The 115,343-nt window shown below is 37.7% G+C and carries 96 protein-coding genes and 1 tRNA gene (2 of these 97 cut by a window edge); 34 read left to right on the top strand and 63 right to left on the bottom strand.

All coding sequences use genetic code 11. The features are described from left to right. The 13 genes from BUA72_RS07765 to BUA72_RS07705 all read right to left on the bottom strand — a co-directional run. Positions 1–3,560, bottom strand: the 5' portion of a protein-coding gene (locus BUA72_RS07765; RefSeq protein WP_072922423.1) for a hypothetical protein. Its footprint begins 3,109 nt before the window's first position; the window shows 3,560 of its 6,669 coding nt (coding positions 1–3,560); its start codon is at positions 3,558–3,560; its stop codon lies beyond the left edge, outside the window. A 26-nt stretch (positions 3,561–3,586) separates the two neighbouring features. After that, positions 3,587–4,591: a M23 family metallopeptidase gene (locus tag BUA72_RS07760; RefSeq protein ID WP_083544141.1), complete on the bottom strand. Its 1,005-nt coding sequence runs from the start codon at positions 4,589–4,591 to the stop codon at positions 3,587–3,589. A 393-nt stretch (positions 4,592–4,984) separates the two neighbouring features. Continuing rightward, the gene (locus BUA72_RS07755; protein ID WP_072922421.1) at positions 4,985–5,638 is read right to left on the bottom strand and encodes an N-acetylmuramoyl-L-alanine amidase; all 654 of its coding nucleotides are present in this window, start codon (positions 5,636–5,638) and stop codon (positions 4,985–4,987) included. 365 nt (positions 5,639–6,003) lie between these two features. Further along, positions 6,004–7,866: an amidohydrolase gene (locus tag BUA72_RS07750; RefSeq protein WP_072922420.1), complete on the bottom strand. Its 1,863-nt coding sequence runs from the start codon at positions 7,864–7,866 to the stop codon at positions 6,004–6,006. Between the two features lie 511 nt (positions 7,867–8,377). Next, positions 8,378–10,180 (bottom strand): POTRA domain-containing protein, encoded by a 1,803-nt coding sequence (locus tag BUA72_RS07745; RefSeq protein WP_072922419.1) that lies wholly within the window; start codon positions 10,178–10,180, stop codon positions 8,378–8,380. A gap of 262 nt (positions 10,181–10,442) precedes the next feature. After that, positions 10,443–11,324, bottom strand: a complete 882-nt coding sequence (locus tag BUA72_RS07740) for a glycerophosphodiester phosphodiesterase family protein (protein ID WP_072922418.1) — start codon at positions 11,322–11,324, stop codon at positions 10,443–10,445. After that, positions 11,314–12,249, bottom strand: a complete 936-nt coding sequence (locus BUA72_RS07735; protein WP_072922417.1) for a glycerophosphodiester phosphodiesterase family protein — start codon at positions 12,247–12,249, stop codon at positions 11,314–11,316. The genes BUA72_RS07740 and BUA72_RS07735 overlap by 11 nt, the downstream gene beginning before the upstream one ends. 17 nt (positions 12,250–12,266) lie before the next feature. After that, on the bottom strand, positions 12,267–13,667 hold the full coding sequence (locus tag BUA72_RS07730; RefSeq protein WP_072922526.1) for a RagB/SusD family nutrient uptake outer membrane protein: 1,401 nt from the start codon (positions 13,665–13,667) through the stop codon (positions 12,267–12,269). Between the two features lie 29 nt (positions 13,668–13,696). Continuing rightward, positions 13,697–16,912: a SusC/RagA family TonB-linked outer membrane protein gene (locus BUA72_RS07725; protein WP_072922416.1), complete on the bottom strand. Its 3,216-nt coding sequence runs from the start codon at positions 16,910–16,912 to the stop codon at positions 13,697–13,699. An 82-nt stretch (positions 16,913–16,994) separates the two neighbouring features. Then, positions 16,995–17,819, bottom strand: coding sequence for a FecR family protein (locus tag BUA72_RS07720; RefSeq protein WP_072922415.1), 825 nt, complete (start codon positions 17,817–17,819; stop codon positions 16,995–16,997). A 111-nt stretch (positions 17,820–17,930) separates the two neighbouring features. Further along, positions 17,931–18,410: an RNA polymerase sigma factor gene (locus BUA72_RS07715; RefSeq protein WP_072922414.1), complete on the bottom strand. Its 480-nt coding sequence runs from the start codon at positions 18,408–18,410 to the stop codon at positions 17,931–17,933. A gap of 118 nt (positions 18,411–18,528) precedes the next feature. Continuing rightward, positions 18,529–19,455, bottom strand: a complete 927-nt coding sequence (locus tag BUA72_RS07710) for an alpha/beta hydrolase family protein (protein WP_083544139.1) — start codon at positions 19,453–19,455, stop codon at positions 18,529–18,531. A 326-nt stretch (positions 19,456–19,781) separates the two neighbouring features. Then, a tRNA-Arg gene (locus tag BUA72_RS07705) sits at positions 19,782–19,855 on the bottom strand. 291 nt (positions 19,856–20,146) lie between these two features. Here BUA72_RS07705 and BUA72_RS07700 point away from each other — a divergent pair. Next, positions 20,147–21,244 (top strand): alpha/beta hydrolase, encoded by a 1,098-nt coding sequence (locus BUA72_RS07700; protein ID WP_072922413.1) that lies wholly within the window; start codon positions 20,147–20,149, stop codon positions 21,242–21,244. 76 nt (positions 21,245–21,320) lie between these two features. On the opposite strand, the gene BUA72_RS07695 is transcribed toward BUA72_RS07700, so the two are convergent. Both BUA72_RS07695 and BUA72_RS07690 read right to left on the bottom strand, forming a co-directional pair. Continuing rightward, entirely contained in the window at positions 21,321–23,090 is a 1,770-nt protein-coding gene (locus BUA72_RS07695; RefSeq protein ID WP_047451467.1) for a TonB-dependent receptor, read from the bottom strand. A gap of 97 nt (positions 23,091–23,187) precedes the next feature. Continuing rightward, entirely contained in the window at positions 23,188–26,151 is a 2,964-nt protein-coding gene (locus tag BUA72_RS07690; protein WP_047451470.1) for a tetratricopeptide repeat protein, read from the bottom strand. Positions 26,152–26,387: 236 nt separating this feature from the next. Here BUA72_RS07690 and BUA72_RS07685 point away from each other — a divergent pair, with 236 nt between their 5' ends. From BUA72_RS07685 to BUA72_RS07650, 8 genes are all read left to right on the top strand, one after another. Continuing rightward, complete coding sequence (locus BUA72_RS07685; protein WP_072922524.1) at positions 26,388–28,628, top strand: CocE/NonD family hydrolase; 2,241 nt, start codon at positions 26,388–26,390, stop codon at positions 28,626–28,628. Positions 28,629–28,742: 114 nt separating this feature from the next. After that, entirely contained in the window at positions 28,743–30,419 is a 1,677-nt protein-coding gene (locus BUA72_RS07680; RefSeq protein ID WP_072922412.1) for an APC family permease, read from the top strand. A gap of 142 nt (positions 30,420–30,561) precedes the next feature. After that, positions 30,562–30,918, top strand: coding sequence for an Mpo1-like protein (locus BUA72_RS07675; RefSeq protein WP_072922411.1), 357 nt, complete (start codon positions 30,562–30,564; stop codon positions 30,916–30,918). Between the two features lie 874 nt (positions 30,919–31,792). Further along, complete coding sequence (locus BUA72_RS07670) at positions 31,793–32,140, top strand: DUF4377 domain-containing protein (protein WP_047451477.1); 348 nt, start codon at positions 31,793–31,795, stop codon at positions 32,138–32,140. A gap of 463 nt (positions 32,141–32,603) precedes the next feature. Next, positions 32,604–34,823, top strand: coding sequence for a peptidase domain-containing ABC transporter (locus tag BUA72_RS07665; protein ID WP_072922523.1), 2,220 nt, complete (start codon positions 32,604–32,606; stop codon positions 34,821–34,823). A 9-nt stretch (positions 34,824–34,832) separates the two neighbouring features. Beyond that, positions 34,833–37,484: a lantibiotic dehydratase gene (locus tag BUA72_RS07660; RefSeq protein WP_072922410.1), complete on the top strand. Its 2,652-nt coding sequence runs from the start codon at positions 34,833–34,835 to the stop codon at positions 37,482–37,484. A gap of 1 nt (position 37,485) precedes the next feature. Beyond that, a complete protein-coding gene (locus BUA72_RS07655; RefSeq protein ID WP_072922409.1) occupies positions 37,486–38,361 on the top strand; it encodes a thiopeptide-type bacteriocin biosynthesis protein in 876 nt (291 codons plus the stop codon). Beyond that, entirely contained in the window at positions 38,339–40,249 is a 1,911-nt protein-coding gene (locus BUA72_RS07650; RefSeq protein ID WP_072922408.1) for a lanthionine synthetase LanC family protein, read from the top strand. The genes BUA72_RS07655 and BUA72_RS07650 overlap by 23 nt, the downstream gene beginning before the upstream one ends. A gap of 709 nt (positions 40,250–40,958) precedes the next feature. Here BUA72_RS07650 and BUA72_RS07640 read toward each other — a convergent pair. From BUA72_RS07640 to BUA72_RS07620, 5 genes are all read right to left on the bottom strand, one after another. Further along, complete coding sequence (locus tag BUA72_RS07640) at positions 40,959–41,153, bottom strand: pinensin family lanthipeptide (RefSeq protein ID WP_034725104.1); 195 nt, start codon at positions 41,151–41,153, stop codon at positions 40,959–40,961. 98 nt (positions 41,154–41,251) lie between these two features. Further along, positions 41,252–43,441, bottom strand: a complete 2,190-nt coding sequence (locus BUA72_RS07635; protein WP_072922406.1) for a TonB-dependent siderophore receptor — start codon at positions 43,439–43,441, stop codon at positions 41,252–41,254. An 11-nt stretch (positions 43,442–43,452) separates the two neighbouring features. Further along, entirely contained in the window at positions 43,453–44,901 is a 1,449-nt protein-coding gene (locus tag BUA72_RS07630; RefSeq protein WP_072922405.1) for an ABC transporter permease, read from the bottom strand. After that, complete coding sequence (locus BUA72_RS07625) at positions 44,891–46,324, bottom strand: DUF3526 domain-containing protein (protein WP_072922404.1); 1,434 nt, start codon at positions 46,322–46,324, stop codon at positions 44,891–44,893. Before BUA72_RS07625 ends, BUA72_RS07630 begins: the two co-directional genes overlap by 11 nt. Positions 46,325–46,575: 251 nt before the next feature. After that, on the bottom strand, positions 46,576–47,277 hold the full coding sequence (locus tag BUA72_RS07620; RefSeq protein WP_072922403.1) for an ABC transporter ATP-binding protein: 702 nt from the start codon (positions 47,275–47,277) through the stop codon (positions 46,576–46,578). A 126-nt stretch (positions 47,278–47,403) separates the two neighbouring features. On the opposite strand from BUA72_RS07620, the gene BUA72_RS07615 reads away from it, so the two are divergent. After that, a complete protein-coding gene (locus BUA72_RS07615) occupies positions 47,404–47,784 on the top strand; it encodes a Fur family transcriptional regulator (RefSeq protein WP_034725096.1) in 381 nt (126 codons plus the stop codon). 402 nt (positions 47,785–48,186) lie between these two features. Here BUA72_RS07615 and BUA72_RS07610 read toward each other — a convergent pair whose 3' ends face one another. Further along, a complete protein-coding gene (locus tag BUA72_RS07610; RefSeq protein WP_047451501.1) occupies positions 48,187–49,542 on the bottom strand; it encodes a deoxyguanosinetriphosphate triphosphohydrolase in 1,356 nt (451 codons plus the stop codon). A gap of 70 nt (positions 49,543–49,612) precedes the next feature. Here BUA72_RS07610 and BUA72_RS07605 point away from each other — a divergent pair, with 70 nt between their 5' ends. Beyond that, positions 49,613–50,347 (top strand): DNA-formamidopyrimidine glycosylase family protein, encoded by a 735-nt coding sequence (locus BUA72_RS07605; protein WP_072922522.1) that lies wholly within the window; start codon positions 49,613–49,615, stop codon positions 50,345–50,347. A 262-nt stretch (positions 50,348–50,609) separates the two neighbouring features. Continuing rightward, the gene (locus BUA72_RS07600) at positions 50,610–51,236 is read left to right on the top strand and encodes a class I SAM-dependent methyltransferase (RefSeq protein ID WP_072922402.1); all 627 of its coding nucleotides are present in this window, start codon (positions 50,610–50,612) and stop codon (positions 51,234–51,236) included. Positions 51,237–51,238: 2 nt separating this feature from the next. On the opposite strand, the gene BUA72_RS07595 is transcribed toward BUA72_RS07600, so the two are convergent. Together BUA72_RS07595 and BUA72_RS07590 are read right to left on the bottom strand one after the other, a co-directional pair. After that, positions 51,239–51,964: a LytR/AlgR family response regulator transcription factor gene (locus BUA72_RS07595; protein WP_072922401.1), complete on the bottom strand. Its 726-nt coding sequence runs from the start codon at positions 51,962–51,964 to the stop codon at positions 51,239–51,241. After that, the gene (locus BUA72_RS07590; protein WP_047451508.1) at positions 51,961–53,037 is read right to left on the bottom strand and encodes a sensor histidine kinase; all 1,077 of its coding nucleotides are present in this window, start codon (positions 53,035–53,037) and stop codon (positions 51,961–51,963) included. The genes BUA72_RS07595 and BUA72_RS07590 overlap by 4 nt, the downstream gene beginning before the upstream one ends. A gap of 197 nt (positions 53,038–53,234) precedes the next feature. Between BUA72_RS07590 and BUA72_RS07585 the strand changes: the two genes are divergently transcribed. Both BUA72_RS07585 and BUA72_RS07580 read left to right on the top strand, forming a co-directional pair. After that, entirely contained in the window at positions 53,235–53,663 is a 429-nt protein-coding gene (locus BUA72_RS07585; protein ID WP_047451510.1) for a hypothetical protein, read from the top strand. A 4-nt stretch (positions 53,664–53,667) separates the two neighbouring features. Continuing rightward, positions 53,668–54,639, top strand: a complete 972-nt coding sequence (locus tag BUA72_RS07580) for a DUF6268 family outer membrane beta-barrel protein (RefSeq protein WP_072922400.1) — start codon at positions 53,668–53,670, stop codon at positions 54,637–54,639. Between the two features lie 354 nt (positions 54,640–54,993). Here BUA72_RS07580 and BUA72_RS07575 read toward each other — a convergent pair whose 3' ends face one another. Beyond that, on the bottom strand, positions 54,994–55,329 hold the full coding sequence (locus tag BUA72_RS07575; protein ID WP_034725086.1) for a DMT family transporter: 336 nt from the start codon (positions 55,327–55,329) through the stop codon (positions 54,994–54,996). Positions 55,330–56,838: 1,509 nt separating this feature from the next. Here BUA72_RS07575 and BUA72_RS07570 point away from each other — a divergent pair. The 5 genes from BUA72_RS07570 (at position 56,839) to BUA72_RS07550 (ending at position 63,187) form a co-directional block, all read left to right on the top strand. Next, positions 56,839–57,558, top strand: coding sequence for an AAA family ATPase (locus tag BUA72_RS07570; RefSeq protein ID WP_072922399.1), 720 nt, complete (start codon positions 56,839–56,841; stop codon positions 57,556–57,558). After that, positions 57,555–58,286, top strand: a complete 732-nt coding sequence (locus tag BUA72_RS07565) for a YggS family pyridoxal phosphate-dependent enzyme (RefSeq protein ID WP_072922398.1) — start codon at positions 57,555–57,557, stop codon at positions 58,284–58,286. The genes BUA72_RS07570 and BUA72_RS07565 overlap by 4 nt, the downstream gene beginning before the upstream one ends. 854 nt (positions 58,287–59,140) lie before the next feature. Next, on the top strand, positions 59,141–60,604 hold the full coding sequence (locus tag BUA72_RS07560; protein ID WP_072922397.1) for a S41 family peptidase: 1,464 nt from the start codon (positions 59,141–59,143) through the stop codon (positions 60,602–60,604). A 325-nt stretch (positions 60,605–60,929) separates the two neighbouring features. Continuing rightward, a complete protein-coding gene (locus tag BUA72_RS07555; RefSeq protein WP_072922396.1) occupies positions 60,930–62,333 on the top strand; it encodes a DUF3696 domain-containing protein in 1,404 nt (467 codons plus the stop codon). Next, entirely contained in the window at positions 62,333–63,187 is an 855-nt protein-coding gene (locus tag BUA72_RS07550) for a hypothetical protein (RefSeq protein ID WP_072922395.1), read from the top strand. Before BUA72_RS07555 ends, BUA72_RS07550 begins: the two co-directional genes overlap by 1 nt. 496 nt (positions 63,188–63,683) lie before the next feature. Here BUA72_RS07550 and gcvP read toward each other — a convergent pair whose 3' ends face one another. The 24 genes from gcvP to tpx (BUA72_RS07425) all read right to left on the bottom strand — a co-directional run bounded on the left by gcvP (position 63,684) and on the right by tpx (BUA72_RS07425) (position 83,350). Further along, complete coding sequence (gene gcvP / locus BUA72_RS07540; protein WP_047451527.1) at positions 63,684–66,542, bottom strand: aminomethyl-transferring glycine dehydrogenase; 2,859 nt, start codon at positions 66,540–66,542, stop codon at positions 63,684–63,686. A gap of 630 nt (positions 66,543–67,172) precedes the next feature. Beyond that, positions 67,173–67,820 (bottom strand): J domain-containing protein, encoded by a 648-nt coding sequence (locus BUA72_RS07535; protein WP_072922393.1) that lies wholly within the window; start codon positions 67,818–67,820, stop codon positions 67,173–67,175. Between the two features lie 286 nt (positions 67,821–68,106). Further along, positions 68,107–68,373, bottom strand: coding sequence for a hypothetical protein (locus BUA72_RS07530; RefSeq protein WP_047451531.1), 267 nt, complete (start codon positions 68,371–68,373; stop codon positions 68,107–68,109). Between the two features lie 90 nt (positions 68,374–68,463). After that, the gene (locus tag BUA72_RS07525) at positions 68,464–68,796 is read right to left on the bottom strand and encodes a hypothetical protein (protein ID WP_047451534.1); all 333 of its coding nucleotides are present in this window, start codon (positions 68,794–68,796) and stop codon (positions 68,464–68,466) included. 13 nt (positions 68,797–68,809) lie between these two features. After that, positions 68,810–69,388 (bottom strand): RNA polymerase sigma factor, encoded by a 579-nt coding sequence (locus BUA72_RS07520; protein ID WP_072922392.1) that lies wholly within the window; start codon positions 69,386–69,388, stop codon positions 68,810–68,812. Positions 69,389–69,731: 343 nt separating this feature from the next. Then, the gene (locus BUA72_RS07515; protein ID WP_072922391.1) at positions 69,732–71,738 is read right to left on the bottom strand and encodes a S9 family peptidase; all 2,007 of its coding nucleotides are present in this window, start codon (positions 71,736–71,738) and stop codon (positions 69,732–69,734) included. Between the two features lie 181 nt (positions 71,739–71,919). Beyond that, positions 71,920–72,378: a DoxX family protein gene (locus tag BUA72_RS07510; protein WP_072922390.1), complete on the bottom strand. Its 459-nt coding sequence runs from the start codon at positions 72,376–72,378 to the stop codon at positions 71,920–71,922. 115 nt (positions 72,379–72,493) lie between these two features. Next, positions 72,494–72,937 (bottom strand): SRPBCC family protein, encoded by a 444-nt coding sequence (locus tag BUA72_RS07505; protein WP_072922389.1) that lies wholly within the window; start codon positions 72,935–72,937, stop codon positions 72,494–72,496. Between the two features lie 33 nt (positions 72,938–72,970). Then, a complete protein-coding gene (locus BUA72_RS07500) occupies positions 72,971–73,399 on the bottom strand; it encodes an SRPBCC family protein (RefSeq protein ID WP_034725065.1) in 429 nt (142 codons plus the stop codon). Positions 73,400–73,578: 179 nt separating this feature from the next. Beyond that, positions 73,579–74,412 carry an SDR family oxidoreductase gene (locus tag BUA72_RS07495; RefSeq protein ID WP_139259567.1) on the bottom strand — a complete coding sequence of 278 codons (834 nt, stop codon included), beginning with the start codon at positions 74,410–74,412 and terminating at the stop codon, positions 73,579–73,581. Between the two features lie 108 nt (positions 74,413–74,520). Next, on the bottom strand, positions 74,521–75,387 hold the full coding sequence (locus BUA72_RS07490) for a VOC family protein (RefSeq protein ID WP_072922387.1): 867 nt from the start codon (positions 75,385–75,387) through the stop codon (positions 74,521–74,523). Between the two features lie 91 nt (positions 75,388–75,478). Continuing rightward, on the bottom strand, positions 75,479–75,718 hold the full coding sequence (locus BUA72_RS07485) for a helix-hairpin-helix domain-containing protein (protein WP_228384005.1): 240 nt from the start codon (positions 75,716–75,718) through the stop codon (positions 75,479–75,481). A gap of 35 nt (positions 75,719–75,753) precedes the next feature. After that, positions 75,754–76,167, bottom strand: coding sequence for an SRPBCC family protein (locus BUA72_RS07480; protein WP_034725058.1), 414 nt, complete (start codon positions 76,165–76,167; stop codon positions 75,754–75,756). Between the two features lie 75 nt (positions 76,168–76,242). Next, positions 76,243–76,674, bottom strand: coding sequence for a VOC family protein (locus tag BUA72_RS07475; protein WP_047451557.1), 432 nt, complete (start codon positions 76,672–76,674; stop codon positions 76,243–76,245). A 282-nt stretch (positions 76,675–76,956) separates the two neighbouring features. Next, complete coding sequence (locus tag BUA72_RS07470; RefSeq protein WP_072922386.1) at positions 76,957–77,733, bottom strand: alpha/beta fold hydrolase; 777 nt, start codon at positions 77,731–77,733, stop codon at positions 76,957–76,959. 3 nt (positions 77,734–77,736) lie between these two features. Continuing rightward, positions 77,737–78,261, bottom strand: coding sequence for a hypothetical protein (locus tag BUA72_RS07465; protein ID WP_072922385.1), 525 nt, complete (start codon positions 78,259–78,261; stop codon positions 77,737–77,739). A gap of 20 nt (positions 78,262–78,281) precedes the next feature. After that, entirely contained in the window at positions 78,282–78,722 is a 441-nt protein-coding gene (locus tag BUA72_RS07460; protein ID WP_072922384.1) for an SRPBCC family protein, read from the bottom strand. Between the two features lie 26 nt (positions 78,723–78,748). Then, entirely contained in the window at positions 78,749–79,210 is a 462-nt protein-coding gene (locus BUA72_RS07455) for a DinB family protein (RefSeq protein WP_072922383.1), read from the bottom strand. A gap of 47 nt (positions 79,211–79,257) precedes the next feature. Beyond that, positions 79,258–79,671 carry a VOC family protein gene (locus BUA72_RS07450; protein ID WP_034725047.1) on the bottom strand — a complete coding sequence of 138 codons (414 nt, stop codon included), beginning with the start codon at positions 79,669–79,671 and terminating at the stop codon, positions 79,258–79,260. 78 nt (positions 79,672–79,749) lie between these two features. Then, positions 79,750–80,340, bottom strand: coding sequence for a Crp/Fnr family transcriptional regulator (locus BUA72_RS07445; protein WP_052202361.1), 591 nt, complete (start codon positions 80,338–80,340; stop codon positions 79,750–79,752). Between the two features lie 194 nt (positions 80,341–80,534). Next, on the bottom strand, positions 80,535–81,746 hold the full coding sequence (locus BUA72_RS07440; protein WP_072922382.1) for a DUF763 domain-containing protein: 1,212 nt from the start codon (positions 81,744–81,746) through the stop codon (positions 80,535–80,537). Between the two features lie 178 nt (positions 81,747–81,924). Next, entirely contained in the window at positions 81,925–82,329 is a 405-nt protein-coding gene (locus BUA72_RS07435) for a glyoxalase superfamily protein (RefSeq protein WP_072922381.1), read from the bottom strand. An 84-nt stretch (positions 82,330–82,413) separates the two neighbouring features. Next, positions 82,414–82,761: a VOC family protein gene (locus BUA72_RS07430; RefSeq protein ID WP_072922380.1), complete on the bottom strand. Its 348-nt coding sequence runs from the start codon at positions 82,759–82,761 to the stop codon at positions 82,414–82,416. Between the two features lie 91 nt (positions 82,762–82,852). Next, on the bottom strand, positions 82,853–83,350 hold the full coding sequence (tpx, locus tag BUA72_RS07425; RefSeq protein WP_072922379.1) for a thiol peroxidase: 498 nt from the start codon (positions 83,348–83,350) through the stop codon (positions 82,853–82,855). A gap of 163 nt (positions 83,351–83,513) precedes the next feature. Between tpx (BUA72_RS07425) and BUA72_RS07420 the strand changes: the two genes are divergently transcribed. From BUA72_RS07420 to BUA72_RS07410, 3 genes are all read left to right on the top strand, one after another. Further along, on the top strand, positions 83,514–83,966 hold the full coding sequence (locus BUA72_RS07420) for a T9SS type A sorting domain-containing protein (RefSeq protein WP_072922378.1): 453 nt from the start codon (positions 83,514–83,516) through the stop codon (positions 83,964–83,966). 12 nt (positions 83,967–83,978) lie between these two features. Beyond that, entirely contained in the window at positions 83,979–85,088 is a 1,110-nt protein-coding gene (locus BUA72_RS07415) for a cadherin repeat domain-containing protein (protein WP_072922377.1), read from the top strand. Positions 85,089–85,195: 107 nt separating this feature from the next. Next, positions 85,196–87,415, top strand: a complete 2,220-nt coding sequence (locus BUA72_RS07410) for an NADP-dependent isocitrate dehydrogenase (protein ID WP_072922376.1) — start codon at positions 85,196–85,198, stop codon at positions 87,413–87,415. 253 nt (positions 87,416–87,668) lie between these two features. Here the strand turns inward: BUA72_RS07410 and BUA72_RS07405 are convergent, their stop codons facing one another. Next, positions 87,669–88,001: a winged helix-turn-helix transcriptional regulator gene (locus tag BUA72_RS07405; RefSeq protein ID WP_047451583.1), complete on the bottom strand. Its 333-nt coding sequence runs from the start codon at positions 87,999–88,001 to the stop codon at positions 87,669–87,671. Between the two features lie 101 nt (positions 88,002–88,102). On the opposite strand from BUA72_RS07405, the gene BUA72_RS07400 reads away from it, so the two are divergent. From BUA72_RS07400 to BUA72_RS07370, 7 genes are all read left to right on the top strand, one after another. Further along, complete coding sequence (locus BUA72_RS07400) at positions 88,103–88,849, top strand: SDR family oxidoreductase (protein WP_072922375.1); 747 nt, start codon at positions 88,103–88,105, stop codon at positions 88,847–88,849. A gap of 172 nt (positions 88,850–89,021) precedes the next feature. Then, positions 89,022–90,002: a heme-binding domain-containing protein gene (locus BUA72_RS07395; RefSeq protein WP_072922374.1), complete on the top strand. Its 981-nt coding sequence runs from the start codon at positions 89,022–89,024 to the stop codon at positions 90,000–90,002. Next, the gene (locus BUA72_RS07390) at positions 90,002–90,442 is read left to right on the top strand and encodes a hypothetical protein (protein ID WP_072922373.1); all 441 of its coding nucleotides are present in this window, start codon (positions 90,002–90,004) and stop codon (positions 90,440–90,442) included. Before BUA72_RS07395 ends, BUA72_RS07390 begins: the two co-directional genes overlap by 1 nt. Before the next feature lie 627 nt (positions 90,443–91,069). Further along, complete coding sequence (locus BUA72_RS07385; protein WP_072922372.1) at positions 91,070–92,086, top strand: sensor histidine kinase; 1,017 nt, start codon at positions 91,070–91,072, stop codon at positions 92,084–92,086. Beyond that, positions 92,067–92,828 carry a LytR/AlgR family response regulator transcription factor gene (locus tag BUA72_RS07380; RefSeq protein ID WP_047451598.1) on the top strand — a complete coding sequence of 254 codons (762 nt, stop codon included), beginning with the start codon at positions 92,067–92,069 and terminating at the stop codon, positions 92,826–92,828. Before BUA72_RS07385 ends, BUA72_RS07380 begins: the two co-directional genes overlap by 20 nt. Before the next feature lie 118 nt (positions 92,829–92,946). Then, positions 92,947–93,723 (top strand): DUF1223 domain-containing protein, encoded by a 777-nt coding sequence (locus BUA72_RS07375; protein WP_072922371.1) that lies wholly within the window; start codon positions 92,947–92,949, stop codon positions 93,721–93,723. 394 nt (positions 93,724–94,117) lie between these two features. Next, a complete protein-coding gene (locus BUA72_RS07370; RefSeq protein WP_072922370.1) occupies positions 94,118–94,510 on the top strand; it encodes a DoxX family protein in 393 nt (130 codons plus the stop codon). Between the two features lie 314 nt (positions 94,511–94,824). Here BUA72_RS07370 and BUA72_RS07365 read toward each other — a convergent pair whose 3' ends face one another. From BUA72_RS07365 to BUA72_RS07350, 4 genes are all read right to left on the bottom strand, one after another. After that, positions 94,825–95,817 carry an MBL fold metallo-hydrolase gene (locus BUA72_RS07365; protein ID WP_072922369.1) on the bottom strand — a complete coding sequence of 331 codons (993 nt, stop codon included), beginning with the start codon at positions 95,815–95,817 and terminating at the stop codon, positions 94,825–94,827. A 67-nt stretch (positions 95,818–95,884) separates the two neighbouring features. Next, the gene (locus tag BUA72_RS07360; protein WP_072922368.1) at positions 95,885–96,886 is read right to left on the bottom strand and encodes an aldo/keto reductase; all 1,002 of its coding nucleotides are present in this window, start codon (positions 96,884–96,886) and stop codon (positions 95,885–95,887) included. Positions 96,887–96,974: 88 nt separating this feature from the next. Continuing rightward, a complete protein-coding gene (locus BUA72_RS07355) occupies positions 96,975–97,880 on the bottom strand; it encodes a helix-turn-helix domain-containing protein (protein ID WP_034725037.1) in 906 nt (301 codons plus the stop codon). Between the two features lie 121 nt (positions 97,881–98,001). Next, positions 98,002–98,421, bottom strand: coding sequence for a hypothetical protein (locus tag BUA72_RS07350; RefSeq protein WP_072922521.1), 420 nt, complete (start codon positions 98,419–98,421; stop codon positions 98,002–98,004). 405 nt (positions 98,422–98,826) lie between these two features. Between BUA72_RS07350 and BUA72_RS07345 the strand changes: the two genes are divergently transcribed. Further along, on the top strand, positions 98,827–99,114 hold the full coding sequence (locus BUA72_RS07345; protein WP_034725627.1) for a GNAT family N-acetyltransferase: 288 nt from the start codon (positions 98,827–98,829) through the stop codon (positions 99,112–99,114). A 1-nt stretch (position 99,115) separates the two neighbouring features. Here BUA72_RS07345 and BUA72_RS07340 read toward each other — a convergent pair whose 3' ends face one another. Further along, complete coding sequence (locus tag BUA72_RS07340) at positions 99,116–100,210, bottom strand: MBL fold metallo-hydrolase (protein ID WP_072922520.1); 1,095 nt, start codon at positions 100,208–100,210, stop codon at positions 99,116–99,118. Between the two features lie 165 nt (positions 100,211–100,375). On the opposite strand from BUA72_RS07340, the gene BUA72_RS07335 reads away from it, so the two are divergent. Next, positions 100,376–101,908 (top strand): S41 family peptidase, encoded by a 1,533-nt coding sequence (locus tag BUA72_RS07335; protein ID WP_047451614.1) that lies wholly within the window; start codon positions 100,376–100,378, stop codon positions 101,906–101,908. A gap of 463 nt (positions 101,909–102,371) precedes the next feature. Here the strand turns inward: BUA72_RS07335 and BUA72_RS07330 are convergent, their stop codons facing one another. The 4 genes from BUA72_RS07330 to BUA72_RS07315 form a co-directional block, all read right to left on the bottom strand. After that, positions 102,372–104,366: a M4 family metallopeptidase gene (locus tag BUA72_RS07330; protein WP_072922367.1), complete on the bottom strand. Its 1,995-nt coding sequence runs from the start codon at positions 104,364–104,366 to the stop codon at positions 102,372–102,374. 630 nt (positions 104,367–104,996) lie between these two features. Further along, positions 104,997–105,812 carry a hypothetical protein gene (locus tag BUA72_RS07325; protein ID WP_072922366.1) on the bottom strand — a complete coding sequence of 272 codons (816 nt, stop codon included), beginning with the start codon at positions 105,810–105,812 and terminating at the stop codon, positions 104,997–104,999. Positions 105,813–105,822: 10 nt separating this feature from the next. Beyond that, positions 105,823–106,332, bottom strand: coding sequence for an RNA polymerase sigma factor (locus BUA72_RS07320; RefSeq protein ID WP_047451620.1), 510 nt, complete (start codon positions 106,330–106,332; stop codon positions 105,823–105,825). A 155-nt stretch (positions 106,333–106,487) separates the two neighbouring features. Next, the gene (locus tag BUA72_RS07315; protein ID WP_072922365.1) at positions 106,488–108,116 is read right to left on the bottom strand and encodes an NADP-dependent glyceraldehyde-3-phosphate dehydrogenase; all 1,629 of its coding nucleotides are present in this window, start codon (positions 108,114–108,116) and stop codon (positions 106,488–106,490) included. Positions 108,117–108,292: 176 nt separating this feature from the next. On the opposite strand from BUA72_RS07315, the gene tpx (BUA72_RS07310) reads away from it, so the two are divergent. Beyond that, complete coding sequence (gene tpx, locus BUA72_RS07310; protein ID WP_175548863.1) at positions 108,293–108,865, top strand: thiol peroxidase; 573 nt, start codon at positions 108,293–108,295, stop codon at positions 108,863–108,865. A 59-nt stretch (positions 108,866–108,924) separates the two neighbouring features. On the opposite strand, the gene BUA72_RS07305 is transcribed toward tpx (BUA72_RS07310), so the two are convergent. The 4 genes from BUA72_RS07305 to BUA72_RS07290 all read right to left on the bottom strand — a co-directional run bounded on the left by BUA72_RS07305 (position 108,925) and on the right by BUA72_RS07290 (position 112,055). Next, entirely contained in the window at positions 108,925–109,656 is a 732-nt protein-coding gene (locus BUA72_RS07305) for a TonB-dependent receptor plug domain-containing protein (protein ID WP_072922364.1), read from the bottom strand. Positions 109,657–110,241: 585 nt separating this feature from the next. Continuing rightward, positions 110,242–110,700 carry a hypothetical protein gene (locus BUA72_RS07300; protein ID WP_072922363.1) on the bottom strand — a complete coding sequence of 153 codons (459 nt, stop codon included), beginning with the start codon at positions 110,698–110,700 and terminating at the stop codon, positions 110,242–110,244. A 7-nt stretch (positions 110,701–110,707) separates the two neighbouring features. After that, on the bottom strand, positions 110,708–111,646 hold the full coding sequence (locus BUA72_RS07295; RefSeq protein WP_072922362.1) for a tetratricopeptide repeat protein: 939 nt from the start codon (positions 111,644–111,646) through the stop codon (positions 110,708–110,710). Positions 111,647–111,746: 100 nt separating this feature from the next. Further along, positions 111,747–112,055, bottom strand: coding sequence for an RNA-binding protein (locus tag BUA72_RS07290; protein ID WP_072922361.1), 309 nt, complete (start codon positions 112,053–112,055; stop codon positions 111,747–111,749). 414 nt (positions 112,056–112,469) lie between these two features. On the opposite strand from BUA72_RS07290, the gene BUA72_RS07285 reads away from it, so the two are divergent. Both BUA72_RS07285 and BUA72_RS07280 read left to right on the top strand, forming a co-directional pair. Next, the gene (locus BUA72_RS07285; RefSeq protein ID WP_072922360.1) at positions 112,470–114,146 is read left to right on the top strand and encodes an AAA family ATPase; all 1,677 of its coding nucleotides are present in this window, start codon (positions 112,470–112,472) and stop codon (positions 114,144–114,146) included. Between the two features lie 26 nt (positions 114,147–114,172). Then, positions 114,173–114,724 carry a hypothetical protein gene (locus BUA72_RS07280; RefSeq protein ID WP_139259566.1) on the top strand — a complete coding sequence of 184 codons (552 nt, stop codon included), beginning with the start codon at positions 114,173–114,175 and terminating at the stop codon, positions 114,722–114,724. A gap of 65 nt (positions 114,725–114,789) precedes the next feature. Here BUA72_RS07280 and BUA72_RS07275 read toward each other — a convergent pair whose 3' ends face one another. Continuing rightward, on the bottom strand, positions 114,790–115,343 hold the final stretch of the coding sequence (locus BUA72_RS07275; protein WP_072922358.1) for a urocanate hydratase. It continues 1,432 nt past the right edge of the window; the window shows 554 of its 1,986 coding nt (coding positions 1,433–1,986); its start codon lies beyond the right edge, outside the window; its stop codon occupies positions 114,790–114,792.

The raw sequence follows: 115,343 nt of genomic DNA, 5'->3' as shown, positions 1-115,343 counted from the left end.
TCCATAAGCTCCGGTGTATTTCCCAAAGCAGGTCTGGCATTTCTGTGTATATCCACCATAGGCAGATCGGTATAGTCTACATATTTTATCAGGGGCCAACGATCTGTATCGGCTTCTATTTTAACAGGTACCGGCAGGTTATTTTTATCAATAAATACTACTTCTGAGCGAACATCCGTATAAAAGTAGAGGTCTTCCACATTCTCCATCTGAGAAAGAACATTTTTTATTTCAGCACCTTTAGGAGCTAACAATTCCAGCAGGATTTGGGGAAAGGGATAGATTTCAGGATCGGCATGTTTGTTCCATAGAGGAATTTCCCAGCCAATGATCCCCTTGCCACCCGCCTTCACATTTCTTCCCCAAGAGGAAGACACAGGTATTTTTATACTTTTAAATTGACAGCCTGTTATAGAACCTGAACCGTCCGGGCTCATACCATCCAGGTCCGGATATTTCCTGACAGGTTCCAGGATTTCGATATACTCTCTTACTTTTCTTACGATAGGTCGTCCCAGAAGTTCGGGCTGCTCTTTTTTAAACTGAACCGGAGGAATTACAGTACGTTCATATTCAATCACATGTTTGGCTCTGTTCCATAAAACGCCTATTCTTCCGATACGCTCTACAGCATGAAAATGAGTTCTTCCCAAAGAAGTGGTTGATTTTATAACGGTTTTATCACTGGCAAATCTGGCCGTTTGCCTGCCATAACCTCCCAGAGAGGTAAAAGCCAGCTGCTCAATTTCTCCGGAAGACGAGCCTTTGCTGATCCCTTCCCGCCACAACTCTTCATAAACACCTAATGATTCAAACGGATATAATGCGCCACCCGCCAAACCTTCAGGATTATGGTATAGCTGATCATTCTGAGCCGGAGAAACCTGCCGGCCTATTGGCCATCTAAACTGAGCTCCTTTACCATATTCTTTAACCGAACCATCCTCATTCAGCAGATTTTTCTCCCTGCGGATAAAATAGCTGATCCCATCGGTAAATTTGCCCGGCCGAAACGGTTCGGAAGAAGACACTTCAAGGATAGACAGCCTGCTCTGCCAGGATCTGTATAAATCCCGGTATTTCATATACAGCGTTTTAAATGCTTCTTCCTGTACTTTTGATTCTTTCCAGACAATATTGTTTTGTGGAGGATTGGGTATAGCGCCTAATTTGAGGGCCAGTTCTGCAATAAATGCATTTTTATTCTCTAACTGGGCACCTAAACCATAAAGTAACTCAAATTTTGCATTAATAAGCTGTAATCCCGGGTTGCTGTCTCCTACTTCACCCCAGATATTTTTAAGATTCCAGGCTGGTGTTACATATTGGCGGTTGAGCTGTTCACTGGCGATCTGTAATACTGCGGATGGAGAAAATTTGTAGTCAATGGCTTCGCCATCTTTCGGTTCTCCTCCGTTGTTGGTTATACTTTTTATATAAGCCTCACCAACCGCCTGTGCAGGAAGACTAAGCTCGAATCCTTTTTCAAGGGCGTTGTCTGTATAAATTTCCCAGGTACCGCTGTCGATGGAAAAATTTGATTTTCTCGCCAAAATATAAATTCCGTCGTCTGTAGAGGGTGAGCGTAAAAGTTGTGTTTTAATTTTAGCGATTTGCTGAGGTGCGGCATTGAGTACTACTGCTTCCACGGTGGCCGTACTGTCTATTCCGCCCATCTGGTCTTTTTCTTCCAGCTGCATTTCCAGTCTGTAGTTCTGAGCCACATTCGAGCTTTCAGACATCATCAGATAATATGCATTTTGAAGACCTTCGGTACTTTTTTCTGTTTTTTCGAGTAAGGGAATCACCAATGCAGGCTCACTTCTCTCCCCGAAGCCTTCCGATAGCGTTCCTAACGATGAGGGCGCTACCAGTTTTTCTTTACCGATGAGATCGTTTCCAAACGCTTTCACTTCCTGAACGGGAATCCTGAATTTATTGATGGAATAACAGTACCGGATAGAATCTTCCTTATCTATATCTTTATACCATTGCCATAAAAAGAGTGGTCTCTGTGCTTTTTGAAGCTGGAAACTGACCTGCAGTTTATCGATAAGTTCGTCTCCTTTGGAATAATTTTTCAGCTTAAAAGAAAATGAACCGTCAAGCAATATAACGTTATTGAGATCAGGAGATGTCTCGCCTGCCTTTACATTCAGAATAATGACACTTCCGTTGTCTGCTACATTCCCTTTTGAAGGTTCAAACACCACTTCATTAAGGTGTATTAAAGGGTTTTCAGTATCATCTAAAGAAGCATTTTTTGCATAAAGCTCTTTATCCCGTATTAATGGAAATGATATATCCGGTTTTCCGTGCCCGGAAAAGTATACACTGGAAAAATTGGCATTGATCCCATCAACATTATCATATATAACCGTAACGGAATTCAAAACTGTGTTTTCAATTTTCGGAACAATACCTATGGGCTGCGCTCCTTCAGTATCAAGAATCGATACGGCTTTATTTTCTGTTTTTTCGTTCCAGGTATTAATAAGGTTTGTGGTATCCTTTATTTTACAGAGAATAGTCCGGTTTTCTTTCGAATCTTCGTTGTGCCGGTACAGCAAATAATTAATCACAGTACTTGATCCAGTTCTTGACAGATAAGAGCCTGCTACCCCTGAAACTGTCTTTCTATCGGTAATAAGGAGTGATAAACTGTTGTGAACGGCATCTTTTCCGAACCATGCAATTTGAGATTTATCGTCGGTATTCTCGTCTCTTATTTTGGTTGATACAAAGTCGGGATCATTGAAATCAGTAGTGATTTTAACGGGTATTTTCGAAAAATCAAACGTTACAATATCATCGGTACGACCGTTTTTTTTCCAGTGAACGGGCACATCATTGCCATTAGCATTGGCTTTATTTTTAGGATCAACCGTGAAAAACGGAGCATGTGGGCTATCTTGAGGCTGCCTAACGCCAAACCATGTTTCCAGTTCATTGAACTTCTTATGGGTGTCAATAATTTCACTAATAACTCCACCCATACGGAATAGTTTTTTATCATAAAGGGGAAGTGAGACATTTTTATCAGTGATCCAGATTCCAATTCCTTCATCTGTATTATTTTCAATTATATAATGAACGGTTCCATAAGCTGGATTAAAGTCAAAATAGGTACATGAAGTGATCAATTCCTGGTATTCAGCGTCTTTCCCGGGAAGAAAGCTGTAATCTTTCCAGCTATTTATTTTTCCGTCTTTTCCGTTATACAGCTTAACAACCGCCTTCCTGCACGGATAACTGTTCTTTACAGGATCTTTAGAATAATTAAGTTCATAGGCATAAGGCCCTTCTGTACTTACTTTTAGCGGAATACACCAAAGCGGCATCTCTGTCTGCCATTTAGGTTTTACTCCAGAAATTCCGTCCCATTTCAACTGCAGGGAATTAAAATCACTGTCCGCAGTTTTGCTTCCCTTACATCCTGCGAAAACACCAAAGCAATTTTTTTCACCGTGGTTGGCTTCCTGAAGTTCAACAATAGCCAGCAACCGAAGATGCGGCTTAGCGTCTGAACCTTTGAGATAATTTTGTATTAATTGGCTCATAGAAAATGTGTTTTTTGGAGTGAAAACTAAATGTAATGATTCGGGTTTAATGATGCTTTGGACCGCTCCTCAATGGATGAATAGGTCAGCCATTTGGTCTTATGAATTTCCAGGTGCAAATGAGGAGTATCACTGCCCACATTGCCGCTTTTTCCTGTTTTACCAATAAACTGTCCGGAGGTTACTGTATCGCCTTTTTTTACACTTATTTCACTCAAATGGCAATACCCTGCTCCATATAAAACCTCTCCGCTTTTAAATTGCAGCGCAATATAACTGCCCAGTTCCGCACCATATCCAATATCGCTGATGGTTCCTTCTGCCAGTGCATAGCATTCTGTTCCTACCGCTGCTTCCAGGTCTATTCCTCCATGGAATTTATTACCGCTATCCCGGGTGCAGCCAAACTGATCTTTGGGCAAATCATTGGCCCATCCCATACTTTTAAGCGGGGCTGAAGTATAACCGGGAGCTTTCGCCCATCCAGCTGCATTAGGGCATACGGCGGCAGTTGGTGATAGTAAAGATTGTAATTGCTGTTGTTGTTGTTGTTGTTGTTGTTGTTGTTGTTGTTGTTCAGCCAATTGTGCTCCTAGATTTGCAGCCCTCTGTTGTTCAAACAATTTCGCCTTGGCAGCTGTACTAGCCTGTTGTTCAGCTACTAATCCTCCAATCTTTTTCAGAATACTGTCTGATATACCTGAAAGTATCTGATTCGAGGAAAATCCGAACACCAGAGCATAGCCAAAGGCTACCAAACGGTTTCTATCAAAAGCAATGTCCCCGATAATTCCTTTTAATTCAACGGCGGCATGCACTAAAGGAGTAAGCAGTGCTCCGGCGATTCCAATAATAATATAGCCAGCTAAGGCTAATTGCCAGGTTCGTTCGGGCAAAGTCCAGGGCTGTTCTGTCCCGTCAAATGCACGGGCGGTTTCTTTTGGTTTGGTCGGTAAGGACAGGTAGGATAAAAAGAAATTAACAAGTCCTGCTATTGTTCCGGCAACAGCAAATAGAAGCATTAGATTCATGGTATTAGTTTTTAGTTATTTAAAAAATTGTTTACAGTATTTTAAGCTATTATTTTGATTTAAAAAGCTTAAAACAGTTACAACGGTCTCTCCTTTCCCAATACCTTTGTTTATTTCGTCTCGTTCTATCAGTTTTTGGTATGATCTCCTTCAGCCGTTTCCTATTATCAGGAATGTATACTTTCCTATTTCTGGTCTAATTTTTTGAAAAACTTTACCCGAAATTGTACGATTCCATATCTGCTGATCTATTGATCAGTAAGAAATGTACTTATTGAATTACAAATTTTAGAATTATATGGTCACTAATCAATTACCCTTTTGTGTACTATTTTAATTAGAAGGTAGATAAAATGTTTTTTTAAGCAGATGTTCTCCGTTTTAGGCTGAATTCTAAATATCGGAATCCTCCATTTTCAATATACTGCTGCTATTCACAGGCAACGCTTTTATTTTCTTTATACTGCTTTGTTTATTGATAAAATCATCAATCGCTACAGCCAGGGATTTTGCGAGAGATTTTTTATAGTCCGCATCCCGCAGCCGCTGTGCGTCTTTTGTTTCTGTAATGAAACTGATTTCAGCCAAAGCACGGGCTGTCTTAGGAAAATGATAGGCAGGATTGAGTACACCCAGCTGCAGTTCTTTCACTCCCCTGTTTTTGTATTTTGTGGTCTGTACCAGTCTTTGCTGTACGGAAGAGGCCAGCAATGAAGAATTACTGTCAGCACCGGGATAGATGAACGTTTCCGTGCCCTGTGTGGTGGTATCTGTCCAGCCGTTAAAATGCAGGGAAAGGAAAACGTCTGCTTTCATGGTCAGGGCGAGATTTGCTCTGTCTTTAAGGGATAAATTCCGGTCTGTGTCTCTGGTGAGATAAACTTGGTGAGATTTTGATTTCAATTCAGTATTGAGGAGAAGACCAATCTCAAGAGTTAAGTTTTTTTCAAGGTCTCCCAGTGCGGAAACCGCGTGATTACCATCGGAGCCGCCAACATTTCCCATGCCGCCATGCCCCGGATCTATTACAATGATTCCGGTTTTCATGTTATTAAGTTTTTCATAAAGTTAATGAAATCACTCAGCATTATATGCATAAATTATATCAAATATTCTTTTACAAAAAGAAAGACACGGTTTATTTTCATACCGGATACCCGAAATTCTGATCAGGCAAAGGAATTGTTTTAAATATCAGTGTTATTTACCGCAACACTTCCCTGCTCATTTTCCAAAAGGTATTTATCTCATCGAAATCACCTTCGATACCAAAGAAAAAATCACCAGGAGAATTATTAAAAAGTAACTGTTTTTTACTCCAAATGAATACGAAGAATCCGTCTCACAACCAGGTAAGACGGATTTTTCATTTATTTAAAGGTAATTTTAGGCTAAAACTAATGTTTCCTTTATTATGATCCTGCCACATACACCGGCGCACCTCCCAGCCAGGTTTCCAGAACCGGGATATTTCTCATCTTCATATATTGTGAGGATTGAGTTGTTAATGACAGCGGATCTTTTTCCAATATTACAAAATCAGCAAAGTATCCTGCATCTAACGAACCTGCCCATTCATCTGCATAGCACTGCCACGCAGCATCATAGGTAACTGCAATTAATGCCTGTTCCGGGGTAATACATTCCGGAGCATTCAATACTTCAATACTTCCAGTATTCTCTTCCATAATTCTGGTAATAGACTGTTCCATCATTCTCAAAGGACCCAGCGGACTTACCTCATTGTCGCTGTGAAGGGTAATCCTCATGCCTGCTGCCAGAGATGAACCGCAAAGATCGAGCATTTGAGCCTTATCCTTAAATATCACTTCATTAAAAGCATAACCCCAATATCCCACGTGTCCGATAAGAAAACTTGGGGAAACACCCATTTGCAGCATGGATGTAATCTGATCCGGTGTCAGAAGAGAACAGTGTTCTATACGGTTTCGAAGCTCAGGGCCTCTGTATTGGGCAAGTGCGCTTTGATAAGCCTCTATGGCAAACGTGACCGCCTGATCACCGTTGGCATGGATCATCAGAGGCCAGCCTTTACCGGCCACGACTGTATTGATTAGTGTATCATACAATGGCGGAATTGTGTCTGCGGGAATTCCTTTTTCCGGAAAATTAAAGATTCCTGTATTATTGGCAGGATCACAACAGTAAGGGGCACTCTGATAACCGGTCAGTCCCTGGTTTGAGCCATCCGACACCACTTTAACATGTCCGTAATAGACCGGTTTGTAAGTGGTTGGCAGCGGATACGTACCTAGACCATCAACAGCAGCCTGATCTGCACAAAGCAGTGCTCCTCCGATGCGCACCAATTCCGGATTTCCCTGTACATAGGAAGTCAATACTGTTTCAAAGTTATCGTTCAGTCCGGCATCGTACATAAAAGTGACTCCTCTTGAATTAGCCAGTTTAAAAAGACTCGTGAGATAAGCATCCATATTTTTGGCCATAGCAACGACCTGTGCCTGGATCACTTCCAGTGCCGGTGTCATTTGTTTGCTTTCCTGAAGCTGCCCCTGTGTCTGCTTTACATATTCATCCGGTGTTACATAATGATCCTGTACATATTTGCTATTCTTAAATACATATTGTAAAGCACTGGTGTTTAAATAAAGCGTATGCATAGAGGCACTTAGCAGCATCATCGGATCTTTATTAATTTGATCGAGCACCGTATTGGTAATGGTCTGCAGTTCGTTTACGCCACTATCAGGGACAAAAGGCATCAGCGAAGGATCTAATCCTTTCCCTAAAATAACATATCCGGGAGTTGTGGGAAGGTTACCGTTTATGGTTGTTCCGATAGACTCCAAATCATATTTTGCCAGCAAATCCTGACCATTAAAAGGACTTACATCTATCCATTCAGCCATCATAGCTGCGGGAACGATATGAACGTGTGGCTCGATCAGGCCTGGGAGCAAGGTTTGTCCGTCAGTTAATTCTTTGGTTTGATAACCCGGATAATTATCATTCATAAAAGCAGTAACTGTTTCTTTTTCACCGGCTATAACAACATTTCCATCAGCTATGCCGATAGCTTCAACCTTTTCCGTTGATCCGCCGATCATAGGACGGATAATACCACCGCTGATCATAAGCGTTTGTGGTGATGGCTGAGTGGTGGTTTGACCCGGCGCGGGTTTCATTCTGTCCAGATTTTCGGAACTAAAAAGTTCTTCTTTCAGAATTTCTAAAATTGGGTTGTTGCAGCCGCACTGCGTACAGCCGTGAACATGAGTGTGTGGTTTTTCCATGGTATTAGTTTTGGTTTGGTATTTATTTGTTGGTGGTGATTGTACAGGTATAACAAAGCACGCCTGATAGAGGTGAGGCTTAGGTTAACATTGAAATCAGCTGGATTATGGGTAAGGCATTCCCACTATGTACATATTGGAATATATATAGTTTTCATTGGATTTTCAGGTATTAGTTTATGTACTAAAAATATGAAAAAAAGTATTATGTTTTAATTTTTATCACATAATGTTGATTATTAATTTTAATTAAAATATTAATTCACAATATGTTTACATTTAAAATAATAATTTATTGTTTTTGATCACTTAAAATATCCCACTACTACGGGATTTTTTCATTCTCTTCTGAAAAGATTTCAAAAGAGAATGAAAAATTTGATTAACGAATAAAATCCAGGAGATTAAGAGGATCTAACAATAACTTCGAGTTCTCGTCTTTATTTTAACTCTATTTCATACTTTTCTTCATCTGAAGTCAGATTAAATACAACTGTAAAGAGTTTCATCATCAGTTTCCAAAGTTCACAAAATGAGGAATATCTGTTGCGAAGCTGTTCATTGGTAAAATATTATTCCGGTTGCTGTTAAAATCAAAAACTGAATTATTATCAAAAGGAACTCTTGGATAATACGTGAACGAAATTTGAATCCTGTTGAAAACCAAAAACGGATTATTGATCAAAACACCCACTCCTATTTTTGTGTTCGCCGTGGTTTTAAGCAATCTTTCATCAGGCATTCCCAACCAGCCAACTGCGGCAGTTAAGTACGGACTGAAGTGGAAATTCTTCCATGTTTTATTGACAAAAAGCTGAAGCTGATATCTTAAAACCAATTTTTTGGTTCCGATAAAATCTGAATTGTAAACCGGGAATTCGTCTGCAGCGGAAAGATTAATCCTGTCTTTGTAAGAATAATTATGCTGAGGATTTCCCAGTGCTAAAGTTGGGGAAAAGAAATGTCTTGCTTTGGCAAATTTCCAGTCCATGAGATTGGTAAAATACGTTCCATCCAAACGGAAAGACTCCCGATTTTGGCTGTCTTCATTAAAAAACCGTCCAAACTCAGCTTTCACATTGAAATAACCGATCTTTATAAACTTACCATACGATGCAGAAACTCCCGCATAAGGCCTTACGTTATTACTTCTTGATAAAGCTCCGGCGGTCAGATTTACGGTATTTCCATATGCAACATCCTCAGGCAAATCATATTGAAAAATATTCTTCTGAACCGAGAAATTTCTGCGGATAAATCCTACAGACATCAAAAAACTGCTGTATGAACTAAAATACTGATACTGGTCGATACCGGGACTGTCTTTGTACTGATAATTCTGGACTCTTCCTATCAGGGCAATATTACTGTTGACTCTTTCCTTAGAATCAGAGGAGACAGGAATCTGATAACCACCCCATAAATCCTGGCTGTATACCTTGATTTGCACTTCCGGAAATTTGGTATCTGTAGCGGTCGGAAGGGCTACATTTCGCATGAAATATTCAAAAGTAAAGCCTCCAGCCCATTTCGTCAGCGGTGAGAAAAAATCTCTTCTGACATTGAAATTGATTCTTTCATTTCTCAAAAAATCCCTTTCTCCCAGGATCTGAGCATTGATGAAAGAACCCCAGAGGTTGTATGCGGTGTAGCTTCCTAACAGATAATCCTGCTTTTCTTTGGAATCGTTTCTGTACAATACATTCAATTCGTGCCCTAAACCCAACATATTTTCTTCGGTAACGCCCAAACCAATTTTACTTCCTGAATAACTGACTCTTGGCTTTAGACTCCAGGAATCAAGAACTTTGACCACAACATCAATAGAATCTTTGCTTGATGTACTATCGGAAACACTGATATTAACCCTGTTGATAAAAGGCATTGTTCTAAGCAAACGCTCAGATTCATAGAGTTTCTGGGCATTATATTCTTCACCTTCCTTAAAAAGCAAATAATTATTAACCGTATTATCTCTTGTATTGGCATGAAGATGATTGGTAAACCAGTCATACCACTTGGTTTTTTCTTTTTTCTCTTTCGAACCGTATCCAAAAGGGTCAATGGTTTCTATCCGGATATTTCTGATGTGTTTTCCGTTATGAGTCTCCTGCAATAATTTCTCCGTGGTTGTTCTAACCGATGCCGAATCCGCCTGCCTTCTAAATATAAAACGGTGAATGAATTTGGTGACTTTCGTTTTATCTGAAAAGTTCTCTATTTTATAATAAAGCGAATCCTTTTTCTCCTGCGCATTCAGAAGGGAAAAGCCACATAAAAGGAAAATTGAAACTGCAAGTAGTTTATTCGTCATAATCAAAGAATTCGATAAAGCTTGTGATATCAATTTACAAGCCAATAGAAGCAAAAAACGAGGTTTTAACGTAAAAAATAAACGAGGTACCACACGGGAAATGATATTTTACACACCTGCATTGCAATAAAATGGCTAAGTTAAATATCAAACCCTGTTATAAAAGAGCAATATAAACAACAAAACCCCTATAAAAAGGGGTTTAAGTGAGCAAAAGTTTTTAAATTCGATACAAAAACTTCATTCCTCAAAAGATCGTGGCTTATTTTACCCGAGCATAAAGCTTTTTTCTTTTCAGAAAATCAATCAGTTCTTTAGGGCGGTCGGTCTGAATCGTATTGATATTATTTTTTACAAACCATTCGTAAGCATCAGGGTTTTCAAGGACGAGATCATCATTGTGTCCTGCACTTTGCTGTGCCCATAGAGAATTCACCCAAATTCGGGCTCCGCTTTTCTGAATGTCCTTAAAATTGATCATATGGCTTTCATCCATACCTAAAGTCAGTTCAAAACCATAGACTTTATAATGGTTCAGATAGTCATTTATTTTTGGCCAGCCTTCATTGTTAGCCAGTCGGACAATCGGCATATAATGGATTTCATTTTTAATAGCCCCGTATTTCCTGTTGAATTCTTCGTAGGTTGCGGTCCCTTTAAAAAGAACTTCATCAAAAAGGTTTCTTTTCTTTAAAACAGGATAAACGAGATTAAAATAATCAAACGCTTTATCCAGATTGATGAATACTTTTCCCTGTGTTGTATCCAATATTTCTTCAAGGGTAGGAATCCGCATTTGTGTAGGAACGCCCAACCCATCTCTCAGGTAGAATTTTTTAATTTCTTCCAGTGTATAATCGGAAGGGTTTCCTTTTCCTGTCGTCGTCCTGTCAATGGTATTGTCATGCATCAAAACGAGTACACTGTCCTTGGTCAGGGCCAAATCTATTTCCACCATATTGACACCTTTTTCAATCGCTTTTTTTACGGCCATGACAGAGTTTTCCGGAGCTTCCCTCCAATCTGCCCGGTGCGCAACCACCATTATTTTATCATGAGGAAATTTTGAAAGAGAAATAGGATTCTGCCCCAGAACCATTCCTGAGATGAACAACATTGCATAAATGAACGTTCTAGTTTTCATACTTTAAATTTTTTGATTTTAAATACCTGATCAGCTCCTGCGGTCTGTCGGTTTGAATAATATGAGCTCCTTTTCGGATCATCCAGCCCCAGTTTTCGTCGGGATTATCTATTGCTTTATCATCATCGTGTCCTGCACATAATTCCGGCCACAAGGCATTGATCCAGATCATCGCATGGGCGTCGCGGATCAGCTTTAACAATTCATCCGCTTTTGGGGTATCATCTTTGATAATCACTTCATACGCCACAGGACTGAATATTTTAGAAAAATCCCTGATGTATTCTGCGGGATTAAGGACCTCATCCCGTTTATAAATACTGTAATCTTCCGGCCAAACCATAGGCATATAGATGATGTGATCCAGTTTCTGTCCGACTTCTTTTTTTAATTCCGAAGCTTTTTTATTTCCTTTCAGAATAATCTGTTCCGTGGTTCCTGTTTTCTCGGTAAGCAGTCTAACCTGCTCAATAAAGTCCCATCCTTTATCCAGATTCAACATGATTCTTTTGTCTTTAACGAAATTCAATACTTCTTCAAGCGTAGGCACTTTTTCTCTTGTAGGCATCCCGGCTCCGTTTTTAAGAAATAAAGGTTTTATCTCTGCAAGCGAAGTTTCTGAAATTTCTCCCATGCCCGTCGTTGTACGGTCTAATTTCTTGTCGTGCATTACAATCAGTTGGCCGTCTTTTGTTTTCTGCAGGTCTATTTCTACGATGTCAACCCCCAGTTTTATGGCTCCTTCTATGGCTTTTACTGAGTTTTCAGGATAATTCCTCCAATCGCCTCTATGGGCAACGACCAGAATTTTATCTTTTGGAATTCCCTGTTTGAAATAATTGGTTTGCGCGAGGGCTATCTGAGTGATCAGGAATCCCAGCAAGCAGCTTATCTTTTTTATATTTTGGAAAGTATAATGATTCATTTTAATCGTATTTGAAATTAGTATCCAGGATTTTGTTTAATGGCCGGATCAGTATTGATTTGACCCTGAGGAACAGGCATCAGCAGATTGTAGTCTTTAATTACCGCCGTATTGTATCCTGGAGTATTCTGAAAATGAGTGGTCATTACGGATATGGCTTTTCCGGTCCGAACCAGATCAAACCAGCGATGGCCTTCTCCTACGAGTTCTTTTCTTCTTTCCAATGCAACTTCGTCCAGCAACTGCTGTTCTCCGGATAAGTTTACAGAGTTTAATCCCGCTCTGATTTTGATCTTATTTAAATACAAATTAGAATCGGTGAAATTATTTGTTTTTGCATAGCATTCTGCCATTAAAAGAAAGACATCCGCCAGACGCAGCACGACTGTATTACTTCCGCCATCAACGATAGCATCGGATGTTTTGACTAATTTTTTACTGTACGGCACTCCACTTGGAGTCAGGCCTACAAAAGCATTTCTTCTCAAATCTCCCGACGAAAAAACAGCATACACTTCTTTTGTGGGCAGATTATGTCCCTTTGCTCCCGATATAAACCCAGAAGGACTGAACATCTGATACGCCTGGCTTCCTTCCGTATTTCCATTTAAACCCGAAGTAAACTGAACATCAAAAATAATTTCAGCATTGTTTTTATTGGAAGGATCAAATATTTTGGTCACATCCGTTAGCAGACTGTATCCCAATGGCTCTACTTTTTGTAAATAAGGCAAAGCTTCTGAATATCTGTTTCTCGTCATCAGTACTTTTCCCAAGATCCCAAGTGCCGCTCCTTTGGTTACTCTTCCCTTTTGAGAAGCCGTTGCAGGTAACAGATCAATAGATGCCTTAAGTTCGGTTTCAATAAAATCGTAGACAGTTTCTACCGCGGTTCTTCCCTGCCCAAAATATTCATTCACATCTGTCGTTTCTTTGGTTACCAGTGGAACATCACCGAAGATCCTTACCAAATTGAAATACATTAACGCTCTTAAAAATTTCATTTCCCCGGTTCTGGTATTTTTCAGCGTTTGATCCATACTTATCCCTCCTATTCGGTTCAAAACAATATTAGCCTGCTGTATCCCTACATAATGATCTTTCCAGGTACTTCCGAGCAGGGAATTATTAGGCTGAATAGTGAAAAAATCAAACTCGCCGTAGGTAAAACTGTCATTGGCAGGAACCTCATCAAAGGTATTATCGGATGGAATTTCCCCAATAGCCGGCATAGCCAGTTGGTACTGACCATTGTATTGCAGCGATGCATATACTGCATTCACACCCTGCTCAAGTTGGGCTTCATCTTTATAAAAATTGGCGGTTACTTTTGTACTTTCCGGTGAAGTATTCAACAGATCTGAAGAGCACGACTGCCATAAAAACAATCCTATTAATGGTATATATATTCTTTTCATTTTTTTAAATTTATTCATTGAAACATGGATTAAAATTTCATATTCATCCCAAAAGAATAGACTTTTGCAATCGGATAATAGCCGCTGTCATAGCCCTGAGTCAGGATGCTGTCTGAATTGGCATCCAGATTCTGTCCCCGGTAGGATGTAAATGTTAAAAGGTTATTCCCCACAAAATACAGTTGTATAGATTTCACTTTTAATTTGGACACCAGTTGCTCCGGAAGATTATACGCCAGCTTTACAGAACGTAAGCGTACATAGTCTCCGTTTTTAAAGAAAATATTGGATGTTCTTGCTTCCTTTCTGTTATTGGAAAAGTTCATATTCGGCATTGCGTAGATTCCATTGGGATTGGTTACAGGATTGTATCTGTTATCAAAATAATACTGTGACGGAACTCCAAATCCTTCTCCGGATTCTGAAATGCTTACCATATCTCCGTTATATATTTTCCTGCCCAGTTCGCTGTATAAAGTGAAATTCAGTTCAAAATTTTTATACCTGAAAGAATTGGTCAGTCCTAATACATATTTGGGAATTCCGGAACCAAAGCTTTTTTTATCGTTCGTATCAATCTTCCCGTCTTTATTCAGATCTTCCATGATATAGTCTCCTACCATAGTTCCGGAAATATGTGGTGAGTTATCAATTTCAGCCTGGGATTTATACACTCCCAAAATATTGTAGCCGTACATTTCAGCGATGGACTCTCCTACTTTTGTAATGGCAAAATTATTGGCTCCTGCTACGATCTGAGTTTGTCCGCCGGCCAGAGCCAGTACTTTATTTTTATTCATTGAAAAGCTCAGATTACTTGAATATTCAAAGCTTTCGCCTATATGAAGAGGCTTTAAGGATAGCTGTATTTCCAGTCCATTATTTCTCAGCTTTCCAATATTCTGTAACGATGTGCTGTATCCGGACTGCTGTGGAACCGGAACATCCAGTAATAATCCGTCTCTGTTCAGCACGTAATAATCTGCCGACACATTGAGGTATTTGTTAAAAAGCCCGAAATCAATTCCAAAGTTTTTAGATTCAGATTTTTCCCACGAAATATTGGGATTGGGAGCGGTGGAAGAACGGTAACCCGGTGCCAGAATTCCGCCAAACACATAGTTTTCCTGAGCCATCAGTGAAAGAGCCCCAAAATTCGGAATCTGATTGTTTCCATTGCTTCCTACACTGAATCTGAATTTCAGCGGATCCAGAATATTGTTTTTAGGGAAGAAATTTTCTTTACTTACTGTCCAGCCCAGTGAAACGGCATAGAAATCTCCCCATTTTGTATTAACTCCGAAACGCGAAGAACCGTCTCTTCTGTAAGATGCCATAAGGCTGTATTTCCCCTGATAAGAATAGTTGAACCTTGAAAAATAAGAAATAAGGGTCCATTTATACTGATCTGCATCTACTTTAAAAGAAGTTCCACCGCCGATATTCGTGATGCTGTTATCCGGAAATCCAGCGGCCAGAGTAGTCACCTTATTGGATTCCTCCTGCTGATAAGACTGTCCCGCAATTACATTGAAGGAGTGATCACCGATCTTTTTATCATAAGTCAGCAGGTTTTCGATCAGATAATTTTTGGTAATGTATTCTGTCCTGCTTGCCGTGGTTACATCCGGAGCAGCCGTTCTGTAGCTCCCAACCGTTGAAGGATCAAAGAAATTGTATTCATAGCTTGTATAATCTCCACCTGCAGAAATTTTGTATTTAAAATCTTTCAGAAAATTCCATTCTCCGAATATATTCCCGAATGTTTTGAATAATGAATACCTTCTTTTGGTCATTTCCGCTATAGCTACAGGGTTTTCCACCAAAGCACCGTCCGTAGGTGTATTGGCCTTTATCTGTTGCGAAATAAGCAGGTTTCCGTTGGCATCCCGGGGCGCAAAGAAAGGATACATCGTTGTTGCCATCTGAAGAAGGTTGTAGGTACGTCCTCCATTCACCATATCAAAAAGACTTCCCTGAGCAAAAGATGGGGTCATGGAAACACCGAACTTCAGTTTATCCGTCATTTGGGTCATGAGGTTGATATTCCCGGAATATTTTTCGTAGTCTGTTCCGATGAGTATTCCTTTCTGATTCAGGTAACTTCCGGTAAAGGAGTACTTCGTTTTATCATTTCCGCCCAGTACATTCAATGAGGTATTACTCATTGGTGCAGGTTTCAAAACGGTTGAGTACCAATCCGTGTCTGTCAGGCCTTTTTCTTTGTTTAAATATGGGGTAAGATAACCGGGGATCAGTTCTCTTAAAGTGGCTCCTTTGGAAACCCTTGTGGCAGTATCATCAGCTGCACTTCTGTTGGCTCCTTTCGAAAGATAGTTGTTGTCTCTGGCTTCTTTCATAAAAGTTGCCATATCATAGGCATTAACAAACTTCTCGTTGTCGCTTCTGGTTTGAATTCCGTAGTAAGAATCCAGTGTATATTCCAGTTTTCCTTTTTTGCCTTCTTTGGTTTGAATAAGAACTACGCCATTGGCCCCTCTGGAACCATAAATGGCTGTAGAGGCTGCATCCTTCAGAATATCAATGGTGGCAATGGAATTGGGATCAATAGAATTCAGATTCGTCCCTTCTGTTAATGGAAATCCATCCACAACGATTAAGGGATTGGCACCCGCCGTCAGGGTCCCGATTCCCCGAATTCTGATATTCGGTGATGCTCCGGGATTGGCATTGGACTGGGTGATCTGAATTCCTGTTGCTTTTCCCGCAATCATATCCCCAAAGTTGCCGGAAGCCACTCCTTTCAGGTCCTTTTCTCCTATAGAAGCAATAGATCCGGAAATATCCTTTTTATTTTGCTTTCCATATCCAATCAATACGACCTCTTCTATCTTTTTTTCCTGGTCAGGAATCGTATCGTTTTTTGAAATGCGGATTTTATCCGTTTTGTTTTGTGTCACAGGTTTAGCAGAGGTTCTTCTGACCGTAACGACCCTGTTCTGAATGCTGAACTCTACCGGATAGTTTTTCTGTAAATAATCCAGTGTTGTCTGTAAGGAAGTGTAATCGATCTTTCGGTCATCTACCAAAATATCTTCCAGATCGGAAACGGAATAGAATACCTGTGTTTTGGTTGTTTTGCTGAGCTTTTCCAGGACTTTCGTGATGGGCAGTTCAGCTGCAGTACAGGAAGAATGTAAGAAAGGAGGTATTCCGTGGGCATAAGATAATTGTGATGTGCACAAAAATCCCAGCACGGCAATACTAATTGCTGTTTTTTTCATAAATTCGCAAATGTTAATTTTTAAACTTTTACCGGTTTTTAAATTGAATAATCAGCATCGATACGCCAATATCGGTGCTTTTCTATTTTAATATAATCTCTTTGTCATTGATTTTTTCAGGTTTAAGATTGAACGGGAAGCTGATGACAGAAAGTACTTCATTTAAGTTTCCTGTGAATGCTCCGCTTACTTTTTTATGTTTAAACTGAGAAGGATATGATATGCTGATGTTATAGGTGCTTTCCAGCTGCTCTACTGCTTCAGAATAGGCTGAATGGTCAAACGTAAAGTGCTTTTGTTTATCAGGATGGTAATAGTGATAATCCTTTTTCTGTGCATCATTGATCCAGATTTCTTCAGGCAAGAGATACGTGATGGTGCTTCCGTGGGCAATTTTCACTTTTCCTTCAAACAGTTCCACTTTTTTTTGTGCTGATTTCTGATCTAAAAAAAACTGCGTTCCCAAAACCTGAACATCAAACTCTCCGGCATTAATTCTAAAAGGTTTCTTCTTATCCTTCGCTACATTGAACCTTCCCTGTCCCGTAAAAACCATTTTCCGGTCTTTTTCACCAAAATCTTTATCTAAAACAAGTTTACTGTAAGGGTTCAGTTCTACTTTACTTCCGTCCGGCAGTTCAAACAACTTTCCACTTGCTGAAGTTTCATAGACATACTTTGTTGCCATTTCATTGGCTGAAAACTGACCGGTTGTTTTAAAAACGATAAAAAGGACAAAGAAAGGAACCAGCACAGCGGCGGCCCAATAGAATTTTTTGACGGAGTTTTTCCTTTCAATCTTCGCTTCAATTCCTGTCCAGATCTTACGGTCCGTGAGATCATCCATTGTATCCTGCGTTTCGGAAGCTGATTTCCAGTTTTTTTCAAATTCTTCTTCTAAACTCATGGGATATCTATTCTCGTTGGTAAAGGTTATTTAATAGTAAATACGCAGGAATAGAAAATCGTAAACCTCATTTTTTGAGATTTAACAAATAGTTCATATTAGAGGAAAAAATTAGTGGAGATTAATTTTCAAAAAGCTGATCGCTTTATTGATATGTTTTCCAATGGCGACTTTGGAAATTTTATTTTCTTTAGCTAGATGGGAATAGCTGAGCTTTTCAATTTTGTGCTGAATAAACAGTTCTTTGGTTTTCTGAGGTAGTTTGTCCAACAGGATTTCAATTTTAGATATCTGTTCTTCCATAAATACTTCCTCCAAAACCTCATCTTCAGTTTCCGGAATCTCGTTTTGATCGGAAGAAATGAACACCATTTTATTTTTACGGTAGAAATTGGCGACTTCCTGTTTACTCGTTTTGAAAATAATAGCTTCTATTGCGGAAGAATCTGTTGCTTTGTCCATATGTTTCCAGACATGCACAAATATATCCTGCATAATATCTTCTACATCCTCATCTCTCTGGACGTATTTTCTTACGAAGAAATAAACTTTATGTTTATATTCAGAATATATATTTTTGAATTGCGCCATTGTGCGTCCTATAAAAATAGCACCCCAAAAGTATCCATAATAAATTCATCCTGGATTAATACTATATTAATTTTCAAAAGCTTTATGAAATACCTGCAAATTCAGTATCTCTTACTTTTCACTTTTGCTTCTTTAATTTATTTATGCTTTTTATCCAATTGATGGCATCCTTCATAGGTTCTTCAGAACTTGAAAATGCGGTATTGTGTCCCAAGCCTGGAAACAGTTTATATTCGTAATGTTTTCCTTTAGATTTCAATTGATTAAGATGTTCTATGGATAGATTCACCGGAACCTGAATGTCTTTACCACCAAAAATCCAGATCCCCGGAATTGATAATTTAGAGAGAATATTATTGGGATTGGTGTCCACAAACTCATATTTGTCCGGGTCATTGAATACATGTTTTCTTGCCTCTTCTTCTGAGTGCGTATCCCAGAAATTTTTATCTCCATTAGTATAAAACTGGAATCTCAACTGTTCTTTGACCGTTATCAGTGCTCCGCTAAATATAGTCATAAATTTGACTTTCTTATTTTTCTCTGCTGCCATGGGAATGATCCAGCCAGCCTGGCTGCCTCCTATTAAACCAATCGGTATTTTATTATTGGATAAAGATTTTGATAAAATATTGACAGCAGCACTCACATCTAAAGACAAAAGAGTCAGGTTGGAGAAATCTACATTGTTGGTTCCTACTTCAGGTCCCGCATATACACCGGCAGATGCTCCGACTCCGCGTTTATCATACGTTAAAACGGCAATTCCGTTATTGGCCAAGGTAGTTGCCCATTGTATCATTCTTTTTTCCTGCCCGGATCCATGAACAATCACGACGGCTGCCTGTATATGGTCTGGCATAAAAACAGTTCCGGCCAGTGAATCTCCGTTGCTGACAAATTTTATTTCCTTAGTTGTAAAGCTTGGTGGAATTGCTGATGCATAGCTGGTGACAAATAAGAACAGCATTAGAAGAGAATATCTGAATACTTTTTTTGCTTTTAAAATTTCTTTAACAATGGTCAGTTTATTTTTATTTTTCATTTTTATTAATTAATCAGGTCTTCCAATACCTTGTTTATAATCGATTCTTCAGCACATATTAAATCCTTGCAATACTACACAAAAAACAGATACTTGGATTAATGTATTCACTTTTTATTTGTTAATTCTTTTAAAATTGGATTAACCGGAACAGGTTTGAATGAGAATATGGTAAAGGAAAACAAGTACATCATTTCAGAGACTATTCATCTATTTAACAACAGAATGAGATCATCTGTTACATGTAGCTTGATCAATGAGAAAAAGTAATGACTAAAAAAACAAAAAACAACCTGCTGTAAAAGCAAGTTGTTTATTTAATATTGTGACCACGGAGGGATTCGAACCCCCAACCCTCAGAGCCGAAATCTGATATTCTATCCAGTTGAACTACGCAGCCTGTTTCATAAGCAGTGAATAAGAAGCAATGAATACTTCCAATTCAACTGTTGCTATGATTTAAGACTGCGAAAATACTGTTTTTTTTACAATTTATAAAGCCTGCAAAAGTTTAATTCTAAAAATTATTTCAGGACTGCAGAATGATCTGTTGAAAGTAATATCCTAACAAAAGAAACAGGCTCGGGACAAACAATTAAAGGTCAGATCTTTAAAAACAAAATATGTAACATTCAAAAAAAACTTCAGACCTATACGGGAAACATAAGATACATTTCACAGATTAAAAATTATGAGAAATAAAATATTGTCAGCCCTTTTATTTTTCTGGACAGTCGCACTTTTTGCTCAGAATAAGGTCGTTAATGATGAGTATGCTAAAGCAAAAGAAATCGTTAGAGATCTCGATTCTATTGTTTCACCCAATGGGATTCAGGAAAGCTACCCGGTTACTATAGGAAATATAAAACAGCAGGTCTACGTAAGAGGCCAGAATAAAGAAAACCCGGTTATTCTGTTCGTACATGGTGGCCCTGCATCGCCTATGAGCCCGGTTATGTGGATGTTTCAGAGGCCTGTTGAAGAATATTTCACAGTGGTCAACTATGATCAGAGAGCAGCAGGAAAGACCTATGCGATTAATGATACCGTTAATTTAGGGAAAACCATACACATTGATCAGTATGTAAAAGATGTTATTGAACTGGCGGAGTATATTGAGAAAAAATATAAGAAGAAAAAAGTGATATTGATGGGACACAGCTGGGGAACTGTCGTTTCTATGAATGCAGCCCTGAAAAGACCAGATCTGTTCTACTCCTATGTCGGCATCGGACAAATCATCAATACAAAAGATAATGAACGTTTAAGCGTAGAGTACGCCATGAAAGAAGCCATCCGCTTAAAAAATGATACAGCGATCAAAGAGCTGAAATCCATTGCCCCATATCCCGGAAATCAGCCGGTAACAAGAGAAAGAATTATCATCGCAAGAAAATGGCCGCAATATTATGGCGGACTTACTGCATTCAGGAATGATTCAAGGTATTATTTCCAGGCGCCTCTCCTTTTCTCTGAGTATTCGGAAAAGGATCTTGATGCCCTTGGTGCAGGAAGTCTTTTTACCTTGAAAAGACTTTTACCTGAGTTTTTGAATGTTGATTTTAAAGGCATAAAAAGCTTTCCGATTCCAGTCTTCATGTTCATGGGCCGCCATGATTACACCACACCTTCTGAACCTACTGACACCTGGCTCCGAAATGTAAAAGCACCGGCCAAAAAAGGAATCTGGTTCGAGAATTCAGCCCATCTGATTCCCTGGGAAGAGCCCGGAAAAATGCTGGTTACCTTATTGAATGATGTCCTGCCAACGGTCACAGACAAAAAATAAACCCCAACAGTCATAAAAAACAAAAAGCCTTACATTTTAAAATGTAAGGCTTTTTATATTGAATATATCTTTAAACTTAGAAAGTAATCTTCACCCCTCCCAGAACCTGTGCACCTAAGACTTTATAGCCTTTGTATGTCTGATAATTTGAGTTCAGAAGGTTGTTTCCGATGGCAAAAACACTAAAGTTTTTATGGAATTTATATTCTGCAGAAAGGTTTAAATCTGCATAGCCGCCTACTTTATCATTTCTGTTTTCCGTAGACTGGTACACCATGTTTGGATTAGCTACTCCTTCGATGGCGAAAGAGTTTGTCGTTCTGTCGCTGGCAAAAATTCCTTTGAATCCTAACACCAACTTTTTATCAAGCATAGTATATTTTGCCCCGATGCTTGCATTCACTAAAGGAACGTTATAAATATCGTCGTAATTCTTCAGATCATATTTTGTAAACCTTACTTCTCCGTCTAGAACCAGGTTTTCAAGTGGGAAATACTGTACGCTTCCTTTGATATCGCTTACATTTCCGTCATCATATACAGCAGAGAATGTGTTCGCAAAATTATAGGCAGAACGGTTCAGGCTAAAGGTATTGTCGAAAATACTGTTCCCCTGGAAGAACATAATATTCCTCATTTTTCCGTAACCTGCAGAGAAGTCATATTTAAATGTTTCGTCGATGTCTCCACGTAAACCTACATAAAAATGATATTGAGTCTCTGTTGGCTTTAAAAACTGGTCAGAAAGCACGAATGGATTCGCCTGCAGAAGATCTCCGTAGGTATTCAGCTTCAGTCCGCCGTCTACCCCACCGTAGAATTTAAATTCTTTAGCAGCAGCCACCTGGAACTCAGCCTGTGGAAACCAGTATGTTTTATTATTTTTCAACTCTCCGCCAAGGGCATCATTTGAATTCTTAGCATTCAGGAAAGAGAATCCTGAGCCTAACATTAAGTAAGACTCCCCTTTTCTGAAGGTTACTTTCGGAGTAAGGCTTGTATTAAAGAAATTGGATGAGTTTTTATTGACAATCCCAAAATCTGTTTTCACAGCTTCCAATCCAACGCCTAAGTCAGCATTTAAAACAATTCCGGATTTACCGATCTCTACTGCATGCTTGGAAAGATTCGCCAAAATGGAAACTTGGTTTTCCTGAGCATCAAAATGATCTTTCAGGAAAGAAGATTTGACCCTTACATCATTTAAGATTTCATTGGAATAAAAATCATAGTATCCGTTTACTTTAAACTGACTCACCCTTTGCTTCAGATCAACGTCCGCAGAAGGCTCCATGGCATAAATTCCGTAATATCTGTTATTATCCAGTCCATACTCAGCATTCAGGTTGAATTTTCCTTTTTCACCGTATGAATTTAAATAAGCTCCGATGGCTGTAGAACTCTGCTTGGAATCCCATGCATATTCTTTTTTCAGGCCTAAAGTGGAAAGGAAATGGAAATCTGCTCCTACTTCCAGTTTATTGTCAAGAGTTTTGGAAATATTGGCATCACTCAAAATTTTCCCGAAGTTCCCCATTCCAAACTGCACATAGTTGTTCTGAGCCGTTCCTTCAAATTTCGGAGTCACATCCTGTCCCTGAATGGTAGATGTTTTAAAATCCGAAACCGCAGGAACATCCGTGATGGTATATTTCACAGGGTTCTGGGATTTCTCTTCCGGCGGATAATTCTTGATGGTCTCCACAGAGGTTTTCTTCTTCTCGATCTTCTTCACCTCCGGCTCCCGCTTCTTATTAAGAATCAGTTTTTCCTCCTTGATCTGGGAAAACGCAAACTGCGAAAACCCTAAAAATAATATGGATAATAATTGAATTTTTCTGTTCATTGCTCAATATTTGTATTAATGTATAATGTCGGATGTATAATGTATTGATTAAACTGTACTTTGTACATTTTACTTTTTACATTATCCTTTATACACTTTACTTTTTAATCTGCTTTTTAACCTCTTTTGCTTCTGCTACGATCTCCGGGAAATCTTTATAGTTCTCGATGATCTGGTCGCAGGTATAACTTGCCTGGTAATTGTCTTTCAGTCCCACATAGTTTTTAGCCATCAGTACCAAAGCTTTTGCTCCCCAATAATCTTCGGAGGCATAATTGTTGGCCAGTTTAAAGATAGTCTCATTGGAAGACTTGAAGGCCTTTCCTTTGTTCTGATAATAAGCTTTTGCATAAATAGCTTCTGCCGCTACCGATGTATTGGAAGATTTTTCAAGAGAAGTGTAAGCTGACTGTGCATCTTTATCTTTCCCTGAATTCATCAGACTTCTCGCTTTGATCACTTTCGCTGTTTCAATAACTGCTGCCGAGTTTTTCGTGTTCGCAATTACGGCATCAGCCAGTTTCTCCGCCTGAGAGAAGTTTTTCTCGCTGGCATATACCTTCATCAACTCAACATTCGCATAGTTTTTAATGCTGATGTCTGAAGAGTTTTTGATATTCTCAAGGTACTTTTTAGCTTCCGCCGTATTCCCCTGAGCCACGAAGATCTGTGCCAGACGGGTCTGTGCATCATCCTGATAGTCGTTCTGTACCGATGCCACTTCCTGAAGAACAAGAAGCGCTTTCGTAGCATTATTGGTTTGATAGTAGCTTTCTCCCAGCTCGTATTTAGCCTGATAAAGGCCTTCTCCGGTAGGATTTTGCGTTAAATATTTTTCGTAGTAAGAAATAGCATTTTTGTAATCTTTCTTCGTGAAATACTGTTTCCCGGTAGAAAGGTTGATCTCATCAATCTCAGAAGCATCCACATTCACCCCGATATTTTTTGCAAAAGTTTCATATCCGGAAACGTCACCGTTTTTCGTGAAAATAGGTTTTGCCGCCTGAACAATCTTCTCAGCATAAGCGGTATTCTTATACTGCTCGCCTAAAGATTTAAGCTCGGAAAGTGCTTTATCACTCTGGTTCTGGTCAATATAATTTTGAGCTCTGTAGATAGATGCATTGGCAATAAGATCTTTATCCGAAGAGGTTTTGATCACTTTCGCAAAATAATCATTGGAATTCGCAAAATCATCCTGTGCAGAATATGCTGTTCCCATTTCATACTGAGCATCGTCATAATACTCGGAATCCGGATATTTGGATAAAAGATTCTTCAGATTGGTGATCTTCGCCTGTGTATCGCCTTTAAATCCTAAAGCCATTGCTTTCTGATATAAAGTATAGTCGGTGGCGTCTTCATTTTTATCGTAAATCGCAATCGCCTCGTTCAGGTCATTGTTGGCATAATGAATATCTGCCAGACGAAGTTCTGCATCATTTTTAAACTCAGGCTTCGGATTGCTCAGATACTGCTTGAAATACGTCTGTGCCTGATCAAATTTTTTAGCTTTAAAATAAGCATAGCCTAAATCATAAGGCAGTTGCTGCTTTTCAGGGAAGGTTTCATTAAGAAGCTTCTCGTAACGGGCAATGGCTGACGGATAATTCCCTTTCTGGTAATACACCTGTCCCAACCAATATAATGCTCTGTTGTAAAATTCTTTATTGATGTTAAATCCTAAGCTTCTCAGGAAATACCTTTCCGCTTCGTCATAATTTCCTTTGTTGAATTCCTCTGTTCCCAATAAATAAGAAACCTCCTGGTCTACTTTATTGATCTCAGGGGTAGAATTCTGAAGTCTGTCGATCGCGTTCAGCGTTTCTTTATAGTTTCCGGAATACAGATATGATTTCACAAGAAGTGATCTCATTTCAGGCGCATTCGCGTCATTCTGATTATCGTTGATATAGCTTTGGATCACCGCAGAAGGACTTTCAAACGGGTTTCCAATATCATAACTTAGTTTTGCGTACTGTTCGTGGGCTAATTTTTTAACTTTAGCATCGTAATTCATCTGGTAAGAAGAACGGAATGCCGAAAGGGCTTCCTGCTTTTTATCTACCGCCAGATAAGCATTTCCCAGCTGATAGTAAGCATTCTGTGCCAGCGCTGAGTTGCTGTTGACAAGCTGATTGTAATAAGAAACCGCTTCATCATATTTTTTAAGCTGAGCGGCCACAAATCCCATTTCATAAAGGTCATTTTCAGACGGGTTCTGCTGTACACTCAGATAGTCTTTAAGGTGCGGATACGCCGAAGTGTAATCATTTTTCATGAAATAACTCTCCCCGATGATCTTATGAACCTCTGCTTTATAAGCATCGGAAATACTTTCGCTCAGTAAAGCCGTTCCTTCAGAAATAGCCTGGTCATAATTCTTATCATTGTAGTACATCTGTACATAATAAGGACGAACCAGTTTGGAGAATTTTGGCTGATCTTTTACAGAATCAAAATACTGGAAAGCTTTATCATTCTGTCCACCCGAATAATACAGGTGTCCCAGCATGTAAGCGATATCTCCTTTTTGAGACTCATCAGCTGTTTTATAGGCTTCTTCCAATGCATCGGTAGCTCCTTTGGTATCACCGGTCATGAATTTAGCATAACCCAACTTCAGAATATACTGTGTATTTTCTTCTTTTGAAAGCTGATACTGATTCACTTTTTTCAGGGTCTCCAGGGCTTTATCGAAGTCCTTTTTAGCCAGATAATAATCTGCCAGCGGAAGATTAGCCTGAGCAAAATACGCGGAATTCGGGTATTCTTTCATAAAGGCCGTCAGTCCTTCCTCTGCATGATTTTTCTGCAGGATCACGCCGATCACATTATCAAAAAATTGCGCCGCTTCTTTTCTCGATCTGGACAAATTCTGATTGTAGAAATACTGTCTTGCATATTCGAATTGAGAAGCATTGTATATTTTGGTCTGATAAAGATTTTCTGCGAGATTAAACCTGTAATTTTCTTTCTGGGTATAGTACTGTGACTGTTGCGCTCCGGAAATTCCGAAATAAAGCACGGCAGCTGAGAGAAGTATTTTTTTTGAATTCATTCTTTTTCTGAATAAAAAGATTAGCTATATAAGTTAACGAAAATATTAAAAACTTATTGTTTAAGCAAGTTTTAAAGGTTTTATAACATAAATTAACAATTGATTACATTTCACTATTTGATGATAAAAAATGATTACTTTAGTATCACAAAAACAAAATGGATATCAATTCGGAACCTTCAAAAAAAATTTCTGATGGAATCCTCAATCTACACCAGCTAAAAACATACCATTACATGAAAATTAAAATACTTTTAGCATTAATATTTGTCAACCTTCTACAGGCTCAAAAGTTTTATTTTCCGAAAACAGCCGTCACTGATAGTCTTATTTTGGAAAAACAAATGCCCCAGTTGGCATCAAAACTCATGACTCAGGCTCCACTGCTGAAGCTTAAACAAACCAATAAACTGGCTTATCTGGATATTCTTCTGCGTTTAGAATTGCTTACTAAAGATTACAAAAAATCCAATGCCACTTTAGCAGATTACCGCAAGGAATTTGCAGATCATGACATGGTGGGGAATAAATATATTGCCTACGAATTTTACAGCTTGGCAAAAATAATCGAAGCAAAAGAAAAGATTTCTTTCCCGAATGCCCTCCAAAAAGCCTTCAATACAAAATATGCAAGTCTCCCGGATAAACTGATCACCAAAGTAAGTATTGCAGTAGATGGCGATGTCATAGCCGCGCGAAAAACCCTGAAAGAAACGCTGGACAAGCAGAAAGATAAAGACAGTATAGATTACGGATCCGCTCTGGCTTTATGCAGAAGTTATCTGAATTACAAAACCTTCTCCTCCACTAAACCTCAGATCATGCAATTGGTTGCCGCAAAAGACGGGGAAAAATTCATTACCGAAACTAAGGATATTAAAACCAAAAACGGAAGTACCCTGACGATCACCATTATTAGAAAAAAAACCAATACGTCACCACTTCCTGTTGTCCTCAGCAGTAATATTTATGCAGGACCTATTGATGGCTATTTCGGAAAAAGAGCAGCCGTTTACGACTATGTAGGTGCCGTTGTGAATACCCGTGGCAAAAGAAACAGCAATGATGTAAACAATCCTTTTGAACACGAATCTCAGGATATTTACGAAGTAATCGACTGGATCAGCAAACAGCCCTGGTGCAACGGAAAAGTGGGAATGATCGGTGGAAGTTATCTGGGCTTCAGCCAGTGGGCCGCTGTAAAAAAAATACACCCTGCATTAAAAACAATCGTTCCACAGGTTGCCGTAGGAATTGGAATAGACTATCCTGCCCAAAATAATATTTTCATGAGCTATATGCTTCAATGGATCCAGTATGTGACGAACAATAAGCTTACAGATGAAGCAGATTTCAATAATGGTAAAAAATGGGATTCTATTAATACGGCCTGGTACAAAAGCGGAAAATCATTCAGAGCTCTGGATACCATCAGCGGGAAGCCAAGCAAGATATTTCAAAGATGGCTGGATCATCCCGGCTACGACGAATACTACCAAAAAATGGTTCCTTATAAAGAAGACTTCGCCAAAATCAATATTCCTATCCTGACGACTACAGGCTATTATGATGATGACCAGATCGGGGCACTGTACTATTTCAAAGAGCATCATCAATATAACAAAAATGCCAATCATTATCTGGTGATCGGTCCTTATGATCACGGTGGAGCACAAAGCTTCGGATATACCCACGTCAACGGAAATCCTATTGATCCTGCAGCGAGAATAAGTATTGATGACCTTGCTTTTTCCTGGTTTGATTATATTATGAAAGACGGGAAGAAACCGGAACTTTTAAAAGACAGGATCAATTTCCAGGTGATGAATACCAATACATGGAAACATGCTCCTACTCTGGATAAAATGCATACTTCAACGCTTAAGTTTTATCTTCAGGATCGTAAAGGTAATGCATCGGTTTTCACTCAACCCGCGGAGAAAAGCTTCGTTAAACAAACGGTTGATTTTAAAAACAGAGATCAAAAAGACACTTATCACGCGGTAAGTAAGATTGACAGTGTGAAAACTACAAACTCCATGTATTTCGAAAGTGAAGTTTTAGACAAAGACCTTATCTTCAGTGGAAATCCGGCCGGATTCTTCAATGTTTCCATTAATAAAAAAGATTTTGATACCGATATGTCCCTTTATCAGATCAAGCCTGACGGAAAGACTTTCTTATTATCCACCCATATGGTAAGAGCGAGCTATGCGAAAAACAACGCTGTACGTCAGCTCCTCGTACCGGGTAAAGAAGAACAGATCCCGATAAAAAACTCCATTTTTATGAGCAAAAAATTAGAAAAGGGAAGTAAACTGGTTTTACTTGTAGGTGTCAACAAAATCCCAAGCTGGCAGATCAATTACGGAACCGGAAAAGATGTAAGTGACGAAACCATCAAAGATTCCGGAGAACCGCTGGAAATAAAATGGTACAATAACAGCTATGTGGAAATACCTATTTACCAAGAATAAAGGCATTTAGCCATGAGAACCTCAGCCTTTTTAACGAAATATTATGATTACAGCCAACACCAAAATAAAAAATGATTACATTTGCTTTTTTTCAAACTCAAATATAAATATTGAATGAATCAACTTTTCAGAAGGAAAAACTATTCAGAAACAGATACATCTACCAGTCTTTTAAGGGTTTTAGGTGTTTGGGATATCGTTTTTTTTGGTATTGCGGCCATTATAGGAGCAGGAAGTTTCAGCAGCTTAGGTGAAGCAGTTTTCAGAGGGGGCCCCGGAGTTATTCTACTATATTTAATTTGTGGTTTTGCCTGTGGATTTACAGCCTTATGTTATGCTGAATTTGCCAGCAGAATTCCTACAGCCGGTTCCGCCTATACCTACGCTTACGCCAGTTTTGGGGAACTTATTGCCTGGGTGATCGGATGGGCACTGATCATGGAATATTCTTTCGGGAATATTTATGTGGCTTTTTCCTGGTCCGACTATTTCACCAGCTTCTTAGAGCGTCTGGGCATGCATATCCCTGATTATCTTACCTGCAGCTACACCGAAGCCCGAAAAGCTTTTCAGAACGGTTCTGAGAACAAAGAACTGTTAAGCGCATGGAATACGGCACCACTGATCGGTAATTTAAAATTCATTCTCGACCTTCCCGCATTGGTGATCAACGGCCTTATCACATGGCTTTGTTACGTAGGAGTGAAAGAAAGTAAGAACTTTAATAATTCTTTAGTTATTTTAAAACTGGCAGTGATTGTTTTAGTGATTCTGGTAGGCTTCGCTTATATCAATACAGAAAACTGGACGCCTGTCAATCCGGAAACTCAAGTCGCTTCCTTCATGCCGAACGGTTTTGCAGGAGTCATGAGTGCCGTTTCAGGAGTTTTCTTTGCCTACATCGGTTTTGATGCGTTAAGCGTTCTTTCCGAAGAGACCAAAGATCCTCAGAAAACACTTCCGAAAGGGATGATCATTTCTTTAGTGCTTTGTACAGTAATCTATATTGCTTTAACACTGGTACTGACAGGAATGGTTGATTACAGGAAGTTCGATGGTATCGGAGACCCGCTTTCATTCATATTCGAAAAATCTAATGCCAATGTAGCCTGGATGGAACTTGTGGTTTCTTTCGTCGCGATTGTGGCCATCACCACGGTATTATTGGTATTCCAAATGGGACAGCCGAGAATCTGGTACGCAATGAGCCGTGACGGACTGATGCCTGAAAAATTCAAGACGGTACATCCAAAATATAAAACACCTTCATTTGCGACCATTATTACAGGTATTGCAGTGGGGATTCCTATCCTGTTTACAGATAAAACATTCATCCTGGATTTCACAAGTATCGGGACTATCTTCGCTTTCGTACTGGTATGCGCCGGAGTTTTAATGCTTCCAGCTAAAGAGAAGATCAAAGGCAGATTCCACCTTCCTTATATTAATGGTAAGATCATATTCCCGGTGATTTTCATCGGTGGATTAATCGGTTTCTATATCTGGCAGCCAGAGTTTTTCACCAGCCTAACGGACTGGAGTGATCCTAAAGAAGGTGAATTCAGAGCGTCCATTTTCGTTTTCATCCTGATCAATCTGGTACTTTGTGTTTTTACCTTTATTAAGAATTTCTCTTTAATTCCTTTGATCGGTTTAAGCTCCTGTTTATACCTTCTTACAGGAATGAGTCATGAGAACTGGTTCTGGTTCGGACTTTGGTTTGCACTGGGTCTGGTGATCTATTTCTGCTACGGTTACAAACACAGTAAGCTTAGAAAGGAATCAGTATAAACATTGATTTATAAATAACATCATAAAAGGCAAATTTGCATATCCGCAGATTTGCCTTTTTCCTTTTTAGATTTCGATCGTTTCATTAAAAATCGGCAGAATTATTGCATAGATCTCGATAGAAACTATAAACTAATTGGCCATGTCAGACAGAATAAAAACATACGGAGAATTTTATCAGTTCTATCTTACCGAGCACAGTAAAACAGGAACGAGGATCTTTCATTTTATTGGTACCCTTCTGGTATTTCTTGTCATCTGGTATGTCATCAGTTCAGGGAAAGAAAGGTTTCTGTGGTATATTCCTATCTTTGGTTACGGGTTTGCGTGGTTCAGTCATGCTGTTATCGAGCGAAATAAGCCAGCTACTTTCAAATATCCACTATGGTCACTGATTTCAGATTTCAGGCTGTTTTTTGAGCTGCTGATCGGTAAGCAGAAATTCAGAGGAATAGCTCCGAAACCAAAAGATGGTGATGTTTCTGAGGATGTATATTAATTTTTTTACCACAAAAGTTTTTTAGCACTTAAGTTATTATAAGCTTAAATATCTTGCGCATATAAAGTACACTTAAGTTTATGAAAATCTTTGATTTTCTGTTTCCCATAGATTCTTATTGTACGCTTTTTTAAACATTAAGATGAGTGAAGGAGATGATAAAAGTTAAGAAAAAATCAAATGATATTTTTAAGTTGTGTTTGCTACAGCAAAGCTTTTCTTAATATTCTTAAACGCTTAAATGCTCTTAATGGTTCTGTATTCCCGTATTAAATGAGGATAAAAAAATTTTACATTTAAGTTTTAAAAATCAGAGATTTTTACGGTTTATTTTATAGGAAATAAGTTCTTTTAAAGATCCCATTCATCCCAATATGGAGGATATGAAGTTTTAGGTTTCGGCGGCCTCCGGCAGCCGAAACATAAAACCCCAATATTAAATTCAACTTTAAATATTCAACACAAAATACTGAATATCAAATTTATTTAAACTTCTTATTAAAGTTAAACTTAATATTATTCATTAAGCCGGTTTCTATCATATCAATCCCTATTCCGAAGTTGCTGCCTCCCTACTTTATGATGATTTTAGAGAAAATATCTCTCCTTCGTCAATCTGTTTTGTGGCAAATTCAGAATCTTTTATTTGTTAATCAGCTCTTGATCCGTGATATTTCCTACCCATATTTCAGTTTTTAAAATTTTGTAATTTTCAATCTGAATCGGAATATTCATAGTATAATGTGGTATTTGTTTTCTTTGATTACATTTTTAGAAGCGCTCAAATTAATTCATTGTCAACTAAAAAATAATGAAAAAATTTCGGCAAAAACTTCGGCACACTAATTGCGAACTAAGGTGTAAAATAAAGTTTATGAAAATTATAGCAACCATTCTAAAAGGAGCTCTTCCTGCAGCAGCACTATTCGCAATGACACAATGTACCACTACGGCAAACACTGCCGGAGCTGACGAAAAAACGTTCATCGTAGGACCTGAAACTGCAGACTGTACCGGAGTAGCGCCTATGAAGTGTTTGCAGGTAAAAGAAAAAGCTTCAGAAAGCTGGACCAATTTCTATACGAACATCGAAGGATTTACGTATGAGCCTGGATATGAATATGTTTTAAAAGTAAAAACGGAAAAGATTGCCAATCCGCCAGCTGACGGATCATCAATAAAATACACACTGATCAAAGAGGTTTCCAAAACCAAAAAATAAGACCAAAAACTCCCGAAAATTTCGGGAGTTTTTATTTTCCACTCCTTTATATCTACAGAGTCTGTATTCTTAAAGATATTTCATGCCTTTCAAATCAGACGTAAAATTTGAACTAAGCAAAAATAATATGCTCTCGCAGATGATACGGATATAGCAGATTAAAAGGAAAAATCTGCATCATCTGATTAATCCGCGAGAAATATTAAACTTATTATATATCCATTCCCTTCATCAGAATATTTCTAATACTCCCAGTTTTTCTCACTTCGGACTTCCGTTCAAACGTATTTCTTTTTCAGCCTTTTAAATAAAGCCAAACATTCAATGATCAAAATCTTCAGATTTAATTGAAGAAATAAACGCTGGTACTGTTATTTTTTATAAATTGCAACATAATTGCATTAGCAACAATATTGCGATTTTAAAATTTATACTCAACCAACCCAACGTAGGATGAATGACAATGGAGAATAAAGTACTGAAACGAATTTCCTCTTATTTTAAAGGAAAACACTACCCTTTTTTCCGGCAGCTGGACACCATGGACTGCGGACCGACCTGCCTAAAAATGATTACCGCCTATTACGGAAAAGAACTGTCATTAAATCATCTGCGAGACCTGTGCGATGTACGAAGCCAGGGAACTTCCGTCTCCGGAATTACCCACGCGACAGAACAGCTTGGACTCAAAACATTAGCAGCTGAACTCAGTCTGGAGATCTTGTCTGAAAAAGCACCACTCCCCTGCATCCTTCACTGGGATCATAACCATTTCGTCGTGCTGTGGCATCTTACTGAGAAACATGCTTACGTCGGAAATCCCGCATTGGGAAAGAATATGCGCTATACCATCCATGATTTTATGGAGCACTGGATAGGTCCCGGACAGGAAAATAAAGGAATCGCCATATTTGTTGAGCAGACAGAAATCTTTAATCAAATTAAAGATCAGCCGGATCCATCGGTCAGCCTCTTTTCTTTACTGAAAAAGATCAATGACCACAGGAGTATTTCTTATGTCATAGCCGCGCTTTTGGCAGCTACTCTTTTGACACTGGCTATTCCATTATTAACTCAGGCTGTGGTAGATCAGGCGGTTTCTAAAAAGGACATCGGAATATTATCTCTGATCTGTGCAGGACAGCTTCTCTTGTTTACAGGGAGAATTTTAACCGATTTCTTTCGGAGTCGGATTCTTTTTAAGTTAGGTATGAATATCAGTATCAAACTTATCTACGAATTCGTAGACAAACTCATGCAGCTTAAGCTTTCTTTCTTTGAATACAGAAGCAGTGGAGACAATTTACAGAGGATCTACGATAACCAGCGTGTAGAGGAATTTCTGACTAAAAACTGCGTAAGCGCCGGACTTTCCATTATCATTCTTATCGTTAATGGTGGGTTGTTATGCTATTATAACTGGAAACTTTTCGTCCTGTTTCTTGCGGCCAGTACGATAAGTGTGCTTTGGACCAATCTTTTTGAAGAGAAAAGACGACGTCTGGATCAGCGGACTTTCAGCCTTCTTGCGAACGCTCAGCGCCACCAGATTGAAACCTTCGAAGCGATGACAGAAATAAGGCTAACCGGAGCAGAGCAGGAAAAAAACCAGTTATGGAAAACCATGCAGGAAGAAACCTACCAAGTGAAAATGGAAAACCTGAAACTGGATCAAAGAATACAGGGTGTAGCTCTTTTTATCAATGAAACCACTGGTGTACTAACTACTTTTTTAACCGCTTCTCTGGTCATTAACGGCAGTCTGACTCTTGGAGCTATGCTTGCTATTACGTATATGTATGGTTCATTAAACGGTACGGTCAACCAGCTTTCAGATTTTATACGCTCCATGCAAACCGCCAAATTCAGTCTGCAGCGTATTTCAGAAGTGGAATACGAAGAAACTGAAGATGCTCACTCTACTCTGGATTTACATAAAGGAAATTCAGGCTCCATCGAATTAATGGATGTTAGTTTCCGGTATGGAAAATTGTCCCCCGATGTACTGCATAATGTATCATTAACTATTCCTGCCGGAAAAGTAACCGCTATTGTAGGAATGAGCGGGAGCGGAAAAACTACATTGTTAAAACTGCTGCTTAAATTTTTTAATACCACGAAGGGAGTGATTACTTTCTGCGGGCAGGATCTCAAGATTATTAATGCCAGAAGCTTGCGGAGACAATGTGGAGCCGTCATGCAGGATTCTTTCCTTTTTACAGACACCATCGCCGGAAATATCTGGGTAGGAAGTCCGGAAAAAGATATGATCAGGGTAAAAAATGCCTGTAAAATGGTCAATATGCAGGAGTTCATTGAAAGCCTTCCCTTTTCGTATGAAACCCAGATTGGAAGTGAAGGAACCGGACTCAGTGAAGGGCAAAAACAGCGACTCCTTATCGCGCGACTCATCTACCGCCAGCCGGATTATATATTTATGGATGAAGCCACCAATTCTCTCGATGCCAACAACGAAAGACTGATCGTTGAAAACCTAAACCGATTTTTTCAGGGCAGAACAGTCGTGATTGTTGCCCACAGGTTAAGTACGGTAGTCCATGCAGATAATATCATCGTGCTGGATAAAGGACATATTGTTGAGCAGGGCACGCATGAAACCTTAACCCAATCAAAGGGAGCTTATTATCACTTAGTTAAAAATCAACTTGAACTCGGAAAATAAATTTTGAACATGAGCCTGACTATTTTACCCCACATTTTTACACGGTATGCCGCTTTACCCGTACAAAGCCTGAATGCACTGAAAATCCCGGAAATTAAAAATCAATGGAATCAATGGCAAACGTCTATTGAGCATGATCAGCATTGTAATGAAAAGCTGTGTGATGAAATGTTTACGCTTATTCAACAGGCATCTGATGATCAGGAACGAAAGCTGCTGCTCAATCTGAAACGCTCGGTGTACAATAGGCGATCCAACGCTAGTGCTTTGTTACAGAAAATACCTGCAGAAACTTTTAATGCTTTCAAAGAAACCTGGGAAGAATGGCTGAATGCAGGTGAAAAATGCAGGGAATTCGGGCAGTATTGGGAGAAATATTTCAATGATTATCTATGGACTCACCGACACAATATTCAAAAGCTGACCGAAGAATATGCGTTCAGAAACGGAGTTTTGCTTTCGAGTAAAGATCTGTATGAACAGCTGGATAGTTTTACCAATGCAGATGTACAATCACGCAATAAAGACAGCGAACGCATTGAATTCAGTGTGCTGCGTTATCTTACCCGGATGACTTATAAAACATCTCCATTCAGCACATTTACGTATTTAGGCCTTACCCAAATGGTTCCGGATAATCAATCACCTATTTCATCAGTGCCGGGCATTGTAAACTGTAAAATAAGACTGAACAATAAACTGTTAAAACGCATCAAAAAGCTCATGGAAAGACATCCATATCTTCAGGGATTACTGTTTGTGAATACCAACAGCAGTATTACAGAACATGAAGGCAGGTTCAGTTTTCTCATGAATTGTGCTAATATTGAGGTTTTCCAGGAAATTCAGGCGACACCTGTTAATCAGTATATCAAAGATCTGATCCATCATTCAGAAGAAAATATTTCTCTGTCGTCCTTCATTGAACTTCTTTCCAATCAAATTGAAGCGGATGTTTCAGAATTACGGCATTATATCTTAAAACTGATTGATTCAGGATTTCTGGAACTGACTTTGGAATGTTCTGAGATTGATCCGGACTGGGATACACACCTTTTAACATTTCTTGAGCAATACAAAACAACGAATGAAGCTGCGGCGCAGGTTTACGAGCTTGTTCTCATACTGCAAGAGGCCAAAAATAAATTTGTAACTGCAGATCTTTTTTCCCGGGAGCTTCTTTTGAACAATACCTCAAAGATTTTTGACAGCACTATTTCAGACCTTGAAAATCAGGCCGGCATCGTTAAACTTCCGAAAGAGGAAATCAAAAATGTACTTGATGATATTCTCGAAAAATACAGGAACGGAGAGGGTTTTGAAAAGCTTCCTTACATCCCGGTCGATTACAGGCAGGAAGGTTTTATTTACGAAGATGCTTACACTGATCAAATCAATACGGTCGATGAAAGTACAGTTAATGAATTGGGTCAATTATTATCTGATCTGACCAGCCGTTTAACTGCTTTCGACATCCGGGGTACGGAAAAAAAGAACGTTAAGGAATTCTTTCTCTCCACTTACAGCAAGGATCAGCAGGTTTCTCTGGTCACTTTTTATCATGAATATTACCGTTATAAAAATGAATCTGAAACGGAAGACAGCCCGAAGCAGGAAAACATATGGTCTGAAATTTTCTGCAAAGATCTTCAGTTGGAAGAACAGCAGTCTGATGAAATACAGATTAAAAGGAAAAACTTAGACCAACTTCCTTTATCCGATAACTCTGCGCCGACAGGTTCAGCATTTCTTCAGTTTTTTGATCAACAGGCAGAAACAGGAACTAAAGCTGTGGTAAACGGACTGATGCAGGGAATGGGAAAAATGAGCGGTAGATTTCTTCATTTATTTGATTCTGAAATTTCCGAAGAACACAGGCATCACAACAATCGTTTATTTCCCGATCAGCTTCTTATCGAACTTAATGATGATTCCAGTTTTAATGCCAATATTCATCCGCCATTGCTTGATCATGAAGTGAAAATGCCCGCTTCCAATACACAGATGAAAAAGTCTCAGCAAATTCCTTTGGACAGAATATCTGTTGGATACAATGCCGATAATGATTCGGTTTTTCTGATGGATACCGTTCTAAAAAAAGAAGTCTATGCTTTTGACCTGTGCCTGGAAACCATCACGAACAGATCCAATCTTTATCAGCTGATGTCCCTGTTCAATCCCTGTACCTATGTGAGTTATTTTCCATTGATTAAAACGATTGATAATCATTATTCCAAACAGTTTAAAAGTCAGGATATTCAAATATTTCCTCGAATGGTTTTTGAAGAGAAACTTGTCCTGCGGCGTAAAGGATGGCTGATCAATCTCAACGTGATTCCCCGTCAAAATAAAGATGAAAATAGCAGCATCTATTTTTTACGTTTTCATCAATGGCTTTCGCAAAACAATTTGCCTTCCTCTGTTTTTCTTTATTTGCAGTCATCCAACATTCCTGAAGATCTGTCCTCTGAAAAAACGACCGGAACCAGAGATGACTACAAGCCACAATGTATAGATTTTGAACAGCCTTTACTGTTCCAGCTGTTTATCAAACTTTTAAACAGAGCCGGTTCTTACATCTATATGGAAGAAGCCTTGCCCTCTGTGAATAGCTCTCAGGAAAGAGTTGCTGAACATTTAATCCAATGGTATAATTTGTAGAATGATGCAAAAACACTGGAAAACCTACTACATCTATCACATCGGGAATGCGGATGATCTCCTGAAAGAAATCGTACATCCCTCTATTTTGGATATGAATGAAAAACTGGAAAAAGAAGTAAAGTTTTTCTTTATCCGATATTTTGAAAACGGTTATCACATCCGATTACGATTACTTTTAAATGCTGAAGAATCCACTTTATTTCTCGCGATTTTAAACGAACATATCTCAGAATATGAACATCTTAACGAAGTTCATCTGGAATTGAAGCAGGCAGAATACATTCCGGAAACAGAAAGATATGGCAACGCCAATACCATCAAATATGCTGAAGATCAGTTCTGGGCATCATCCCGGTTTGTTCTGCATCATTTGATGCAAAATGACCCATTAACCGCTTCAGAAAGATACCTTCTCGCCCTGAAAACACACTTTGCATTTTTTAAAGGTTTGCGGCTTTCCAGAAACTATAGCCAACAACTCTGTGATAAATTTGTCCAAAGCTGGCTTCCGGTCCCTTTTTGCGATAATCCGGATGAACAGGAGCAAAACCGAAAGACGGTGCTATCTGCTTTTCAACAACAGTTTGAAGCTTATCAAAATGTACTGCAGGAAAGTATTGAGGAATTCTGGAACTCATTGGATACTACCACCGATCCCTTTCTACAGCAGTTTCTGGAAGTGAATGAAAAAGTTTGGAAAGACTACACTCAGGCTCAATTATCTTCGGAAGTAGTAGATGAAGTGCTCCTCAGCTTTATTCACATGACCAATAACCGGCTGGGAATTGTCAATGCTGAAGAATCCTACCTGCTTTTTTTAATCCTGAAAACCATTCCTCTAATAAAAGACTATGATACCCAATCAAGAACTTAATGACCTGCAATCCGGCTTGGATGAAATCAGTGACTTCCTTCTGTCAAAAATGAAACAGGACCATGAGGGTTTTTACTGGGAAACAATCTCCCGCGATTCCAAAACAGGGGAATTTTCTTTCACTTTCAATCCTTCTTTATGGAATGGAACCGGTGGTATTGCCTGGTTTTTTCTGGCGCTTCATGAACATACCAAAAATGAAAATTATCTGGAAACGGCAGAAAAAGCTTTTTCAAAAGTATACAGTTATTCTACGCATCAAACCCTGTTAAATCCCAGTCTTTACGATGGAATAAGCGGGATTATTTACTTAGGTTTAGAGCTGTTCAGAGTGACTGGGAAAGAACTGTATCTCCAGCAAACTTTGAATCTGTATGAAATGTACAGACAGAAAATACTTACGGAACAGACTGAAGATATGCTGATCGGGATTTCAGGGATTTTAATTGTTATGGCCAGCCTTTATCACTATACAAAAGATCAGAAATTAGTTAATGACATTGAAGCATTGATCACTACCCTTTTGGAAAAATCACTCGTCGCAGAAGCTGGAATTAAGTGGGGAAACAATTTTCTTTCAATGGATTCTCTGTGCGGTTTTTCGCATGGTAATTCAGGAATCGCATTCTGTCTGCTCCAGCTTGGAAAATATTTTGAGAATGAAGAATTGATCTGGCTGGCCGAACAGGCATTTCGATATGAAGACCTGTATTATGATCCTGCTCAAAACAACTGGATGGATTTAAGATGGGAAGAATCCAAGAACCATCTCCCTAATCTTTTCGATTGGAACAAAAACACTTTTCTTCAGGAAGATTTTGATCTCAATGCATGGGCGCACGGAGCCTGTGGAATTGGAAGTGCTAGGATTCAGGCATTCACAATTACAGCTGAATCTGTATACAAAGAAGACTGTAGAAAAGTATTTGAACGATGTAAGCACGATATAAAGACAAGATCTAAACGAAATCACATCCTGTTCAGCGGCTATTGCGGACTTTCCGATTTTCTGTTACAGTACAACGAAGTATTTGACAACAAAGAAGCCTCGGAATTTGCGACAGAAATTGTTCTGGAAGGTCTACAAAAAAGCAGATCGCACGGGCATTCCGAATGGGGAATTCAAAACAGTGAAGACCTTGGACTGATGACCGGTACAGCAGGCATCGGGCTTTCTTTATTGGCGATCATTAAGGGTAAATCCTTGAATTCCATTCTTCATCCTCAACTTCCCATCAGTGAAACTGAGAGCCATAATATTCTTAAAGGTTTTAAAGTTAAAAAAGCATTTTTTGAACGGTTTTATCCTAAAACAATTGAGATTTTAAAGAATTTCAATTCAATTCAAGAATCTATCTATGATTCTCAGACCATTGAAGGGTTAGGAAACAACTTAGCAGATATCATCAGTACTTTACCGCAAGAAGATGTGGTTTATATTTCAGACATCCATCAATTGGAAACAGTACAAATCAACATCCGGAAAAGACATAAAGGAGCACTGTGTTTTCAAACCCGGCTGATGATTCTAAAAAATGAACTGGCAAAATTTTTAGAAAATGATGAAGCCAAACTTCAGAAAAAACGTTTCATTCGTAATCAATTCATTGATATCCATGAAACTCAATGGAACTGGAAGGAAGATCAAACAAAAGATTCCAAAGCTGGAAAATACAGCAATGTTTTCTATAGTACAGATCAGGAAATGTTTCATCTTCTGGTAGAGCCTTTTCCTGCAGCGGTTCTTCAGCTGTTGGAAAGCCCATTAAGTATTGATGAATTGGTGGAGTGTTTTCAATATTCAGAAGGAGATAAAGAGATGATGAAGGAGAAGGTGTTAGAGCAGCTTGTGGAGTTGCTGAAGAGCTTTTTTATAAGAATGATTTAAACACAAATTACACTAATGTTTTGCACTAATGACACTAATATATTTGTCATTATAGTGATATTCGTGAACTCATTTGTGCCATTTGTGGTTTAAAATTTAAACACGAATAGCACTAATGTTTTGCACTAATGACACGAATATCTCACAAGCATAAAGTTTTTTATTTTTTATGTCCTTTTGTCTTGAAACAAAAGAACGAAAAGTTCAAGGCTGGAATCTTCCGCTAAAAATAAATTTTGTTCTCTAAAAATTCTAAACTTGCGCGAATTCAATATGAGGTATTCGATTCGAGGATAGTCTCGCGCTTCGAACAGAAGAATTTTCTTAACGTTCACAATATTTATTTTTTTAACGCTACAGCTTCCTAGGCCGATATGACTGTCCACAACATTAAAAATGTTTTTTATTGGAAACAGCCAGACATGCAGTATATCCGGCAGCTTCATCGAATCAATCAAAGATTGATTTTTCTCTTTGTTTATCTTAAACTATCCGACATTATAATAAACCTTTGCGTTTTTAAAACACGAATTGCACTAATCTTTTGCACTAATGACACGAATATCTTTGTCATGATAGTGATATTCGTGAACCTAGTTGTGGCATTTGTGTTTAAAAAAATTTAAAGATTAAAGCATTTAAAGGTTCTTGTAAAATAAAAAGGGCCGCTTTACGGATAAAGCAGCCCTGAAATTGTTTTTCGCTCAAATTAGCACTGAACAGTTCCGCAAACGTGAAGTCTGTCCTGAGTTTTAATCGTATGAGTCGGGTGATCGTGATCTCCTGCAGGAGCAATTCCTAAACCACCTTGTAATTTTTTAGACAAATCTTTGTCCAGAGCTGTTACGAAGCTTTCGATCTTAAGATCGTCGATGTTTAGCTTCATCTTTTTGTTGTTTTCCATAATAAAACATTTTTTTAATTTGGCCTACTCTTTAAGGGTTTCGGCTTTCCCTTGTTGTAAAGATACTTATTTTATTGCAACAAAGTTGCATTTAAATGTTAAAATTTTACTCCTATTTGCAATTTAAAATTGAACGGGTTACTTTCTTTATACATCCACGCCTCTCCTACAACAGCAGTCCAGTCGGAATTGTATCTTGGCTGTACATTTCCATCGGTGATGTATCTTTTATTCAACAGGTTATCTAATATTCCACGGACAAACCATTTTTTGTACTGATACATAATACTCGCATCCAGTTTTACAAAATCAGGAATACGGACTCCCGGTACATCGGTTTCGCGAACCAATGCAGCAGTTTCGCCCAGCGCTAAAGAAAGGCCATGCAGTTTTCCTTTCTGGAATTTGTACATCACCCAGGTATTGATCTGATGTCTCGGTACACTTGAAAACCTCTTTCCAACCAATTCCGATGCATAAGGATCTTTTGAATACACGGAATTGATGTAAGAATAATTAGCTGTCAGCGTAATATTGGGGTAAATGGAACCGATCACATCGATCTCGATTCCTTTATTCCTTACCTGATTAAGCTGAGTCATAATTCCGGTAGCCGGATTCTGAGAGAATGAATTGTTCCTGATAATTCTGTAAGCACTTACAGAAGTGGACAAGAGACCATCAAACCAATCCTTTTTTAATCCGATTTCAGTATTATAACTTTCCAGAGGCTTCCATTCTTTCCCCTGCGGATCCGTACCCGCCATCGGGTCAAAACTCTGATCATAAGAAAAGAAAGCCGCAAAATTCTTTTGAATCATATACGTCACTCCAACCCTTGGATTGAATGCATGATGTCTATAGGTTTTGCTTTCCCCATCCGGAGTATAAGGTCCTTTAAGATAACGGTCCCTCGTATTTTTGCTGTACCTGAATCCTGCATCTACAAATAACCTATCCCATAATTTAACCGTATTGTACACATAACCACCAATAGTTTTGTCTTTCGATGTGGTGTAATCAATCTGACCGTCTGGTTCAGGCTCGGTCAACAGGTCACGGTCTATTCCGTAGTTCAGCAGGTTTCGGTTAAAAACAAATTCATTCGCTCCCTGAATATGTTCCGTATTGCTTTTACTGCTGTTAAAATCTGCACCCGCAAGTACGGTATGAACGATATTCGGACTGATATTGTAGCTCCCGCTCACAAAAAGTTGTGTATTGTAAGTAAGGTATTTCTGTTTATTTCTAAAGCTTGAACGAAGCGCATTTCCTTCATCATCAAACATCGGCGGCGTGTAACTGGTTGTTCCTCCCAGAAGACTCCACTGATCCAACGGTGTACTTTTAATGGAAGACTGGGAAACTATTTTCCACCTGTCGTTAAAATTATGATTGAAGACCAATCTTCCGTAATGTTCATCAAGCTTTGAGGTTGGTAAATTCGGATCACCCTGATAGTTGGCTTTCCACGGATGCTTTTGAACGGTTTTCTCCGTTTCATACTGAATAAAATTGCTCGATTCCAGGGCTCTTCCCTGAATCATATTCCATTCGGCAATAAAGAATGTATTTTTACTGATATTGTACTGAACAACAGGAGCTACAACGAATTTCCGGCGCTTTGCATATTCTGCATAATACCCCTGAGATTCATAAGCCGCATTGAACCGAAAAGAAAAGCCTTTTTCCTTTACAGCACTTCCCAGATCCACCGCAGCCCGGTAGAAGCCAAAACTTCCGGCAGCGATATTGGCCTCCCCGATCCTGTTCGCCCGCGGAGCTTTGGTATTAATATTTAAAGAACCTCCTCCGGTCCCCATTGAATTGACAAAACCAGCAGGTCCTTTAATCACATCCACCTGTTCTATTAAGGAAACATCTTCCTGCGAAAGTCCCCCAGCAAAAGAAGGAAGTCCGTTTCTGAAAGTACTCACAGGACTGAAACCTCGTAACTGGGCATTATACGTTCCGGCAAAAACATTCCCTGCTCCGGTAGCATCCCCAATATAGATTCCGCTTACGTTTCTAAGCGCATCCTGTACATCAAAGGCACCCTGAAGATTTAAAAGGTTGCTTTTGATGCTCACAATATTCTGTGGAATTTCCAGCAGCCTGTCATTTCGCTTCAGATTTCCGGAAAGACTGTCTGTTTTAATCTGCTTCATGGCGGTTAATACTACTTCATCAATGTTCTTTGCAGACAGGGAATCTTTCTTTTCCTGTGCACATACTAAAGAAAACGTCCCCAAAAGGGCAGCTGTCAATAGGACGTTATTTTTCTTCATTTCGTCAATATTTATTGTTTAAATTTTCTGATCAGCACCAATCCTCCGATCCAGCAACCCAGACTTATCATCCATAAAAACACTGTTCCTGATATGAATTCTGATATGCTTACGTTGTGATGTTTTATTGTAAAAGTGGGCAGCTTCTTAAGTTCTTCAGGGGTGAACTTAGCTATGGTCCGAGTTCTGTCTTTCATGGAGAAAACCCTGTCATAGAAATAGGTTTGCCATTCATACTGAAAGTCTTTGACATCCTGTTTATATCCGTGATAATCTGCCCGGCTTGTTCTGGCTAAAAGAGTAAAAAGATGTTCTGTACTCTGAACAGGATTATATCTGATTAATCTGTAGGCCGTCTGATTGGCCTTTTGATCTCCTTCCCACAAAGAATCGATGACCGCTTTCATACGGTTTTGCTTGATATAATAATAGCCTGCAAAAAAGGCATCATTTTGATTGTCAATAGTATCCGAAGGAATATAAGCCGGAGCATATCTCGGAAAGTTTCTGTAAAAACTATCGACGACCATCTTAGGTTTCATAGCCCAGACTTCATCACTGATTTGCCTGTCTTTTTCTTCAAGATCAAGAAGTTTCAGATCGGAAGGATGTTGCATTTGCGCGGTTTTATTAATGGCAAGAGGCAGCAAAAACATCAGGAAAACCCATAATGCAATACAGGTGAACAGGTTGAACGCACTGTTTCCATCCAAAGCAATAATCACAAAACATAAGGATATCCAGAGTACACAATAGGAAAACAGTAAAAAGATCCAGAGAAAAGCATCCTTAACCGATGGAAACCCAGACGGAGAAAGCAACATCCCTAAAACATTCACCATGAAGGCAGCTAAAAAGATAATGATCAACCGGGTCAGAAGTTTCCCGAATAATACCTTTTTTAAGCTTCCACCCTGAACAATCAGAAGATTACTAATTCCTTTTTCTTTTTCGGAAGAGATGACATTATACGCCAAGACAATGATCAGAAGCGGAATTAAATACAGATTGACATACAAAAGATCAAGTCGTCCTTCGAAAAGGATGGAAGGATTAATCATTTCCCTGTCAATAGCAGCATAATCCGTGTAATAATTTACCTTTTCAGTAACCGGAGTAATATCTTTTATTCCCGAAGCTAAACCCGTCAGCGGATAAGGTTGGTCAAAGGCAATACGCGGGTATCTGTAATCGATCACATAGGGATTTCCTGCATTTTCCGCCTGCTGCTTTTTCTCAACGCTGGCTGTATCTGTAAAAGCCTGAAGTGTATTATGGTAGTCTTTGACAGACTCTTTTTTCGCTTCTTCAATGGCTGACAATTTGTTTTTGGTCAAAACATTCCCTGAATAAATCGCATAACCAGCAATGACAAAGAAGAAAAAGAACAGTATCCATACAGCAGACTGTCGGGCAATGTGTTTCCACTCGTATAACAGCAACATGATCTTATCCTTCATAGTTTACAAAATAATTTAGTTTAATAATGAGTCCGAAGGAAACGATCAATACTATGGTCCAAAACAGCAAGGACCAAACCGCCGTCATATGATGTGAGATCACAGACCCGACAGACGGATATTCATAGTGAAAATCCGGAAGGCTGCTGTAGAAATCCCTGTTATTTATTTGAATTTTATCAGAAATGGCCAGCTGCAGCTCCCTTCTGTTCAGCCTGTCCATCATATCATTTCTGTAATGTTCAGCTTTATTGAAAAAATCAATGTGATGGTAGACATCTGTTCCCGCAAAGCCCATAGATAATTGACGCACCGCAATAAACGGATTGATCAGTCCCATATTATCCATCAACTTTTGCTGCTGCCCAAATTGATCTTCCACCTTTTTGGAATAAAACCTGTTCACTTTATTTTCATAAGCTTCGGCCTGTATCAGATCGAGGGCAAAACGGATTTTATCCGGTAACTGACTGATATTATTTACCTTAAATTCTTTAAGATGTTTTTTCAGATGAGCTTCAGATCTTTCGGTATAAGATCCGTCCTGGCCAAGTCCTTTATCAAATCCTGTTTTGACATTATGCTCAAATTCGTGGTAAGACGGAAGCGGATATTGACCGTCAGCTGCCGAACTGCTGAATTTTGGAATAAGCAGAACACAAAGGATCCAAAGCGTAATACTGGTCATCAATGAAGACCATGAAGAACGGCTGAATGCGGAGATCAGCAGAATAACGCCAGAGATCAGAAAGAAATAAACCGCATATAAACCGAACCAGCAAAGTGCTCTGATTAAATGATTAACTGGTTCGTTTTCAAAAACCAGGCCTGCCATGATAACAGCAAACGGAGGAACCGTAAATAAAAGAACTGCCAGATAAAGGGCCATGAATTTTCCAGTAGCCAGATGTCCAAACGTAGCGCCCTGCACAGACAGAAGTTTCAAAAAACCTTTCTCACGTTCGGAGGAGATGCTCGTAAATCCCAAACCAATAACAAATAACGGCATCAGCCACTGAAAAAAAAACGCAGTATTAAGATCCGGTCTTCTCATAAAGGCCTCCAGATCCGGCAGTCTGTTAGAATGTATCTGTGGGCGTTTGTGCGCCTCAACTCTATAATAATTTTCAGAATAAACAGCGGTCCCCGATTCCAGAAGGGACAAATAACTTACAGGTTTAAAAAGGAAAGTACCCCAATGTGCCGCACTGTGATTGCCGCGGTCCTGATCTTTCCATTCCCTGTCTACAAGTTCCTTAGCTTCTTTATTTTTAATGGAGGTGGTACGAAGCTGTGTATAATTGCTTCCCCAGACACCCAGTAAAATCAGAATATAAAACAATACAAATATTTTCAGTCCATTTTCCTGAAATACCCTAAACTCATGTTTAGCCACTAAAAATGTTATATTTAAATCCGTCATGCATTCATATTTGACCATTTCACCTTTGGATAATCTGTGATATGAAACTTCTGAAACAATTTCAACTGCAATAATTAATTAGAATCAATTGATTTCATTAAATCGCTATTGCAACATTGTAGCAAAAGTAATAATTAATTTCAATAACGCACTATTGTTGCAATAAATTATTCAACAAAATTTTTCCCCCTCTCAATTTAAATGTCGAATTTGTGAGTGAACCAGAGAGAAGTATTACTATTCAGGATCAATCATCTCTGCATATAATCCATGTATATTTCCTCCAGTTCATTAGCGGTGACTCCTGAGGTTTTCATTTCTTTTACCAGTACTCCACTTTTAAGAATTCCGATACGGCTGCACGTTTCCCTTACCCGGAAAATATCATGAGAAGCCATGAGTATCGCCGCTCCTTCATCAGCCAGTTTTTTAAGCAAAGCGGAAAGTTCATTGCTGGCAAGCGGATCCAAACCACTAGCCGGTTCATCCAGTAAATACACCTTGGCTTTTTTCGCATAAGCAATGGCAATACCTACTTTCTGCCTCATCCCTTTGGAGTAGGCTCCGGTTTTTTTGTTGTGTGAATCCCTTTGCAGTCCGCATGAAGTAAGAATACCGGAAAGCTCTTCCGTACTGTAATTTTTCCCAGCCAGTTTGCAGAAATAATACAGATTTTCAATCCCCGTTAAGTAAGGATAGAGGTTGACATTTTCAGGAATATACCCAATGATTTCCCTTGCTTCTTTGGCATGTGTACTGGTATCAATATCATTAAGAAGTGTAGTCCCGGAATCAGGTTTTAAGAAACCCAGCAACATATTTAAAGTGGTAGATTTTCCGGCACCATTCGGACCCAATAAACCATAGATTTCTCCTTCTGCTACGGATAAAGAAAGTCCTTTTACCGCTTCTTTTCCATTGTATGATTTCCTTGTATTTTCAATCCTGATCATAAGCTATATTCTGTTTGATTTAAATGCTCTATCGTTATCTTTAATGCAATAATGTTTCAAAAATAAAGATTATATTTGTTACTGCAACAATATGGCATTAATTATATTGAAATTTATTCAGAAATCATGAAACAGTCGAGAAATACAATAGCAAGAAAAGAAATCACAAGGCTCATCCACGAATCCGGAGTCGCTTTGTCCCATGCGGAATTGCAGGGTCTATTGGATGGACTCTGCGATCGTGTAACCACTTACAGAGTACTGGAACGATTAATGGATGAAGGCATCATCCATAAAGTGGTAGATATTGACGGTACCATCAAGTATGCGGAATGTCATACCTGCACAACGGAAATTCATCATCATGATCACTTGCATTTCAGCTGTGAGCAATGCAAAACAGTGACGTGTGTAGAAGATGTGGAGCCGAAGATTAAACTACCGGTAAGCTATAAGGTTCATAAGATTAATCTGACGGTATCCGGAATCTGTCCGAACTGCCAGTAATCATTAGTATTTTACCCTGAATTATTAAACACGAATAACACTAATGTATTGGACATAATAGTGGCATTTGTGAAAATATTAGTGGTTTTTGTGGTTAAAAAAATATTTAAATCTTTACAATTTATTTCACGCAAAACTTTATCTAAAATCCTGTTGAATTTAAGGTGTGCAAGGGATTATGGCTTCGCCATTGACTAAGCAGACGTTTTATGCAGATGCTTCATCAAATCAATTGAAAATTGATTTTTCTCTTTGTATTTCTTAAAATATCCGATATTATACTCAAACTTTGCGTTTATTAAAACACTAATTGCACAAATGTTTTTCACGAATGACACAAATATATTGGAGGTAAATTAGTGTTATTTGTGAAAAACATTTGTGGTATTTGTGTTTAAAAAATTACACCGTCATTCCAATATCAATTCCTTTGATTTTTCTGTAAAGATCGGTGGCAAAATTATCCGTCATCCCTGAAACAAAATCAATGACACCAAGCACTTTCTGATAATCTGTTCCCTCTTCATAAACAAACTGTCTAGGAAGAAGTTTCAGCGCTTTTTTATCGTAAGATTTTCTTTCATCTTCAGGTTTCAGAATGGAAGGAATGAAGTGATCAAGAAGTTCATACATAACGTTGTACCCAGCATTTTCAATTTCTACCACTGCTTTATGGTTGTAGATTTTTTCAATAGAGAATGCTTCAATGTCCTGCAGTGCACGGTTTTCAGATTTATAGATATCAAGAAGTCCATTATCCAGATTTCCCTGGAGAATAGTTTCAAAATTATGTTTATAGATCTCAAGCGATTTATTGATTAAAGCATTGATGGCTTTAGCACGCAGATAAGAGATTTTTTCATTTTCATTGGAAATGGAGGCCAGCTTATTTTTCACTTTATCCATATCACTGCTTTCAGATTTGATCAGTTCAAAAAACAGGTTTTCGCAGTCTGAAGTGGATACGATTCCCAGTCTGTGGGCATCTTCCATATCAATAATATTGTAGCAGATATCATCCGCCGCTTCTACCAACCATACGAAAGGATGTCTTTTGAAAATATAAGGTTCTTCGTTTTCTACAATTAAATTCGTTGCTTTGGCGATTTCAAGGAAAATATCTTTCTCATTCTGGAAAAACCCGAATTTCTTTCTGTGAATAATTCCTTTTTTCTTGGCAACGGCTTCACACGGATATTTTGCAATACTGGCGAGTGTAGAAAAAGTCAGCTGAATTCCACCTTCATCCTTTCCCTGCTGGCGCTGCGCCAAAACTCTTATCGCATTGGCATTTCCTTCAAAATTCACCAGATCTGCCCATTCCTTTTCATTAAACTTCTGCTTCAGATCTTTTTCATTTCTTTCAAAGTAGCTCGCAATGGCATCTTCTCCAGAATGCCCGAATGCAGGATTTCCTACATCATGACACAAACAGGCTGCGGCAATCACGTTTCCTAAATTATGAAGATAAAAGTTTTTTGAGTCTTCGGTAAGCTCATTTTTATAGGCATCAAAGATAAATTCTCCGATAATACTTCCCAAACTACGGCCTACAGACGAGACTTCCAGCGAGTGCGTCAGCCTGTTGTGCACAAAAACACTTCCGGGAAGAGGAAAAACCTGAGTCTTATTCTGCAGCCTTCTGAATGCTGAAGAGAAGATAATTCTGTCGAAATCTCTCTGAAAATCAGTTCTTGAAGCTTTAGTATGCGGGTTGTTTCCTGTACGCTGATTCGTGAAAATCTGGTTTAAATTCATCATTTTTCAAAATTACTCCAAATTTTATTTTTACGGAATAGTATTTGAACTTTTCTTGAAAAGCAAAGCTATGCCTGAAGGTCCATCCATACTTTTAATGAAAGAAAACCTGCTGCCTTTTGTCGGAAACATCGTGACAGAAGCTTCGGGTAATGCTCAATTTGATAAAGAACCACTTACCGGCCAAACGCTTAAGGAGATCCGTACTTTCGGAAAACAGACCTATCTTGTTTTTGATACCATGGCAGTCCGGATTCATTTATTGATGTTCGGATCATACAGTGTGGATGAACAGACGAAACCGGATAAGAGTCTGCGGTTATCCCTTCATTTCAAAACCGGCAGTCTCTATTTCTATACCTGTTCAGTAAAAGCCGTAGATCTTGAGTATTTATCAACAATTGACTGGGAAGCTGATATTATGAGCGATGCCTGGAATCCTGAAAAAGCAGAAAAGAAACTGAAATCCAAGCCTGAGATGATGGTATGTGACGCTCTGATGAATCAGGATATCTTTTCGGGTGTCGGAAATATCATTAAGAATGAAGTGCTGTTTAGAATAGGTATTCAGCCTGAAAGTCTGGTGGGAAATCTTCCTCCCAAGAAACGAAAGGAACTGATTGCTGAAGCCCGAAATTACAGTTTTGACTTTCTTCAATGGAAACGGGAATTTACTTTGAAGCAACACTGGCTCGCTCATACCAAAACCATTTGCCCGATATGCGGTCAGAAACTCGTAAAAAAGCAGACCGGAATTGGGAAAAGGCGGAGTTTTTACTGTGAGAAAGATCAGAAGCTGTATTAGGTAGCAACTGTTTTCTTAACCTGATGATCCTTGCCAAGGTTTAAAACCTTGGCAAGGATATCTTCCATCATCCATCTTCCAGCAGTAAGCTTCAAACTTTCCTTATCCGAATTCCCGGTAATTTACAGCATCTATTTTGACTAGTGTTTTTTCCATTCACGGAAAAGGCTGGAAACCTCCTATATTTGGGGAAATTCTAAACATTCTGATTCATTGATCATCAATGAACAACAATAACCTTAAAACTTAAATTCTTAAAACAATGACCGACAACACATGGCTAGACCGATGGAATGACCGATACAGCAGCGAAGAATTCGCTTACGGAACTGAACCTAATACTTATTTAAAAGCACAGCTTGAAAAACTGGAACCGGGCTCTATCCTGTTTCCCGCTGAAGGCGAAGGACGGAATGCCGTTTTTGCGGCTACAAAAGGATGGAAAGTCTCCGCTTTTGACATCAGCAGTGAAGGTAAAACTAAAGCGTTACAGCTTGCTGAAAATCGTAATGTGAACATTGATTATCAGGTTGGAGAACTTCAGGATCTGAATTATCACGGTGAGCAGTTTGATGCAGTTGCGCTTATCTATGCCCATTTTCCGGCGGATATCAAATCTTCTATTCATAAAGCACTGGACCAATATCTTCGTAAAGGAGGCCTGATTATTTTTGAAGCTTTCAGTAAAAACCATCTCGATTATGTTCTGAAAAACGAAAAAGTAGGCGGACCAAAAGATATCGGATCTTTATTCTCCATTGATGAGATCAAAGCTGATTTTCCTAATTACGATATTATTGAATTGGTGGAAAAAGAAATTGAACTTAATGAAGGTTTATTTCACAACGGAACCGGTTCCGTGATCCGTTTTACAGGGAGAAAACGCTAAGCTTACGCTTCAGGATTAAGAAACCCGCCGGCATATTTTGTAAAAAAGTCAGATCTGTATACTTCACCCAGAGGAATTTCTGATTCGTCTATATAGATATTATGATTGTCAAATGAATCGATGAAATCCATATTGACCACATAGGATTTACTTACACGCAGAAACAGTTCCAATGGAATCTTCTGGTGAATGGTTTTAAGGTTCATGGCTGTAATAAGCTTCTGCTGGCGGGTATGAATAACCACATAGTCTTTTAAAGCTTCAATAAATTTTATCTCTGAAATGTTGACTTTATAAAACCTGCGGTCTGCCTTAATGAATAAAAATTCAGGAGTATTGGACTCCACCGTATTTTTCACGGTATTTTTAGACAGCAATTCTGTATACTGAACGGCCTTTTTTATGGCTTTATCCAGTCTTTGGGGATCGATGGGTTTCAGAAGATAATCTACCGCTTCCAGGTCATAGCTTTTCACTGCATACTGTGAATACGCTGTTGTAAAAATAATCAGGCTCTGATCAGGCAGCATTTCTGCGAATTCCAGCCCTGTGACCATGGGCATTTCAATATCCAGAAAAATAAGATCTACATCATTGGTTTTTAGGAAATCAAGGGCGGAAGGTGCATTGGAAAACTCGCCAAGGATTTCAGTCTTTGACGTTTCATTGATCAGGGAACGCATTTCTGCTCTTGCCAGAGGTTCATCATCTACGATTATACAATTCATACAGGCGTTTTTAAATTGACAGTATATTCTTTTTCTCCGGAAATAATATCCAGCTCGAATGCGTTGCCATACAGGAGTTCAAGTCTTCTTTTGATATTGGCCAATCCCAATCCACCGTAGTTAGCATTTGATATGGTAAGGTTTGGGTTCACGGAATTGGTGCAGGTAAAGTGAAGCGTTTTATTTTCCACTCTAATGTCTATTTTCACATAAGATTCTGTACTGCTGATATCCACACTGTGTTTTACCGCATTTTCAACAAAGGTGGTAAATAAATTCGGAGCAATAAAAGTACTCTTTACTACTCTGCTGTCCGTATCTGCATTAATGTCAAAATAAAAATGATCCCGTCTGATCTTTTCAAGGTTCAGAAAATTAGACAAAAAATCTATTTCGGAAACCAACAGCGTTTTCTCCTCACCGTTTTCATACAGTTGATATCTTAAAAATTCAGAAAGCTTGACAATAACCACCGATGCTTTTTCCGGATCTGTTCTGGTGAGTGCCTTCACATTATTCAGCATATTAAACAAAAAATGTGGGTTGATCTGATTGCGAAGCTCATTCAGTTCCATTTGTAACGTAAGATTATTCAGCTCCGTAATTCTTTTGGTATCATGAATCCATTTTTGCAGCAACTTCACCGTTGTTGTAGTCAGAATAATGGGAATGCACATCAGTATGCCTTCATAAATACTTCCTCTATCCCCTTCCTTTTTGATATTTTCGACTCTGAAATCTTCAAAGAAAAATTTAAAACTGTACCCTATCATATTCAGCCCGGCAACTCCCATTAGTACAAGCAACAGAAGATAGGTGATATACTTTGTCTTAAAAAAAAACCTCGGTACCAACACATATATATTGATGTATATCATACCGATCAATACTGTGTATACAAAAAGTAAAACATAATACTGATACACTCCGGAATACCAATGCCAGAACCGTGCATTATAAACAAGCACAAAAAAGAAAATCAGGAATATACAATGCCGCCAGAACCGGTATCGGTCTTCTACCAGAAAATCCATGACAATGGTATCCTTAAATTTTTGCGTTCCGTATTTCATAGAGTCAGTGAGATTTAATACAAAACAAAAATAGAGAATAACGTAAAGAATATCTATAATATTATACCAACCCTTCTTTTTTTTATACGAATTTTAAAAGAGGTGGATTTCGTATAAATTAGAACCCGTTTGGTATAAAAACAAATTTCCGCGGCTTAATTCTCTTTTCCTTTGTCCTGTTCAATTTTTTTATGCTTATGGAATTAGCCGTTTTTCAGGAACTTACAGAAGAAATAACCTTAGAATGTTTTTATATGACAGAATCCCAGCAAGAGGAGAAAGTAATACAGCTGATCGATCTGCATCACTTTGTGGAATGCTATCATACTGAGATCAGGATTTTAAGCTATATCCATCATCCTATTAATATTGTCGAAGAAAGTGGGGATAAAAAAGGAATTTTATTTTTTGACCTTAAACATTGTGCACCATTTGACTGGAATGCTTTTGAAGAGTTTAAAAGAAGAAACCATATCAGAGAACTCTGGTTTGTTTTCGTAGAGGAAGATCCAATTCCTGACACCATCCGCCATACCGATTTTATCATCGAAAACAGTTTAGAGATATTTTATGATAAAATATTCGTGTTCAATTTTTTTCAATCTGCCATTCAACCTTTAAAATAAAACCATGAAAACACTGAGAAGAGTTCTTCTTCCCCTTGCGATGTTCCCGTTAAAGAATATTGCCTATGCCCAAAAAAGAGACAGTATTCCGCTGAAAGTAAGAGCCTATTTTGCTGATAAATTCCCCCAGAACCGGGATCTGAATATTGAGTTTACCCAAACGACTCCTTTTCAGTTTTCGTCAAAGCTCGCCGGAAAAGATCTTCCTGACAACAAAGTAAAAAGTTTTCAGCAACTGAGGGCGGGTGCCAATATTTATTGGGTAAAAAAGAAAACCTGGCTTCTCAGCACCTCTTTAAATTACCGTTATACTGGTTTTAATACCGAAGAGCCTATTATCCCTGAAACAGGTCAAAAGAATGACTATCATTATCATTCCGAGGCTGTGAATTTCAGTTATTTTTCAAAGCTGTTCAATAAAGTCGCGATCTATTCAGCTACCGCTTCTGTGGATGGAAGTGATCAGCATTTTGAAAGGATCAGAGGAATGGTAACGGCTGCTGTTGTTTTAAAGGCTACTCCAAAAACAAAAATGCTCATCGGTATTGCCGGTTTTATTGACCCAAGTGCACAGGTTCCTATTCTTCCAATCTTTACGTATGAAAACAGGTTCAATAACGGCTGGATGCTTGATATTCTTCTTCCTAAAAAGATATTGGTAAGAAAGGATATTTTCGCCAACGGCAGAATTTCACTGGGAACAGAGATGGATAACACTTCTTTTTATATGTATAAGAATGACAGGACGTATGAATTCCGTCAGCTGGAGATCAATTCCGGGGCTATTTATGAACACAATTTAGGCAGTAATTTTATTGGAACTTTAAAAACGGGCATCAGAGCGGTTCCGCAGGCTAGAGCTTTTGATAAAGAGGAATCTTTTAAAGACTATATTTTTGAAGCCAGTTATAAACCTTCATTCTATTTCAATGTCGGAATATCTTATAATCCTTTTGGAAAGCCTAGAGCAAAATAATTTCAAACTTCTGGAAACCTTTAAAGAGCTTTGGAAAAAACAAAACCGGGAATTTTGAGGGTTTTCAGGATGATTTTTAGATTTTAGCTAAAGCCATTGGGTGTGTTTATTTTTTTTTAAGTGGGCTAAAGCCCACTCCTATTGAATTTTAATATGTTTGGACTAAAGCCGGTGGGTGCTGGTTATTTTTCGGGGAAGTGGGCAGAAGCCCACTATTGAATTTTAGGAAGGTGGATTTAATCATTTAATCATTTAATCATTTAATCATTTAATCATTTAATCATTTAATCATTTAATCATTTAATCATTTAATCATTTAATCTTTAAATTCTTAAATCTTTTAATCAAATCACCTCAATGCGTCCCCATCTTTGAAAACACATTAATAACGATCACCCCAATGACGATCAGTGCAATTCCTATAATGGCTGGCAGATCCGGAACCTGCTTAAAAGCAATGATTCCAATCATCGTGATAAAGACAATTCCCACACCCGACCATATTGCATACGTGATTCCTACAGGGATGTGGCGTAGTGTAATGCTTAGAAAGTAAAAGGCAGCAGCATATCCCACGACCGTTACTACAGAAGGCCATAGTTTTGAAAATTCTTCAGATTTTTTCAGAAAAGTAGTGGCGATGATCTCGAATATGATCGCCAAGGCAAGAAAGATATAACTGCGTCCCATACGGCTCGTTTTCTACAAAAATAAGGAAAAGCGGTCTCTTTTCACAGGAAAATGTCTGCTAAAATCTCCGGGAACATCAAATTCCTGCATTCAAAACAGGCACCCCATTCTCCTCATTCCCAATCCATTCCTGAGCATTTTAATATGAAAATCAGGAGGTTAAAAAGAGCCATATCAATACACCACATGGTGATATTTATTCAATGTAATTATTATAAAGCATTTACATGAAATAAAATAATCTGTCATAAAAAAGTCTGACAGTGCGAGTTTTAACCTGTCAGTATTTCATATAGATGTGACAAATGTTTCCAATTGATGTCACATAACCTGACGGCTTTTAAAAATTTCATGATAAAATTGAGTCACAAATAATAAGTTTACTTAACATAATATTTCTTCCGCTTGCCAAAATCTGACGTTCAAAAACAAAGTTAAAAGTGAATATTATGCATCGCATTTCTTATTTTTTGTTTTATCAAGTCCAATATAGAAGTGTTCAAACTGTTGTCAACTTTTTATTTTTTTACAGATAAGACAATAAATATATTAATAATTTCCTAAAAACATATTAATTTTTTGTAAACAAACATTCCCTGTAAATTAAGTTTTAAAACACATAACACACTGATATACATCATAATTATTTGCTTTGGCACGTGATTTGAAAGTTGTAATATTGCAATTAGAAAATTGATAAAATAAAGTCAAATAATTAAATAAAACAAAAATGGTAACTTACATTGGAATCGCAACGTGTTTAGTAGTGTTTACTTCTTACTTCATGACAGTAAAAAGAGAGCAAAGAAACTAAGTTCTAGCTTATAGAACATCTATATTAATTGTATTGTTTATGTTTTTAATCTGAATAGTCAGATTCTGCTCTTTTACTCATTGGAGTAAAAGGGCCCAAAAACATAATCCCTTAACTGAATTTCATAGCAAATTTTATATATCCAAATAGTCAAGCCGAACAGATTGTTCGGCTTTTCTTGTTAATACCGTCGTGCAATTTAGATTTTGGCTAAAGCCTGATGAAGGATGATTATCTTGTAAACGGGCTAAAGCCCGTTCCTATTGAATGAGGTTTGATGGACTATTTAACCTCATTCCCGATTTATATTTTTCATTCTGTTCTTTTGTCTTGAAACAAAATGAACCAAAAATTCAAGGCTGGAATCCTTCGCTAAAAATAAATGTTGTTCTCTAAAAATTCTAAACTTGCGCGAATTCATTATAGGTTATTCGACTCGAAAATAGTTTCGCGCTTCGAACAGAAGAATTTTTTTAACGTTCACAATATTTATTTTTTTAACGCTACAGCTTCCTAGGCCCGGATATCAACCATCATATTCAATGAAAGCCATATTATTCAATATTCTTTGGGTGTTATTTTTATCTGTTTTTTCCCTTCACTGGCCTACCCGCTTATTCTGTTTCAGGTCCCTGAAAATCATTCTATAAAACTTTATCTTTGCACAGATAAGAATCATTTTTTTTAGTTTTAGCATGAATCTGTACAATCTCATCATTCAGGATAAAGAGGAAGTAACCCTTAACGACGTATTTCTCGGCAGCAATAACCGGGACCAGCTGGTGCAGCTTATTAAGGAACACAATTACGTCAAAGAACTGCAGGAATACGGACTTCCTGTGAACAATAAGATTCTTCTGCAGGGAAAATCCGGCTGTGGGAAAACGATGACCGCAAAAGCTGTCGCTAACGCTTTAGGTAAGAGTATCCTGATCTTAAATCTCAGCAATATTGTTTCTTCGCGCATCGGGGAAACTTCCCAGAATATAAAAATGATCTTTGATAAAGCGGCCAGAGAAAGATCTGTTCTTTTTCTGGACGAACTGGATCAGATCGGAAAAGCGCGTGGAAGTGACGATAAGGACGTGGGTGAAATGAGAAGACTTGTGAATACATTGATCCAGCTGATCGATTATTATCCTGAAAATGCTTTACTGCTCTGTGCTACCAATCACGCAGAGATTATAGACACAGCCCTATTGAGACGTTTCCAGCTGAAGATTAACTACGAGATGCCGTCTGCTGAATTTCTGGATACCTTTTATGATAATCTATTGTCTAAATTCCCGGAAGATCTGAGAAATATAGACCGCAGGTACGGCATTTCTTTTGCCGAGGCGAAAGATTATGCATTGACCTCCGTAAAATCAGCACTGATCAAAAAACTGGAATCTCAGGAAATCACACAGTCATGAAAGAAGACATCCTCCACAATCTTGAAATCATCAGTGACAGAATAAAGAAAGCCTGTGAAAAAGCAGGCAGAAATCCTGATGAAGTCAGATTATTACTTGCTACCAAAACGGTTTCTGCAGAGTATATTAAAATAGCTTTAGAGTATGGACAGACCTTAATCGCTGAAAATAAAGTTCAGGAGCTGAAAGAAAAATATGAAGATCTGAAAAGTACACCGCATGAAAATCACTTTATCGGACACTTACAGACGAATAAAATCAAGGATATTTTAAAATATGATGTGGTTTGTGTACAGTCTCTGGACCGTCTGGATCTTGCGGAAAAACTTCATCAAAGGCTTTTATCGGAAGACAAAACAATCGATGTTCTGATCCAGGTGAATACATCTGCTGAAGAAAGTAAATTTGGTGTGCATCCTGATGAAGTTTTGGAGCTGACCAGAAAAGTTTCTGAACTCCATACATTAAAAATTAAAGGACTCATGACCATTGGCCTTTTCAGTGCTGAAACCGAGCAAGTAAGACCCTGCTTTAAAATCCTGAAAAACCTGCAGCAGGAGATCATCAGCCAGAATATCCCTAACGTGGAAATGAAAGAACTTTCTATGGGAATGAGCGGTGATCTGGAAACCGCGATTGAAGAAGGTTCTACCATTGTTCGCGTAGGAACGGCAGTGTTTGGAGCGAGAGTGTATCCGGATAGTTTTTATTGGAATGAGGGAGTCTGAGAGTTTTAGAGTTTTAGAGTTTTAGAGTTTTAGAGTTTTAGAGTTTTAGAGTTTTAGAGTTTTAGAGTTTTAGAGTTTTAGAGTTTTAGAGTTTTAGAGTTTTAGAGTTTTAGAGTTTTAGAGTGAAATGTATCGATTTTGGATATAGGATTGTGATATTTGTGAAACAAATTTGTGTTATTTGTGTTTAAATTTTGTTCATCAAAGTATCGTCCGTTTTTATCTGACGCATTGTTACTTTCTGTATTTATTTTTCAAGAAAACCATACTTTATTTCTAAAAACAATTAATACTTATTCATTAATAAAAATTTTACGTTAAAAATGTTAATGTTTTCATTTTTAACAATTTAGACATGTTTTATTTATAGATTTACGGGAACACAAATACCGTCATCATGAAACAAAATATGTTCAATTCCCTCCGGAAATTTTTCGGAATATCATTCTGCATTTTAGCTGTTGTTTTTCTTCTGACCAACTGCTCCGGCTCTTCAACTGAGAACGAAAGTGAAACCATAAAAACCACATTTTTAGCTACGTGCCTAACGATCGCTACGATTTTTATTATATTCTATATTTCGACAAAAATTAGACGGAAGGATTAAATCCAAGCCATAAAAATATATTGTTCTTCACTTATTTTATTTGAGACAGCCTTTAGTTCGGGAGTTTAATTTTCTTTTATATTTTCACCATCACTGGATTTAAAAATTGCTTTTCACTGGATATTTATTTATTTTTAGCACCATCAAATCGGGATTGCTTATTACATTGACTTAAATGCTCATGACAAGAAAGCAAAAACATGTAATATTTTAAACCAACCGGATGTTCTTATTACAAATTAAATCCATGAAAAACTTAAAAGCCATATTCATTTCGTCTTTATTTACACTCACCACCAGCTCAGTATACGCTCAGAATTGTGATTGCACAAAAAATTATGAGTGGGTTAAAAAAACTTTCGAAGCCAACGATGCGGGTTTTGAATATGCATTAAAGCAAAAAGGAAATCAGGCTTACGAAGCCCATAATAAAACCATATCTGAGAAAGTAAAATCGGTTAAAACCTTTACAGAATGCGGACCTGTTCTTTACGAATGGTTATCTTTTTTCCGTTCCGGACATATTGCAATAAGACCTATCAACAAGGAAACACCAAAGACCGCTAATAATACAAAACCGGAAAGCCCATCTGTCAAATGGGAAAAATTACCGGTAGACACTCAGGATTTCAAGAAGTACTTGGATAAAAAGAAAACCTCTGATTACGAAGGAATCTGGGTAACCGAGCCTTACACCATTGGAATTAAAAAAATGGGAGATCAGTATGTAGGATTTATCATAGAATCTGGGGCGGAAAACTGGACCAAGGGACAGGTAAAAATGAAGCTTAACATTTCGGAAGGCAAACCAGCAAGCTCTGTTTTTTACATGCGTGACCGTTCTGTGGCGGAGTCTAAAGAGATTACATTAACCGGAAAGAATCATTTACAGATCGGAGATTTCAGCCTTTCGAGAGTATATCCCAAGATTGAAGATGATCCAAAATATACACAGTACTTTAAATCGATAGGTGCTAATCAACCTTATGTAGAAAAATTAAATGATAAAACGCTGTATTTAAGAATTCCATCTTTCCAGGCTTCCCAAAAACAAAAGATTGACAGTGTCATTGCAGCCAACAAAGATAAAATCACCTCTACTGAAAACCTGATCATTGACATCAGAAACGGAACCGGCGGAAGCGATGCCAGTTACAGCAATATCCTGCCTTTGATTTATACCAACCCGATCAGAACTGTAGGCGTAGAATATCTTTCTACAAAACTAAATAACCAAAGAATGCTGGACTTCATCAATAAACCGGAATACGGATTCAGTGAGGAGAATAAAAAGTGGGCCCAATCTGCATTTAACACCCTGGAAAAACAACAGGGAAAATTTGTTAACCTCAATGAAGATATAGTGAGTGTTACAAAATTCGACACCATTCATCCGTATCCTAAAAATGTTGGAATTATCATTAATCAAAGAAACGGAAGTACAGATGAACAGTTTTTACTGGCAGCCAAGCAAAGTAAGAAGGTAAAATTATTTGGAACTACGACTTTTGGAGTTTTAGATGTTTCGAATATGTATTATGTTCCTTCGCCCTGTAAAGAATTTGAATTAGGGTATTCGCTTTCAAGAAGTATGCGTATCCCCGATTTCACGATTGATGCAAAAGGATTGCAGCCTGACTTTTATCTGGACAGAAGCATTCCGGTGTATGAGTGGACGGATTACGTGAATGGTGTGTTGAACGGGAAATAGAAATATTTTCCTGTACAAAATAATGAACCCTTTTCTTTTTGAGAAGGGTTTCTCATTTAAAATAACTTTCATTATGGTTTCCCGTAAGGATTATATATATTTAATTGCCACATTTATGGGAATATTTAAACTATGATTATGCATTTTTAGATCATAAAACAGGGAATTTCTATTTACCAAATTAAATTCCTTTTTTTTAAAGTAAATATTTATTGAATTAGGAGTTGAATTTAAAATTGTTTTTTACTAGATATTTATTTACTTTTAATAAATTATAGAAAAAGTTACAAAACACTGTATCTAAAAATACTATCTCAAACTATAAATGAAAATCTCGCGCATGAAATTAAACATTCATAATTTTAGAAATTTTGACAATCAAGAATTAAAATTTTCCAGAGTAAACATTCTAATAGGTGAAAATAGTGGAGGAAAAAGTTCATTACTGAAATTTCTACTATCACTTAAGCAAACAATAGATTCACCATTAGAAAGTAATTTAAAATTGAGGGGTGATTATACTGATTTAGGGAACTATCAAGAAGTAATTAAGGATAAAGTTAAGTCTCGTAAATTAAATTTTTCGTTCAGTGACTCTCACAGATATCTAGAGTTTTTTCTAAAATTTGTTAACAAGTTTGAAAAAGATGATGATTCATTAGAAAATAAAATAATCATCAATCTGTTAAATGAGATTAGTAAATTGAATATAGAAACTTCAATAAAATTTACTTTAGGCTCTAATTTAAACAACCACAAAAACATTACAACAATTATTGGAAACGATAGTTTTGGAAAGATAGAAATACAAAGCAAAAAAATTGATTTATATGAAAGTCAAAGAGAACTCTCCTCTACAATTGTTGGTAATTTTAAAGATGTACAATTTGAACTAGATGATTGTCCAGCTCAGAAAGAAGGGTTTTTCACATTATTTGAGGGAGACATCAGAAAAAAAATTTTATCATTAGATATTGAAAATCCGTTGGATATATATTATAGAGTTATCTTCTTACTTATTTTTCAAAATTATTGTATTGAATATATAGATGGTTTTCGTTTTGTAAACCCAATTGGTAATTCACCTAAAAGACTATACTTTCAGGAAGACAAAAAGTCAAACTATAAGCTTATTGACATTGAAAAATTCATTAATATTTTAGGCGATCCAAGTCTAACTGAAAAAGAATTTAACAATAAAATTGATTTGCTTAATAGTGTTATAAATAAGTCAGGTATAGCAGAGCAAGTTGAAATAATAAAAAATAAAGACTTACCCGTTTTAGCTCTAAATGTAAAGACAAAAGGGTTTTGGTCTAATATTACTGATGTCGGATATGGTGTGTCATTGCAACTACCCATTTTATTTCAAGCTATATTATCGGAAAAGTTTACACATAAAAAGGAAACATTGCTAATTGAACAACCAGAAGTTCACTTACACCCATCCTTACAAGCAAAATTTATTGATACACTGTTGAGTATCGGAAATAAGAACCAGTATTTTATTGAAACACATAGTGAGCATATAATAAGAAAATTACAAGTTTTAATAAAGAACAAAGAATATAATTTAAAACCGGAAGATATAACAATACATTATTTCAAACGTTCAGAAAAGAAATTTGAAGTGACCTCACATTTTATTGACTCAAAAGGAAAACTATCACCAAGCTTTCCTTCGGGATTTTATGACAACACATATAATTTAGTAAAGGAATTATTATAATGACAATTTTACCTTCATTAGACATCATAGAGAAATATGTATCAAATTCTCGTGATAGAGCATTCGTAGATGTTAACAATATTTTATTTAATGAAAATGTTGATATTCTTTTAACAAAATCATACTTAGATTTTTTAGAAGAGAACATTGACAATATTGAGATATTGAGAACACTCGTTACCGAACTTTCTGATAACAATAGAATTGCACATGAAAACATCATCGATAACAATAATGAAAATATCTTTGAAGATCTTTACACGGATAATTGTGATAGAATAGATTGCTTATTTGCAATAACTCTAAATACTCAACCTAACATCCTACATTACAGGCATAGTCAAATTAACAAAATCAATAAAAACATCGAGTTTATTTTATTTTCACTATTGATCTCCAGCATATTATCCTTGCATTACTACGATTTTACAGATAACAATAAAATTCAGAATTTTTTAAAAACAGTTTTCAAATTACCAAAGAAAATTGGAAGAATTACAATTTTCAATAGATACTCTGAATATGATAATTTTGAATTTTTGAAAGGTAAATCAATTCATTATTATAATTTAATTCCAAAGAATAATAAACGCACTAGACAATTAGAATACATAGCAATTGAATCTAATTTAAAAAGTAATCTCGGTAAAAATCTCGTACTCAAGAGTGTGGGTGACTTAACAAAAATCCACGAAAGGAAAATATTTTTTAACCATTTTTTTATAACTTTTGATCAAGCTTTTAGCAATCTTCAAATAACAGAACCTAACTGGAAAATTGATGTTGAAATAGACAGAAAGAAATGCTTCTTAGAATGGACAAAAAAGATTGTATACTTTTCTAATTTAAACTAAGATTTGTTTTTAATACATAAGTCTCCCGACTTTATGTATTAAAAATTAAAACCGTAAAGTATGAAACTTTACGGTTTTTTTATCAAATATACTTGTAAAAACAAATATGAAGAAGGATATGTGTTCATAAATTAGAAAAGGGTTTAATGATTTGCTATTTACCGCATACAAAACTCTCATTAAAACAGCATACCCGGCATATTTTTTGCTCATAAAAACCTAATAACCAAACAAATACATTTATGATTAAAAAATTACTCTTGGGCTGTCTATTCTTGACAGTAGTATTCTTGTCTTCATGTGAGAAATCTCAAAATACATCATCAGCAAAAGACAGTGAAATATCAATTAAAACAGTTTCAATGGTCACTTTTGGTGCCATGGCTGTTGCACTTCTTGTGGCTTACAGCTATCGAAGAAGGTAAGAGAGATAAAATAACAAAAGAAAAACACCCGTTTAGAATCTAAACGGGTGTTTTATATTTATAGTCAATGATTACATATAAGCTTCAATCGGCTCACAAGTACATACTAAGTTTCTGTCTCCATAAGCTTCATCAACTCTGGATACGGAAGCGAAGAATTTGTGGTCTCTTACCCAGTCTAACGGATAAGCTGCCTTTTCTCTGCTGTAGGGTTTATCCCAAGAATCTGAGATCACCAACTGCTCAGTGTGTGGAGCATTTTTAAGGACGTTGTTCGCCTGATCTGCTTCTCCGTTAGCAATCTCATCGATTTCTTTTTTGATGGAGATTAATGCTTCTGCAAAACGGTCGATTTCAGACTTGCTTTCAGATTCCGTAGGCTCAATCATCAATGTTCCTGCTACAGGGAAAGAAACGGTTGGAGCATGGAATCCATAATCCATTAGTCTCTTCGCTACATCAGCTACTTCAATTCCTAAAGTTTTGAACTGACGGAAGTCTACGATACACTCGTGAGCGACTCTTCCACTCTCGTTTGAATACAGGATCGGGAAATGCTCAGCTAAAATTTCTTTAAGGTAATTCGCATTCATGATCGCATGACCCGTTGCCTTTTTCAATCCATCCGTTCCTAACATTTTGATGTAAGAATAAGAAATGTTAAGGATCAGACCAGAACCGTAAGGTGCTGCAGAAATACCTTCGATCGCTTCTTTAGAACCGATTCTGATATTGGCATTGGAAGGAAGGAAAGGTACTAAGTGCTTAGCCACACAGATTGGACCTACTCCAGGACCTCCACCTCCGTGAGGAATTGCGAAAGTTTTGTGTAAGTTCAGGTGACAAACGTCTGCTCCGATGTTTCCTGGACTTGTGAATCCTACCTGAGCGTTCATGTTCGCACCATCCATATATACCTGTCCACCGTGCTCGTGGATTAAGCTTGTAATTTCTTTAATGTTGGCATCGAAGAATCCGTAAGTAGACGGATATGTGATCATTACACAAGATAAATTTTCAGAATTCTGCTCCGTTTTAGCTTTCAGGTCTTCGAAATCAATTTCTCCGCTTTCAAGGTTTTTAACGACAACAATCTTCATTCCTGCCATCGCTGCAGAAGCCGGGTTGGTTCCGTGTGCAGACTGAGGGATCAATACTACATTTCTGTGGCCTTCACCTCTTGAAATGTGATATTCTCTGATCACCATTAATCCTGCATATTCACCCTGAGCTCCAGAGTTTGGCTGAAGAGAAGTTCCTGCGAAACCTGTGATTTCAGCTAAATCTTTCTCCAATTCTCTGATCATTTCCTGGTAACCTCCAGCTTGGTCCACCGGTACAAATGGGTGAACAGCTCCCCAGTTATCCCAAGAAAGAGGCAACATTTGAGTAGCAGCGTTCAGTTTCATGGTACAAGAACCAAGAGAAATCATCGAATGCGTTAATGATAAATCTTTTCTTTCCAAACGTTTGATGTAACGCATCAATTCCGTTTCAGTATGGTATTTGTTGAATACCTGTTCCGTAAGAATTTCGTCTTTTCTTAAATTCTCCTCAGGAATGCTGTATCCTTCTTTTATTTCTAATTTGAAAGTCTGTTTGTCTTTGAACTGAGCGAAAGAAGCCATCAGATAGTTTAATTTCTCCAATGTTGTACTTTCGTTGATCGCGATACTTACCACTCCTTCTGTGAAATAGTTCAGGTTAAGTTTGTGATCAAGCATCATTCTCATCAATCTTCCTTTCTCATCCTCACTCATCGTGATTTTCACGGTATCGAAGATAGGCTCTTCAACTGTCTGGTATCCTAATGCTTTAAGACCGTTTTTCAAAGCGTTGGCTTTAAAGTGGATCTGATCAGCGATATAGTTTAATCCTTTTGGTCCGTGATAAACGGCATACATTCCTGCCATTACCGCAAGAAGTACCTGTGCTGTACAGATATTGGAAGTAGCTCTTTCTCTTTTAATGTGCTGTTCTCTCGTCTGAAGCGCCATTCTCAATGCACGTTTTCCGTACATATCCTGAGAAACCCCGATGATTCTTCCCGGAATATCTCTTTTGTAATCTTCTCTACAAGAGAAAAATGCAGCGTGAGGTCCTCCGTAACCCAATGGAATACCGAATCTCTGAGAAGTTCCAACGGCACAGTCAGCACCCATGGAAGCAGGAGATTTAAGTTTCACCAAAGCCATCGGATCACAAGCTACAACAACCTGTAAATCTAATTTTTTATAGTCTACAATATCTTCAGTATAGTCTAAAACGATACCGTTTTTCCCCGGATACTGTAATAAAACACCGTAATAGCTTCCGTCTAACTCGTGAGTTTTGTGGTCACCTTCCACGATTTCGATTTCTAAACCTTCAGCTTTCGTTTTTAAAACGGCCACTGTTTGTGGTAAAACAAGATCGGAAACGAAGAATTTGTTGGCATTGGCTTTCTTCTGGTCCTTCGTTCTGTTGTTGAAGAACATATGCATAGCTTCTGCTGCAGCTGTAGATTCATCCAAAAGAGAAGCATTAGCCAGTCCGAAACCTGTAAGATCGCACACTACCGTCTGGAAATTAAGAAGAGCTTCCAGCCTTCCCTGTGCAATTTCAGCCTGATAAGGAGTATACGCCGTATACCAGCTTGGGTTTTCAAAGATATTTCTCTGAATAGCTGATGGCAAAAGTGTATTGTGGTATCCAAAACCAATGTAGCTCGTATAATCAGTATTCTTTGATGCCAGATCTTTCGAATGGTTCAGCATCTCGTATTCTGAAAGCGGTGCAGAGATCTCAAGATCTTTCTCTAAACGGATAGAAGAAGGAATGGTCTGAGAAATTAGTTCTTCAATACTTGAAACGCCCAATCTTTCCAACATTGCCTGTTTATCGGCTTCATTAAGGGAAATGTGACGGCTCACAAACTGTTCTGTATTCATTTTTATTTATTAGATTTTGTTCGTAAAAAAGATTCGTAAAATTACGTTTTTTTAAACGATTGTACAACAGTTCAAAATTGTCAAAACAATAACGAAAATCTATATCATTTTTAAGATAAATTACTCTAATAATTATTTAATACTTAAAAATTAACCTGTTTATTCTCCAATCTCTATCATAATGTTTTATTGAATCAGTATTAAAAATTAGAATTTATGCGATGGATGTTTAAAATAAATACATATTGAGTTCATAATGGATCACCAATAATCATCAGATTCATTTAAACAAATCTGTATTCAGAACTTTTTTAATGTGATGTTATTTCACTTTTCGGGAGGTCGGATGCTTCTAAAATCTTCATTTTTCATCAAAAATAAGGTTGACAATTATCACGGAATACTCTGATCAACAGGCATTGTCAATTTTATGAAATTTTATTAATTATATTTATTCTAAATTAATATATTTGTAGCATGAATATGATTGTCCCGTTTAAAGTACCGCCTTTAGCTCCTGTATTTGCATTTAATAATGAAGATATGTATTGTGAAAAGAAATCCTGCTGCAAAAAGTTCAAGAAAGGAAAGAGATGTAAAAAGTGTCCGGGAAGAAAAAAGATGGCTTAATTAGCCAAAATTCCTGACTAAAAAATATACCGCCAACGCCAGAATAATAATTCCCCAGATCAGCATCATGATCTTTGGCTGGCCTGATTTATTGATCCGTGTTCTGGGCTGAGGCTTGAACATTTCCTCTACGCTGCTTTTAAACTGAGCGCCATCATTCTCAAAGACTTCCGTAATGGTGATTCCCTGTACTGCCGTTTTGTGCAGCAGCGAATTGGTTGCATGAAGTAAAATCTGAAATTTCCCGTCCTTAAATTCTGTAATCTTAAAGATTCTTTCTCCAAAAGGCTTTTCCAGACCGAAAGGCAATACTTTCACCACATCGGCATTGCTTGTCTGCCAGTTGATGATGATCTCCTCCCCTTTTTTTGCATGAATTTTATTCGCCGTAAACGTTTTGATGCTTGGCGGAATATTGTACCTGAAACTTTTCTGATGGTTCTCTAAATTCTGGTCGTAAGTACGTCTGCTTACGGAATCACTCAATATTTCATAAGCTTCCTGAATTTCACGGAAACGCCCGGCAAAGAAATCATCGTTGTCATTTTTATCGGGATGATATTTTAAAGATAACTTTCTATAGGCTTTCTTGATGTCTTCTTCTGAAGCATCCGGAGAAATCCCGAGAAAATAGTAGTAATCTTTCATTGAGCTAGGCAAAAATAAGGAATTATTTTTTTTTCGGGTTTATTCTTAAGAGGAATATTTCAGTAAAATGCTAATGCTTTTTTAAACACGAATGACACAAATGTTTCGCAAATGGCCACAATGGTGTTGTGGTGAATAATTCAGATATTTGTTTTGTAGTTATGAGCTTTCCTGCTTTTTCTGGTGGCTGAGGCACCCGAAGCCACCTTTCCCTAAAAAAATTCCGGCGCGGGAAGCTTTGCTTCCCGCGCCGGAACTAAACAATTTCAATTTAGTTATAGACTTCTTATGCTTCTACAGTATTGTCCTTACTGTCTTTTCTGCAACATCTTGAAGAGAATTCTTTTTTGAACTTTCCTTTCAGTTCCTGGTACTGCTCATCATCCATTTCTCTGATTCTGTCTGCAAAACCGAATGGTGATCTTTCTTTGATTCCGTATTCGTTAAAAATACCTTTCATGAATCTTTTTCTCTGGGCTATTTTTTTGGCAGCCAATGCGATGCCCACAACAGCTAATGCTCCAAGAGCTCCTTTTAATGCTGAATTTTTCATTTTTTCAAAATTTTAAATTTTACTACTTCTTGTTTTTTATATAGACGGATGAATTTCAATTTTACTTTACTACTTCTTAAAATTTTTAAATTATCCGTTTTTTTTGTTGAAGAATCCTCCTGAGCATTTATCTCTCCAAACTTCCTTGAATTTCTCTCTTTCTTCAGGGGACAGTTCAGCCATTCTCTGTCTCATTTTTCTTTCTTTGAAATCTCTCATTCCTTTTCCGAAATGGAAACCTCCAAAAAGAATTTTACTTAAGACGAGTATTCCCATCGCCTGCCAGAATGTAATGGATTTTACACCCAGGATCTCAGGAAGCAGGCAGTTCCAAAGCGACATTACAATGAAAGTAACGGCCAGTAAGATCAGCGGCGGACATAAGAATAAAAAAATCCAGCCTTTTTTGTGTTTATGATTCATAATTTCTTCTTTACTAACTATTTAAATCTTCGTATAATCTTCTCAGTCTGTTTCTTAAATGCTTCACAGCATAATTTTTCCTACTGATAATGGTTTTGATATTTTCGCCCTGTTCGTCAGCGATCTGCTGCAGGGTTTTGTCGTTCAGTTCGTTTTCTACGTACACTAACCTTTGTTTCTCAGGAAGTTCGTCCAGTGCCTCAAACAGCTTTTTCCATATCTCGTCCTGAAACATTTTCACTTCAGGTCCGGCACTCTCGTCCAGCAATAAGATATCCTTGATAGAAAAACTTCCATCTTCGTCTTCATACACGAAATCTTCAAGATTTTCGGTTTTCTTTTTGCGGTAACGGTCTGTGATTTTATTAGCAGTCACTCTGTACAGCCAGCCGCCGACATTCACAATCTCCGAAAGATTGGTCAGACTGCTGAACTGGAACCACACTTCCTGCAGAATATCTTCCGCATCTTCAGTGTTTTTCACTTTCGGACGAATATAAGACATCAGCTTTCCTCCGTACTTTGAAACGGTTTGTGAGATGATACTTGCTTTCTCCTCCTGTGGCACTGTTATTTCTTCGACAACCTCCATATTGCTATGACGATCTGCCTTTTGGTTTTACTTTAATAAATGTAAAAAAAAATTATTGACTGTTGAGATTTTCTTTTGTAGAAAGGGTTTGTGAGTTAGAGAATAGAAGATGAAAACCGGAACATTAAAAATATGATACGGAATATGTGTGTTACAAGCTGGTGAATTATGACTATTGACTTTTTGAATGTTACATGATTTCCACTTAATCTCCTCTTCAACCTAAACCTCTACCTTAATCTAAAATCTGATGTCTGATGTCTGAAATCTAGCATCTTGACTCTATCACAAAAAAAACGGAAAGCATTACACTCTCCGTTCCTATAATTATATAAAACATGTATTATTTCTTGTTGAAATTTTCGGCAAAGAAACCCATCATATATTTGTAGAGTTCTATTCTGTTGGGTTCTTTTCTGAATCCGTGACCTTCATCATATTTTACCATGTAGGGAACTTCTACTCCTTTTGCACGCATTGCTTTTACGATCTGGTCTGATTCATTGATATTTACTCTTGGATCATTCGCACCCTGCACTACAAATAAAGGCTTTTTAATCTTATCGATATGGAACACTGGAGAAACTTCTTTCGCGATTTTCGCTTCTTCAGGATTATCCAGGTCATACCAGATTTGTTTTACCATTTCTTTGTACGGCTTCCAGTATTCAGGGAAAGATTCAAAGAATGTGAAGATATTGGAAACGCCCACATAATCTACACCGCAAGAATACAGATCAGGCGTTTTAATTAGCCCCATTAGTGTTGCATATCCACCGTGGCTTCCTCCATAGATCGCAATTTTATTTTTATCGATCCAACCTTGCTCGATGACATATTTTACTCCATCTTCCACATCATCCATTGCTTTACGTCCGATCTGCTTGTATCCTGATTGCTGGAATTCTTTTCCATAGCCACCGGAAATTCTGAAATTCACGTGCAGTGTGGCATATCCTCTACTGGCAAAAAGCTGATCTTCAGGATTGAAACCCCAGTTGTCTCTGACTCCTTGTGGACCACCGTGAGGATTAACAATCAATGGAACTTTCTTACCATTAACCGCATCCTTAGGCATGGTAATATATCCACGGATGGTAAGGCCGTCTCTGCTTTTGAATTCAATAGGCTTCATTTCAGCCATATCTTCTTCTTTCAGCTGAGGCATCAGATTGTACAGAAGTTTTAGCTTCTTAGATTTTGTATCATATTCATAATAATTCCCGTAAAGCCTGTCACTGCCAACCACTACCAATAATTTCTCCTCATTATCATCAGAAGAAACTACGGAAAATTCTTTGTCTTTGAATTCCGCTTTTAATTGATCGTGAACCTCTTTGTAAAACTTACTTACAGGAATTGTCTCACCTTTAACTCCGGTATAACTTATATAGTCCAGTTCGTAATTCCTGTTTTTCCGGGCTGTGCTTATTGAACTTACATCGTATACAGGATTGGAATATACTTCTTTTATGATCGCATTTTTCTTTAGATCATACAGTACAATTCTGGCTTTATCACTATCTAAATCAGTGACTACATACGCTTCATCCTTATTTTTGGAATTATCGTTTAATCCTATAATACTGAAGGTATTTTTCCAGTCTGTGGATTTTATCAGGTTAAATTTCCCTATGTCTAAATCTTTGTAATAGGTTTTAGTCGTCAATCCGTTTTCCAGAACGGTGTATCCACGCATATTCCCTTTCTTGTCAAAAATATAGCCATCAATAGGATTATTAACATCTTTATTTTCATAAAGCTGGGTCATTTCACCGGTATTGAAATTAACTTTATAAGGTTCAAAGATCTGCTTGTTGTTCTTATTCAGGGCAACGATCACAAATTCTGTATCCTTAATAACATCTGCGTAATTCAGGGTCACTCCGTCAAAAGGAGTCAGATCCTTAAGATTCTTCCCATCAATATCTACTGCGTACAAATGGTTATTTTCATTTCCTCCTTTATCCTGGGTGTAGAAGAGTCTTTTTTTATCCAACCAGCCATAGCCCCCGATTAGATCATCTTTTTCTACGATGGCTTTTGTAATTTTCCCAGTTTTTAGTTCTTTTACATAGACATGATTTTTTTTATCTGCATCTTTTTCTTTGTAGGAAAGATACTGTCCGTCCGGGGAAATTTTAAACTGCGAAGCATTCGGTCTTGCGAAATAGTCTTCTACTTTGTACTTGAAGTTTCCTTTATCGTAGGAAATTAATTTATCCAGAGTTTCTTTGGAAGAAGGGAGCGTAGGGTCGCCCGGCAGTTTTGCCGTTGAAGTCTGTGCATTCATCATTATTGCTGACAGTACGATTTGAGCCGCACCAAAAAATTTTGCATTTAGATTCATAGATTCATGTTTTGAGGTTAGGTGGTACATAAAGATTTTAAAAACGATAAAACCTTTTGCTTAATATGACGCACTTCATCTCAATACGTTACACAAATCATCATATATTCATTAAAAAAATATATTTATAGAAAAATATAATCCATTAATATTAAGTAAATGTTTTTTTTACTAAAAATCATTAGTTCAAATAAATCCCAAAATACCACGTCCAGACTATTAAAATAATCTGCATCGGAATTCGCTCTTTATAGAGATAATTCATTCCTGGACCGGTGTAGTCTGCCTTGAAAATATTGATCTTTTTCTTTGAAGAATTGATGTTGGCGATGAAAACCAAAACATAAAAAATAATCAGCATTATCGCCGTCAGCTCCCGTATGGATGGGATCATCAACCCTATTCCCGCAGCGATTTCAATAACTCCTGTAAAATGGACCCAGAACATTTTTCCGGGAACCAATTCAGGAATCATCATCGCCATTCCTTTCTGAAATTTAAAGTGAGAAAATCCTGTGAATATGATGAATACAGCCATTCCCAGATTCCCGGAGAATAAAAAATCAGGCTTTCCCTGAATGGCAAATGTGGCCACCAGAGCGAGAAGAAATGTTCCGAAAAGGATGCTTAATAATTTCATATTGTTATTTATTAAAAGTAATTAGAAAGATACTGCATCTTCCCATGATATCAATATAAAACCTTACAGACTTTTGAAATCTATAAGGTTATTTTTTGTTAAATAAAGGTACGGATTATTTATTCTCGGCAAGGTTTTTTACCACATCAAGGCCTTTTATAAATCCCGTATCCAGATGATCTTTCCATTCTTTATCGACCTGTACTTCAGCATGAAGCTTGGTTTTTCCTTCCAAATCAATAAGGATGTATTTTTCGAAAGCACCGCTCCATTCCATTACTTCTTTGCTGTGTATATCTTCGTTGCCTTCTTTGTCTACCATCCCAAGGTGTTTAAAAATAACCTGATTGGGCTCATCAATGCTGTCAATGGTTGAGACCATTCCTTCTCCTTCTGCATTCACAAAATACGTTTTTCCACCAACTTCCCAGTCTGATTTCATGACAGATCCCGGACCGAAAAACTGAGTCCATTCGGTATAGGTTTCTGGGGTCCAGAGAACGTCCCATACTTTCTGTAGTGGGGCGTTGATAACAATTTCGTAAGATAAGGTTTCCATATTTTAAGTTTTTGTAATTTTTATATTGGTGGTTTATAATTGAATTTCTGAAAGATTTTTCACAATTCCCAAGGCGACCGGGAATTTCTCTTCAAAAAATGATTTAAACTCTTCAGGGGTCTGAATTTCAATTTTCAAAATGGTTCCCGTTTCTGTTTCTTCCAAAATATAAGCTTCCGTGGCTTCACCCCAATCCTGAGGGGCTTCTACACCGTCATAAATTTCTCCAAGGTGCAGGAGCTTTAATTCTTTATGGGGAATATTTTTTTCAACACGGCTGTACATCCCGTTATTATTGGGATCGAAAAACTTCATGATGCTTCCTTCTTCAAATGTTCCCTGATAAAAGGAACCTTCTGTGAAAGCTGTCGTCCACTGTCTGTATGTGATATCACTCCATAGTACATCCCATACTCTTTCATTGGGTGCATCGATCTGGATTTCAAAAAATATTTTTTGCATTGCTTCTTTATTTAGAGGTTAGATATTAGAGGTTAGAAATTAGTTTTGAGGATATAGCCAGGAATCAAGATATCAGATGCTAGATGCTAGATGCTAGATGCTAGATGTCAAAAATACTACTATTGGTCGTTATAACTTCTATTTTCTAACTTCTAATCTCTAGCTTCTAACTTCTCATTCTAGCCTCCGACGAAATCTCCTCCATTAATATGAATCACTTCTCCGGTGATGTAATCTGCATCTCTGGAAGCCAGAAAAACATAAGCCGGAGCGACTTCTGAAGGCTGTCCTGCCCGTTTCAGGGGTGTATCTTTTCCAAATGTTGACAGATCATCGAAAGCTTCTTTTACCAGTGGTGTCCATATAGGTCCGGGAGCAATTCCATTGACCAATATTTTCTTTTCGGCAAGATTGGCTGACAGCGAACGGATGAAAGATAAAATAGCTCCTTTCGTTGCGGCATAATCAATCAAATGTTCACTTCCCCGATACGCCGTGACCGACGTCGTACAGATGATCCGGCCTCCTTCTCCCATCAAAGGCAGAAAATTTCTCGTCAGAGAAATCATAGAAATGATATTGGTATTAAAAGTTTCCTGAATCTGCTCATCGGTGATCTTTTCAAGACTGTTCTTTGAAGTATGGATTCCGGCGTTATTGACCAGGATATCGAGACTTTTCCAGTTATCTTTTATCTTTTCTGCACATTTTATCCTGAATGCTTTTTTTGTAAGATCTCCTTTGATCACGGTACATTGCTGACCTTCTTTTTCTACCAGTCTTTTTGTTTCTTTAGCATCATCATCGCTTTCTTTGTAAATGATCGCAACATCTGCTCCTTCTCTTGCAAAATGAACGGCTACTGCCTGTCCTATTCCGCTGTCTCCACCTGAAATAACTGCCTTTTTTCCTTTAAGCTTTCGGCTTCCCTGATAATCGTTACGGATGATCTCGGGAAAGAGTCCGTCTTGTGGAACTTTTGATTTGGATTGTGACTTGTTCTGTGTTTTCATAGGCAAATCTTTTTCTAATTCCATCAAACAGCAAGCCGAAATCTAAAACCTAAAATCGTAAAAAGGCTAAAAGACGAGTTTTCAATTCACCATTTAACCCTTTTGTCATTAAGAATGATAGGCTTCTTCCAGATCTTCTACAACGATTTTCTGCATTTTCATCATCGCCTGAACAACCTTTTGGGCTTTCAACTGATCCGAATCATTCATCAGTTCGATCAGTCTTTTCGGAACGATCTGCCAGCTCAGTCCGTATTTGTCTTTCAGCCAGCCGCACATGCTTTCTCTTCCGCCATCTGAAATAAGGGTATTCCAAAGGTGGTCGGTCTGCTGCTGGCCATCAGTCATGATGACGATAGAAATTCCTTCATTGAAATCAAACTGATGATCATAAGAATTGTCCATACAGAAGAAACTGTAGCCGTCAATCGTAAATTGGGCATGCTGTATATTTTCAGCAGGTTCGGATATTGGATGTCCTTCCCCACCGTCTCCATATTTCAGGATATTTCCAATCGTTGAGTTCGGGAAAGTTTTGGTATAAAATTCCATGGCTTGCATGGCCTTTCCATTATTCTCATGGATAAACATCATGGTCGGAACTATTTTCTGTGATTCAGGTTTATCTCCTAAAAACAGCTGCCATGTAGCACCATATTTGTCCTGTACCCAACCGTACTTTTTGCTCCAGGAATAAGCATCCAGGGCCATAAGAGCCATTCCGCCTTCCATCAGCTGATCCCAGTATTTCTGAACCTCATCTTCGGTTTCGCAGATGACCATAAAGGAAATGGATGGGTTCTTTTTAAAATGAGGTCCGCCATTCAGAAGCATCAGTTTCTGTCCGAACAGATCAATATTCATGACCACAGGAGTATCTGCGGTGATCTTTCCGTCAAACACCTGACAATAGAATTCTGCCGCCTCTTTCGATTCTTCATCAAACCAGAGGCATGGGAAAATATCGTTATTCATAGTATTAAATTTAGGTTTGAAATATATAGTTTTATCAGTCACTACAGACTCAAAGAGCCCACAATGACGAAAGTATCCCGTAATACAGTTATTAGTTTTTGAAAGAAATCTGATGTTCTTTCATATGATTTTTAAGTTTCTCCATGGCATTCTTTCCGAAACCATGAAGCTGCATGATCTCTTTTTCAGAATAGTCCGAAAGCTTTTCAAGAGAGTCTATCTTCTCCCTTTCCAAAGACCTTCTCGCCGGTACTGCAATAACGCCATTCAGGAAATTATTACTTTTAGCAAAATGATTGACAGCGCAGATTGAGCTTAAACATTTTGCCATTATTAAGAGATTGATCATGACTGCAGATGCGTGTTTTAGTGATTTTCAACGTACTTGTGAAAATTGTTGAGAATAGCATACCAGCCTTCTCTCTGCATTTCCACAGAATTTTGTTTTTCGGGATCGAAAATTTCAGTCACTTTTGTGGTATTTTCGTCTATCTTGTCAAACAGGACTTCTACTTTTCTTCCGTCTTCCAAATGGTATTTTATCACAGCATTCGGGATCACCTCATCATAGAATCCTTCAAAATCGAAACCGAAGCTTTTGTCTTTCGCTTCCATTCTTGCTTTAATTTTCCCTCCCACTCTCAAATCGTTTTCTGCGCTTGGACATTCCCAGCTTTCGTGCGCAAAATTCCATTTCGTAATATGTTTCGGTTCGTTGAAATAATTCCAAACCTTTTCTACAGGGGCTAAAATTGTGATATCTATCTTAATTGGGTCCATAAATCTATTTTTTTTAATATTGAAATAAAAAGGCAGTCCGGGTGAACTGCCCCTATAATTTAGATAAATATAAGATTATTTTGCAGATTCTTCATTATAGTTCACCATCCAATGAACTCCATATTTGTCCTGAAAACTTCCGAAATAATCTCCCCAAAACTGGTCTTCAATAGGCATTTCTACATTCCCTCCGTCAGAAAGTCCCTTGAAAAGTCTGTCTGCTTCATCTTTTGATTCCGGAAAAATGGAAACGTAATTATTATTTCCCACATTCAGCGTCTGTCCGAAACTTGGAACAATGTCCGAAGCCATCAGAAGATCACTCCCAATCGGAAGGGCTATGTGCATCACTCTGTTTTTTTCTTCTTCTGATAAATTTTCAGTTCCGGGTGCATTACCCATTTTATGGATTTCACCAAAGAATTCACCTCCGAAAACAGATTTGTAAAAATTGAAAGCTTCTTCTGCTTTCCCGTCAAAATTTAGGTATGGATTTAATTTAGCCATGATTTCTTGTTTTTAAATGTTATTATTAATTAATGTTTATTTGGTTGTGTTGGGTTATCGCAAAGGCGCAAATTTTCTTAAAAACTTACTTTTTTAAGGCGCAAGGATTTTATCTGCGATAAAATTTGAATACCACTGTCATTGCGAGGAGCACAGCGACGAAGCAATCTCATCATAATCCTTGCTGAAAATCTTCGATTTTCTTGCGCCTTAACAAATATTTTCAATACCGTAAAGCCTTGCGTCTTTGCGCTTTCCAACAGTTATTTTGTAATGGTTTAGTTATTGGTTTAAAAACTTTACAACCTCGTTTACGGTGAAGTTTATTAAATTATGATCTATGCTCCCATCGAAATCAGCCATCATGTAGGAACCATGGGTTGCCGGCAGGATCATGAGCTGAGAATCCGGGATCAACCGCCACATTTCCACCACATGTTCCGGTTTCATAACGTCTTTATCTCCACTGATGAATAATGCAGGAGCATCAATGGACGTCAAAATCTTTTCATCCCAGTCTTCAAAAGTCTGCATCCTTTTACTGTCTTTATCGAAAAGGTTTTCCAACTTTGAAAAATCAGGATTCAGATTTAGAAAATTGATTTTAAGCGGCTCCGGCATTGATTCCAGTGTAGCTTCTGCCATACTTTCGAAAAACCCGTCTATCATTCCGTTTCTTTTGTAGAATGCAGAAGCGATGATCAGTTTTTCAACGATTTGAGGATAAAGATGGACAACCTGCATTACCGTGTTTCCACCGTTGCTGAATCCCCAGAAAAAGGCTTTTCCGACATGAAGTTCCTTTAAAAGAGCAGCGATATCATGAGCATCCTGTTCAAAGGTTTCAGGAATATCGCGGTGATCGGTCATTCCATGATTTTGCAGATCAATTCCTATCAATTGAAACTGGTTTTCAAGCCTTGAGATCACTTCTTTAAAATCAAACAGAATGGATGAGCCTCCCCCATGAATCAGGACCAAAGGTTCTCCGGAACCGTAGACTTCATAGTACATCCGGATTCCGTTAACATTTTTGTAGCCTTTTTCTTTAGGTTCCATTGATTAGTATTTTATACTTTCATCCATGTCGTAGGTCATTCCCGGATAATCCAGGATTCTTCTCATCAGACCGATCTGTCCGCATAAATAATCCTCACGCCCAATGCACATTCCTACGAAATTAAGTTTGGTTTCACGAACAAAAGGGATATTCATTCCGATCTCGAAAATCTCATCCAGTTCTTCATCCGTTACTTCTAACAGCTTTTGGAATATTTTGGGAGATATGTCGTGGAAATTTTTCTCGAGTTCGTCTAAAGTTGGGTATTTATTACTCTCATTCAAGGCTTTTCCCTGAAAGAAAAGATCACTGTAAGGATCTTCATCCCTGAGTCCTAAAACCCAACCCAAACTATAACGCATGTTGACAAAGTTTCCTGCCATCCATACAATATGGTTGGTTTTTCCTTCAATTCTTTTCATTCCGTCTTCTTCCGAAATACCGTCCAAAACATTAAGAAAGCTTTGGGTATGCATTCGGTAAGCCGGAATAATGATTTCCATTTTTTTTGATTGTGGTGTGTCCATTTTCTTGATTTTTAGTTGTTTTAAAAATGATATCTTTCTGAGTAAGGAACATGAAGTCCATCTTCTACAAATTTTCTCAAAATCCTTAAATAGATTGCCCAGCAGAATGAGCTTTGACGGAAATGTTCATGGGTATCTTTCCATCCGGTATGGTGAAAGCTGATCCTGGTTCCTTTTCCTGTCTCTTTTAAAACAAATCCCACGTTGGTTCCTATCCAGTCTTGATCACCGTCTGTTATTAAAAATTCAATTTTATGAGGAGGACTGAACTTTGAAACTTTTCCTTTCAAGATGTCTGTCTCAGAAAATTCAAAAGTGTATTCAGAATCGGGTCCAGGAGTGCCCTGACAATAATGTGTCCACCATTCATTGAGAAATTCGGGAACGGAAACCATCTGAAATACATTTTCAAGGGTTGCGTCTACTTCCAGATTGTGAAGGATTGAAAAGGAATTTTCCATGATTATTTGTTTTGGATTTTGGTGTGTTATTTTATCGCTCCGGGTTTTCCGAGGATTCTTCTGAGATAGCCTAACTGTCCGCTGTGATAAAGCTCGTGAAGACAGAAAATGGCAATATCGTTGATTGTCTCAGGTTTAAAACGTTCAATGCTGATCAGTTTTGCTTCCAGTTGATCCTGAGATTGCTGCAGATAAGATTTCAGCTCTTCAAAGGTGACCAGTTCTTCTTTTCTTTCAAGCGGAATCGCGCCTCTGTTGTAGCATGAAAATTTTTCACTATCCCAGACCGATTCTTCTCCAAAAACATTTAAAAAAGCATTTCTTATGAAAATTAAATGTCCTAAGATCCAGTTCATACAGTTGGCTTCACCATTGGGAAAAACCATGGATTCTTCCTGAGTTATACCTTCGATATTCATTAAAATTACCTTGTAATTGCTGAATACCTGGACTTTTACGATTTCAATATCGTTTGATTGGGTTTCCATAGCGGTATGTTTTTATTTTCTGCGGATTTTGCAGATTGCGAGAATTTTTAAAATTCAGTGGGCATTTGAGACATATCAGCAAATGTGATATTCCAGCCGTGTCCGTCCAGATCCCAGAAAGAATTCTGATACATCCATCCGTAATCCTGAGGTTCTTCATGCTGTGAAGCTCCATTCTGCAAAGCGGTATTCACCACCTGATCCACTTCTTCACGGCTGTTCAGACCAATGGCCACAAGAACCTGAGTGGTATCGCCCTTTGGAACGGGTCTTTCGGAAAAAGTCATGAAATATTCTTCAGTCAGAAACATAACGTAGATGCTGTCTTCTTTGATCACAACGCACGTCGCTTTGTCATCTGAAAACTGTTCGTTGATTTCGAATCCGAGTTGAGTCCAGAATGCTTTGGTTTTCTGCACATCTTTTACCGGAAGGTTGACATAAATTTGATTGGCTTTCATAATTGTAATTATTTGGTGTTAAACTATAAACCAAAATTACCAAGCCTTCGTGAAAATCAACTTGCCATAGGACAAGATTTAAATTTTCTTTGGATGAGAGACAATTTCCTTACGGATACGGCTTAAAGAAGTGTCTGTAACGCCCAGATAGGAAGCAATCTGCTTAAGCGGAGCAAACTGCACCACCTGTGATTTCTGTTCCAAAAGATTAAGGTAACGTCTGGTCGCAGAAAGGGTGAACATCTCCACGGAACGCTGTTTATAGGCGAAAAGCTCCTTCGACATCCATGATCTTCCCCATTCTCTGAGATTTGGTATTTTGTGAAAAAGTTCCTGAAAGGTTTCGTAATCAAACCGCCAGCATTCGCAGTCTGTGATACATGCAATATTTTCCTGGGATGGAATTCTCTGAAAAAGCGACAGCACCTCAATAATGATCTCGTTATCTGCAAAAAAATGTGTGGTTACTTCATTTCCGTTAAAGTCGTTAACGTAGGAACGGGCGAGGCCTTTTTCAAGAATATAGTATTCATTGGCTGTTTTTCCTTCTTCAAGAATGATATCTCCTTTTTGGAATGATACTTTTTCGTGGGCCTGAAAAATTTCGTCAAGCTCTTCCTGAAAAAAAAACGGGAAATCATAACAGATTTCTAAGGCTTTGCTGGTCATTGAATTGGTGCTTTTTTAAGGCTTTAAAAATATCATTTTTAATTGAATCCGGAATAAAAAAAATTAAACAAATTAATGGAATAGATAGAAAAAGCCCCATTTAACTGTATTATTACTAGTTGTTTTTATTCTTTCTAAATAATTAAACAGATTTTTAATCATCATGACAATCAGCGAAAAACTTGTCATTCCTATCAGAATAAAGAAAGCTGGATCGGTTTAGGTTTTTTAGGAGGTTCTGCGTCTCCAAAAACTGTTTTTCCTCCGAAGCGCCAGGAATTCTGTCTTTCCTCTTCTATCACCTGCTGGATGTCGAAATCGGGAACAAAATCTTTTTCTGTAGCGGCTACGATCTGATGCAGTTTATTTAAAGTATTCAGCTTATCGGAATTTCCGAGTTTGGATTTTTCAATACCTTTTCTGAGAATGCTGATGCTCTCATCATAGGTTTTAGTCGGAACCGGGAAAGGATGTCCGTCTTTTCCGCCATGAGCAAATGAAAATCTCGCAGGATCAGCAAATCTTGAGGGAGCGCCGTGAATCACTTCACTTACCAGTGCCAGTGACTGCATTGTTCTGGGTCCTACTCCTTCCAGCATCAGAAGGTCTTCGAAATTCTGAGGCTGCTGTTCGCGGGTTAAATACAAAAGAGCTCCGAGACGTTTTAAATCAACATCAGAAGCCTGAACATCGTGATGCGCAGGAAGAATCAGTCTTGAAAAATCTTTCATGACGTCTATGGAATCGGTATGGGAAATATCCAGAATTCCCTTCCTGTTTCCCGAAGCTTCAGCATCGGTAAGATTGAGGATTTTCCCTCTGGAAACCCCGTTGATTCCCGTGTGAGGTTCTTCTATAAATGATTTGATGTTGCCGGAATGCCAGTGATACCGTCTTGCCGTACCATCCGATTCGTGCATTCCCTGCTGTACCACGCTCCAGCTGCCATTATCAGCCAGTATAAAGTTGTGCAGATAGAGTTGATACCCATCCTGAATGGCTGTATTATCCACTTTTGCGGAAAGTTTGCTGGCTCTCACCAGTTCATGCCCGTTCAGTCCGGTTTTATCCGCAATCTGAATCAGTTCCGAAGGGGTTTCTCTTGAAAATTTCCCTTTTCCACCACAAATGTAAAGCCCGAGCGACTGTGAATTCGGATTGATGGAACGTTTCAAAGCACCCATCACAGAAGTGGTAATCCCTGAAGAGTGCCAGTCCATTCCCATGACCGCTCCAAAACTCTGAAACCAGAAAGGATCTGCGAGTCTTCTTAACACCTCATCTTTGCCGTAATCCATCAGGATCACTTCAATGATGGAAAGTCCGAGTGCAGACATACGCTCATACAGCCATGGCGGTACTTTTCCATAGTGTAAAGGTAGATCGGCGGTTCCTGAACGTTTCATAGTATTTTAAAGGGTAAAGGTAGGTATAGTAAGTTTTACTTTTTGATGATTTGAATCATTTGTTTTGGTTATAGATAGGTTTTAGCTAAAGCCTCAATGCAGATTTTTTCTATAAAACGGACTAAAGTCCGTTCCTATTGAATTGAATGCTTCAAAGTTCTTTTTTAATTGCATCCCATTAATGAATAGAACAGAATTCAAGGTCTTTGTGTTTCTCTTTATCAAATTCTTCATTAAATATAATTTTGTTTCCGAATGGATCATCTACAGTAAAAGATACCGCTCCATAAAAGGCTTTTTCAAGACCGGGGCGGTTGTATTTGTATTTTTTATCAATCAGTTCTTTATGATAGTCGGCAACACCTTCGCCCCAGATAAAGACTCTGCTTTCAGGCGTTCCGTCTCCGTGGTGCTCGCTTAAATGAAGAATGATATTTCCTTTTTTCACTTCCATATAGACAGGCGTGTTTTCCTCAAAATGATGTTCCCAGACGATCTCAAAACCGAGCCAGTCTATGTAAAATTCTATCGTTTTTTTGTAATCAAAAATTCTGAGAACTGGAATGATCTTTTCTGCTTTCATAGCTTGTTGCTTGTTGCTTGTTGCTTGTTGCTTGTTGCTTGTTGCTTGTTGCTTGTTGCTTGTTGCTTGTTGCAAAATTAATTATTAGTGATGGGAAAGAATATTAATCAAATTTCCAAATGGATCTTTTACATAGAATCTTCGTACTCCCCAGTCTTCATTGGTGATTCCATAGGTAATTTCAAAGCCTGCCTGCTGTATCTTGTCGTACAATTCATCTACATTGTCTACCTCAATTGAAAGTAAAGGAACTTCCGTATCATTTCCTCCCTGAGTGGCAAAGCTCACCTGAACTCTAGCTTCTTCATCGTTTCCGAAAGTTTTGATCCAGCCATGATCCATCAGAAGATCAAGACCCAGAATTTCATGATAAAACCGATCTGCTTTCGAGAGATCATCAGTTTTTATATTGGCGACAATTCTTTTTATCATGGTAAAAACGGTTTAGAAATTATTAATGCCAAAAAAAGCCCTGCGAAATAAAATTTCCACAAGGCTTTTATAAAAATTTTATTTTCAGATCTTATTTTAAAGCAGAAAGAGCTGCCTCGTAATTAGGCTCATCTGCAATTTCAGATACCTGCTCTGTGTACACTACTTTATTATCAGCATCCGTTACGATGACAGCACGGCTTAAAAGTCCTTTCAATGGAGAATCCGCGATAGTTAATTCATTATCATCACCAAAGCTGCTTCTGAAATCTGAAAGTGTTTCTACATTGTTCAATCCCTCTGCAGCACAGAATCTTCCCAATGCAAATGGTAAATCTTTAGAAATGTTGATCACCACTGTATTATCCAGGCTTGAAGCTTCTTCATTAAATTTTCTTGCAGAAGACGCACAAGTCGGCGTGTCAATACTTGGGAAAATGTTGAACACTTTTTTCTTGCCATCAAAGCTTTCAAGTGTTTTTACATTTAAACCTGAATCTACCAAAGCAAAATCTTTAATAGTAGTTCCTACTGACGGTAAAGTTCCTATTGTGTTTACTGCGTTTCCTTTTAATGTAATATTTGACATAAAATTATTTTTTTAGTTTTTCAAATTTACTCAAAATAGAAAATTTCTGAGGTCTAATAAAGGTTAAATAATTCTTAAAGTGAAAATAAAAAGACTTATCTACCTGCTGTAATTTTTATAGTCAAATTTTTAATTATATTCGCAATCCAAAAAAATAATAACCATGCGAAAAAAAATTACTTTCCTGCTCTTTGGAGTGCCGGTCTTTGGTTTCGCCCAGTCTGTGATCGGGAACATTAATTCCGGGGCAGTCTCTGATACCGGTTTCATACATTCTGTAGGAGAAATTTATGTCATTCCTGCAGATCCTGACCAGGCAAATTCAGGAACACTGGGAATGTTCTACCAATCCGTATTACAGGTTTTAGGCGTTAAAGAAATTGAAAAAGACAACGTTAAGATCTATCCCAATCCTACTGCTGATTTTGTTCACATCACGCTTACTTCCCATTCAAAAATTGAGGAAGCTGAAGTGTATGACACTGCAGGAAGACTTGTTTTGAAAGCAAAACTTGACAGTGGAAAACTTGATCTGCGCAGTCTTAATTCCGGGATGTATATGATCTCTTTTAAAAATCCGGATCTTAAATCTATTAAAATTATCAAAAAACCTTAAAAACTCATCAACATGAAAAAACTTTACGCTACTATAGGATTATTTCTTGCAACACTTGTAAGTGCACAGTTTCCACAAGCTTTCAGCTACCAGACGATTGCTTTCAATGCTTCGGGAACACCTATTGCCAACGGAAATATCTCTTTAAAAGTAAGTATTCTGGAAAATACGGCTACCGGAAATGTCTTATATACTGAAACGCATACCAAAACGACCAATGCAAAAGGATTGGTTAATCTTAATATCGGTCAGGGAACGCCTTCTACAGGAAATTTTTCAGGAATCAACTGGGGAACAAATACTAAATTCGTGAAAGTGGAAATGGATCCTCAGGGAGGTTCAAACTATACCAATGTGGGGGTTAATCAGCTGATGAGTGTTCCTTATGCACAGGTGAGCAAAACGGTTGTTACAGGTGCAGGACAAGGCATTACGCTTGTTTCTCCAAATGGGACTTCTTATATTTTGGGAGTGAATGATGCAGGAACATTAAGCTTACCTACCACTTCTACTTCATCTAACAATGTACCATCAAATCTATATATGTACGGATCGTACAATTCTTTCAATAACTCTACAGCTGAATTATTGAGAGGAAATGGTCTTCCAAAAATTGGTTATAAATACTTACAGGCGAATACTCAGATAAAATTCTTAGCTTCACCAAGTAACGGTGCACAAACTTATGGTTCAGATTCTTCGGGAGCAGTCGTTGCTGACGGAAGCAATTACAATGTTTCTTCCAATGGATATTACCAGGTATTAGTGGATAATTATATGGCCGGAATAAGAGTTAATTTTGCCAATTTTACTCCAAAAATCAAATTCACTGCGATAGGTGGTACACCGCCTACGACTTCCGTAGCCTACAGTACTTCTACAGGGAAGTTTACGGTAACTATTAATGGAGTTACAACCAGCAACGGTGGATCTTTCTATATACAACTCGCAACAGAAGGTCCTATTCCTGAGGATTTAGGAGATAATTTAAATGACGGATCTTTCGATATTGAAGGTTCCGCCATCACTTTTCCAAATCTTACCTCTACTCCTAAAAACTATAAACTTGAATTCAGTCTCAATTTTAACGGGACAGGAACCTACACAATTGTTCAAATCTAAAATTTAAAGAGGCTCCGGCCTCTTTTTTTATGCAAAATACCTTCATAAAACAATCATATTTAGTAAATTTGTGATTCTTAAAAAGTCAAATAATAAATAACAGTATAATGTCAGACAAATCAAAAATCTATTACACATTAACGGATGAGGCTCCGATGCTGGCTACACACTCATTTTTACCGATTGTGAAAGCTTTTACAAAATCAGCAAATATCGAAATCGCAGTTCCGGATATTTCTTTAGCCGGAAGAATCCTAGCGAACTTTCCTGAATTTTTGAAAGAAGAGCAGAGGATCGGTGATGCATTGGCTGAATTAGGTCAATTGGCTACTCAACCTGATGCCAACATTATCAAGTTACCTAATATTTCAGCTTCTGCTCCACAGTTGGATGAAGCTATCGCTGAATTACAGTCTAAAGGTTTTGCAGTTCCAAATTATCCTGCTGAGCCTAAAAATGACGAAGAAAAAGCAATCAAAGCTAAATATGCTAAAGTTTTAGGAAGTGCTGTAAACCCTGTATTAAGAGAAGGAAATTCTGACAGACGTGCTCCAAAAGCTGTTAAAAACTATGCAAAAGCCAACCCTCACAGAATGGGTGACTGGGCTTCTGACAGCAAAACAGACGTTGCTCACATGGAAGGTGGAGATTTCTACGGAACTGAAACTTCAACGACTGTAGAGAACGCTGCCAAATTTAAAATTGTATTCAAAGGAAATGACGGTGCTGAAACGCTGTTAAAAGATTTCGCTGGTCTTCAGGCTGGAGAAGTGATCGATTCTTCTGTAATGAATTTAAACTCACTAAAAGCATTTGTTCAGCAGGCTATCGATGAGGCTAAAAACAAAAACGTCCTTCTTTCCGCTCACCTTAAAGCTACGATGATGAAAATCTCTGACCCTATTATTTTCGGGGCTATCGTAGAAACTTTCTTTAAAGAGGTATTCGTAAAATATGCTGAGACATTCAAGTCTTTAGATGTTAATCCAAATAACGGTCTTGCCGATCTTTTTGAAAAAATCAAAGGAAACGCTCAGGAAGCTGATATTAAAGCTGATATTGAAGCTGCTTTAGCTAACGGACCAAGAGTGGCTATGGTAAATTCTGACAAAGGAATTACCAACTTCCACGTTCCTTCTGACATCATCGTTGATGCATCTATGGCTGCATTGGTAAGAGGTGGCGGTAAAATGTGGAACAAAGACGGAAACGAGGAAGATACCGTTTGTATCATTCCGGACCGTTCTTATGCAGGTTTCTATCAGTCCGTAATTGATGATATGAAAGCTCATGGAAAACTGGATCCTACTACGATGGGTTCTGTTCCAAACGTAGGTTTAATGGCTCAAAAAGCTGAAGAATACGGTTCTCACGACAAAACATTCCAGGCATCTGCTGAAGGAACTATTGAAGTTCAGGACGAAGCTGGAAACGTTCTTCTTTCTCAAAAAGTAGAAGCAGGTGATATCTTCAGAATGTGTCAGACTAAAGACGCTCCTATCCAGGACTGGGTGAAATTAGCCGTAAACAGATCAAGACTTTCTGATACACCAGCTATTTTCTGGTTAGACAAAGGAAGAGCACATGACAGAGAAATCATCAAAAAAGTAGAAAAATATCTTAAGGATCACGATACAACAGGTCTTGACATCAGAATTCTTGATGTAAAAGATGCAATGACTGAAACGCTTAAAAGAGCAAGAGAAGGAAAAGATACCATCTCTGTTTCAGGAAATGTATTGAGAGATTACTTAACCGACCTTTTCCCAATCCTTGAACTGGGTACTTCTGCAAAAATGCTTTCTATCGTTCCATTGATGAACGGAGGAGGTTTATTCGAAACAGGTGCCGGAGGTTCTGCTCCAAAACACGTTGAGCAGTTCCTGGAAGAAGGATATTTAAGATGGGATTCTCTAGGTGAGTTTTTAGCACTTCAGGCTTCTTTAGAGCATTTGGCGCAGACGCAGGGAAATACTAAATCTCAGGTTTTAGCAGATACTTTGGATGAAGCTAACGCAAAATTCTTAGCTACTGATAAATCTCCTGCAAGAAAAGTAGGTCAGATCGACAACAGAGGTTCTCACTTCTATTTAGCAATGTACTGGGCGGAAGCTTTGGCTAACCAGACTGCAGATGCTGAATTAGCTGCTCATTTTGCCCCAATTGCTGAAGCAATGAAGGAAAGTGAAGAAGTAATCAACGCAGAATTAATAAGTGCTCAGGGTAAGCCGCAAAACATTGACGGTTACTACAAAACGGATACATACAAAACGTATGCAGCGATGAGACCTAGCACTGTTTTAAATGAAATCATTGACGGAATCTAATTTCCAGTTTTGATATAAATGAAAGCTCCTTTTTTAAGGAGCTTTTTTTGTTTTTAAGGTTAAGATTGAGGATAAGAATAAAGATTATGACACCTTTGAGTTTTATGTTTTGGCTGAAGCCAATTGATTCTGTTCATTGATCAGAACGGGCTAAAGCCCGTTCCTATTGAATCTTCACACCAATATGTAATAGCGGCGCCCCCTAATCCCTAATCCCTAATCCCTATCCAGCCTATCATCTGCCACCTCACACCTACCCCTCTACAATAACCCTCCTGTGCGCTCTTCCCCAATTGATCATTTCAGCAATGATATTTCCAAAAGTCCGGCAGTATTCTGTAGGTTCATATTCAATTAAAACAGGTGTTTCAGGGTAAACATTCCTTTTCAACAGTTTGTTAAGCTCCATGTCTTTAAGTTCTTTTGAAAGCATTCTTGTAGTGATTCCCGGAATGCTTCTTTCAATTTCACGGAAACGTCTGTTCCCATTACAGATTGAATTGATTACAGGAATTCGCCACTTCCCTCCAATAAAATAGAGGGTATCCTGCAGGGCGCGTAATTCTTCGGTCTGATCTCTTTCCATTTTGCAAAGTTAAATGATATCATTCATGATACTGGTATACTCTGTGATACTGATTACAAAAGTATACCAAATTGAAATAACTTTGTCAAAAATTTTAAGAAATGAAAAAATTCAACAACAAATTAGCATTAATCACCGGTGGAAATAGCGGAATCGGATATGCAACAGCAAAGGAACTCATTGCAGAAGGTGCTCAAGTCATCATTACAGGAAGAAGAAAAGAAGCTGTTGAAAAAGCAGCTCAGGAGCTCGGTGCAATTCCGTTTACGGCAGATCAGTCGAATCTTACCGATATTAATCTGTTAAAAGAAGAAGTTGAAAAGAAATTTGGAAAACTTGATATTCTGTTTATCAATGCCGGTATTACAGGAAGTCTCACTTCCATTGAAAAGATGAGTACTGAAAACTTTGACGAGGTAATGAACATTAATTTCCGGGGTGCTTATTTTACATTGAGTAAATTTATCCCGCTTCTTAATGAGGGTTCATCAGTTGTCGTTTTATCATCAATTGTCGCAGGAACCTATAAGCCGAACAGTTCAGTCTATCAGGCAAGCAAAGCCGCCTTAAATTCTATTGCTAAAACTGCAGCTGCAGAATTGGCTCCAAGAAAAATCAGGGTCAATATGATCAGCCCCGGCCCGACAAAAACTGAAATTATGAATAAAGCCGGCCTTGATGAAGATACTTTAAAAGGTCTCAATGATTATCTGATCAGCGAAATTCCGCTAAAGAAAATGGGTACTGCTGAAGACGTGGCCAAACTTGTAGTCTATCTTTCCGACCCTGTTGTTTCAAGCTTTATCACAGGTACTGAGATTATTATGGACGGAGGAATGGTCTTGTAGTTAAAGAATGAAGAAAAACCGGAAACGATGAAGACTCAAACAACTTCCGGCTTCCTTTATTTTTAACGCCAAAAAATTCCGTTCTCATCTTTCAATTTGTCCGGTTCACCTCATTTCAAATTTCAGAACCTTACTGAAGCCTCTACTTTTGAGCCATAAAAAATAATATAATATGGACTCAGTAAAGAAAAAAAGAACAGTAAAACCCATAGCCATTATATTTTTGGCAGTTATGGCCGTATTTGCCGTTTTACAGCTTTTCAACAAGCCGCTGGAGGGAAAACCCGTTGCTAAAAAAATCGAGGCTCCCCGTGAGGTTCTTGCTATTTTGGAAAATTCTTGTTTTAATTGTCACTCCAATGAACAGAAATTGAGCTGGTATGATCAGATTGCTCCCATATCGTGGGCTGTAAATAAGGATATAAAGAGAGCTAAAGAAGTTTTAAATTTTTCGGAATGGAATTACTCTGAAGGTGAACATAAGGGAAAAATGTATGCCATTTTAAACATGATGCAAAGCGGAAAAATGCCGCTTCATGAGTATACATTGCTTCATCCGTCAGCTAAAATCACGAAAAAAGAGATTGAAACTATTAGAAAGTATACCCTTTCATTATCGGGTATCACTTCCGCAAAACAGGAAAAAGATCCGCACCAGAGTATTGAAACGTATCATAACTCAACTCCGGCGAAATTCCCGGTTTCTCCCAATGGAGTACAATATACAGATGCGTTTAAAAACTGGAAGGTCATCAGCATGAGTACGCTTTTCGATCATTCCATCAGGGTTATTTATGGAAATGATATTGCGGTAAAAGCCATTGAAACAGAAAATTTCCATCCGTGGCCAGACGGAAGCATTGTTGTAAAATCCGTTTGGAAGCAGGAGAATTTTGCAGACGGAGAAGTGAGAGCCGGAGAATTTGTCAATGCCCAGTTTATGGTCAAAAACGCTAAGAAATACACAGATACGGAAGGCTGGGGATTTGCAAAGTTTTCAGGGAATGACCTTCATCCAACAGGAAAAACAGCTTCATTCGCTAAAGAGTCCTGTATCGCCTGTCACCGCCAGTTATCCGAAAAAACAGGCTATTTATTTGATGTTCCGATGAAAATCAATACCGAAAGATTAATTAAAAACCTTGAGAAATAATGAAACAAATACTATTTATCACACTGTCTATCTGTGCTTTGTTTACTGCCTGTAAAATTGATGAACCGGATAAAGATTTAAAACGAATTGTTTTCGATCCGGGAGATCTAAAGTTCATTTCCACTTCATTAAATACGAAAAAAGAAACCTCATCCGCACTGTATGGAAACCCGGAAGCTCTAGTCTCTTTATCAGGTGAAAATAATCAACTAAAAAAAGGTTCTGTGATCAAATTAGTCACCTGGAAATATCATGACAATCCGCAATACATCGGAGGAACCATTACCGGTGAATTGTTGAGTATTGAAACCGTTCAGGCAGATCATAACGGAAACGTTTCCTACAAAATGCAAAATACTTCCGGAACTGAAAATGTTCAACCCAACAAAGAAGAGCGAATACAATACATTATGAGTTACAGGCCCGTTGTGAGACCTTAAAAAACATTTGAAGCTGAGTATTGAGCTTCAAATGTTTTTTTGTGAATGGGTAATTTGTGAAAAGTCAATTTTTGCTGACGCAAAGTCAATCGTCAATTTTCACAGCAAAAATTCACAAGCGAAGCGAATTCACCATTGACTATTGACAATAAAGGTTTGTGAATGGTCAATTTTGCTAAAGTAAGTCAATTGTCAATTTTCACAATAAAAATTGACAAGCGAAGCGAATTGACTATTCACCATTGACCTTGAAAATTCATGAATAGTCAATTTTGCTAAAGCAAGTCAATTATCAATCTTCACAGTAAAAAATTCACAAGCGAAGCGAATTGACTATTCACCATTGACTATTGACATTGAAAGTCCATGAACGGTCAATTTTACTATAGCAAGTCAATTGTCAATTTTCACAACAAAAATCACAAGCGAAGCGAATTGACCATTGACTATTGACATTGAAAGTCCATGAACGGTCAATTTTGCTAACGCAAAGCCAATTGTCAATCCTCACAGCAAAAATTCACAAGCAAAGCGAATTGACTATTCACCATTGACCATAAGTATTCATCCCACTCTTCTTTTTACAAATAAAAAAACCTAATTTCACTTCTCAAAATCCCTGTTCTCATGCAACAGCAAAAAGTAAAAATTTCACCGGCCGTCATCTGGATAAGTTCTCTCTTTCTGGGTATTTTATCTTCCGTTCCTCAGTTAGCTTCCCATGAATTCAACTGGAAAGAAGCGGCTGTGAATTCGGCTATAACTGATGCGTTTTCTGTCATCATGTGGTATCTTAATATTTACCTTCTCAACCGCAGCGCAGGAAGACGGAGACAGGATATTTCGTATTCAAGATTATTAACGGTCTTAGCATTCGGAATGGTGATCATGTTTGGTCTGGCGTGGATCCAGCAGCTTATTTTATCTCATATTAATTTCGGTCCGGTGATGCTGATGGTGGAAGTCAGGGGAATCCTGATTAATTTGGTCTGTTATATGTTCTTAACGTTGCTTCAGAATAATTATTCGGGGCAACAAATACAGCTGGAACTGGAAAAAGTAAAAAGCGATAATCTGGGTGCTCAATATGAATTATTAAAACAACAGGTCAATCCCCATTTCCTCTTCAACAGCCTGAATACATTAAAATCAATGGCAGAAACCAACGATTCGGAAACGGTGGACTTTGTTATCAAACTTTCTGATTTTTACAGATTTACTTTGGAAAGCCGAAAACTGGATCTTATCTCAGTTCAGGAAGAAATGAACATTATTGAAGCTTATCTTTTTCTCCAAAAAGCGCGTTTCGGTGAAGGAATTACATTTACCAACGAACTTAAGAATGAAGATCTTAAAACACTCATTCCTCCTTTTACCATGCAGCTTTTGGTAGAAAACTGCATCAAACACAATATTGTATCTCAAAGCAAACCGCTGCACATCAGGATTTACAGTTCGGAGGACAGAATCATTATTGAAAACCCAATTCAACGGAAAATAGCTACAGAAGAATCTCTCGGCGTTGGCCTTGATAATATAAAAATGCGTTTCAGGCATCTGCTGGAGCAGGAAATAGAAATTTATTCAGACGAAAAAACTTTTCAAATAAAACTACCTTTGATCCATGAATATCATCATCATTGAAGACGAATTCAGAGCTGCAAAATCTCTTCAAAACCTTATTTTAGACCTAAAACCGGAATCCAAGATTCTGGGAGTTTATGACAGTGTTGAAGCCAGTGTTGAAGCTTTATCACAAGACATCATGCCGGATCTTATTTTTATGGATATCCAGCTCTCAGACGGACTTTCATTCGAGATCTTTAAAGCAGTAGATATCACCTGCCCTATCATTTTCTGTACCGCTTTTGACCAATATATGCTGGATGCATTCAAAAGCAAGGGTGTAGACTATGTTCTGAAACCTTTTTCCCGTGATGATATTTCAGAAGCTCTGAAAAAAGTTGACGAACTCAGAAAGTTTTTCCAAAAGAATGACCTTCCCGATATTGAATTGCTTCTGCAGAAGATCAGCCAGCCCACAGGAAAAAGTACCTTTCTCGTTTTTAAAAATCAAAAATACACGACCATTCCCACAGAAAGTGTTGCTTATTTCTATATCCATAATGAAATCACCCATCTTGTGACCTTTGATAAGGAACAGTTCCAGCTTTCTCAACCGCTTGGACAGGTTGCCGAACAAGTTTCCGGGAAACAATTTTTCAGAATCAACCGACAGTATTTGGTCAATTTCAAGGCAATCAAGGAAATGGAGCATTATTTCCAGCGTAAAATTCTGGTTAAGCTGGTCATTGAAACTCCTGAAAAACTCCTGATCAACAAAGAAAAAACGCACAGTTTCTTCACCTGGCTGGAAGACCGTTAACCTATTAAATTTTAAACCTGAATATTTTCCGGGTTCGCCTTTCAATTTGTCCGGCTAACCCTTTTTTATATTCTTTCGCGCCTGCTGAGTCTCTACTTTTGAATCAAAATTAAAAGAAATGATTCTAAAAAATCTATTGACAGTAGGTGCTTTCACCACCTTCCTATTTGCCGCTTCTGCATTTATACAGAAAGACGAAATTAAGACAGCCCACCATGACATTTCCACGGAGAATAAAGGTTTTGCAGTTTTGGAACTGTTCACTTCAGAAGGCTGTTCAAGCTGTCCTCCCGCAGATGATCTGATGGGACAGATCCAGAAAGAATACAAGGACCAGCCTGTTTACATTCTTTCTTATCATGTAGACTACTGGAACCGTCTCGGATGGAAAGACAGGTTCAGCAGTGCTGAAAATTCCCAACGGCAACAAGCATACAGCCGACTCCTCAAATCACAAACTTATACCCCACAATTGGTTGTGAATGGAAACACTGAGTTTGTAGGTTCTGACAGTAATGCTGTAGAAAATGCCATTCAAAAGGTTATAATGAGTTCTAAAAATGTTTCTATAAACCTCTCTGCAGCTGTTTCACAAAAAGCAATCACCATTAGTTTTAAAACAACTCAAACTGATTCTCAGGATAAATTACTGATCAATCTGGTTGAAAAGAAATCATCGACGCAGGTAAATGGCGGTGAAAATGAAGGACATCGTTTGCAGCACTGGCAGATCGTTCATGAACAGGAAAAGGTTTCATTAAAAGATTATCATGAAGGCACAGTAAATTTCAAGCTTCCGGATAACTTTTCTTCCGACAACTGGGAAGTCATTGGATTTATTCAGAACCCGAAGACCGGAACAATTTCCGGAGTATCCAGGGCTATTATCCAGTAAAATAGGTTAGAAATTAATGTACAAATCACATAAAACCTTTGCCTTTTGATCATTCGAAATCATCATCCAACGAGAATAAACAATTGTTGGAGAATCTCAAAGGCGCTAAGTTCTATCTAAATGTGAAGATTTTAAGGCGCTAGAAAATTAAAAATTTTCAGCAAGGAATAATTCCAGAACATCAATCATTATAACACAATCAATTTTATCAAAGATAAAATCTTTGCGCCTTACAACATATAGTTTGAAAAAAAATTGCGCCTTTGCGATAAACCAAAATCACTATTCAACAAGTATAAAATACGTGTTGAGAAACGCTAAGACACAAGGCTATATCAAAATAAAAATATTTCAAGGTATTAGAAAACTCAAAAAAACTTAAAATAATAAAACAATGAAAACAAAAACAACAAAAACCATCTATTGGTCAGGTATTATCTTTATGTCATTATGGTTCGGTGCCAGTGGTTTCTTTGAACTCACCAAAAATCCTGTAGTATGGAACATTACCCAACAGCTTGGCTATCCTTCTCACTTCATCTATATTCTTGGTGTCTTTAAATTATCAGGAGTTTTGGTACTCCTTCTCCCCAATCGTTTATTTAGACTGAAAGAATGGGTATTTGCAGGTATGTTTTTCGACATTATTTTTGCGTTCTTTTCAAAAATTGCCGTGCTTGGTTTTGCAACAACTTTTGACGCTATTATCACATTTACAGTTCTTTCCGTGACATATGTAATGTTCAGAAAACTACATACTCCTGAATTGATATTTGGAGAAGCTTAGCGGAAATCTTGTTTTTAAACTGATCAATTGATACGTTAGAAATTCAGAATCTCATACATCTTCTGTTTTTTAATAAATCAAAAAATGCTAAAATTTGTACATCATTCAACCATACGTCTGATCATTTTAGAGATCATAGAAAAAAATATTTGTGTTCCCCCAATCAGGTGATTGTATGCCTTATTCATTTTCTACTTTACGTTGCTTTGGTTGGGGAATTTTTAATCAATAAATCCTCCCGGAAGAGAGGATTTATTTTTAAATTGATGTTGTAGAAATTGAAATGAATCATTAATGTCTCAATTCCACTTTCATTAGCTCATAAAACTCTCCGGAATCCATTCATAGGCTGTATCTTTTTTCCTGGTAAAGCCAAGTCCCGGCCAAGGAAGATGATAGGCAAATGCTTTGGTCTTTGTTTCCGCCAGCTGCTGAAGAAGTTTCTTACGGGAGTCTGTAGCGATATCCAGATCTGTGTCTCCTGAAAATCCCCAATCAGGGTGTGGAAAAAGAATAACATCAGAGTGAATAAGATCTGCCATATAGATGAGTTTTTCATTTCCGGAAGAAATCGTCATGATGGTAAGTCCCGGCGTGTGTCCCGGTGCCAGCTGAAAGCTGAAATGATCATATAAAGGCTTTTTAAAATCATAAAACTTCAGTTTTGGACGAATCGTTTTCAGGATATTCTGAATAGGCGGAATCACCTGGTTGAGAAATTCCGGCTGGGTTTTTAAAAAGCTGTTTTTAAAATCTTTAAGGGAAGCCTGTAGCCAAAAATCGTGCTCTATCTTTGAAATATACAGATCCGCATTCGGGAAAACCAGATTATTCTGTTTGTCCACTACTCCACCGATGTGATCCGGATGAGCGTGGGAAATAAAAACATCGGTAATATCTTTCGGTGAAAATCCTGCTTTCTGAAGACTTTTCAAAAGGAAACCGGTTCTTTCATCGGCAAAAATTCCCATTCCTGCATCCAGCAAAATCAGTCTGTTCTTCGTTTTAACAAGCATCAGATTCATCGCCATATCGATATAATCATCGGGACGGAAATGATCTCTGAGGAGCTTTTTTAGTTGAGGAACATCTGCTCGTGGTGAAAAGGTATCAACGTTTTTCTCGTGAATATATCCGTCGGTCAAAATAAACAGTTCCAGCTCTCCCAATTTAATTTTTTTAGATGCTGAAAGATCTTCTTCTGAACGAGGCAAAACCGTCTGCGTTCCGGCAAAAACATCAGAAAAAGGAACAAAGCTTAATGCTCCTGCCAGGAGTCCGTTTTTTAAAAGTTCTCTTCTGTTCATGATTGAATAGGTAATTATTAATATTCCGGATTGCTGATGACTGTAAGCAATCCGGAAATATTATATTTTAGTTATTGACTAATTTCATAGAACCTTCGGTATATCTTTCACCGACGTTAGGATATTTTTTAAGAAGCGAATCAATCGTTTCCAGATCAGATTTTGAAAGGTCAATATTCACCGCAGCGATATTCTCTTCTAGGTATTTAATGCGTTTAGTTCCCGGAATCGGAATGATATCTTCTCCTTGGTTCAGTACCCATGCTAACGCCAGTTGGGTTCCTTTTACTCCTTTAGATTCGGCAAATTCATTGATTTCTCTGGCCAGATTCCTGTTGTTCTCAAGGTATTCTTCCTGATAACGCGGCAGGGTTTTTCTGAAATCTTCGTCACCGAAATTCTGTACTTCATTGATATTCGCGAAAAGACCTCTCGCCAATGGAGAATAAGGCACCAGTGTAATTCCAAGCTCTCTGATCGTCGGCAGGATATCATTTTCTACATCTTTCGTCAGGATAGAATATTCTGACTGTAAAGCTGTAATTGGATGGATTTTATTCGCCTTTCTGATAGACTCTGCGGAAGCTTCTGATAATCCAAGGTATTTTACTTTGCCTTCTTTAACCAGCTCAGCCATGGCTCCAACGGTTTCTTCTACCGGAATATTCGGGTCTACTCTGTGGGCATAATACAGGTCAATGGTATCGATTTTCAGTCTCTGAAGACTTAAATCAACCGCCTGTCTGATCCATTCCGGTGACCCGTCAAAATAAGTTCCCGGTGCTCCGCTGTGGCTTGGTTTTCCGTCTTTAAATCTAAATCCGAATTTGGTCGCGATAAAGATTTTGTCACGGTTGGGAACCAAAACTTTTGAGATCAGTTTTTCATTTTCTCCTGCCGCATACATATCTGCCGTATCCCAGAAATTTACGCCTAAGTCTAAAGCTTTGTGTAATGTATTGATGCTTTCCTGCTCATCCGCAGGGCCATAAGCAAAGCTCATTCCCATACATCCTAAACCTACTGCAGATAACTGCTCTCCTGTGTTTCCTAATTTTCTGAATTTCATAATGGGTTGTGATTTTAAATTGATAAGACAAAATTAGAACAAGAATAAGCCCGGTACTCTATAGAATTCAAACCAAGAATTATAAAATTCAAACAACCTCGGTTCTGATAGCATTGGGAGCCATTCCCGTCTGTTTTTTAAAGAAATTGGTAAAATAAGCTGGCTCTTCAAATCCCAATCCGTAGGCTATCTCGGAGATATTCCAATCTGTGTGTTTCAGCAGTGCAGTCGCTTCCTGAACAATTCTTGAAGCGATCTGCTGACTGGTGGTTTTACCGGTCATCTCTTTCACAGAGCGGTTTAACGAATTCACGTGAATGGAAAGACTCTGCGCATAATCATTAGGAGTCTTCAGTTTCAGAAAAGCTTCCGGACTGTCGATGGGAAACTGTCGTTCCAGCAGCTCCATAAATAAGGAAGCAACACGCTGGGATGCATTCTGGTAGGGCTCAAAGTTCTCAGCAGGATGCATTTTCATGGTTTCATGAATCATCAAATGGAGGCACGCACGGAGCATATCATATTTGTGCATATATTCGGATTCTATCTCCGTCATCATCTTGATAAAAAGGTCGGAGATGGTCTTCTGCTGCTCTTCATCAACAAAGAACATAGGCGTTCCGCCAATTTTAAACAGCTGAGAATCCTGAAGATTTCCCAAACGCATTCCGTTCTGGAGAAACTGGTCGGTAAAGAGACAAAACCATCCAGTCTGGTCCTCGTCATCCGCTTCCCATGAGTAGGGAACTACAGGATTTGAAAACAAAAGTGCCGGACGGTCTACATAAATCCATTTATCTGCATAATGAAGCTTTCCTTTTCCGATAATAAGTGATATTTTATAATAATCTCTCCTACTGTAAGGAGTTAACAGTGAACAGCTTTCCCGTGTGAATACGTTAAAATGCCCTATCCCGGGAGTCCTGACAGCTTCCAGCCTTTCCACAGATGCATTCCGCAAATAAAATCCCTGTATCGTTTCTTTAGATTCCATAGCACTAAGTTATAAAATTCAAACAAATAAAACATTCCTGATCCTAATGATTGATAAAATAAAAGGTGGCCGGCAAAAAATGCCGGCCACCTAAAAATTGAATATATAGTTGATACCTCGTCTAGTGATGATGTTCGTGTTTCTTTTCCATTTTGTATGCTTTGTTCTTTTTGACCTTACTTTTTTTGTAATTATTTTTGTTTCGGTTATAAACGGCTATAGGATTTTGGCCTTTGTAGTAATTCTTTTTGAATTTGGTGTATTTTTCCCTTCCGAGTATTCTTTCAATTTCATAATACCGGTCTTCTCTCCATCGGTCCGGCTGGCTTACATAAGCCCTGTTCCAGGAGTCATAATCGCGGTATCTGTCATTTAAAGCATTCAATTGATTGGTCTGTGCCACAGAAAGCAAAAGCTCAGCTGCTACGGATTGCCAGTTCACATCCGAAATACTTCTTCTATAATCATTATAATAATCTGACTGTGCATAGCTGAGGCCAAATGTGCCAACAAGCATTAATGCTATCATTATTTTTTTCATCTTTAGTACCTTTTTTTGATTAACTGTTTTAGCATAGTCAATTAAAATGCCAAGTTTGCAATACATCTTCACAATCTTTGTTAAAAATTACAAAAACGACCTTGTTTTTTATCTAAAACACACATTTAAAACACTCAATAATAAGCGATAAACGATTCATAAACAGATAAAAATTCCATACATCATCATACTCAAAAACTCTCGAACTCTCGAACTCTCTTACTTGTGCATTCTGCTAAAATTTCGTTAAGTTTCCCAAAAACTCATGTTTTGTATTATTTTAATTTGTAATTTTAAGAGTGAGAAGTATACATCCGTAAGGTTTGTAATGTCGCGGGACTGTTAGATTGCTTTATCAATTCAATGAAGCCAATCATTTTTTAACACAATCAAATTTTAATGATTATGGAAAATATAAAGTTTGAAATATCTCCTTATCAGGATGAACTGCAACTGTTACTGGATGGAGAAAAGGCAGGATATATGTCGATAAAAATTGACGGAAGGCTGCTGATCGTTTATTACACAAAAATTATTGAAGAACGTGAAGGCCACGGATATGCCAAAATGCTTCTGGATGAATTGGTCCGTTACTCTGAAGAAAAAGACCTTCTGGTAGATCCGGAATGTGATTTTGTCCGCCAGCAGTTTGAAAATCATCCAGCCCGGTACAAAGATATCTGGCATGCCTGAATCAGTCTTCCCACCAGTTGCTGAACTGATGGTGGGTACGCTTCATATCCACTACTTCCCCGATCATTGGGGTAAGGATACTGAGCCCTTTCTCTGTTCCTAGGCCTGTTACTTTCTGCAGCGGCTCATTCCACGGGTGAAGAGCCAGCGCAAATTTTGAAGAGTGAACAGGAATACTATGCTGAGCTTTAAGATCAACGGCTGCCTGGATCACATCTTCAGGCAGCGCGTGGATGTAGCGCCATGCTTCATCATACTGCCCGTTTTCAAGAATAGCATAATCAAAAGGCCCGAATTGTTCACCTATCGTTTTAAAGTGGGAATCGTATCCGCTGTCACCACCCAGAAATATTTTTTTTGTTGGAGTTTCCAGAACATAGGAAGTCCACAGGGTATTGTTCTGTTTTATTTTCCGTCCGGAGAAATGTCTTGCCGGTGTAAAAGTAATTTTCAGATTATTTTTTAAAAGCACTTGTGCGCCCCATTCCTCTTCGATCAGGTTTTCTTCAGCATAGCCCCATCTTTCGAGGTGAGCACCCGCTCCGAGTGGTACAATAGCCTTACTGGTTCTATTTTTAATCGATTTCACTGTGGGATAATCCAAATGGTCGAAATGATCATGCGTAATGACCAGATAATCCAGATCAGGAATATCTTCCGGTTTAAAAAGATCCGAACCTTTAAATGCCTTGTTAAAATATTTGAAGGGTGAACCGTAAAGGCTCAGCACTGGATCTACCAAAAAAGAAACACCATCCGTTTGCAGATAATAAGATGAATGTCCCAGCCAGATAAAGACATCCTGATCTTTTCCGATACTTTTTAAATCTGTATGAATAGCAGGAATATTTTTCAAAGGCTTCAATAGCGGATGTTTTTTCCCTAAAACAAAATCGTATGTAACTTTCATCGTACTGTAACCTTCGGTAATGGAAGGTGTATGACTGATGTTCCGGAACTGTTTATTTTTATAGAGTTTTGACTGTTTTATCCGCTCCAGTCTTTTGCCTTTGGGTGCTGCTCCGAAAGCGGGCAGGTTCATCACTAAAAAATAAATGATCACTAAAAGAACGGCGATTAAAATCAAGTATAGCATCTGCATCAAAATAAGCCTCAAAGGTATTGACTTTTGATCTCACATGGAAAATTCCACGATTTTTTAACTTAATTTATAAAGCTTTCTGAATAATTTATTACTTATTTGAACCGTAATAATCTTAAACTTTTTAACTTAGCGGATTGAAAAAAAATTCAAAACAGATTGAAAAATTATTCGATAATACTGCTGGCAGCGGCACTCTCTTCATGTACATCTATCAGAAGGCACAATGAACAAAGAGCTACATGTATTGGTCCCGACGAGCTTAAGGAAGACGTAGATTACGCCTACCTAAAGCTTCAGCAGATGCATCCCCAACTTTACTGGTATATTTCCAAGCCGGAACTTGACCGTAAATTTGACAGTCTTAAAGGGACCATTGACGAATCTTTGACTCCGCTTCAGTTTTATTTTAAACTGCAGCCTGTGATCGCTGACATCCGTGAAGGTCATCTTGCCTTGAGAATTCCACGAAAAAAATTCACTAAAAGACAAATCAAATCCCTTGAGCATAAAAAAGGAATGTTCAGCCGTTTTGAGTATTATGTGAAGGATGATCATTTATTTATTATTCAGAATAAAGATTCGATCGAAAATATAAAGCCCGGAACTGAAATCCTTTCCATTAATAAAGTTCCTGTCTCTGATTATGTGAAAAAATACCGCGAACTGATTAGCAGCGACGGATACAATACCACTTTTCAGTCTTACTTTCTGAAGGATGTTTTTTTTAATTTTTATACGGCAGAACACGGATTTAAAGACACTGCTTCTATAGAAACGTTGTATAATGGTGAAAAACAAACCTATACCCTACACCGTGAATCCAAATCTAAAAATGATCTGGATAAAGACAAGGAACTGGAAAAAAGAACGCCTGAAAAGAAGGTCAATGATTATGTAGCTTCCAGTAATTCTTATAACCGAAATTTTAAGTTCCTGGATAAGGACAGCACGACTGCCTATATTAAAGTAAAGAGTTTTTCAAGGGATTATTCCGATAAGTTTTACAAAGAAACATTTGCAAAAATAAAAAACGCGGGAGCTAAGTACCTTATTATAGATGTCCGCAATAACTACGGTGGATCACTGCATGAGATCAACAACCTGTATTCTTATCTGGCTCCGGAACCGTATGTGCTGATAAAGCCATCACAGCTTACCTCCAGAATTACTCCATTAAAAACAAATTATTTCAGAAAAAGCACCCCTTTCCAATACGCTTTTAAGAGTCTGGCTTATCCGACTTATGTTTTTGCACAAACCTTCAGTACTTATAAAAAAGACGGAAAGGTGTATTATAAAATGAAAGCCGACAAGCCTACGAAACCCAATAAAGATGCATTTCAGGGGAAGGTTTTTGTATTGATCAACGGCGGAAGTTTTTCAGCTTCTTCTATCATTACGGCAAAACTGAAATATGATAAACGCGCAATTCTCGTAGGTGAAGAAACCGGCGGTGCCAATGACGGAACTGTAGCAGGATTCTATTCTTACCAGAAACTTCCCCATTCAAAGATCAATCTTCCTATCGGCTTACTGCTGGTACAGCCCAATATTGATTTCCTGAATACGAAAAAAGGAGTTGCACCAGATATTACGATTACTGAAAGCATGCAGGATATTATCGATAAAAAAGATCCGCAGCTGGATTGGGTGAAAAATGAAATTGCAAAAGAAAAAGAACTTCAATAGTTTTATAAAATAGTTTCGGCGGGCTTTCAGCCCGTCGAAACTATTTTCATCTTTTCAATTCCTTCAACAAATCTTCGATATGTACGATATATCTTCCGTAATACCAGTTGAACCGGAACTGTCCCATCAGATACAGTGCAAAGAGTCCTACCGTCACTCAACTGATCAGGATTACGGCGGCTTTTACTTCACTGATTGGCTCAGGCCATGGAATAAACTATATAACGACTGAAAAATCTTCCAGATAATAAAAAAATAAAAGCTTTATCGATGGAATTCAGCTGGCGGATTGATTCCTTTATGCTTTTCTATTTTGTCTAAAAAAATTCATGCTCTAATGAGTTCATAGTATTGGACTCTTTAGAGTTAGTTTTCATTGTAAAAAATGTCACATCTATTTCTTAAAAATAAAAAAATCCGGCAGAAAATTTTCTACCGGATATCATTCTATTCAAAAAAAAAATTATTCTATAATTATTTTTTTAGCGGGAACAGCATTCCCTTCAGAAACAATTTTCAACAGATAAATACCTTTCTGAAGATCGTTGACATATATCTTATTGTTTCCTTTATTCAGTTTCTGTACTGTTTTAATCAATCTTCCGGAACTGTCATAAAGTTCTGCAGATGCACTGTTTTTGCTGCTTTCTATTGTAAAGACACCGTCTTTTACAGGATTTGGATACACTGTAAATCCATCCTGAGGTCTGCCCGCTTCATTGGTTGCCAGTAATGCACCATTTCCAATTCCTACCGCGTACCATGCTTTTACATTTTGCTGCTGTTCATTGCCGGAAGCACCATAAAGATCTGTTACAGCCTGCTTGGTGAAATTATAAGCATCCATATAGGTGGTATTGGGAGTCATATAAGTGGTTAAAGCTCTGTAGATGATTTTTTCCGCTTTATCAATCGTAATTCCTGTTACATTAAATGCATTCCCGATATCATTGGTTCCTGAACCTCCCTGCGAAAGAAGATAGAACCAGTAATTTCCCACACCACTGTTGGTATGCACACCTCCGTGATCGTTATCAACTGTAGGATTGGCCGTACTCGCCCAATAGGTTCCGTTATAGGTATCCGGCTGAGGACCGGGATTTACATTATTCGGGTCAGACATACTTCTCATGTACGGGCTGGGAGATGGATTTAAAAATGATGCTGTAGGAATTCCCTCTCCGATAGTCCAGTTGGCAGTGGTTCCGGAATAAAATTCTATCGCCGTTCCAAACATATCGGCAATAGATTCATTGATAGCCCCGGATTCAGCCTCATAATTCAAACCGCCCAGACCATTTCTTCCTATAATCAAATGGGAATATTCATGCCCGGCAACGTCTATTCCTACTACAGGATTCATCAGGGTCAGCAATCCACCCAGGATTTTTCCGTTCCCATAAAGCATACATACAATTCCTCCATACAAAGGAGTATCAAGCGCCGCTGCATTTGCTCCTCCTGTAAGGCCTCCAAAATCAAAATTGTAATAGTTATCTATTTTGGCGCCGTTTCCATCATAGCTGTTTCTGTTATGGCGGGCCATGTAATAATCATAGGCATTCTTCATTCCCCAATGAACTTCCACTGCCGGTTTTGTATCTACAGCGGTATAATCTGCAACAGGATTAATATATTCCTGAACATTAATAATTCCACCGTTGATGGTATCAATATCAAGCGTTGTCCCATTAAGCGTATGAATGTTTCTGGCATTGTCTTTAAGGCGGAACTGCCCATTGTATGAATCAACAGTTATCGACTGGTTTCCTTTGTAGTAAGTAGTACTTGTAGATGGTGCGTCTGCATCATGAATTCTTGAATTTTTCTTCACAACCGTTCCTGAAGCATTGTCTATATAATACGTATAGGCCTGCAAAGGTTTCATGGATAAAGCTTCTACCTTAGAAGAATGGTACATAACAGCTTTTCTTCCGTTACTCACTTTTGTGATGACTTCCTCGATACCTGAAATCGTAATTTTACCGCTTGCTTTAAGATCTGAAGCAATGATTGAACGTACTTTCTGTAAAGTGGGCTGCTGGTTTGGGGAAAGATTAATATCCGTAATGATCTCACCGTTCACATATATTAATTTTCCATTCTTCTCATGCAGCAGGATCATATCATCCATGACCTTAACTCCCTTATAGTAATGATCGTACACGGCATGCTTAATTCCCAATTCATCCTTAGTCTGCTTGAGAAGCTTGTAGGAATGATCGCTTCCCGTTCCGAGCCATTCTCCTAAATGATTGACTAAAAAATCTGATGAAACATTCAGCCCGCTGAAATCGGCATTAAAATTTCCCATCACGGAAGTTCCGGAAATTTTTGGAAGTTCTTTTACTGATATTTCAGTTCTACCTTTGTTTTGAGCGTTCATTAAAGCTGCCGGAGCAAAACCTACCACCATAGCAAAAGCCAGTGTACGGGCGAAAGTAGTTATTCTTTTCATTTTACGTTGTTTTTTTGGTATTTCACAGTTAGTAGAGAAAGCCAAAAAATGTTACATAATTTTTAAATTTATCTTATTTTATTTTGTATTTCATTAAAAAAAAAGCTGTAATCCGCGAATAAATAAAATAATCTTCATAACATTGAAAATTTTCAGAAAAAAAATTTAGCAGAACAAAAAAAAACCCAACAGAAAATTTCCTGCAGGGCCCCATTGTGTGTTTTTTTTAGTTTACTCCAACTTATGCTTCAGTTAAACAAAGTTTTTGTACGAATTAATTTTAATCTATAAACCTACTCATGAATGGCTTATATCTTAATTGAACAGTCAGTTAAAAATTTGAACAGTCAAAGTCCGAATTGGACACTAACATTTTATATTTCTAATAGTTAGTAGAAAAAAAGCAAAAATGTTACACCATTTAGGGAAAAATTTTAATTAAAAACCCACAATATATTTTTTCATTTTTCCGTAAGCTTTGTGAACCCTTTGGTACTGCTTGTTTTCAATAATCGCATCCTTTATTTATTATTTAAAAAAAAAATAAATCCTGGCGGAAAATTCACCAGGACTGTATTTGTATTTTTAAAAATATCAGAAAGTTTGAAGATGGAAGATGTACAGAGAAAATTAATTCAGCCTGTCTAGCGCTTTCATAAGGGTTTGCAGATCAATAAAATGAAGTTTCACACCGATGATAATGAAAATCAGAAGCACCAGAGTCAGAAATATGATGATAAAAATATACACCGAAACAAACCATATTACAGTATTCAGAATATTTCCCTGGAGTCCCAACTTATTCATAAAAAATCTTTGAGAACGTTCAAACCATGAGTTTTTTCTCTCTTTTTTAGGTTCTATTTCCAGGCCGTTCAGTTCATCCACCAAACGCACAACATCCTCTATATAACGTCCATACATATAGTAAATCCAATATCTGATGATAAACCATACCAGCATGAGCGTAATGAGAAAGCTAATCCCGAAAATGGCAAGATTATACTGTATTTCAAAGTGAAAGTTGATCTTGATAAGTGACAGCAGGAAAGCCAGAGGAATGTAGGAAATATAATAGGAAATGTAGATTTCTTTCGATATTAAAAGTTGTGTTTTAAGGTTAAACAGATCATAATTTGTGTTGATACTGCTGTTACAGAGCATTTTATAAAGTTTGAGAAAACGGGAATAAAAATAAATGATAAAAGCAAGCGTGAGTACGACGACAAATGCCGATATAATCACAATATTGGTATCTCCGGAAGCAAACGGAAACCCTATTAAAAGCATAGGCAGGGTGACGACCATCAGCCAGAATTCTGTCTGCATATTAATCTTCAGCATCCGCATGGGCGAATGAATTTCACGCTGTTTCTCAAGAGAAATCTCAGGCAGATTCTGCCCGTTGTCTTTATCCCAAAGTTGTTTAAAATTTTCTAACTCCATTTGTTTTGCTTTAAATCTTGTCGCTCTTCTGCTTTTCAATGATTTCCTTCAGTTTTGTTTTTGCCCGGTTCATTTTTACTCGGGCATTCACTTCTGTGATTCCCAGCTGGCGGGCAATTTCTTTGCCGGGGAAATCTTCCAAAAAGAAAAAAATAAGCGCCTTGTCTATAGGGCTGAGCTGGTGGATCGCTTCATACATCAGCTTCATATTTCTATCATCTGCATCATTATAGGATTCTTGCGGAACAACAAGATCTTCTATCCCCTGATTTTGTATAAAACTACGTTTTTTTTCGCTACGCAGAAATACAATCGCCGTATTAAGCGCAGTCCGGTAGAGCCATGTAGAGAAGTCACTTCTCCTCTGGAAATCGCCGTATGATTTCCAGGCCTGGTAAATGATCTCCTGATAAAGATCATTCTGATCATCCTGATCGTCCATATACATTTTAGAGATCTTGAAAATAACACCTTTGTGTTTTTCAATTTTCTCTAAAAATTCTTTTTCCATTAAAGACATGCTCGAAACTCTACTCGTACAGCAGTATTAAAAGTAAATACTACAATTTTAACACAAAAACTAAAAACTCCACGTGTCAAAATACAAAATCCTCAAAAAATAAAGAAATTTAATGAGGATTATTATTTTATGTTAAGTAGATCCGAAAAATCTGCCTAGAAAATATAGTCTGTACTTAAAAAATTAGAATCGTGTTCTCTGACAATGGTATTCAGCAGTTTCTTGTTGGAATCTGTCAGTTTTGCAGCCACCAGCGACCGGATAGAAAATGAACGAAGGGCATCAAAAACAGATAGCGTTCCTTCCGCACTGTCTTTCCTTCCGGTGAACGGAAAAACATCCGGACCACGCTGTGCCTGGCAGTTGATATTAACACGGCTTACCAGATTCACAAACGGATCGATCAGCCTGGAAACTTCCTGAGGATCTTCGCTGAAAATACTCACCTGCATTCCATGCGATGCATTCACCTGATAATCGATAGGTTCTTCAATATCTTCAAACGGGACCACCGGAATGACCGGACCGAACTGCTCTTCGTGATACAGTTTCATATCACTGCTGACCGGAAAGACTACAGCAGGAAAGACAAAAGATTCTTCTGTAAATCCTCCGTTTTCATTTAAAACTTTCGCACCTTTAGCCAAAGCATCATCAATACATTCTTTCAGATACGGTGGTTTATTCACTTCAGGAAGCGGTGTCACCTTTACATCTTTTTCCCATGGAAGCCCTGGTTTCAATGCAGAAACAGCAGCACTTAATTTTTGGGTAAATTCTTCGGCAATTTCTTTCTGAACAAAGATCAGTTTCAATGCGGTACAGCGCTGTCCGTTGAATGACAATGCCCCCAAAATACATTCGCTTACGGCTACATTCAGATCTGCGTTTTTAGTTACGATGGCTGCATTTTTGGCATCAAGACTCAGAATAGCACGGAGACGGTTTACTTTAGGATGCAGTTTTTTCAGTCCGTTGGCTACCTTGCTGGATCCGATAAAGGCCAGAACATTTACTTTTCCACTTTCCATAATGGGAGTAATGATCTCTGAACCTTTGCCGTAAAGCGTGTTGACGGTTCCTTTCGGGAAGGCTTCTTTAAAGGCGTTCAGTAATGGATAATGAGCCAAAACACCATGCTTTGGAAGTTTAAACAAAATGGTATTTCCCATGATCAGTGCGGGAATCAGTGTCGTGAAGATCTCATTTAAAGGATAATTAAATGGTCCCATACTCAACACAACGCCCAGCGGAGCTCTTCTGATCTGTGCGATGGTTCCTTCAGCTTCCTGGAAACGGGAGGATTCTCTGTCCAAGTCTTTCAGGGCATCAATAGTCTGGTTGATATAATCTACAGTCCTGTCGAATTCTTTGGTAGAATCTGCCAAAGTTTTCCCGATTTCCCACATTAAAAGTTTAATCACAAGATCACGCTGCTCGATCATCAGATAAACAAATTTTTGCATACACTGAATACGTCCTTCTACAGACATAGTCGGCCATTCTCCCAGGCCATTATCATAGGCTTTAACGGAAGCTTCAAGAACTTCCATCGCTTCTTTAGGGCTGATATTCGGGATACTTCCCAGCAGTTTTCTCTCAAGACCGTTTTCTGTAGGAATGCAGACCGGCGAGTAAATCTCCTGAACCTCCCCTTTCCATTCTACCAGTTCTCCATTGAGAAGATATACTTTCTGATGAATCTCCTGCACTTTAAATTCTTCCGGGATTTCGCTTTCACTTTTAAAAATATCCTGAAATAACGGCTTATTGACTGAATCCATAAATTTTTATTTTTTGATAATTGAGTGTCATTCTAAAATTAAACAGAATAAAGGTAGCCGTTAAAATTGGTTTTAAAAACAGACGGTTGATAGATTTGTTCTATTTGGCGGGTGTTTGAATTAAAATTAATGTCCGGTACTGAAAAAATGAATAATTTTACTGAAAATAAAATTTCATGTTTTCAAAATTAGCTTTCAGCACCTTATTGTTTTTCTCAGCATTTATTTTCGCTCAAAATAGCAAAACAGCGAATACTGTTCTGATGGGAGGAAAACCGGTCCATACTTACGCCAAACTGCCGGCAGTGAATAAAGCAGCTCCGAAGTTTACGCTTACAGACGTTACGATGAAAGATCAGACGCTTGATTCTTACAAAGGAAAGTACTTGATCCTGAATATTTTTCCAAGTGTAGATACAGGTGTTTGTTCAGCATCTGTCCATCATTTTAATGAAGATGCAGCGAGTATTCCCAATACGGTTGTTCTTTGTATCTCTAAGGATCTTCCTTTTGCCCAGAAAAGATTTTGTGGTGCTGAGGGAATCAAAAATGTAGTGATGCTTTCAGATTTCCGTTCAGATTTCGGTAAAACGTATGGCGTGGAAATCACAGACTCTGTGATGAAAGGTCTTTTAAGCAGAGCTGTTGTGGTAATCGATCCTTCTGGAAAAATCATTTATGAAGAACAGGTTGCTGATATTTCGCAGGAACCGAATTATGAAGCGGCGATTGCAGCTGTGAAAAAATAAGCTTTTGCTTTTGTAATAATTTAAAATGAGCTTCGGCGATCTTCGATCGCCGGAGCTCATTACTTTTTCAGCTTTCCTTTCTTTTTTGTGGTGATGACAATGACACCATTTTGGGCCTGTGAGCCGTAAACTGCAGTGGCAGAAGCACCTTTCAGAACATTCATCGTTTTTATAATATTCGGATCTATTTCCTGAAGGTCCTTAAAACTGATTATTTTTTTATTCACCACAACCAAAGGCTTCTGATCGTCTCTCATAGTAGCATGTGCGCCTCCGATTCTAATCGGTGTTCTATCCTGACGATTCTCCGGCATCTGATTAATAATTAATCCCTGCACTTTCGGCTGGATTTCTTTTGCGCTGCCTTCTTTAGTGTTGTTTAAAGCATTTCCCGGAATGATTGAAACAGCTCCCAATAATTTTTGGTTTTTCTGCTTATTAAATCCAGAAAATACAATTTCTCTTATCTCTTCTGTCTTTAAAGTATCCTTGACCGTATTTTGCTGAGCATTTACGGAAACAAACCCTCCTGTTGTCAATATAAAACCGACCGCAAACTTTGTAAATAATGAATTGAGATAAGAATACTGCAGATTTCTGTTCAGCTGAGATTCATAAAAGTTTCCGCAAATATCCTCTGAAGGATCAGAAAAAGCTTCTATTATTTCCCGGTCCGAAGCAACGGTAAAATCCCGTACGGTTTTGGAACAGACGGAACAGAATCTTCCTTTTTCTTCGGGTGTCATGGCATTCCAGTTTTCATGACATGGTTTTGGTATGGTGATTTTCATAGTCTCTTTTTATATAGAGATACGGGAATGATGGGAAAGGTTGGAAAGGTTATCTTGAAATACTTATGTTGGAACATTTCAGCCTTGTTGAAAATCTTGGATTTTCTTGCACCTCAAATATTATACAGCTTAAAAACTTTGTACCATTGCGACTGTCCAACAAAGCAGAAAACAGTTTTCTAGTTGGAACAGCGCAAAGACACAAATTTTATGACAAAAATACGTTGTAAGGCGCAAAGATTTTATCTCCGATAAAATTGAGTACCGCCATCATTGCGAGGAGCAAAGCGACGAAGCAATCTCACCCCATTCTCCTAGCTGAAAATCTTCGATTTTCTTGCGTCTTAAATATTCACATAGCTTATAATGCCTTGCGTCTTTGCTCTTTTCCAACAGAAAAATTCCTTTTCAATAATTATTACCATCAAATCTTATAGGTTTTAAAAACCTATAAGGTTTAGATCAGCAGCCAATAAAAGAATCAGCACTATCTGCAAAATCTGCGCGATATTTCTTTAACCATTTTCACACTTCCATTCGGAGGGATACCATTCTCGCCACTGTTCTCTATAATTTCACCAATATCTAATCCCCATCTCCACCAATAGAACTAAACTCCTGCGTAGAATAATGTAAGAAAAACAACGCCAGTAAATCATCAACCGATTCATCAAGTTCAACGTGATAAGTGGGATATTTAAGTTTCTTTTTCTCTTCGGTAATTATTTCTATCAACAGTTTTCCTTTCTCGAATAGCTGATTGGCTTTACTCAACTTGAAATTATAAATTCTAACATCTGCTCCGGACTTAATGATTCTTTCTTTTCCCAAGTCTGTAAAATAAATGACGCCTTTGGAATTAAAAAGTTCTGCATCATTCTTCAGAAAACCTACATTTTTTATATCGTAGCTTCTGGAATTGAAAATAATATAATGTCCTGAAGAAAAGAACTTATTGAGTTCTACAATCCTCCCAATCTCTTTTTGATCTTCTGAAACTAAGACAAGTTGTTTGTTACTAATTTGGGTTATATATCTTTTCAATATAATTCTATTTAAGCATTAGGAATATCTTCTTTCTGAAAATAAAAACAATCAGTCCTGAAAACATGAGGGCAAAAACAGAAATAACAATCCCTATAAGTTGGGATCTTCTGACCTGTTTCGTTTGAAATTTCAGCTCTTTTTTAACTTCCTTTTTTGTGTGATCAATAATAGGCGGATTATAAAGTTCAGTTCTTATTTTCAGAATAGGATCATCAAAACCATATTCCTTTGCCTTTTCAAAATTTTCCCGGGCACCATCTTTATCTGCCAGCAAATAAGAAATATTTCCAAGATCAAAAAGAAGCTGAGCCACTATTTTATCTTTAGGCTGTACAAAAGATATCCTTTCATTTAACTGATAATAAAGCTGCTCTCTAAGGATCTCCAAATTTTCTTCGTTCAATGTTGATTTCGGAATATCTTCTTTTCCAAAATCAGTCTTGATCAAATTTTGGGAAGTAAAATATTTTTCGCCTTTAAGTTTAGCCTTTAAAATATTAACATGAATCCATTCTGAATAAAGATGAGATTTCGAACTGATCTCCACCGATTTTTCAATCCAACGTAAAGCTTCCTTATCATTTCCCAGCAATTCATAAGCGGTTCCCATATTGGAAGCTGTAGAATATCTCCCGGGAGTCATAGATTCAATTTTTTTGTATAAATCAACTGCTTTCTGGTATTTCCCCTGTAAAATCAAAACATACCCCTGATCTGACAGGTAATTTATATCTTTAGTTTCCTTATATCCTTTTTCAAGTCTCACTAACAATTCTTTTAAACGCTGCTCCCCTCCAAAATCATGTCCGTAAGGTACATATCCTTCATGATCTTCAAACAGCATTTCACCGGTGGCCAACAGTTTAGTATCCCCATTAAGACAAGCTGAAACAGGACCTGAGAGTAAAAATCCCAATATCACAGCTAAAATATATTTTCTCATATTTGTGGTAATAACACTTTAGATAGTTTTGAATAAAAATAAAAAAACTTTGTCACAAATCATCAGGTGACAAAGTCTTTTACAGCTTTATTTTTAGCGGTTATGATAACCGCAGATTATTCTCAGATTCATCAAGGATTTTACCGTCTTTTAGAATTATATATTGCTGTCCTATTTCCTCAAAAAGTCTCTGCAGATCCTGTTGATCAAACTTTTTGGGAAGATAAAATTTCTCATGTTCGAATAAACTATAATGTATAGGAACCAGTTTTCCGGCGTGCAAAAGATGGGCTGCCGTAAAAGCTTCTTCCAGATCCAATGAAGCCGCTACATCTTTTCCTTTTCCGCTATAGATTTGCTTGGTATACACTCCGTCGTACTCTGCATAAGAAGTCTGCAAAGCTGCCACAAGAGGATGATTGGTAATTACAGGATATTCCCGGATTGAGAACTGGAAATAATTCTCTGAGCTAAAGTCGCAAGTTCTTTAGTGCTCAGCTTGGTGAGTGAAATTTTCATTTGTTTGTGTTTTTGGTTTTGGATTTAAATATATAAAAAACTTGTAATGTGACAAATAAGCTAGAAATAAATGTTTGGAGTTGGGTGGAGGTTTTGTTGAAGTTGTGGGAGACTTGTGGAGTCCTCCGGAGATTACAAGCACACTTGTTTTAAAGTTCCGGAGGGCTACAGTGGTTTGTTTTGGTAACTGCTCTGAGCTGGGGAGGAGTTGGTTGGGTTATGGCAAGGATTTGATGTTTTAGATTACGGAAAACCATATTTATAAATAATTCATGTTGTGTATATTTGAAAACAAAATTAAACCATGTCATATATAAGACTTTCCAAACTTAGAATAAGCAATTTTAGAAGTTTTAAAAATGCTCAAACATTTGATTTTCCAGTTAGCAATTATGGTAAACCCGTATCAATCATAGGGTATAACAATTCGGGAAAAACAAATATGATCAATGCTATTCTTTATGGAATAGGAGAAAAATTTGTTAATTCCAAATCGTTTGAACTTTTAGATTTACATAATTTAGATCTGGAAAATCAAATAGAAATAAAGACTAGAATTGAAGCATCTCCTTACGGTGAAAATCAATTCGGGCCTCAAACAATTGCAGGAGAATATACCATTAAAACGGAAATGATTGAAAATGAAATTAAGTCCTCAGTAAGTAAGTCATTTTTTGGAGCGAATAAACACTACAATATTTTTTACATCAATTTTCATAATATTAAAGATGAAATAGCTATTAAAAAATCTAGTTGGGGCACTTTAACTTCTTTTTTATCAAAACATATAAAAAAATTAATTGACTCTGATCCTATAATTAATGCAAGAAGAGAGAATTTCATACAAAATATTACAGAACAAACTCATAATATCTTAAACGAAACAAGTTTAAGCGGTTTTATAGAAAATATTAGATTAAACTACATAAATAACTTAAGAAATAATAATTGTTACATTGAGTTTGGTGTGCCTAACTATGACGATATATTTTTACAAATGCTATTTAAAATTGGCCTTAATGGTAATAATGAAAAACTTTTACCGATAAACCAATTAGGAGATGGATACATATCGATGTTTGTTATGGCGGTTATTCAATCAATTGCAGAAAGTAACATTGAAGATAAATGTCTATTTCTGTTTGAAGAACCTGAGAGTTTTTTGCACGAAAATCATCAAGAATATTTTTATAAAATGGTATTATGTCAATTAGCAGAAAATGGACATCAAGTTATTTATACAACTCACTCAGACAAAATGATTGACATTTTTGACACTAAAAGCATTATTAGGTTAGAATTTGATGAAGATGATAAAAAAACTGTTGTTAAATATAATAACCTAGATGAATTTTCGCCAACCCATACTCCAATAATTTCAATTGAAAATTTTAATAGCTTTATAAAATCTGTTGAGCCAAATATTAATAAAATTTTATTTAGTAGGAAAATTTTATTAGTCGAAGGACCCAATGATCTTTTAACCTATAACTTCATAGTCGAAAAGAAAGCTTATGATGTAACTGGTAATATTAATTATTCAAAAGCATTTTTAAACTTTAAAAATATTTCAATAGCAGTTCATCATGGAAAAGCAACTGCTTTTTTGGTAGCAGATCTTTGTAAACATTTTGGAATTAATTTTTATTTAATTAATGATTGGGATTTAGATAATAACAATAAGGAAGAAATTTACTTTTTTGAAACTCTTGACCAATTTCATGAAAGTGACATCTATCGTAATAGTAATGGACAAACCAGAAATCCGACTGAAAAAGGTATACTTACAACTAACTGGAAGCTTATAAATAGTTCGATTGAGAATCAGATTCACTTTAATCATAAAAATTTAGAAGAAGTTATTGGATATGATTCTAATGATAAAAATAGTTTAGCAATATGGAACATTTTAATGGCTAAAAATGAATTTGAAACAAATATATTTCCTGAAAGTTTGGCGGATTTTTTGGAAATAGACTAGGAATCATTTAGTAAAAATATTTATAAATGAAAAGAATTTTTATTTTCTCACTACTCAGTATGTTTTTTGGAATTTCCTATGGACAAAATGTTGATGAAACTTTAAATAAACGAAGTATTAGAACAGATTCTTTGACATTAGAACTACAAAAATATAATATCCAAGATAATAAAGTTGAATATTTACAAAATGCTCGAAAGGTTTTAAAATCTGCTATTGACGATGTTTTAAAACTAGAAGATTTTAACAACAAAACAATGCAGAAAGTTCTTATGAAACCTCTCACAGAATATTATGATGCATTTAATGTTGAAAGAGATAAAAAGACCATAAACACTCTTCGTTATGGTTTTAAGAATAAGGAAGATTTTGTAAGTCACTATAAAGCTGCTGAAGCTTTATTGTTGAGTAAGTTAATCGATCTTCAATATCAAGCATTGATTGATGATGCTCAAAGAGTTATTGATGAAGTCAATATGTATATAAGTAGAAATTTGAAAAGATTAGGAATGACAATTGAAGAATATGAGAAGCTCAGTGAAAATGATAAAAAACTGTTAGAAAAAAGCTTTAAATAAAACAAATCCGCACTATCATAAAACGAAAACCTGCCTCACGGCAGGTTTTTCTATATCTAAAGGTTTTAAAATAAATCTTCATCCACAAAATTCGGCAGCGTCACTTTCAAATTCGGTTCTGCTTCCATCGCTCTTTTAATGGCGAAAACAGCGCCTTCATTTCTGGCCCAGCTTCTTCTGGAAATTCCGTTGTTTACATCCCAGAACAGCATGGATTTTAATCTTCTGTCAGCCTCTGCACTTCCGTCCAATAGCATTCCGAAACCACCATTGATTACTTCGCCCCAGCCTACTCCGCCACCGTTGTGGATAGAAACCCAGGTAGCCCCACGGAAACTGTCACCAATCACGTTGTGAATCGCCATATCTGCTGTAAATCTTGAACCGTCGTAGATATTGGACGTTTCTCTGTAAGGGGAATCCGTACCGGAAACATCGTGATGATCCCTTCCCAGCACAACAGGCCCGATTTCTCCGTTTTTAATAGCATTGTTGAAGGCTTCAGCAATCTTCATTCTTCCTTCTGCATCGGCATAAAGGATTCTCGCCTGAGAACCTACAACCAGTTTATTTTCCTGAGCGCCTTTGATCCACTGGATATTGTCTTTCATCTGCTGCT

The organism is Chryseobacterium sp. OV279 (genome assembly GCF_900128945.1).
Lineage (GTDB): Bacteria > Bacteroidota > Bacteroidia > Flavobacteriales > Weeksellaceae > Chryseobacterium.
This window is presented reverse-complemented; position numbering and strand designations above follow the sequence as displayed.

Bases quoted from the DNA above. Each gene is read 5' to 3' on its own strand.
- BUA72_RS07760 (WP_083544141.1), bottom strand. From the start codon at position 4,591: ATGAATCTAATGCTTCTATTTGCTGTTGCCGGAACAATAGCAGGACTT.
- BUA72_RS07755 (WP_072922421.1), bottom strand. From the start codon at position 5,638: ATGAAAACCGGAATCATTGTAATAGATCCGGGGCATGGCGGCATGGGA.
- BUA72_RS07750 (WP_072922420.1), bottom strand. From the start codon at position 7,866: ATGGAAAAACCACACACTCATGTTCACGGCTGTACGCAGTGCGGCTGC.
- BUA72_RS07745 (WP_072922419.1), bottom strand. From the start codon at position 10,180: ATGACGAATAAACTACTTGCAGTTTCAATTTTCCTTTTATGTGGCTTT.
- BUA72_RS07740 (WP_072922418.1), bottom strand. From the start codon at position 11,324: ATGAAAACTAGAACGTTCATTTATGCAATGTTGTTCATCTCAGGAATG.
- BUA72_RS07735 (WP_072922417.1), bottom strand. From the start codon at position 12,249: ATGAATCATTATACTTTCCAAAATATAAAAAAGATAAGCTGCTTGCTG.
- BUA72_RS07730 (WP_072922526.1), bottom strand. From the start codon at position 13,667: ATGAAAAGAATATATATACCATTAATAGGATTGTTTTTATGGCAGTCG.
- BUA72_RS07725 (WP_072922416.1), bottom strand. From the start codon at position 16,912: ATGAAAAAAACAGCAATTAGTATTGCCGTGCTGGGATTTTTGTGCACA.
- BUA72_RS07720 (WP_072922415.1), bottom strand. From the start codon at position 17,819: ATGAGTTTAGAAGAAGAATTTGAAAAAAACTGGAAATCAGCTTCCGAA.
- BUA72_RS07715 (WP_072922414.1), bottom strand. From the start codon at position 18,410: ATGGCGCAATTCAAAAATATATATTCTGAATATAAACATAAAGTTTAT.
- BUA72_RS07710 (WP_083544139.1), bottom strand. From the start codon at position 19,455: ATGAAAAATAAAAATAAACTGACCATTGTTAAAGAAATTTTAAAAGCA.
- BUA72_RS07700 (WP_072922413.1), top strand. From the start codon at position 20,147: ATGAGAAATAAAATATTGTCAGCCCTTTTATTTTTCTGGACAGTCGCA.
- BUA72_RS07695 (WP_047451467.1), bottom strand. From the start codon at position 23,090: ATGAACAGAAAAATTCAATTATTATCCATATTATTTTTAGGGTTTTCG.
- BUA72_RS07690 (WP_047451470.1), bottom strand. From the start codon at position 26,151: ATGAATTCAAAAAAAATACTTCTCTCAGCTGCCGTGCTTTATTTCGGA.
- BUA72_RS07685 (WP_072922524.1), top strand. From the start codon at position 26,388: ATGAAAATTAAAATACTTTTAGCATTAATATTTGTCAACCTTCTACAG.
- BUA72_RS07680 (WP_072922412.1), top strand. From the start codon at position 28,743: ATGAATCAACTTTTCAGAAGGAAAAACTATTCAGAAACAGATACATCT.
- BUA72_RS07675 (WP_072922411.1), top strand. From the start codon at position 30,562: ATGTCAGACAGAATAAAAACATACGGAGAATTTTATCAGTTCTATCTT.
- BUA72_RS07670 (WP_047451477.1), top strand. From the start codon at position 31,793: ATGAAAATTATAGCAACCATTCTAAAAGGAGCTCTTCCTGCAGCAGCA.
- BUA72_RS07665 (WP_072922523.1), top strand. From the start codon at position 32,604: ATGGAGAATAAAGTACTGAAACGAATTTCCTCTTATTTTAAAGGAAAA.
- BUA72_RS07660 (WP_072922410.1), top strand. From the start codon at position 34,833: ATGAGCCTGACTATTTTACCCCACATTTTTACACGGTATGCCGCTTTA.
- BUA72_RS07655 (WP_072922409.1), top strand. From the start codon at position 37,486: ATGATGCAAAAACACTGGAAAACCTACTACATCTATCACATCGGGAAT.
- BUA72_RS07650 (WP_072922408.1), top strand. From the start codon at position 38,339: ATGATACCCAATCAAGAACTTAATGACCTGCAATCCGGCTTGGATGAA.
- BUA72_RS07640 (WP_034725104.1), bottom strand. From the start codon at position 41,153: ATGGAAAACAACAAAAAGATGAAGCTAAACATCGACGATCTTAAGATC.
- BUA72_RS07635 (WP_072922406.1), bottom strand. From the start codon at position 43,441: ATGAAGAAAAATAACGTCCTATTGACAGCTGCCCTTTTGGGGACGTTT.
- BUA72_RS07630 (WP_072922405.1), bottom strand. From the start codon at position 44,901: ATGAAGGATAAGATCATGTTGCTGTTATACGAGTGGAAACACATTGCC.
- BUA72_RS07625 (WP_072922404.1), bottom strand. From the start codon at position 46,324: ATGACGGATTTAAATATAACATTTTTAGTGGCTAAACATGAGTTTAGG.
- BUA72_RS07620 (WP_072922403.1), bottom strand. From the start codon at position 47,277: ATGATCAGGATTGAAAATACAAGGAAATCATACAATGGAAAAGAAGCG.
- BUA72_RS07615 (WP_034725096.1), top strand. From the start codon at position 47,404: ATGAAACAGTCGAGAAATACAATAGCAAGAAAAGAAATCACAAGGCTC.
- BUA72_RS07610 (WP_047451501.1), bottom strand. From the start codon at position 49,542: ATGAATTTAAACCAGATTTTCACGAATCAGCGTACAGGAAACAACCCG.
- BUA72_RS07605 (WP_072922522.1), top strand. From the start codon at position 49,613: ATGCCTGAAGGTCCATCCATACTTTTAATGAAAGAAAACCTGCTGCCT.
- BUA72_RS07600 (WP_072922402.1), top strand. From the start codon at position 50,610: ATGACCGACAACACATGGCTAGACCGATGGAATGACCGATACAGCAGC.
- BUA72_RS07595 (WP_072922401.1), bottom strand. From the start codon at position 51,964: ATGAATTGTATAATCGTAGATGATGAACCTCTGGCAAGAGCAGAAATG.
- BUA72_RS07590 (WP_047451508.1), bottom strand. From the start codon at position 53,037: ATGAAATACGGAACGCAAAAATTTAAGGATACCATTGTCATGGATTTT.
- BUA72_RS07585 (WP_047451510.1), top strand. From the start codon at position 53,235: ATGGAATTAGCCGTTTTTCAGGAACTTACAGAAGAAATAACCTTAGAA.
- BUA72_RS07580 (WP_072922400.1), top strand. From the start codon at position 53,668: ATGAAAACACTGAGAAGAGTTCTTCTTCCCCTTGCGATGTTCCCGTTA.
- BUA72_RS07575 (WP_034725086.1), bottom strand. From the start codon at position 55,329: ATGGGACGCAGTTATATCTTTCTTGCCTTGGCGATCATATTCGAGATC.
- BUA72_RS07570 (WP_072922399.1), top strand. From the start codon at position 56,839: ATGAATCTGTACAATCTCATCATTCAGGATAAAGAGGAAGTAACCCTT.
- BUA72_RS07565 (WP_072922398.1), top strand. From the start codon at position 57,555: ATGAAAGAAGACATCCTCCACAATCTTGAAATCATCAGTGACAGAATA.
- BUA72_RS07560 (WP_072922397.1), top strand. From the start codon at position 59,141: ATGAAAAACTTAAAAGCCATATTCATTTCGTCTTTATTTACACTCACC.
- BUA72_RS07555 (WP_072922396.1), top strand. From the start codon at position 60,930: ATGAAAATCTCGCGCATGAAATTAAACATTCATAATTTTAGAAATTTT.
- BUA72_RS07550 (WP_072922395.1), top strand. From the start codon at position 62,333: ATGACAATTTTACCTTCATTAGACATCATAGAGAAATATGTATCAAAT.
- gcvP (WP_047451527.1), bottom strand. From the start codon at position 66,542: ATGAATACAGAACAGTTTGTGAGCCGTCACATTTCCCTTAATGAAGCC.
- BUA72_RS07535 (WP_072922393.1), bottom strand. From the start codon at position 67,820: ATGAAAGATTACTACTATTTTCTCGGGATTTCTCCGGATGCTTCAGAA.
- BUA72_RS07530 (WP_047451531.1), bottom strand. From the start codon at position 68,373: ATGAAAAATTCAGCATTAAAAGGAGCTCTTGGAGCATTAGCTGTTGTG.
- BUA72_RS07525 (WP_047451534.1), bottom strand. From the start codon at position 68,796: ATGAATCATAAACACAAAAAAGGCTGGATTTTTTTATTCTTATGTCCG.
- BUA72_RS07520 (WP_072922392.1), bottom strand. From the start codon at position 69,388: ATGGAGGTTGTCGAAGAAATAACAGTGCCACAGGAGGAGAAAGCAAGT.
- BUA72_RS07515 (WP_072922391.1), bottom strand. From the start codon at position 71,738: ATGAATCTAAATGCAAAATTTTTTGGTGCGGCTCAAATCGTACTGTCA.
- BUA72_RS07510 (WP_072922390.1), bottom strand. From the start codon at position 72,378: ATGAAATTATTAAGCATCCTTTTCGGAACATTTCTTCTCGCTCTGGTG.
- BUA72_RS07505 (WP_072922389.1), bottom strand. From the start codon at position 72,937: ATGGAAACCTTATCTTACGAAATTGTTATCAACGCCCCACTACAGAAA.
- BUA72_RS07500 (WP_034725065.1), bottom strand. From the start codon at position 73,399: ATGCAAAAAATATTTTTTGAAATCCAGATCGATGCACCCAATGAAAGA.
- BUA72_RS07495 (WP_139259567.1), bottom strand. From the start codon at position 74,412: ATGAAAACACAGAACAAGTCACAATCCAAATCAAAAGTTCCACAAGAC.
- BUA72_RS07490 (WP_072922387.1), bottom strand. From the start codon at position 75,387: ATGAATAACGATATTTTCCCATGCCTCTGGTTTGATGAAGAATCGAAA.
- BUA72_RS07485 (WP_228384005.1), bottom strand. From the start codon at position 75,718: ATGGCAAAATGTTTAAGCTCAATCTGCGCTGTCAATCATTTTGCTAAA.
- BUA72_RS07480 (WP_034725058.1), bottom strand. From the start codon at position 76,167: ATGGACCCAATTAAGATAGATATCACAATTTTAGCCCCTGTAGAAAAG.
- BUA72_RS07475 (WP_047451557.1), bottom strand. From the start codon at position 76,674: ATGGCTAAATTAAATCCATACCTAAATTTTGACGGGAAAGCAGAAGAA.
- BUA72_RS07470 (WP_072922386.1), bottom strand. From the start codon at position 77,733: ATGGAACCTAAAGAAAAAGGCTACAAAAATGTTAACGGAATCCGGATG.
- BUA72_RS07465 (WP_072922385.1), bottom strand. From the start codon at position 78,261: ATGGACACACCACAATCAAAAAAAATGGAAATCATTATTCCGGCTTAC.
- BUA72_RS07460 (WP_072922384.1), bottom strand. From the start codon at position 78,722: ATGGAAAATTCCTTTTCAATCCTTCACAATCTGGAAGTAGACGCAACC.
- BUA72_RS07455 (WP_072922383.1), bottom strand. From the start codon at position 79,210: ATGGAAACCCAATCAAACGATATTGAAATCGTAAAAGTCCAGGTATTC.
- BUA72_RS07450 (WP_034725047.1), bottom strand. From the start codon at position 79,671: ATGAAAGCCAATCAAATTTATGTCAACCTTCCGGTAAAAGATGTGCAG.
- BUA72_RS07445 (WP_052202361.1), bottom strand. From the start codon at position 80,340: ATGACCAGCAAAGCCTTAGAAATCTGTTATGATTTCCCGTTTTTTTTT.
- BUA72_RS07440 (WP_072922382.1), bottom strand. From the start codon at position 81,746: ATGAAACGTTCAGGAACCGCCGATCTACCTTTACACTATGGAAAAGTA.
- BUA72_RS07435 (WP_072922381.1), bottom strand. From the start codon at position 82,329: ATGAAAGCAGAAAAGATCATTCCAGTTCTCAGAATTTTTGATTACAAA.
- BUA72_RS07430 (WP_072922380.1), bottom strand. From the start codon at position 82,761: ATGATAAAAAGAATTGTCGCCAATATAAAAACTGATGATCTCTCGAAA.
- tpx (WP_072922379.1), bottom strand. From the start codon at position 83,350: ATGTCAAATATTACATTAAAAGGAAACGCAGTAAACACAATAGGAACT.
- BUA72_RS07420 (WP_072922378.1), top strand. From the start codon at position 83,514: ATGCGAAAAAAAATTACTTTCCTGCTCTTTGGAGTGCCGGTCTTTGGT.
- BUA72_RS07415 (WP_072922377.1), top strand. From the start codon at position 83,979: ATGAAAAAACTTTACGCTACTATAGGATTATTTCTTGCAACACTTGTA.
- BUA72_RS07410 (WP_072922376.1), top strand. From the start codon at position 85,196: ATGTCAGACAAATCAAAAATCTATTACACATTAACGGATGAGGCTCCG.
- BUA72_RS07405 (WP_047451583.1), bottom strand. From the start codon at position 88,001: ATGGAAAGAGATCAGACCGAAGAATTACGCGCCCTGCAGGATACCCTC.
- BUA72_RS07400 (WP_072922375.1), top strand. From the start codon at position 88,103: ATGAAAAAATTCAACAACAAATTAGCATTAATCACCGGTGGAAATAGC.
- BUA72_RS07395 (WP_072922374.1), top strand. From the start codon at position 89,022: ATGGACTCAGTAAAGAAAAAAAGAACAGTAAAACCCATAGCCATTATA.
- BUA72_RS07390 (WP_072922373.1), top strand. From the start codon at position 90,002: ATGAAACAAATACTATTTATCACACTGTCTATCTGTGCTTTGTTTACT.
- BUA72_RS07385 (WP_072922372.1), top strand. From the start codon at position 91,070: ATGCAACAGCAAAAAGTAAAAATTTCACCGGCCGTCATCTGGATAAGT.
- BUA72_RS07380 (WP_047451598.1), top strand. From the start codon at position 92,067: ATGAATATCATCATCATTGAAGACGAATTCAGAGCTGCAAAATCTCTT.
- BUA72_RS07375 (WP_072922371.1), top strand. From the start codon at position 92,947: ATGATTCTAAAAAATCTATTGACAGTAGGTGCTTTCACCACCTTCCTA.
- BUA72_RS07370 (WP_072922370.1), top strand. From the start codon at position 94,118: ATGAAAACAAAAACAACAAAAACCATCTATTGGTCAGGTATTATCTTT.
- BUA72_RS07365 (WP_072922369.1), bottom strand. From the start codon at position 95,817: ATGAACAGAAGAGAACTTTTAAAAAACGGACTCCTGGCAGGAGCATTA.
- BUA72_RS07360 (WP_072922368.1), bottom strand. From the start codon at position 96,886: ATGAAATTCAGAAAATTAGGAAACACAGGAGAGCAGTTATCTGCAGTA.
- BUA72_RS07355 (WP_034725037.1), bottom strand. From the start codon at position 97,880: ATGGAATCTAAAGAAACGATACAGGGATTTTATTTGCGGAATGCATCT.
- BUA72_RS07350 (WP_072922521.1), bottom strand. From the start codon at position 98,421: ATGAAAAAAATAATGATAGCATTAATGCTTGTTGGCACATTTGGCCTC.
- BUA72_RS07345 (WP_034725627.1), top strand. From the start codon at position 98,827: ATGGAAAATATAAAGTTTGAAATATCTCCTTATCAGGATGAACTGCAA.
- BUA72_RS07340 (WP_072922520.1), bottom strand. From the start codon at position 100,210: ATGCTATACTTGATTTTAATCGCCGTTCTTTTAGTGATCATTTATTTT.
- BUA72_RS07330 (WP_072922367.1), bottom strand. From the start codon at position 104,366: ATGAAAAGAATAACTACTTTCGCCCGTACACTGGCTTTTGCTATGGTG.
- BUA72_RS07325 (WP_072922366.1), bottom strand. From the start codon at position 105,812: ATGGAGTTAGAAAATTTTAAACAACTTTGGGATAAAGACAACGGGCAG.
- BUA72_RS07320 (WP_047451620.1), bottom strand. From the start codon at position 106,332: ATGTCTTTAATGGAAAAAGAATTTTTAGAGAAAATTGAAAAACACAAA.
- BUA72_RS07315 (WP_072922365.1), bottom strand. From the start codon at position 108,116: ATGGATTCAGTCAATAAGCCGTTATTTCAGGATATTTTTAAAAGTGAA.
- tpx (WP_175548863.1), top strand. From the start codon at position 108,293: ATGTTTTCAAAATTAGCTTTCAGCACCTTATTGTTTTTCTCAGCATTT.
- BUA72_RS07305 (WP_072922364.1), bottom strand. From the start codon at position 109,656: ATGAAAATCACCATACCAAAACCATGTCATGAAAACTGGAATGCCATG.
- BUA72_RS07295 (WP_072922362.1), bottom strand. From the start codon at position 111,646: ATGAGAAAATATATTTTAGCTGTGATATTGGGATTTTTACTCTCAGGT.
- BUA72_RS07285 (WP_072922360.1), top strand. From the start codon at position 112,470: ATGTCATATATAAGACTTTCCAAACTTAGAATAAGCAATTTTAGAAGT.
- BUA72_RS07280 (WP_139259566.1), top strand. From the start codon at position 114,173: ATGAAAAGAATTTTTATTTTCTCACTACTCAGTATGTTTTTTGGAATT.